Annotated in this window: 59 protein-coding genes and 1 pseudogene; 27 read left to right on the plus strand and 33 right to left on the minus strand. The window is 35.2% G+C overall.

What is annotated here, in order from left to right; all coding sequences use genetic code 11:
• Positions 1-46: 46 nt before the first annotated feature.
• A complete protein-coding gene (locus tag AACZ92_RS04310; protein WP_339697500.1) occupies positions 47-352 on the minus strand; it encodes a type II toxin-antitoxin system RelE/ParE family toxin in 306 nt (101 codons plus the stop codon).
• Complete coding sequence (locus tag AACZ92_RS04315) at positions 352-570, minus strand: hypothetical protein (RefSeq protein ID WP_339697502.1); 219 nt, start codon at positions 568-570, stop codon at positions 352-354. The genes AACZ92_RS04310 and AACZ92_RS04315 overlap by 1 nt, the downstream gene beginning before the upstream one ends.
• A 657-nt stretch (positions 571-1,227) precedes the next feature.
• Here AACZ92_RS04315 and AACZ92_RS04320 point away from each other — a divergent pair.
• Positions 1,228-2,799, plus strand: a complete 1,572-nt coding sequence (locus AACZ92_RS04320) for an NAD-binding protein (RefSeq protein WP_339697504.1) — start codon at positions 1,228-1,230, stop codon at positions 2,797-2,799.
• 24 nt (positions 2,800-2,823) lie between these two features.
• Here the strand turns inward: AACZ92_RS04320 and AACZ92_RS04325 are convergent, their stop codons facing one another.
• Together AACZ92_RS04325 and mqo are read right to left on the minus strand one after the other, a co-directional pair.
• A complete protein-coding gene (locus tag AACZ92_RS04325; RefSeq protein ID WP_339697506.1) occupies positions 2,824-3,534 on the minus strand; it encodes a membrane or secreted protein in 711 nt (236 codons plus the stop codon).
• A 141-nt stretch (positions 3,535-3,675) separates the two neighbouring features.
• On the minus strand, positions 3,676-5,160 hold the full coding sequence (mqo, locus tag AACZ92_RS04330) for a malate dehydrogenase (quinone) (RefSeq protein WP_339697508.1): 1,485 nt from the start codon (positions 5,158-5,160) through the stop codon (positions 3,676-3,678).
• A 297-nt stretch (positions 5,161-5,457) separates the two neighbouring features.
• Here mqo and AACZ92_RS04335 point away from each other — a divergent pair, with 297 nt between their 5' ends.
• From AACZ92_RS04335 to AACZ92_RS04375, 9 genes are all read left to right on the plus strand, one after another.
• On the plus strand, positions 5,458-7,599 hold the full coding sequence (locus AACZ92_RS04335; RefSeq protein WP_339697510.1) for a S46 family peptidase: 2,142 nt from the start codon (positions 5,458-5,460) through the stop codon (positions 7,597-7,599).
• Between the two features lie 456 nt (positions 7,600-8,055).
• On the plus strand, positions 8,056-9,651 hold the full coding sequence (locus tag AACZ92_RS04340) for a tetratricopeptide repeat protein (protein WP_339697512.1): 1,596 nt from the start codon (positions 8,056-8,058) through the stop codon (positions 9,649-9,651).
• A 110-nt stretch (positions 9,652-9,761) separates the two neighbouring features.
• Positions 9,762-12,089 (plus strand): T9SS type A sorting domain-containing protein, encoded by a 2,328-nt coding sequence (locus AACZ92_RS04345; RefSeq protein WP_339697514.1) that lies wholly within the window; start codon positions 9,762-9,764, stop codon positions 12,087-12,089.
• A gap of 319 nt (positions 12,090-12,408) precedes the next feature.
• Entirely contained in the window at positions 12,409-12,864 is a 456-nt protein-coding gene (locus AACZ92_RS04350; RefSeq protein WP_339697516.1) for an isoprenylcysteine carboxylmethyltransferase family protein, read from the plus strand.
• A gap of 117 nt (positions 12,865-12,981) precedes the next feature.
• Positions 12,982-13,950: a thioredoxin-disulfide reductase gene (gene trxB / locus AACZ92_RS04355; RefSeq protein ID WP_339697518.1), complete on the plus strand. Its 969-nt coding sequence runs from the start codon at positions 12,982-12,984 to the stop codon at positions 13,948-13,950.
• Between the two features lie 130 nt (positions 13,951-14,080).
• Positions 14,081-15,634 (plus strand): helix-turn-helix transcriptional regulator, encoded by a 1,554-nt coding sequence (locus AACZ92_RS04360; RefSeq protein ID WP_339697520.1) that lies wholly within the window; start codon positions 14,081-14,083, stop codon positions 15,632-15,634.
• A gap of 32 nt (positions 15,635-15,666) precedes the next feature.
• The gene (locus AACZ92_RS04365; protein WP_339697522.1) at positions 15,667-16,011 is read left to right on the plus strand and encodes a hypothetical protein; all 345 of its coding nucleotides are present in this window, start codon (positions 15,667-15,669) and stop codon (positions 16,009-16,011) included.
• A gap of 30 nt (positions 16,012-16,041) precedes the next feature.
• On the plus strand, positions 16,042-16,809 hold the full coding sequence (locus AACZ92_RS04370) for a tetratricopeptide repeat protein (RefSeq protein WP_339697524.1): 768 nt from the start codon (positions 16,042-16,044) through the stop codon (positions 16,807-16,809).
• Between the two features lie 154 nt (positions 16,810-16,963).
• Positions 16,964-20,812, plus strand: a complete 3,849-nt coding sequence (locus tag AACZ92_RS04375) for a fibronectin type III domain-containing protein (protein WP_339697526.1) — start codon at positions 16,964-16,966, stop codon at positions 20,810-20,812.
• A gap of 349 nt (positions 20,813-21,161) precedes the next feature.
• On the opposite strand, the gene AACZ92_RS04380 is transcribed toward AACZ92_RS04375, so the two are convergent.
• Positions 21,162-21,629 (minus strand): DUF4442 domain-containing protein, encoded by a 468-nt coding sequence (locus tag AACZ92_RS04380; protein ID WP_339697528.1) that lies wholly within the window; start codon positions 21,627-21,629, stop codon positions 21,162-21,164.
• A gap of 134 nt (positions 21,630-21,763) precedes the next feature.
• Between AACZ92_RS04380 and AACZ92_RS04385 the strand changes: the two genes are divergently transcribed.
• From AACZ92_RS04385 to fsa, 8 genes are all read left to right on the plus strand, one after another.
• A complete protein-coding gene (locus AACZ92_RS04385) occupies positions 21,764-22,300 on the plus strand; it encodes a DUF4870 domain-containing protein (RefSeq protein WP_339697530.1) in 537 nt (178 codons plus the stop codon).
• Positions 22,284-22,454: a hypothetical protein gene (locus AACZ92_RS04390; protein WP_339697532.1), complete on the plus strand. Its 171-nt coding sequence runs from the start codon at positions 22,284-22,286 to the stop codon at positions 22,452-22,454. Before AACZ92_RS04385 ends, AACZ92_RS04390 begins: the two co-directional genes overlap by 17 nt.
• A 5-nt stretch (positions 22,455-22,459) precedes the next feature.
• Positions 22,460-22,798, plus strand: a complete 339-nt coding sequence (locus AACZ92_RS04395) for a PadR family transcriptional regulator (RefSeq protein ID WP_339697534.1) — start codon at positions 22,460-22,462, stop codon at positions 22,796-22,798.
• Positions 22,795-24,582 (plus strand): PspC domain-containing protein, encoded by a 1,788-nt coding sequence (locus tag AACZ92_RS04400; RefSeq protein WP_339697536.1) that lies wholly within the window; start codon positions 22,795-22,797, stop codon positions 24,580-24,582. Before AACZ92_RS04395 ends, AACZ92_RS04400 begins: the two co-directional genes overlap by 4 nt.
• Before the next feature lie 12 nt (positions 24,583-24,594).
• Complete coding sequence (locus tag AACZ92_RS04405) at positions 24,595-25,320, plus strand: head GIN domain-containing protein (protein ID WP_339697538.1); 726 nt, start codon at positions 24,595-24,597, stop codon at positions 25,318-25,320.
• A 137-nt stretch (positions 25,321-25,457) separates the two neighbouring features.
• Positions 25,458-26,213 (plus strand): LytTR family DNA-binding domain-containing protein, encoded by a 756-nt coding sequence (locus AACZ92_RS04410; RefSeq protein WP_339697540.1) that lies wholly within the window; start codon positions 25,458-25,460, stop codon positions 26,211-26,213.
• An 81-nt stretch (positions 26,214-26,294) separates the two neighbouring features.
• Positions 26,295-27,104, plus strand: coding sequence for an SDR family oxidoreductase (locus AACZ92_RS04415; RefSeq protein ID WP_339697542.1), 810 nt, complete (start codon positions 26,295-26,297; stop codon positions 27,102-27,104).
• An 81-nt stretch (positions 27,105-27,185) separates the two neighbouring features.
• Positions 27,186-27,839, plus strand: a complete 654-nt coding sequence (gene fsa / locus AACZ92_RS04420; RefSeq protein WP_339697544.1) for a fructose-6-phosphate aldolase — start codon at positions 27,186-27,188, stop codon at positions 27,837-27,839.
• A 56-nt stretch (positions 27,840-27,895) separates the two neighbouring features.
• Here fsa and AACZ92_RS04425 read toward each other — a convergent pair whose 3' ends face one another.
• Entirely contained in the window at positions 27,896-29,296 is a 1,401-nt protein-coding gene (locus AACZ92_RS04425) for a thioredoxin-like domain-containing protein (RefSeq protein WP_339697546.1), read from the minus strand.
• 146 nt (positions 29,297-29,442) lie between these two features.
• On the opposite strand from AACZ92_RS04425, the gene AACZ92_RS04430 reads away from it, so the two are divergent.
• Positions 29,443-31,068: an ABC-F family ATP-binding cassette domain-containing protein gene (locus AACZ92_RS04430; protein ID WP_339697548.1), complete on the plus strand. Its 1,626-nt coding sequence runs from the start codon at positions 29,443-29,445 to the stop codon at positions 31,066-31,068.
• 57 nt (positions 31,069-31,125) lie between these two features.
• Here AACZ92_RS04430 and AACZ92_RS04435 read toward each other — a convergent pair whose 3' ends face one another.
• Both AACZ92_RS04435 and AACZ92_RS04440 read right to left on the minus strand, forming a co-directional pair.
• Positions 31,126-31,374 carry a DUF2007 domain-containing protein gene (locus tag AACZ92_RS04435; protein ID WP_339697550.1) on the minus strand — a complete coding sequence of 83 codons (249 nt, stop codon included), beginning with the start codon at positions 31,372-31,374 and terminating at the stop codon, positions 31,126-31,128.
• A 5-nt stretch (positions 31,375-31,379) separates the two neighbouring features.
• A complete protein-coding gene (locus AACZ92_RS04440; RefSeq protein ID WP_339697552.1) occupies positions 31,380-32,096 on the minus strand; it encodes a hypothetical protein in 717 nt (238 codons plus the stop codon).
• Between the two features lie 183 nt (positions 32,097-32,279).
• On the opposite strand from AACZ92_RS04440, the gene AACZ92_RS04445 reads away from it, so the two are divergent.
• Both AACZ92_RS04445 and AACZ92_RS04450 read left to right on the plus strand, forming a co-directional pair.
• Positions 32,280-32,870: a fasciclin domain-containing protein gene (locus tag AACZ92_RS04445; RefSeq protein WP_339697554.1), complete on the plus strand. Its 591-nt coding sequence runs from the start codon at positions 32,280-32,282 to the stop codon at positions 32,868-32,870.
• A gap of 203 nt (positions 32,871-33,073) precedes the next feature.
• On the plus strand, positions 33,074-33,388 hold the full coding sequence (locus AACZ92_RS04450) for a hypothetical protein (protein ID WP_339697556.1): 315 nt from the start codon (positions 33,074-33,076) through the stop codon (positions 33,386-33,388).
• A gap of 73 nt (positions 33,389-33,461) precedes the next feature.
• Here the strand turns inward: AACZ92_RS04450 and pheT are convergent, their stop codons facing one another.
• The gene (gene pheT, locus AACZ92_RS04455) at positions 33,462-35,888 is read right to left on the minus strand and encodes a phenylalanine--tRNA ligase subunit beta (protein ID WP_339697558.1); all 2,427 of its coding nucleotides are present in this window, start codon (positions 35,886-35,888) and stop codon (positions 33,462-33,464) included.
• A gap of 96 nt (positions 35,889-35,984) precedes the next feature.
• Between pheT and AACZ92_RS04460 the strand changes: the two genes are divergently transcribed.
• Positions 35,985-37,196 carry a TlpA disulfide reductase family protein gene (locus AACZ92_RS04460; protein WP_339697560.1) on the plus strand — a complete coding sequence of 404 codons (1,212 nt, stop codon included), beginning with the start codon at positions 35,985-35,987 and terminating at the stop codon, positions 37,194-37,196.
• Positions 37,197-37,203: 7 nt separating this feature from the next.
• On the opposite strand, the gene AACZ92_RS04465 is transcribed toward AACZ92_RS04460, so the two are convergent.
• From AACZ92_RS04465 to purL, 15 genes and pseudogenes are all read right to left on the minus strand, one after another.
• Positions 37,204-37,773: a YdeI/OmpD-associated family protein gene (locus AACZ92_RS04465; RefSeq protein WP_339697562.1), complete on the minus strand. Its 570-nt coding sequence runs from the start codon at positions 37,771-37,773 to the stop codon at positions 37,204-37,206.
• Positions 37,773-39,398, minus strand: a complete 1,626-nt coding sequence (locus AACZ92_RS04470) for a M1 family metallopeptidase (protein ID WP_339697564.1) — start codon at positions 39,396-39,398, stop codon at positions 37,773-37,775. The genes AACZ92_RS04465 and AACZ92_RS04470 overlap by 1 nt, the downstream gene beginning before the upstream one ends.
• 10 nt (positions 39,399-39,408) lie before the next feature.
• Positions 39,409-40,672 (minus strand): annotated as a pseudogene (locus AACZ92_RS04475) (M28 family metallopeptidase).
• 69 nt (positions 40,673-40,741) lie between these two features.
• The gene (locus tag AACZ92_RS04480) at positions 40,742-41,608 is read right to left on the minus strand and encodes a hypothetical protein (RefSeq protein WP_339697566.1); all 867 of its coding nucleotides are present in this window, start codon (positions 41,606-41,608) and stop codon (positions 40,742-40,744) included.
• A gap of 109 nt (positions 41,609-41,717) precedes the next feature.
• Positions 41,718-44,195: a hypothetical protein gene (locus AACZ92_RS04485; RefSeq protein ID WP_339697568.1), complete on the minus strand. Its 2,478-nt coding sequence runs from the start codon at positions 44,193-44,195 to the stop codon at positions 41,718-41,720.
• Between the two features lie 176 nt (positions 44,196-44,371).
• On the minus strand, positions 44,372-46,177 hold the full coding sequence (locus AACZ92_RS04490) for an acyl-CoA dehydrogenase family protein (protein ID WP_339697571.1): 1,806 nt from the start codon (positions 46,175-46,177) through the stop codon (positions 44,372-44,374).
• A gap of 77 nt (positions 46,178-46,254) precedes the next feature.
• Positions 46,255-47,445, minus strand: a complete 1,191-nt coding sequence (locus AACZ92_RS04495) for an acetyl-CoA C-acyltransferase (RefSeq protein WP_339697573.1) — start codon at positions 47,443-47,445, stop codon at positions 46,255-46,257.
• Between the two features lie 57 nt (positions 47,446-47,502).
• Complete coding sequence (locus AACZ92_RS04500) at positions 47,503-49,911, minus strand: 3-hydroxyacyl-CoA dehydrogenase NAD-binding domain-containing protein (RefSeq protein ID WP_339697575.1); 2,409 nt, start codon at positions 49,909-49,911, stop codon at positions 47,503-47,505.
• A gap of 1 nt (position 49,912) precedes the next feature.
• Positions 49,913-50,359: a MarR family transcriptional regulator gene (locus AACZ92_RS04505; protein WP_339697577.1), complete on the minus strand. Its 447-nt coding sequence runs from the start codon at positions 50,357-50,359 to the stop codon at positions 49,913-49,915.
• Between the two features lie 201 nt (positions 50,360-50,560).
• A complete protein-coding gene (locus AACZ92_RS04510) occupies positions 50,561-51,817 on the minus strand; it encodes a T9SS type A sorting domain-containing protein (RefSeq protein WP_339697579.1) in 1,257 nt (418 codons plus the stop codon).
• 32 nt (positions 51,818-51,849) lie between these two features.
• A complete protein-coding gene (locus AACZ92_RS04515; RefSeq protein WP_339697581.1) occupies positions 51,850-52,464 on the minus strand; it encodes a response regulator transcription factor in 615 nt (204 codons plus the stop codon).
• A gap of 15 nt (positions 52,465-52,479) precedes the next feature.
• Positions 52,480-55,500, minus strand: coding sequence for a two-component regulator propeller domain-containing protein (locus AACZ92_RS04520; RefSeq protein ID WP_339697583.1), 3,021 nt, complete (start codon positions 55,498-55,500; stop codon positions 52,480-52,482).
• Between the two features lie 92 nt (positions 55,501-55,592).
• A complete protein-coding gene (locus AACZ92_RS04525) occupies positions 55,593-57,374 on the minus strand; it encodes a long-chain fatty acid--CoA ligase (protein WP_339697585.1) in 1,782 nt (593 codons plus the stop codon).
• A 117-nt stretch (positions 57,375-57,491) separates the two neighbouring features.
• Positions 57,492-59,885: a M14 family zinc carboxypeptidase gene (locus AACZ92_RS04530; protein ID WP_339697587.1), complete on the minus strand. Its 2,394-nt coding sequence runs from the start codon at positions 59,883-59,885 to the stop codon at positions 57,492-57,494.
• A gap of 183 nt (positions 59,886-60,068) precedes the next feature.
• The gene (gene purL, locus AACZ92_RS04535) at positions 60,069-63,740 is read right to left on the minus strand and encodes a phosphoribosylformylglycinamidine synthase (RefSeq protein ID WP_339697589.1); all 3,672 of its coding nucleotides are present in this window, start codon (positions 63,738-63,740) and stop codon (positions 60,069-60,071) included.
• Positions 63,741-63,937: 197 nt separating this feature from the next.
• Here purL and AACZ92_RS04540 point away from each other — a divergent pair, with 197 nt between their 5' ends.
• The 3 genes from AACZ92_RS04540 to AACZ92_RS04550 all read left to right on the plus strand — a co-directional run bounded on the left by AACZ92_RS04540 (position 63,938) and on the right by AACZ92_RS04550 (position 69,395).
• A complete protein-coding gene (locus AACZ92_RS04540; RefSeq protein ID WP_339697591.1) occupies positions 63,938-65,899 on the plus strand; it encodes an endonuclease in 1,962 nt (653 codons plus the stop codon).
• Positions 65,900-66,100: 201 nt separating this feature from the next.
• The gene (locus AACZ92_RS04545) at positions 66,101-69,019 is read left to right on the plus strand and encodes a GEVED domain-containing protein (RefSeq protein ID WP_339697593.1); all 2,919 of its coding nucleotides are present in this window, start codon (positions 66,101-66,103) and stop codon (positions 69,017-69,019) included.
• A gap of 139 nt (positions 69,020-69,158) precedes the next feature.
• A complete protein-coding gene (locus AACZ92_RS04550; protein WP_339697595.1) occupies positions 69,159-69,395 on the plus strand; it encodes a T9SS type A sorting domain-containing protein in 237 nt (78 codons plus the stop codon).
• 69 nt (positions 69,396-69,464) lie between these two features.
• On the opposite strand, the gene AACZ92_RS04555 is transcribed toward AACZ92_RS04550, so the two are convergent.
• Entirely contained in the window at positions 69,465-70,505 is a 1,041-nt protein-coding gene (locus tag AACZ92_RS04555) for an endonuclease (protein ID WP_339697597.1), read from the minus strand.
• Between the two features lie 8 nt (positions 70,506-70,513).
• On the minus strand, positions 70,514-71,722 hold the full coding sequence (locus AACZ92_RS04560; RefSeq protein ID WP_339697599.1) for a methyltransferase domain-containing protein: 1,209 nt from the start codon (positions 71,720-71,722) through the stop codon (positions 70,514-70,516).
• A gap of 70 nt (positions 71,723-71,792) precedes the next feature.
• Here AACZ92_RS04560 and AACZ92_RS04565 point away from each other — a divergent pair, with 70 nt between their 5' ends.
• Complete coding sequence (locus AACZ92_RS04565) at positions 71,793-72,833, plus strand: oxidoreductase (protein WP_339697601.1); 1,041 nt, start codon at positions 71,793-71,795, stop codon at positions 72,831-72,833.
• 67 nt (positions 72,834-72,900) lie between these two features.
• Here the strand turns inward: AACZ92_RS04565 and AACZ92_RS04570 are convergent, their stop codons facing one another.
• From AACZ92_RS04570 to AACZ92_RS04600, 7 genes are all read right to left on the minus strand, one after another.
• Positions 72,901-73,344, minus strand: coding sequence for a sensor of ECF-type sigma factor (locus AACZ92_RS04570; protein WP_339697603.1), 444 nt, complete (start codon positions 73,342-73,344; stop codon positions 72,901-72,903).
• Position 73,345: 1 nt separating this feature from the next.
• Positions 73,346-73,846, minus strand: a complete 501-nt coding sequence (locus AACZ92_RS04575; protein WP_339697605.1) for a hypothetical protein — start codon at positions 73,844-73,846, stop codon at positions 73,346-73,348.
• A gap of 54 nt (positions 73,847-73,900) precedes the next feature.
• Positions 73,901-74,464, minus strand: coding sequence for an RNA polymerase sigma factor (locus tag AACZ92_RS04580; protein ID WP_339697607.1), 564 nt, complete (start codon positions 74,462-74,464; stop codon positions 73,901-73,903).
• 514 nt (positions 74,465-74,978) lie between these two features.
• Positions 74,979-76,805: an ABC transporter ATP-binding protein gene (locus AACZ92_RS04585; protein ID WP_339697609.1), complete on the minus strand. Its 1,827-nt coding sequence runs from the start codon at positions 76,803-76,805 to the stop codon at positions 74,979-74,981.
• Positions 76,805-78,523 (minus strand): phospho-sugar mutase, encoded by a 1,719-nt coding sequence (locus AACZ92_RS04590; RefSeq protein ID WP_339697610.1) that lies wholly within the window; start codon positions 78,521-78,523, stop codon positions 76,805-76,807. Before AACZ92_RS04590 ends, AACZ92_RS04585 begins: the two co-directional genes overlap by 1 nt.
• Before the next feature lie 40 nt (positions 78,524-78,563).
• A complete protein-coding gene (locus tag AACZ92_RS04595; protein ID WP_339697611.1) occupies positions 78,564-79,517 on the minus strand; it encodes a glycosyltransferase family 2 protein in 954 nt (317 codons plus the stop codon).
• Between the two features lie 9 nt (positions 79,518-79,526).
• On the minus strand, positions 79,527-80,057 hold the full coding sequence (locus AACZ92_RS04600; protein WP_339697612.1) for a DUF4199 domain-containing protein: 531 nt from the start codon (positions 80,055-80,057) through the stop codon (positions 79,527-79,529).
• Between the two features lie 223 nt (positions 80,058-80,280).
• Between AACZ92_RS04600 and AACZ92_RS04605 the strand changes: the two genes are divergently transcribed.
• Positions 80,281-80,565 (plus strand): type B 50S ribosomal protein L31, encoded by a 285-nt coding sequence (locus AACZ92_RS04605; protein ID WP_117159807.1) that lies wholly within the window; start codon positions 80,281-80,283, stop codon positions 80,563-80,565.
• Positions 80,566-80,773: the final 208 nt, after the last annotated feature.

Genomic DNA, 80,773 nt, shown 5'->3' on the forward strand with positions numbered 1-80,773 from the left:
ATCATGGGGTTGTGCAACGGTTACCGGTGTTGGGCTTTCGTACTTTTTAATCGATGTCTTTTTTTAACTTATCAGGATTTTGTCGTGTATCAAAAATTGTAATAATTTCTATTTCTTTTCGTTCCGCTATTATTCTGTAGAAAAATGTCGTTTGTTTTGTTACAACACATTTATACAGATTTTTAAATTCCGATGATTTTGGACAACTATCAGGTTGAATTGATATTTGTTTGATTTTATCGTTTAGTTTTGAGATAAACTTGTCACGGGTTTTTAAGTTCCACTCTTCCAGTAGATATTCAGATAGCTTTAGAAGTTTTGATTCGGCAAGTTCGGATAAGAATACTTTCATTAAGAAATTTTCTTTAGAAATGACTCGTAGGAAACCCTTTTTCCTTTATTCAATTCCTCAATACCTTGTTTTATTTCAGATTTTTCAGATAAAGACAATTCATCCCAAAAATCTACTTTTTCTTTTTTTACAAAGTCAGCTACCCTTTGGATGAAATCAGTATTTTCAGTCTCCAAAATCGTTTTGAGTAGTTCAAGTTTTGTTGTTCGAATATCCATTTTAAAATTTCTTTTAGTCAAATGTACAAAAAATATGATTTACCTCGATTTTTGTCAGTATGAAGCCCAACATACGTATAAACACAATTGCGTTTATATACATTATATGGTTTCTTTAAAAGGGGAGGTATAAACTACTAAAGTACTATTACCCCCTGTAATATACAAACCAACTTTTATACGTAGGGTTTTTATACTTTATTTCAAGAAAAATCTACGGTGTAGTATAGAAGGCGTGCTCGGGTTTGGTTGCAGTTTTCTTCGAGTGTTGTTCGAGTATTCTTCGACAAAACCCCCATTTTACGTATAAAACTCGAAGGAAACTAGGGGCAAACTCGAAGAAAACAACTTGATAATTGGGTTTTGGCGTTTCTTTTCTCAATACGATAACAGCATATTTTACCGCTTATATACTATTCTAATTGAAATCTGCTTCTTAAAATATGAAAAAGGTGAAGTAAATTGTATAGATTAAGAGTCTAAAATGACGAAATTGTAAATCCTATTAAAAATGAAAGATTATGAAATTTGTCGGTAGCCAGTTAGCCTATTATTTGAGGGATAGAGAGTTTAAAAAAAAATTCCAAGGTATTACTAAAATATTTAGCATTATTAGGCATTGTCGTCATAGTGTATTCTATTCTTTTTCATTTTATAATGGAACTCGAAGGGCAGCATCATTCTTGGGTTACAGGTTTTTACTGGACACTTACCGTTATGAGCACCCTTGGTTTTGGAGACATTACATTTGCATCAGATATTGGTCGTGCTTTCAGCATAGTAGTCTTACTCTCCGGGATTGTCATGTTGTTAATTGTATTACCCTTTGCCTTTATAAGGCACTTTTATGTCCCTCTATTAGAATCTAAAAAGAAAAACAAAGTTCCTCGTCAAGTTCCTAGTGGAACAAAAGACCATGTATTAATCTGTTCATATGATGTTATAGCGAGAGACCTTATGGAGCGATTAAAACAAGAAAATACGCCCTATTACATCATTGAAAACAATCTAGAGAAAGCACTTGAGATTCATGATGACCACGTTCCTGAGCTATATGGGAAGTTAGATAACGAAGATACTTTTGCACGCGCTAATGTTAAAGATGCGAAACTGGTTTTGGTGAATAGGGATGATATTATAAATACCAAGATTATTCTCACCATACGTAATATTGCTCCTACAGTACCTATTGTTGCCATAGCCACAGATATTGAATCGGTAGATGTACAACAACTTAGCGGTGCAGACCATGTGTTACCCATAAGAAAATGGCTAGGTGAACAATTAGCCAACAGGGTAAATGCACAACATGCAAAATCTCAACCCATCGGGCAGTATGAAGATTTATTAATTGCAGAACTGCCTGTACATAATACACCTCTAGTTTCTAAAACCATTAAGGAGGCTGGGTTAAGGAAAAAATTTGGAGTTAGTGTAGTAGGTATTTGGGAACGGGGTAGGTTACAATCTATAAACGGTAATGAAAAACTAGAAAACGATAGCGTTCTGGTTATAATAGGAAACAAAGAACAGTTACATAGTGTTGATGAGATTTTTCTTGACTACAATGTAAACCCTAACCCAGTATTGTTAATTGGCGGGGGTAGGGTAGGTTCGGCTGCTGCCGAATCGTTACATAAAAATGGAATTTTAGTGAATGTGGTAGACAAAGATCCGGGGATTTGCAAGAAGGTAAGTTCGTTTTGCAATCAAGTTTTTGCTGGAAAGGCATCAGATTACGAACTATTAAAAAGGGCTGGAATTCTGGAAGCCCCTTCGGTATTACTTACTACCCACGATGATACCATGAATATATTTCTAGCCTCTTACTGCCGTCAATTAAACAAAAAGGTAAGAATAGTGAGCCGAATATCTGAAGCTCGAAATATTGATATAATTCATAGGGCAGGAGCTAATTTTGTATTGAGCTATTCTACTTTAGGTGCTGAAGCAGTTTTATCAATTTCTAAAGGGCAAGAACTAACCGTTCTTGGTGAAGGTATTAACTTGTTTATTATCCCGATACCAGCATCATTAGAAGGAAAGTCTTTAGCAGAATCTGGTATAGGTGCTAAAACAGGGCTTTCTGTTATTGCTATAAAAGAAAACTCGGAAGTCATTACACTATTATCGGCCAATACATTGCTGCCCCAAGGTGCTGAAATAGTAATGCTTGGAAACATTGAAATGAAAAACAAATTCAATGAAATATATGATACAGTCGTTTAATTAGATTTCATAATTCGTGAAATTTTATTCTCTAATACTCCATATTTCGTGGATGGGATCTCCTTTACTGGACAAACCTGAGTGGTGCCAATCCCCATCAATAAGTTCATAATTAAATTGTAAGCTAAGCCCTGCTTTTGAATCGTCTCTGGAAAAGAATTCGATATTCTCAGTGTATTCACCATTTTTAGTAGTGTACGTTCCTCCACCCGTTCCCATAAATTGTTTAGTTTCTGTATTGTACGCTATCCATTGAAATCGACTTCCGGATAAAATTTTCATTGTTTTTCTTGGTCTACTTATATCGCGTGACTGCGTTTCACCATCTCTAATTCTGCCAGACATTAACCAAGCGCCTTGTAACTTGCCTGGCGTACCTTTATCTATTCTGCTTAATTTGATGTCTTTGTCAACAACTTCAATTTTATCATCGGTAATTAGTACGTTAAAACTTTCTTTAGTGCCTACACGTTCTGTGTTGTTAGTGTCGAACTCCACTTTCTTTGTCATCACATTTCCTTCTAACTTCCAACTACCGCCTTTTGTTTGAATAAATTCGCCAGTTGTAGCATTATAAGTAGTTGATGTTTGATAACCATCTGCAAAAATGACCACGTTTTTTAATTGGTCTCCATTTTTAGAAGTAGTAAAAGTTTCCCAAGCGCCAATAATACTTTGTGCTTTAATTCCAAAGGATGCGCAAGTACAAATAAGTAAAACAAGTATTTTTTTCATGACGTTATATTTTTATTAATGGTTAATTTTTTAAGGGTTAAGGTGTTCCTATAAAATAAGTTATATTTTTAAAGGCTGGAATTATTAGTTCAGTTTGCTTTTTCATAGTAACTAACAACGCTTATTTGAGGATTGAAGTGATTACAATCGCAATGCTTGCGTTGATTGTTTTAATTGATTTTTGAAAGTGGTTCCGTCTACTTGGGTGTTCCAAGTAGGGACCATTTTCTGTAATAATTCTTTTCCTTTTTCAGAATGGATTACTTCAGGGAAGGCTTTGTCCAATACATCGAGCATAATATGTACAGCTGTAGAAGCACCGGGAGAGGCACCTAACAAACAAGTAATGCTGCCGTCTTTACTGCTTACCACTTCGGTGCCAAATTGCAAGCGGCCGCCTTCATATTCATCTCGTTTTATTATCTGTACGCGTTGTCCCGCAATTATAACATGCCAGTCTTCATTTTTGGCATCTTTTACAAATTTCCGAAGATCGTCCATACGGTCATCAAAAGACATGGCTACTTGCTCTATTAAATATTTGGTTAGAGGTAAATTATGCCAAAAACCACCTAGCATAGATGGAATGTTTTTAAAATTAAGAGACTTAAACAAATCGAGATTAGAGCCTTCTTTTAAAAACTTAGGGCTAAACCCCGCAAAAGGACCAAATAATAATTCGCGTTTGCCATCAATATAACGGGTGTCGAGATGAGGAACAGACATGGGCGGATCGCCTAATCCTGCTTTGCTATACACTTTGGCATGGTGTTGATTAATAACATCTTCATTTTTACAAACCAGCCACTGTCCGCTTACAGGAAACCCTCCATAGCCGTCTTTTTCGTCTATTTCTACTTTTTCTAACAATAGTAGACTGCCACCACCAGCACCTATAAAAACGTGTTCGGCATCTAAGTGTTGTGTATTTCCGGTTTGAGTGTTTTTAACTTTAACTGACCAATCTACGCCTTCATCTGGGTCTATGTCTAATACTTCTTCATTACACTGAACGCAGGTGTCATAATCTTTTTCTAGAATATTGAAAAGCTTTTTGGTCAATACACCGTAGTTTACTTCGGTACCTCGGTCTATTCGGGAGGCAGCCATTGGTTCATCATCCTTTCGGTTTTGCATAATAAGCGGAAACCATTTCCTCATAACCTCTTGGTCTTTTGTAAACTCAATGTGCTGAAACATATAATGTTCTTTCATAGCGTGGTATCGTTTCTCCAAATAATCTGCATTGGCTTTTCCTGTAACCCAACTATGGTGTGGAACGTTGTTAATAAATGACTTTGGGTCTGTAATATGTCCGGTATCTACCAAATACGACCAAAATTGTTTTGATATTTCAAACTGATTACAAATGGAGATGGCTTTGCTTATGTCAATAGTGCCGTCTTCGTTTTCAGGAGTATAATTAAGCTCACACAATGCTGAGTGGCCAGTGCCGGCATTATTCCAAGCAGCGGAGCTTTCCTGAGCTACTTTACCTAATTTTTCAAGTATTAATACTTTTAATTCGGGCTTTAATATTTTAGCCATTAATGCCAGCGTAGCACTCATAATGCCGCCACCAACACAAATTAAATCGTAATCCTTATTCACTTTTAAGGTATCCATAGCTCTTTTTCTATAAAGGTACATAAGTATTGCTGAAAACGAAACTCGATACAAAATGTAACAAGTATTACGATTTTATCTGAATACTGTTATAATCTTTTGCGGGAATTACTACATCGGTTTTGAATACAACGGTATTGTCTTAATAAAAAGTTAAAGTTGTTTAGGTAGGACCCTTTTCAGATGCACTAAACTAGAAAAAATAAGGGAATCCGTTTATATTTACCAATTGATAAAACTGTAGGCTCTCAAGCTTTTGTTTATCAGGTTTAATACTAATAAAAACTCTCTTTTTTGATGAAAAAATTAATTATTTGCTTTCTCCTTGCCACATTTGTAATGCCTATACAGGCCAACGAAGGTATGTGGTTTTTAATGCACATAGAACGATTAAACTATCGTGATATGCAAAAAATGGGCCTTCAACTTACGCCCGAAGAAATATACAGTATAAACAATTCTAGTCTCAAGGATGCAATTGTACAGTTTAACCGCGGTTGTACTGCTGAGATTATTTCAGATAAAGGATTGGTACTTACTAATCACCACTGTGGATATAGTAAAATTGCTGAGCTTTCTACTTCTGAAAATGATTATCTAACCGACGGATATTGGGCTAAGAATAACCAAGAAGAGTTAAAACCTAAAAGTCTATCGGTACGTTTCTTTGTGAGAATGGACGATGTTTCAAAAAGAATTTTGGAGCAGGTAAATGATTCAATGTCTGAAGCTGAGCGCGAAGCTGCTATTAATCGTGAGATAGCTAAAATTGAAAAAGAAAATAACGAAGGTGGAAAATATACCGTTTCAGTTAAATCTTTTTACCAAGGAAACGAGTTTTACTATTTTGTGTACCAAGATTATAACGATGTACGTTTAGTAGGAACTCCTCCGGCAAGCATTGGTAAATTTGGTGGAGATACAGACAATTGGGAATGGCCAAGACATACGGGAGATTTTTCACTTTTTAGAGTATATGCCGATAAAGACGGAAATCCTGCCGAATATTCAACAGACAATGTACCTCTTAAGCCAAAGCACCATTTAACCACCAGTATAAAAGGTTTTGAAGAAGATGACTTTGCTATGATTATGGGTTATCCAGGTAGAACCAATCGTTGGATGCCCGCTGGAGGCATTGAGCAGAATGTAGGATATGCATATCCAGCTTGGGTTGAGGCTTCAAAAACATCCATGGATGTTATGAAGAAATATATGGATAAGGATCAACAAGTGAACCTTGATTATGCTTCAAGTTATGCTTCTATCGCAAATTATTGGAAAAACCGCCAAGGAATGATTGATGCGCTAAAGCAACACAAAACTGCAAAAACGAAACGAAAAGGTGAAAAGTCCTTTAAAAAATGGGCGTCAAAAAAAGGTAATGAAAAGTATACCGATGTAATTCCAGTAATCAACAATTACTACAAAAACACGAATGAAATAAGCCGTCATAACAACTATTTAAGTTTGTTACTTAGAACTAAAGTGGCGACACTTCCATACCGTTTAGGGAAAACAATAGATTTTTATTTACAACAAAACGAAGCCAAACAAGCAGAGTTAAAACCTGAATTGGATGCTCAAATTAATGATTTATACGAAGGGCTTTACCTTCCCTTAGAGAAAGATGTTCTAGCTGCTCAATTAAAACTATACTCAAGCAAGGCTGAGAATGTTGCACCAATGGTTGCTAAAGTTGCAAAAGCAAATAATAAAAGTGAAGCTGGGTGGAATGATTATGTAAATACTGCTTTTGAGAATAGTATATTTGAAACTAAAGATAAGTTAGAAGCATTTATTGAAAATCCAGATGCTGAGGTTTTTAAAAACGATCCTTTATTTCAACTTTCCACAGATTTATTGAATCGTTACCGCGCCAAAACGGAAGAAGAAAAGCAGTTAGAGGACGACTTTGAGCGTGCTTATAGAATGATGGTTCAAGGAATGCGTTTGCAGAATCCTGACGAAAAATACTATCCAGACGCTAACAGTACATTGCGATTAACGTACGGAAAAGTGATAGCACTTCCTGTCGATGAGCGCAACGATGCCGATAAAAATTATTATACTACTTTAAAAGGAACTGTTGCCAAATATCAACCTGGTGATGATGAGTTTGATATGCCAAAGGAGCTTATTAACCTTTACGAAGAAAAAGATTTTGGACAGTATGCTGATGAGGATGGTTACTTACCGGTAAACTTTTTAACTGATAATGACATAACAGGAGGAAACTCAGGTTCGCCTGTATTGAATGGAAAAGGAGAATTAATTGGTTTAGCTTTTGATGGAAATATAGAAGCTATGGCTGGTGATGTAATTTTTGATGACCAACTACAACGTACTATAAATGTAGATATAAGATATGTACTTTTCTTGATAGATAAATTTGCTGGAGCAACACATATTATTGATGAGTTAACTTTATCGAAATAATAGTATAGTAGCATTACTATCATTTTAAAAACCACGAATCTTAAATTGATAAGTTCGTGGTTTTTTATTGATATTAGGAAGCAAAAACAAAACAGGCTGCGAAAATAATTCGACAGCCTGTTTTTAACTAAATTAATAAATATGGAGTGTTACTTTTTCATAGCAATGTAAATTCCTAAAAATAGGAAAGCATTTTAATTTATTAATAAAAAAAGGGGGATGTTGTAGGTTTAATAAAGAATAAAAGTAATTTTTTTTTAAGGGTTAACCCCCCCTAAATGTTGAGAATATTTTCCTACATATTAGAAATAAACTAACGTAGTGACTTTTTCTAGCCATTTTATAAAGCATATCTATTCGTAAAGGCGCTAACTTTTTTACTACTTTTAGCTTTTAAAAGAAAAAAGGTTAAAATAAATGCTTATTTCTAAACGTCTCCTCATACTTCTTATACTAATGATATTTTCTATGTCTGGTTTTGCACAGATAGAAACTGCTACGCAAGCAGACGATCGTATTGAAGAAGGTATTGAATTAATGTTTGAAAAAAAACATACTCAATCATTAGAGCTTTTGGTAGAAACTCAAGCCATGGCTCAAAAAAACCAATGGTATGAGCAAGCGTTTAGAGCCACACTTAATATAGGTTCAAACTATTACTTACTCTCAGATTATGGCGAAGCCCTTCAGCATTATTTAGAAGCCTACGAAATAGCCATCGAACATTTGGGGTCACGGCAAGAAATGACCGTACTCAATAATATAGGAATTCTCTATTTTCAAGAAGAAGAACGCTCGCAAGCAAAAAAATACTTTTTCAAAGCATACGAAAAAGCGAAACAAGTAAAAGATGAGGTGAAAGTAGGATATTATGCTGTAAACCTAGCATTGGTCTCTAACAAAATGAAGGAGGTAGATTCGGCTCAGTATTATATAGACGAAGCACTGCCTCTTTTAAAAGAAGCTCCCAATGTATTACTGCAGGGTAAAATGGCACAAGCTGAAATGTTGCTCTTAAAAGAACAATATACCAAAGCTGAAAAAATAGCCTTAAGCCTACTACCCGAATTACAAGGAGTATCCCAACTAGAGAACAGAGTATTTATTCTATTGGTGTTGGCTCAAATTAACGAAGCACGCAACCAATCATCAAAAGCATTAGACTATACATTAGAAGCTCGTCAAGTTCAAAAAGGCTTGGAAAACCAAACAGAGGTTTATGATTACCTATCTGAACTTTACGGGAAAACAGGCGATTTTGAAAAGGCAATCGCCTATAAAGACTCCGTGATTATCGCGGCAGATTCTTTAAATACAATAAGAAATAGAAAGTTGTTTGAAAATGAAAAAGTGAAATTTCAACTTCAAAACTACCAACACGAACTTTCTGAAAGCAAAGAAGTGCTTAAACAAGAGCGTCGCTTCTTTTATAGTATAATTGGGATAGCCGTTCTAAGTATGGGGTTTATAATATGGATGTACAGGAGTAATTCAGTAAAACACAAACAACGCAAAAAGATTGTAGAATTAGAGTTGGCCAAGGAAAAAAGTGATCACTTACTAATTGAAAAGCAATTACGCGAAAAAGAAGCGTTAGCATCTTTAGAGCAAGAACGCCTTAAAAATGAATTGGAAGTAAAGAATAGAAAGCTCACTGCAAAAGCATTGTACTTATCCAGTAAAAATGATCTTATAGAAGAAGTGGTCCAGTCTATATCGCTTCATACCGAAATAGCTGAAAATCCACAATTGAAAAAGCAAATTACCGAATTAAAAAAACACCTAAAAAAAGATACACAATGGGATAGCTTTTTTACCCACTTTGAAGAAATCAATCAAGGCTTTCTTGATAGGCTTCGTAGTAAACATTCAAAATTGACTTCAAGTGACATTCGATTTATCACGTATTTGTATATGAATTTGAGCAATAAAGAAATTGCATCGCTCTTAAACATCACTCCTCAGTCCTGTAGAAAAAGAAAAGAACGAATTTCAAAGAAAATGGGCATACCAAATAACACAACGCTTCACACTTATTTATCAATGGTTTAGGGGGGTAGTCACGTTTTTAAGAAGAAAATGTCACGAAATGTCACGCTACTAATACGCTATAAAACCCCTCTTGTATCTATATTTATCAACATAATCTCAAAATAGATACGATGAAAAAGCTAACTACCCTATTATTTCTTTTCTTTTATATAATAATTGTACAAAACATCACAGCTCAAGTAGAATTGGAAGGAGCAACAGACTACGGACAATTATATAATGTTACGTATAGCGAAACAGAAGAAGATGTTGTCTATGCGCGAACAGTTACAAACCATATTGTTACATCAACAGATGGTGGTGAAACTTGGGGTATTTTATATGCCGAACCTTTAGATAACTATGCTACCCTTAAAGACCTTAAACTTATAAATGATGGAACGACCTTAAGCTTTATAGTTTCTGCTGAAGGAACCGACTATAATGCTATCGTGTTCTTTGATCTTGCAACCGAAACAATTACACGTACTTATTCACCGCCTAACTCTTTTGAAACGGATATTTTAATAGAATCATACGATGTCCTTGAGTCTAATAATGATATTGCGTTAATGCATACTACGTACTCCTTAGGGGGCGCTTATACCCACGAGGTTTTTTATACCAGCGATGGAGGTGCTAATTGGTTCCCGGTATATTACAGTGCAGTATATGATAATGTAGCTATTAATAATGTAGCTATTTCACCAGCAGATGGAGAAACCCTATTTTTAATGCGAGGCGGATCTACATCTCGCGTAATTGGAGGTTTATTTGTATCTAATGATGCTGGCCAAACTTGGGAAGAGAAAATTCCAGGGAATATGTACGATCCTATTACATTTAACCCTGATAATACAGATGATATTTTATTAGGTACGGGATATGGTTATGATACCCACCAAGAAAACCTATACCGCTCAATGGATGGTGGTGATACTTGGAATATAGTTCCGATAACTTGGACAACTATGTCTCAAGATAATATAAATGAAATAGTATTTAACCCGGCCAATACAAACGAGATTATGGTATTGGAAGAAAATGAAATAGTAGTTTCTTCAGATAATGGAACTACGTGGCAAAACTATGTATACAACGATATAGATCCAGAAACCTATTACTATGGTTTAACAGCTTCATACAACCCATTTGTATCTCGCGAAGTATTAATTAGTACAAATTATTATCCTTTTTTATCTGAAGATGGAGGGGCTACATTAACTAAGTTAAAAAATCCTTTCATTAACTCCTCAGGGACGGTAGCCTCTTTCACTTCAGAAGATGAAAATCACGTGTATTATGGATTACGCTCAGGCTATATTCATAAAGACCTGCAAACAGGAACAGAAGAAGGTTATGGTTTACAGTCACTAGAGCAAGGCTTTGGTTCCCCTTTAAAAGTACATGCAGACCCTGTAGTTCCTGGACGTGTGTTTACTAATAATAGAGTAGTTAATACCTCATATTTAAATGTAAGTGCCGATCACGGAGCCGATTCAAAGCAAATTGCTAGTTCTATGTTTTTCTTAATTCTTGAAGATGTATCTACTTCCGTTACCAACCCGAACATAAGTTGGTTGTCAACCGGTATAGAAGCACATAAAATAGACCTTACCGATATGGAGAATATTGTAGATACGAATATTCCAGTACCGCAAACGGGAGAAGTAGTTACAGCCGTACAAGTAGATCGTGAAGACGAAACTTCAATTTATATAACGCAAGACGTTAGTTTTTATAAATCATCGAATGATGGCGCTATGTGGGAGCTTGCTGTTACTGGCTTAGAAGATTTAGTTTCTCGTGATGATTTAATAATAGATATTGAGCAAAATCCGTTGAACACCAACCAATTAATGTTAGCAACGACAAATGGTATTTACTTATCTGAAGATAAAGGGGATTCTTGGAGTCTTATTTCTTCAGAATTTACAAACGACGTTGCCTTTTCAACAGTAACTGAAGATGCCATTGTAGCCGTTACTCATTATTCTGATGGATTTAATATTCCCCTTCCAGTAGCAAAAACAAAGATTATTTTTAGTAAAGATATGGGAGAAACGTGGGAAGAAATAACACCAGAGATGCTAAACTATCCTGTTACTGAAACATCAGCCTTCACTTTTACAGCAGATGCTGTAGATGTTTATTTAGGCGTACAAGATTTAGGGTTGGTAAAGTATAACATCGATCTTACCACGCTTTCAATAACTTCTGAAATTTTAGAAAAGAAAACAATTGCATTGTATCCTAACCCGGCTACAAATAGTTTTTCAATAAATAGTTATGATAAAGTTGAAGCAATAGCTATTTACAATATGGCAGGACAAGAAGTTAAGAAAGTAGCCAAGGTTAATGAAGAAATAAATATTAGTGATTTAGCTAACGGATTATATATTGTGAAAGTGAAAACTGCGAAAGGAACCCTATCTAAGCGTTTATTAAAAGCAAACTAGGGTGGTAGCATTAAAGGAATCGTAATTATATGATTAAAAAAATAAAAAAAGATTGTAAGTAGTAAGTAAATTAGATTTAAGTTAATACTTTAAAAGGCCACCTATTTAGGGTGGTCTTTTTTTTTATTTGTTTATAGATTTGAATGAACTTTATTTATAAGAGCTAATAGTGTATATGTTTTATCTTTTTAAGATTAATTATCAGGGAGTATTTTCAATAATTAGCAAATAATTAGAGAAATAAATTTGTAAAAACCTTTTAATTTATGTTATTTTTGGATGATTTTATTATTAATATAACAATAACACGGCTTTAATTTTGAAAAAAGAAGTAACATTCTTAATTATCCAATTTGTACTTTTTTCATTATATTTCATTGATATTGAGGTAATTTCTTATTCAATTCCGTCTTGGCTGAATTATATTTTACTCTCTATTGTAGGTTGTGGTTTTGTAATTATTTTCTTAGGTATCTTAAATCTTAATGATGATTTAAGTGTAATACATACAAGAAAAGAAAAGCCTATGGTTTTCCATGGTATTTATCGGTATGTGCGCCATCCAATATATTCAGGAATACTTTTAAGTATGATAGCCTATGCACTCTTTACAGTCTCAATATTTAAATTTATTTTAACCTTGGTTATGGGGGTCGTTTTTTATTATAAATCTGATAACGAAGAAAACTGGATGGTTAAAAAGTACGAACAGTACAGAATCTATAAACAGAAAACGGGTCGTTTCCTTCCAAAACTGAGAAATAGGAATTGCTAATAAAATAATAACGTTTCTTAATAACTTTCCTTGTAAGGTTCTTCATAAAGTTACTACTTTTACATTTAGAAATTAAATTTACCCGCTTTTCGGGCAATGAATTTGAATTAAACTATTATGGCAGATACTATTGAAAAAATCAAATGTTTGATTATTGGCTCTGGTCCAGCAGGATATACAGCAGCAATCTATGCGTCACGTGCAGATTTAAAACCTGTAATGTACACGGGTATGGAACCTGGAGGGCAATTAACAACAACTACCGAGGTTGATAACTTCCCCGGTTATCCTGATGGAGTAGATGGTCCAACCATGATGGTTCAGCTACAAAAACAAGCGGAACGTTTTGGAACAGAGGTGCGTATAGGAATGGTTACTGCTGTAGATTTTAGCAATGAAGAAGGTGGTGTTCATAGGGTAACAGTTGATAATAAGAAGCAAATTGAAGCTGAAACAGTTATCATTTCAACTGGAGCAACGGCTAAATATTTAGGTTTACCAAGCGAACAAAAATTACGTGGTGGCGGAGTTTCAGCCTGTGCCGTGTGTGACGGATTTTTCTACAAAGGTCAAGATGTTGCCATAGTAGGTGGAGGAGATACTGCTGCCGAAGAAGCGACCTATCTTGCCAATATTTGTAACAAGGTGACTATGTTAGTTCGTAAAGACTATATGAAAGCCTCAAAAGCCATGCAACACCGTGTTGAGAATACAGAGAATATTGACTTACGTTACAATACCGAAGTAGATGAGGTGTTGGGAGAACAAGTAGTAGAGGGTTTACGTATGGTGAACAACCAAACAAACGAGAAAGAAGATATTAAGATAACTGGTATGTTTATCGCCATTGGTCATAAACCAAACACTGAAATATTCAAAGATCAGTTAGATATGGATCCTACCGGTTATATAATTACCAAAGGGAAAAGTACCAAGACTAATAGACCAGGCGTTTTTGCTAGTGGTGATGTACAAGATAAAGAATATCGTCAAGCTGTTACAGCAGCCGGGACAGGTTGTATGGCTGCCTTAGATGCAGAACGTTATTTACAGACTATTGAAACTGAAAAGGCTGTAGAAGCATAAACAGCTTTAAACAAACAGAATAAAACACCTAAGCAAACCGTTTAGGTGTTTTTTTATGCTTTTTATAATAGTAGGTATCTTATAAGTCACTACTAAAAACTTATATTTGTAGGGTATAACCTATTTGTTTATGAAAGTATTTTTATACTTTTTTATTGCTCTTTTTTTTAATTCGGTTGGCGTTTTTTGTCAAGAAGCAGCCGAAAGTGACTTTCTTTTTTTCAAAAATTTAAATACCGTTTATAAAAATCCATCTCAAGCTGAAAGAGTTGCTGAGTACTTATATAAAAACGCTAATACACAATTAGAAAAAGCCGAAGCCCTTTACTTGCTTTCAGAAGGTAAAAAAAGGCAAGGAGATTATATAGAAAGCATAGAAAATCTTTTTAAGGCAAAAGGATTGGTAAACCCTTCAAAAGATCACTTTTTGAACAGTTTGCTATTAGTTTCAATAGCAGAAAGGTGCCAAATGACCGGAATTAACGATATTTCGGAAGAATACTTTCGGAAAGCTACCCGTCAAGTTAACATGATACGCCAAAAAGAAGAGCTTATTATAGCCAGTGCTTTTTTATTGTTTGAACAATCCAAAAAAAGTCTAAGTAAGGACAGTATCGCTACCGCAAAACAATTTGCTAAATCTTCAGAAAATAAATTAGAAGATGTTAAAACGATAGTACCGGCACTAGTCATTAAAAACTATGTGCTACAGGGTAAAATTCACTTGACCGATAAAGTATTAGATTCTGCTACTCGCTATTTTAATAAAAGTCTTGACCTTATAACAACAGCGGGACTTGAAGGATCATCCCTTGAAGCCGAAACCTTAAAAGGAATAGGGGAGGTTCAATTTGTTACATCTAATTTTGAAGGTGCTAAAGCAAATTTTAAAAAAGCCTTAAACATTCCTATTACTGAAGCTCCGCTTCGTGTCACTATTTTACGCAACTTATCAAATGTATATAAGGCACAGGATAGTATAGAAGCCTACCAAACATATTATCGAGAAAGTTCGACGCTTAATGCCTCTGTTTTGACTTCAGAACGAAAACTTCGCAATACTATTATCTCACATATTGAAGCAGAACAGGAGGGAGCTATCCATAGTGATAAAAGAAGTTATTACTACATAGGAGGGATTATCGCCCTTGTTTTATTAGTATCACTAATAGGGTATTACTTTTATAATAAACAACTGGAAAAGGAATATCGGCAATTTGAAAAAGTCATTAAACAACTTGAAAACAAAGAAAAGTTGGAAGCTCCTAAAAAGGTTCAACAAGAAAATGAAGGCTCCAAAGGAATCACGATTCCTAAAGAAACAGAGAATGCCATTCTGCAACGACTCGAAGATTTTGAAACAACAACCAAATACACCAGTCAAAATATGTCATTGCCTGTCTTAGCCAAGCAATTGGATACCAATACTAAATACATTTCTGAAATAATCCATACCCATAAAAATAAAAACTTCAATACTTATATAAACGAATTGCGCATCAACCATATTATTCAGTTAATGAAAGAAGATAAAAAGTATCTAAATTATAAAGTAAGCTATTTAGCTGAAGAAAGTGGCTTTTCCTCTCATAGCGCTTTTACCGTGGTCTTTAAATCCATTACTGGGATAACGCCAAAGCAGTTTGTGTCCTTTTTGAAAAAAGATGATAAAGTAGCGTCTTAATCTTTTTAGTATATTACCAAAAAAAAGTGTTTTTGCGTAAAAATATACTTTTCAGTTTATTGATGTTTGCTTTGTTGCTTTTAAGCCATATAGTAAACGCACAAAACAAAGCATTGATAGACAGCCTGCGCCAAGAGGCCAATGTCTTGGCATACAGCAACCCTGAGCGAGCCGTTGAAAGGGGATTGGAGTTGTTTAGCCTTTCAGAAAATAACCCATCACAGCAAGTTTCGGCTTTATTGACAGTTGCCAATGCGTATGCAGTGCTTAAAGACCATGATAAAGTTTTAAAATATGCCCTCAAAGCAGATTCCATAGCTAGTGAAAATCAAAACTATACAGACCAAGTACGCGCATTGGGCTTTATAGGTGGGTAATATCAGCGGTTAAAGCTCAGTAATCGAGCCTTGGAGTATCTAGATCGGGCGTATAACCTTTCTATAAAACATCCTTTACCAGATTCCATACAGTATATACAAGGTAATATTCTGTTTGTTAAGGGATTGATTCAAAGAGATAATTTGGGTTGCGATTATGCGTTGCCTTATTTAACTAAAGCCGCCAACGTATTTGAAAAAAACTTAAGTAAAAAGTTACTGAACAGTAGCATGGCCATTACTTTGAATAATATTGGGGATTGCAATTTTGAATTGAAAAAATATCAAAAAGCGCAACAAAAGTATGAAGAGGCGATTGTATATGCAACAAAAATAAATGCTGTAAAAAACATTGCATATTCAAAATTGGGATTGGCCAAGATACTTTCCGAAGAAAAAAAATACCAATCGGCAATTCAAAAGTTGGAAGAGGCATTGCTTTCTGTCAAAAATATAAATGACGCGGGATTAAAAACAGAGTTATACAAATCTCTTTCCAAAAATTATGCTGCGGTAGGAAATAACGAAAAGTACAACACCTATACAAAACTGTATTTTGAGGAAGAAGAAAAACTGTTGAATGAAGAAAAAAAATCTATCAATCAGGTAGCCAATAATCTTGCAGCTGAAAATCTCAATAAAAGGAAAAATCAAAAAAACACATACACCTATATATTTATAATTTGCGGATTACTTTTACTTGTAATTTTAGGATATATAGTTAACAAAATACTTCAGAAAAGACGAAAAATAGCTCAAAAAAGACAAGAAATAGAAAATACTTCAAAAAAGCAATAGTTTGAGTGTATGTTGTTGATTGTTAGTGTATTGAATATATTTTTTTTCTTTTAAATTTCGTGAAAATTCCTATAAATCAAAAATATAGTTCTTTATATATAGGTAATCATTGGTTAGGTTTACATTCGAGATTGAAAACTTAAAACCTTTTATGATGAAACAATTACTTACACTAATTTTTGCTATTTGCTTAGCGTCCTTTAGTCTGCATGCACAATGCGACATATCGGAAAATTTTGACACCTATAATAATGGAGAGGTCCCAACAGACTGGACCATGATTGATGCCACAGATGGAACTTCTTCCTACGGGCGAGTAACTTCAAATCCTTCAGCGCCTAGTCCTGATAGATATTTTAGAATATATAGTGGAAATGCCACTACGGGAGACCTTATTTTTATTTCCCCAATGGAAGCAACTACTTCAGACGGAAATCACCGGTTGAAGTTCTTTTCGCAAGGAACCACAGAATCAAGTTTAGTTGTAGGTACTACAGATGCTAGTGATGGAAGTGGAACCTTTACTACATTAGAAACGATAACTCTGTTGGGAACCAATAATGATGATTGGGAAGCTCAAGAAATAATCATCCCGGCAGGAACGGATGGATATATTTTCTTTCAGCATAACCTTGGATCAACTTTTGACCAAGTGAATATAGATAGTGTTTGTTTAGAACCAATTCCTACTTGTTTAGAGGTTAGTGCTGTAGAAGTTTCAAACCCTACGCAAACAACCATTGACTTAGCTTGGACAGAAAGCGGCTCTGGTGAGGACAATTGGGAATATGTTGTACAAGAAGAAGGAAGCGGAGAACCTTCTACAAATGGAACGGCTCATACATCAACAGATGCCAACCCTTCACTTACAGTTAGTGATCTTGACTCTAATACAGTATATGAAGCCTACGTACGTGCCGATTGTGGTGGCGGGGATTATGGTGCTTGGATAAAATCTACTGGCGTTGTGAGAACAGATTGCGCCCCATTAACAGATAATTTTTGTGAAGATTGGGCTGGAATGCCAGAAGATGAAGTACCAATTTGTTGGAGTGCGATTGATGACCCTAATACATCTGGTCATGTTCAATTAGATTATGAGTTTAGTTATAGTAAAAACATGTTAGAGTTGTATGCGGTTAGTACTACTGTTGGAGATCTTATCGCCATTTCACCAGATGTTTCAGCTTTTGCTACCGATGGGGCTCATCGTTTACGTTTTACTGCAGGTTCGTCACCAGACGCTCCAGATGTTTTAGCAGTAGGAACGATGGATGAAAATGATAATTTTGTTGAAATAACAACACTAACCCTTACAAGTGATAGAGATACTGAGTATTTAGTTACCCTACCTGATAATGGTCACGATAACTTCGCTTTTAAGCACAGTGGTCAGATTAACAAAACGGTATGGATTAATACAGTTTGTGTTGAAGACTTACCTTCTTGTTTAGAAGTTACAGATGTTACAGCATCGAATGTAGATTTTGATTCTGCAGATATTTCTTGGACAGCAAGTGAATCTAACGAAACTGCTTGGGAATATATAGTACAAGAAACTTCGTTGCCAGCACCAGATGCTACTACTAGCGGTACTGAAATAGCTACTACATCTACCACAGTGTCTTTAGATCAAAATACTGCTTATAAAGCGTATGTACGTGCAAAATGTGATGTAGACGACTTCGGGGCCTGGGTTGCTTCAGATGAGTTTACATCGGCTTGTAGCAGTTTTGTTGCTGAGTATAATTTTGGTTTTGAAGGCCCAAATGTTGATGGGGAAGAACTGAAGCCATGTTGGTCAGTATTTGATATAACATTGGGCGATTTTAGAACATACGAAGAACAAGGAAATATTATGCCTTCAGAAGGAAGTTTAATGATGCGTATGTTCGTCTCTAGTTCCTCAGATTCTGAAGGATTAATCGTGAGTACACCAGAGTTTTCAGATTTAAACATAGATAAACAAATACGTTTTAAGATGAATAAAAGTGCTGCGAGTACGGCAGATTTAGACATCATTGTAGGAACTATGGCAGATCCTATGGATGCAAGTACTTTTGTAGTTCTTGATGATACCTCGTTAAACCAATCTACAATTATTGCCGAAACGTGGACGGAGTTTACGATTGACCTTTCAGGTTATGATACAAGTTTAGGGCACAATTACATCGCCTTTAAGCCTCAACATTCAGGTACAGGAGGTTCGCAGTTTCTTTATATGGATGACTTTAACTATGAATACAATGAACCTCAAGGCTTAAATGATGAACCTGAAACATCTGCTATTTTAACAGCATCAGACGATTATAACTGTAATAATCCTATAACGGGCGACTATCAAGGTGCTACAAGGTCTGAAGAATACGGATGTACTTCACCAGATTACGATGGTTATAATGATTTATGGTATCGATTCACCCCTGAAACTTCTGGTCTATATTATTTTGGACTTGAAGCAATTGACGGTGACCCTATGAATATGTATGTTTATGAAGGTTCATCTGTTAACCCAGTGCCAATTAATTCGGGATGCAGTACACGTTTTACGTCAATCGAGTTAAATGCTGGAGAAACATATTTTGTCGGTATTGCAAGTGAAATACCAACAGCACAATTTTCATTATGTGTATCTAAATTTCCAGAAACACCAACAAACGATGAACCAAGTGGTGCACTTGAGTTAACCGAGTCAACCGATAGAAACTGTGACAATCCAGTTAGCGGTTATACAGCATCGGCTACCTATTCAACCGATTCTGCTTGTTCCCCTCAAACAGACGATGTTTGGTACACATTTGTACCAAGTACTACAGCAAACTATACCTTTAAAAGGACGGTAACCAATGGTGGTGCACCAACGTCAGTATCTGTTTATTCTGGTACTCCCGGAAATATGACTCAAATTACAGAAGGATGTGACTCGTATTTGCAAACTGTGGATTTAACTGCTGGGGAAACCTATTACGTAGCAGTTTCAAGTTCAGCTGGTTCCATTCCTTTATATTTTGATTTGTGTGCGTATCAATCACCACCAGCGCCAGGAAATGACGAATGTGTAAATGCTTTCGACTTGAACGTTGGAGAAGATTTTGAAACCAGTTTTATAATTGGTGATAATACTTCTGCTACTAGAAACCCAAATGATCCATTGGTAATTTGTGATGGTCTTGAGTTCGAGGAAAAAGGAAAAGATATATGGTACACTGTGACCGTACCAAATTCTGGAAACCTAAAACTGGAAACCAAAAACAACAACGATCCTTATTTAACCGATACCGGTTTACAAGCCTATGCTGGTGAATGTGGTGCTTTGGAAACTTTATACTGTAGTTCGGATGACGGTGATTACTTTTTCAATTATATTGAATTGACAAATCTTGAGCCTGGCACCGAAGTTTTGGTACGTATGTGGGGTCGAGTAGGGAACTACGGAACCTTCAAAATTGCTGCTTACGATGATTCTCCGGAATGTAACTACCCGTCCATTTTTACAGTAAGCGATGTTACTGAAACAACGGCTATGGTAAGTTGGACAGCACCAACCCCAGAACCAACAGGAGGATATGAATATATTGTACAAGAAGCAGGAACTGGATATCCAGGTGAAAATACTGGGACACCTACAAATGATACCGAAGTACTTTTAGAGGATTTAACTCCTATGACTGAGTACGAAGTATATGTAAAAGCATTTTGTAGTGCTAGTGGAAGTGCTTGGGCAGGCCCAATAACTTTTGAAACTAGCGAATTGGGTGTTTCAAACATTAACAAGGACCAATTTAAATTGTACCCTAACCCAGTAAATGATGTTGTAAACGTATCATATAAGTCTACAATAGACAGTATATCCATTTATTCCATAACTGGACAGTTGGTTTATGATAATGCAATACATACTTCTTCAGCACAAATTAATGTATCACACCTATCAAGTGGGCTGTATATATTAGAAGCTCAAGTTGAAGGAAGCAAAGTAAGATTTAAAATTATTGTTGAGTAAATTTAGTTGTTAGTTAATACCAAAACGTCCCGTTGCATTATGCTTCGGGACGTTTTTTATTCAGTCATTTCGACGATAGGAGAAATCGCATTCTACTATTTGCGTATTCCTTTTTAACAGTTATATTTTAAATGGAAAATTTGAAAAAAAATTGGCTCAAGTCCAAAATGTGATTCCTCGACGTACCTCCTTCAGAATGACTATGATTTGTCATCTCGACGATAGGAGAGATCACATTCTACCAGTCACGTATTCCTCTTCAGCTGTTGTGTTTTAAAGAAAGCTTTGCTACTTGCAGCGACCTGTGCTGAGCTTCTCGAAGTAAGCGGTCATGTAAATAGTAACATCCTTACGCCCGTGATTTGTTTTTCACCTTAATTGTCCACTCAAACTCAAAAACCGAAACGATATCTCCAGCTTTATCAACACCTTGAGATTTCATCCAAATAGTTTGCCCTTCGCCAGTTTTAACTGCCTCTTGAATGGCTTCTTTTACTTTAACTCCATCTTCACAGCTAAACGTAATTCTTCCTTTTGCTTTTTTTGAAAACGAAGCTTTATTATTGGCCACCAGCATTGAAATTCTTTCATCACTTTCTTTAATGGTCGCCATGACCATGGCGCCGGTGCTCAACTCGGCAGCCATTCCTTGCACGGCCCAAAACATGGACTTAAAGGGGTTTTGATTGATCCATTTATGACGTACCGAAGTTACGCAAGTTGTTTCATTTATACTCTTAACCCGAACACCTGTAAACCAAGCAGAAGGTAATTTAAAAAATAAAAAAGTATTGATTTTTGAAGGTGTAAGTGGCATATTCAGTGGTTTTAAGGCGAATATACACCAAAAAAAGGAACCATGCTAATTCTTAAAATTATGTTAAATTTTAGTACTATACATAACATAATACCTTTTTTTGTACATATATTTGTATAAGAAATTAATAAGCAATGGCAACAACCTTTACAAATCTATCTGAAAAAGAAGCTGAAAATCAAAAAAATATCGCAGCGGGCATTCATTTGAGTACCTTTTTAAAGTATTTATTTCCGTTTGCAAATTTTATTGCTCCGTTAATATTATGGACCATCCATAAAGAAAAACCATTTGTGGATAGTCATGGAAAACGAGCGATAAACTTTCAGTTAAGCATTTTGTTATATTCAATAGGAATAGGAGTATTATGCTTACCATTCTTTGTGATTTTTGCAGCAGATTTCATTTCACTTATAGAAACAATGGAGCACACCATAGGAAATCCTGGCTTCGCTGAAATTAGAAATCTTTCAGGATACATTCTTTTATTCGGTATAGCAGGACTGTTACTTTTCGGCTTATTCATATTAGAACTGTACGCCGTAATTACCGCAACTATGTATGCCGCTAAAGGCAAACTATATAAATACCCATTATGCATACCTTTTTTAAAATCATCTTCTGAACCTGTTTCAGAAATCAATCAATCAAAAAATGAGCACACTAGTTAACATCGTATTGGCAGCAGTTTTAAGTTTTTTAGGCGCCGAAGTGCAAAAAGAGCGTAACGAGACAGCTATGAATACATCGATACAATGCCAGCAAACCGTTGAAAACGTACAAGCAGTATTGTTCACAGAAAATGAAGCTATTAATTGTAAATAGGACCGATGAAAATTGAAAACACAAAAGCGCAAATGCGTAAAGGAGTTTTGGAGTATTGTATCCTTTCCGTTTTAAAGGACGGCGAGGCATATACATCAGATATTCTTGATACCTTAAAAGACGCGAAAATGCTGGTAGTAGAAGGAACAATCTATCCGCTGCTTACCCGATTAAAAAATGCAGGATTACTTTCCTACCGATGGGAAGAATCTACCAGTGGGCCACCACGTAAATATTATGAACTGACCGAAACCGGACAGCTATTTTTAAATGAATTGAATACTACCTGGAGCGAACTGCAACAGGCAGTAAACAGAGTAACCAGCGAAAACACTACGAAATGAAAAAGACAGTAAACATAAATTTAGCAGGCACCTTTTTTCATATAGATGAGGATGCCTTTGGGAAACTTTCACGATACCTCGATGCTATTAAAAGATCGCTTACCGATCCTAATGGGAGTGACGAAATTATGCGGGATATTGAAGCTCGTATTGCTGAACTTTTTTCAGAAAAAATCGAAACGAAAGCCCAGGTAATTTCTTTAAAAGAATTGGACGAGGTAATAGCCGTAATGGGACAACCGGAAGATTATCAGGTTGATGAAGAAATGTTTGAGGATGTACCACCTACACAAAAAAGTAGTCGCCGTAGAAGCTCTACAAGACAACAGTTGTTTAGAGATATTGACAACAAATTTATCTCAGGGGTTTCTTCTGGGTTAGGGCATTATTTGGGCATCGATGCAATCTGGATTCGTCTACTTTGGATCATCTTGACGATTCTTTCACAAGGAGTATTTATTGTCGTGTACATCATCTTCTGGATATTGGTTCCAGCAGCGGTAACCACTTCAGATAAATTGAGAATGACAGGTGAACCCGTTAATATTTCAAACATAGAACGGAAATTTAAGGAAGGTTATGACACCGTTGCCGATAAAGTAAAAAATGCCGATTACGATAAATATGGACAAAAAGTAAAAAAAGGAACTTCGGGTTTCTTTGATACGTTGGGTAAAATAATCGTGACGCTATTCACCATTTTTGTGAAGTTTTTAGGGTTGTTATTTATTCTTATATCAATAAGTGCTTTGATCGGCCTTATCGTTAGTTTGTTTACGTTAGGAACAGTAGGATTCTGGGGTACGGGTGAAGTGATGGAGTACATAACTATGTTTGACACCACAGGTACCCCCATCTGGATTATTTCTCTATTAACGCTTTTCGCAGTTGGGATTCCATTTTTTGTACTATTCATTTTAGGACTTAAAATGTTAATCAACAACTTAAAGTCGATAGGGACAAAAGCGAAGATCACCTTATTAATCGTATGGTTTATATCATTAATCATATTGGGGATTTTAGGGATAAAGCAAGCTACGCAGAGAGCGTATGATGGAGAAGATATAGCTGAAACAGTCCTTCCCGTTAAAAAAGGAGATACGTTGCAGTTAAAAATGCGTGCCGATAGTCAATATGAATATGAAGCACATCGTCACGGCGGGTTAGAGCTGAAATACAATGAAAATGACGAAAGGATTATCTACAGCAATGATATTCGGTTAATCGTTCGATCTACTAAGGATTCTGTTGGAAAACTATTGATAGAGCGTAAAGCTGAAGGAAAAAGCTTTTTAGACGCTAAAAAACACGCAGAAGCCATTGAGTACAATTATTCTATGGAGAATGGAGTTTTGCTTTTAGATGGCTTCTTAACTACAGGAACAGACAATAAGTTCCATGATCAAGAAGTAGAGATAACGCTGTATTTACCAGAAGGAAGTATTTTAATTGCAAATAAAAACACCTATTCATACCATAGAAACGATTCTCGTTACGAAGATATTTTAGAAAATGGTGATGAAGAGAAAACACTATTGATACTACGTGATGCGACACAATGTATAGATTGTGAAGATGCTGTTGATGAAGAAGAAATAGAGACTATAGGTGAAACTTCAGAAATGGAAGAAGAGTTAGAAGAAGAATTAGAAGATGATTTTGATGACGATACCTCTTCCTCAAATTGGAAAGAAGGCGTTGAAAATAAATTTGATGAAAAGAAAACCGATTCAGTTTCTCAACAGAATAAAACCATAGTAACAGATTCAATCAATAACCAATAAATCAATACAGTCATGAAACCAATCCATGTAATTTTACTAGTCTTGATAGCAGGCTTTAGTACTGCTTGTCAATTTGATATTAACCTTGGGCAAACCAATGGTGACGGTAATGTTGTAACCGAAGAACGACCTGTCTCAGAATCATTTACCGCTGTACGCGGAAGCGCAGGCTTAGATGTTTTCTTAACCAAAGGCGACGAAGAAAAAATTGTTGTAGAAGCCGATGAAAACCTACTTGCTATTATTGAAACTGAAATAATAGACGGCAAATTAAAAATAGGAACTAAAGAAAACATTGGTCGTTCTAAAGCGAAAAAAGTATACGTAACGTATACTGAATTAAATACCATTGAAGCCAGCAGTGGTGCCGATGTGATAGGAAACTCAGTCGTGGAAAGCGAACGTTTAACATTAGATTGTAGTAGCGGCGGCGATCTTGAAGTAGAAGTTTTTTCAAAACATGTAATTGCTGAAACCAGCAGTGGTGCCGATATAAATGTTTCTGGTAAAGCGACAAATCTAGACGCATCTGCTTCCAGTGGGAGTGATTTAAATGCGAAAGATCTTTTAGTAATTAATTGCAAGGCCGATGTATCTAGCGGTGCCGATATTACTGTAAACGTTCAAGATAAACTTGTTTCTGAAACATCTAGTGGCGGTGATGTTCACTATTATGGTAATCCTGGGAATGTTTCGAAAAATGAAAGCAAATCTGGCGGCGGAACCCATAAAATGTAACTAAAAGCAATATCAACCAACCAAAAAGCAAAAACCGAAGACAATTCAGCTTCGGTTTTTGTTGTTTCAGTAGTTTTTATTTCAACCTTACAACCTATAATTACTATTTTAGTAGCGTAAAAAATAAGTAAGAGAACATGGAAGTATTAATTATAGAAGACGAAAAACCTTCAGCAAGACGGTTAAAACGAATGCTCGAAAAGCTAGATGTAACTGTAAACCATACGCTTCATAGTGTTGAGGAATCTATCCAGTGGTTTTCAAATAATCCACAACCCGAATTGATTTTTTTGGATATTCAGCTTAGCGATGGTCTCTCTTTTGAAATTTTCGACGCAGTTTCCATAACCAGTTCTATTATTTTCACCACTGCCTATGACGAATATGCACTGCAAGCTTTTAAACTGAACAGTATAGATTACCTTTTAAAACCTATTGATCAAGAAGATTTAGAAAAAGCAGTTGAAAAGTATAAAACTTTTAAACCACAGCAACAGAACGTTCAGTTAAATTTTGAAGATATTAAAAAAATGTTGACCAATCCAGTGGAACGTGAGTACAAAAAGCGTTTTACAACAAAAATAGGGCAGCACCTTAAAATGATTTCGGTAGATGATATTGAGTGTTTTTATTCTGAAAACAAAGGAACCTACGCATACACTACCGAAGGTCGTGATTACTTATTAGATACAACTTTAGAACAACTGGAAAACGAGCTAGCACCTGAAACCTTTTTTAGGGTAAATCGAACTTTTTTCATCAATATTAATACTATTAAGGATATTATATCGTACACAAACTCTCGGCTTCAGTTAAAACTAAATAGTTATTCCGATCAAGATATAATCGTAGCGCGAGAACGTGTAAAGGATTTCAAAATTTGGCTGGAATAAATCGTATTTCAGAAATAAAACTACGCTATCCTTGCAAAAGTAAAGACGTAACTGCATCTTTGCGAGCTGTAAACCATTAATATGTCAAAGGTTGTTTTAATAACGGGCGGATCTTCCGGAATAGGAAAAGCAATAGGTGCTTACTTACTTTCAAAAAACTATGTAGTATACGGTACGAGCCGTAATCCTGATAAATATAAAGATACCAGTCCATTCCCTCTATTGAAAATGGAAGTCACTAGCTTAGAGAGCGTTCAAGAATCTGTAAACGAGTTATTAAAACAAGAAGAAAGAGTTGATGTATTAATTAACAATGCCGGTGTGGGAATTACTGGACCCATTGAAGAAACACCTAATGCTGAAATTGAAAAAGCCTTCGCTACCAACTTATACGGACCTATAAATGTTATAAAAGCTGTTTTACCAACTATGCGAGAGCAGGGGAGTGGCACTATAATTAACATAACCTCTATTGCAGGTTATATGGGACTTCCGTACCGTGGAATCTATTCAGCAACAAAAGCCGCTTTAGAAATTACCATTGAAGCCTTGCGAATGGAAGTACGGCAATTTGGCGTTAAAATGACCAACATTGCACCTGGCGATTTTGCCACCAATATTGCTGCTAGTAGATACCACGCTCCACAACTAGAAGACTCTCCCTACAAAAAAGAATACGGGAATACTTTAAAAATAATGGATGAGCACGTAGACTCTGGAGAGGATCCTGATAAAATGGCTAAGGTGGTTCATCAAATTATCGAGACGAAAAATCCTAAAGTACATTATAAGGTTGGCTCTTTCCTTCAGAAATTTTCTGTGGTTCTTAAAAAAATACTTCCAGATAAAACATACGAGCGTATGTTATTGAATCATTATAAGCTGAAATAAACAATCTTTTTCTGTTTTCAGTTTAAAACAGCGGTAATCTTCGTTACTTTTGTAACAATCAAAAACTGAAAACCCGTTACTATGAAATTCTTTATCGATACCGCAAACTTAGATCAAATTCGCGAAGCACAAGACTTAGGTGTTTTAGATGGCGTAACTACCAACCCATCGTTAATGGCCAAAGAAGGCATTACTGGGCGTAATAATATTTTAAAACATTACGTAGATATCTGTAATATTGTAGATGGCGATGTTTCTGCTGAAGTAATCGCAACCGATTTTGACGGTATTGTAAAAGAAGGCGAACAATTGGCAGATTTACACGAGCAGATCGTGGTAAAAATACCCATGATTAAAGAAGGAATAAAAGCGATAAAGTACTTTACCGACAAAGGGATTAGAACTAACTGTACGTTAGTGTTCTCTGCAGGACAAGCTTTGTTGGCCGCAAAAGCAGGAGCTACGTATGTATCCCCATTTATTGGTAGATTGGATGATATTTCGACAGATGGATTAAATCTTATTGCTGAAATACGCCTTATTTATGATAATTACGGTTTTGAGACGGAGATATTAGCTGCTTCTATTCGTCACACCATGCACGTTTTAGAATGTGCAAAAATTGGAGCTGATGTTATGACGGGACCACTTTCTTCAATTGAAGGGTTGTTAAAACACCCACTTACGGATATCGGTCTTGAAAAGTTTTTAGCAGATTATAAGAAAGGGAATTAAGAAAAAGAGATTTAATTTTGAAAATATAAAAGCCTTCTACAGAAATGTGGAGGGCTTTATTTATTAATATACCCTAACAGCAACTCTTCAATTTCCGTACTGAGTAAATTGGTATTGCCTTCTAGAATCATTCCGTCTTTATCAAGTATCAACGCTTTATTAACTGATGTAAGCACCAATTTTTTTTCAGCTTCTTGAATGTTTTCAAACTGATATTCATTTGAAAGATTGTAATTAAGCCTCTTTACGATGTTTAGCCATTTTTTATAATGAGTATCCGTATTGATTCCTATATAATCATATTCTGGATATTTTGATTTCAATTCGGAAACTTTAAAATGGATGCTTTTATAATGCGGAACAGATTTCATGGACCAAAAGTAGAGTACTGTAGGTTTGTTAATTATACCTTGTAAGTCTGTCACAGTATTCTTTGTAGTAACCAATTCTAAATTTGGTACTATGTGATTAGGAGTTAATTGTATAGTGGCTTCTGCCAATCTGTTCATTATCTTTTTATGTTGTGTATTGGTACTTACTTTATTAAAAAGAGTAATTATTTTTTCCTCATTTTCTGAATTTTTAGCATTCAGTAAATATCGTCTCACATTATATTTTAAGAGATCATTTTTAAGGGAATCGTTTGTGATTACACTATCAATGACCTTCAGTTTAGCATAATTATGCAAAAAAGAAAGTCTATCAAAATTCGCTTCGTCTTGCTTTTGATTATGGGCTAAGTTGTCTAGATAAAAATTTAAAAAGCGATAGTATGGATAGGTTGTGCGCAGTAGTTCATTCCCAAAATCTACATTTTCACGATAGTCGTAAAAATCTGCAGGGAAATCGTTTTTATCAATGGAGCTTTTATTTGCGTGAGTAGATGTATAAAGCTCTTTACGCATATTATAGATATAATCAATATTAGATTCTGCTACCTCTTTAAGGATTTTAGTAGGCTCATTTTTTGATAAAAAACTAGTATAAATAGATTCCCACTCGTTTCTTAATGAGTCTAGTTTAGTTTCAAATTCTGCAGGAGGCAATTGATTGTAACGGGCAAGTAATGGAGCTTCTTTTTCATTTAAGAGGAAAAAATCCATTAAGAGATTATTCTTGTCGCCACCCTGTCCAGAAAAGGAAAGTGACTCGTCAAACTCAATAGTATTAACTCTCAGTAATATACTATCACCTGGTTCAATATAAACTGCTTGATATTCATTATGATTAAATGAATAAATACCTTCTTTAGGGTTTTTAAATTTATAAGTAAAAAAATTATTATTATCTAGTTTAACCGTATCTAGTACTTTATTATATTGTGTAATATAAATGTAGTCACTTTTTGGGTTTACAATTTCTCCACTAAGCCAAGTATCGCCATTACTCGATTCTTCTTTGTCATTACAAGAAACGATCAAAGCAATTAATAAAAAGATAAGTAGCGTTTTTTTCACGAGGGCTGCTATTTGGTTTTAAACAAATGTAAAAGACCCTGTATGTGCAAACTGTTAACCACACGTTAAAAGGAATATAAAAACGTTAATGTTTCTTCAGTCACAGGTTATTCGTTACTTTTGCGCAAAATTTAAAAGAGGAGAAAATGCTTTCAGTTTCAAATTTGTCAGTTCAGTTTGGGAAACGTGTGTTATTCGATGAGGTAAGCACACAGTTTGTTCAAGGAAATTGCTATGGAATAATCGGCGCTAATGGTGCTGGTAAATCTACATTTTTAAAAATAATATCTGGAAAACAAGAGCCAACATCGGGTCATGTTCATTTAGAATCTGGAAAACGCATGTCTGTTTTAGAGCAGAATCACAATGCTTATGATGAGCATACCGTTTTGGAAACTGTTCTTCAAGGTAATAAACCTTTGTTTGAAATAAAGACTCAAATAGATGCGCTTTATGCAGATTATACAGATGAAAACGCTGATAAAATTGGAGAGCTTCAAGTAGTTTTTGAAGAAATGAATGGATGGAATGCCGATAGCGATGCGGCGGCAATGCTTTCAAATTTAGGAATTGATGAGAGTTTGCATTATACGATGATGAGTGATATAGATGGTAAGCAAAAGGTGAGGGTGTTGTTAGCACAAGCATTATTTGGCAGTCCTGACGTATTGATTATGGATGAGCCTACCAACGACCTAGATTATGAAACCATTACGTGGCTTGAAAATTTCTTAGCTAACTATGATAACTGTGTGATAGTGGTATCTCACGACCGTCACTTTTTAGATGCAGTTTGTACGCATATTAGTGATATTGACTTCGGAAAAATAACCCACTACAGCGGTAACTATACTTTTTGGTATGAAAGTAGTCAATTGGCTATGCGTCAAAGAGCTCAACAGAACAAAAAAGCCGAAGAAAAGAAAAAAGAATTAGAAGATTTTATTCGTCGCTTTAGTGCCAACGTGGCTAAATCGAAACAAGCAACTTCGAGAAAGAAAATGATCGAAAAGCTGAATGTAGATGCTATTAAACCTTCTAGCCGTCGCTATCCCGCCATTATTTTTGATCGTGAGCGTGAAGCCGGTGACCAAATCCTTGAAGTTAATAAACTATCTGCTTCTATAGAGGGAGAGGTTTTGTTTAAAGATGTACATGTCAATTTAACAAAAGGGGATAAAGTAGTATTGTATTCTAGAGACTCACGTGCTACAACTGCTTTTTATGAAATTATAAACGGAAATAGTAAAGCAGATTCAGGAGACTATAAATGGGGTGTTACTACGCTACAAAGTTATTTACCTCTAGATAATGAAAAATTCTTCGAAAACGATATGTCTTTGGTAGATTGGTTGCGTCAATACGCCAAAACTGAAGAAGAGCGCGAAGAAGTTTACATTCGTGGCTTTTTAGGAAAAATGTTGTTTAGTGGGGAAGAAGCGTTGAAAAAATCAAACGTTCTTTCTGGAGGTGAAAAAGTACGATGTATGCTAAGTAGAATGATGATGATGCGTGCCAACGTGTTAATGCTAGACGAGCCAACGAATCACTTGGACTTAGAATCTATTACAGCGTTCAACAATTCTTTAAAGAACTTTAAAGGAACGGTTATGTTAACCACACATGATCACGAGTTTGCACAAACCGTTGGTAACCGTGTGATCGAATTGACACCAAATGGTGTGATTGATCGCTACGCTACTTTCGATGAGTATATGAACGATAAAAAACTAAAAGAACAGCGTGATAAAATGTATGCTGTAGAAGCTTAATAAAGAAAATCCCGCCAATTGGCGGGATTTTTAATTTTATAAAAATAGCTTGTTTTTTTATTCTTCTTCCTCCACATCTTTCAAAAACAAATCAATTACCGATTGTGCTCTAGGCAATTCATCCTTGCGGATAAATAACCTTACCTGTCCAGGGACACCAGTGGCAAAACCACTAACTATACCACTTTGGTGATCGTCTTTGGTTATAGGCTCAATGTTAATATCGTTCAGCCTTGATCTTAGCGCTTGTGCTAACATCGTTGGACCTGTATAAATTCGTATGGTTTCTTCAGGGTTTTCGCTCATAAGTTCTATGCGTTATAATATTTACTGTTCCAGATTGCGGTGTTAAAATTTTTTCCTTTAGCAAAACCGTAGAATAGGACCATTCCGCCTACCGATTTAAACATAAACAAAAATAACAATAAGTATTCTTGAGTAGTGGGTCCTGCTGAAAATAAATGAATAGGTGTAATAGCTGTGAGTGCTAAACTTACAAAAAACACCGTCACGACAAGGTTTTCCAGTGTTTTGTAAGGCCACATTAATGCTTTTCGTAATGGATGAAGGTCATTCCCCCATTTGTGTATTAAATAAAAATAATCGTTTCCCATTGGGGCGAAAAGCAAGGGGTCGTCGGCATTTTCAAGATTTAAAAGTTTTGCAGGAGCAATGATTTTAAAATTTTTAAGAGCCGTGTTATGTTCGTTTTCAAGCTGACGGATTTTACTAATAGCTTCTTCAGGAATGGTTTCTTTAAAAAAACGAGAGTCTAAAAATCGAAGCCGGTAATCCACACATATTTTCTGAATATCCGTAATGTGATATATTCGGTTGCTTTCCAGCTTATCGAAATTAAATGAATTATCTTTTTCTGAAACACCTTTTGCTAATGTTTCTTTTATAGCAAGACGCTTTGTTTCATTTTCAGAAAAAATAGTTGCTACTTCTTTTAAAATGTTTTCTTCAGAAATTCGCTTATCCCGAACCTGCTCCAATTTCAATTCAATATTGGTTTTTGTAAGCATACTAATTTCTTTTTATATAAAATTAAAGGATAAAGAAATGGAAAGCAACATTTTAACAAGAGAATTCTGCTCTTTAGACAGTTTCTGTAGTGTTAAATAAAACCCAAAACAATATAGAATTAAAACCGCGATGGAAAGGGCTACGTTTATATAGACACATAAACAAACACTAAAATAACAATTATGAAAAAGTTTAAAACAGTAGTTGCAGTATTAACAATGGCTTTAATAGCCGGTACTAGCACATCATTTGCACAAGATAAAATGATGAAAGACAAAAAAATGAAAGAAAAAACAGTTATGGTTGGCGGTGCCGAAATGTACCCTAGCAAAAATATAGTAGAAAATGCTGTAAACTCTAAAGATCATACAACATTGGTTGCTGCTGTTAAAGCTGCAGACTTAGTTGAAACCTTACAAGGCGACGGACCTTTTACGGTTTTCGCACCAACAAATAAAGCATTCGATAAATTACCAGAAGGAACAGTTGTTACTTTATTGAAACCAGAAAATAAAAAGAAACTACAAACGGTACTTACGTATCATGTAGTTGCTGGTGATATGAAAGCAGCCGATATTGTTGCCGCAATTAAAAAAGGTAATGGTAAAGCAACATTCAAAACCGTAAGCGGTGGAACATTAACTGCTATGATGAAAGGAAAAAAAGTAGTATTGAAAGATGAAAATGGCGGTATGGCAATGGTGACTATTGCAAACGTTAACCAATCTAATGGTGTGATTCACATAATAGATTCAGTTGTATTGCCAAAGTAATTTTTTATTGATTAGAGGTTAAGTTAATATTCTTAAAAGCGGCTTTTAAAAGCCGCTTTTTTAGTTTTTATAAAAAAAATATAATGATGCTATAAAATAAACGACGTATCTTTGTTAAAAAGACAGATATTTAACCTAAAAATTGAATATATATTTTAGTTTTAATTAAAAAATAGTTAATAACAAACTTAACAAGTACAATTATGAAAACTTCAAGAATTATTACTACCGCACTATTTTGTACCGCATTATTGGCAGGAACAGCTACTTCATTTGCTCAAGACAAAACCGAAAAAGAGGATATGAAGAAAGAGGAAATGATGGACAAAAAGCAGGACAAAATGACAAAAGAAGAGAAGATGATGAAAAAAAAGGAGATGAAAGAAGAGAAAATGATGAAAAAAAAGCAGATGAAGAAAGATAAGATGATGAAAGATGAAAAAATGAAGAAGGATGAAATAGAAGAATTGCAAGAATTGGACGACGACGGATTGATGAAAGATGATGATGGTAAGTAATCAATAATGCATTTCATTATAAAAAAAAACAGCGGTGTTATGCCGCTGTTTTTTTTAAATAGTTGTCTATAAATTAACGCAAGGTAGCACCAAAGTCTTTTTCAAAACGTTGTTGTAGTTTTTTCATTATCTTATCTATCTGCTTGTCGGTTAACGTTTTTTTATCGTCTTGCAACGTAAAGCTCACTGCATACGATTTTTTACCCTCTGGAAGGTTTTTACCTGTGTATACATCAAAAAGGTTCATAGCTACCAATAACTTCTTTTCCGTTTGTTTGGCGGCGTCTTTTAATGCTTTAAAGGTGATGTTTTCGTCTAACAATAACGCAAAATCTCGTTTTACCTGTGGATATTTTGGAATGGGTTTAACGTGAAATTCTTTTCTAGAAATAGCATTTAATACTTCATCCCAATTAAAATCTGCGTAAAATACTTCAGCTTCCACATCAAACTTTTTGGTAAGATGCTTCTTTAAAATTCCGAATTCAACAAGTGTTTTTTTGTTTGCTGAAATAGAAATTGCTTCAGTAAAGATATCGTTTTTAGTATCTTTTTCGGTTATATTGTTGATGCCTATTCGTTCCAAAATTGAAAGAATAATCCCTTTTCCGTAGAAAAAAGTAGTCTGCTTTGAAGGGCTTGCCCAATTATCTTCGGTTTTCTCCCCAGAGATTAATATAGATAAATGTTTATTTTCTATTCTATCTTCAGAAAAGTTATGATATGTTTTCCCGAACTCAAATAGTTTTACATTTGGCATCCGCCGATTACTATTATAGGCTAGTGCTTCTAGGTTGCCAAATAACATGGATTGCCGCAACACCGAAAGATCGTTACTCAATGGGTTTAACATGGTAACGTTGTGCTCTGGTTTTAAAGCTTCAGAATACTCTATAAAATCAGGATTGGTAAGCGAATTGGCCATCATTTCATGAAAGCCTAAAGCAGTAAGTTGGTCGCCAACTTTATTTTGTACTTTATAATCTTCAACGGGTTGTGTAATTGCGATTGAAGCGTTCAGCTTTTCGGTAAAATTAATGTTGTTGTAGCCATAGACACGCAAAATTTCTTCTATTACATCTACTTCACGGGTAACATCGTTTCGGTAGGCTGGGATGAGCATACCAATTCCACTTTCGGTTACGCTGTTTATTTTCATATCGAGCGAGTTGAGAATGTCCTTGATAGTTTCTGGAGAAATTTCTTCACCAATTAACTTAGCGGCATTATCAAAATTGAGGTATACTTGGTGATCTTCAATTTTTTTAGGATAAATATCTACAATCTCACTAGTAATTTCACCACCTGCAATTTCTTGGATTAAAAGTACAGCCCGTAGCATAGCATATTTACAGGTGTTTGGATCAATTCCTCTTTCAAAACGGAAAGAAGCGTCTGTGTTTAAACCGTGTCTTTTAGCGGTTTTCCTAACACTTATTGGATCAAAATAAGCACTTTCTAGAAAGATGCTCGTAGTTGTTTCACTAACACCGCTATTAATGCCGCCAAAAACTCCAGCAATACACATAGGGCCTTCAGCGTCACAAATCATTAAATCATCCTCATGTAACTCACGTTCTACTTCATCTAAGGTTGTAAAAGTAGTTCCTGCAGCTAATGTTTTTACCGTTACTTCGCTACCTTTTATTTTTGCTGCATCGAATGCATGCAGAGGTTGACCAAGGTCATGGCACACATAATTAGTAATATCTACAATATTATTAATAGGGGTAATCCCGATGGCCTGTAATCGGTTTTGTAGCCAAGTAGGGGATTGCTCAACTGTTAAACCACTTATAGTAACTCCGCAATATCGCGGGGCTTTGTCCATATCTTCTACATCCACATCAATTTTTAAGGTGCGGTTATCAACATGAAAGCTACTTGTGGATGGAGTTATCAGTTCTAATGAAATATTTTCTTGCAATAACCCTGCGCGTAAATCTCTTGCTACGCCCCAATGGCTCATAGCATCGGCACGGTTAGGAGTTAGGCCTATTTCAAAAACTATATCGTTTTCTATATTAAATAATTCGCTGGCAGGTTTTCCGGGTGCGAGTTCGTTGTCCAAAACCATAATACCATCATGACTTTGACCTAAACCTAATTCATCTTCAGCACAGATCATCCCCATACTTACTTCGCCCCGTATTTTTCCTTTTTTTATTTGCCAAGGTTCTCCTTTAGCATCATAAAGCGTAGTACCTACCGTTGCAACAGGAACTTTTTGTCCTGTAGCTACGTTAGGAGCGCCACATACAATTTGTACGGGTTCGCCATTTCCTAAGTCAACTTTTGTTAACTTCAATCGGTCTGCATTAGGGTGCTCAATACATTCAGTAACGTGCCCTACCACAATTCCTTCCAAACCTCCGGGAACAGAAGTGAATTTTTCAATCCCTTCTACTTCGAGCCCTAAATTGGTAAGGAGTTCACCTGTTTTTTCAGGACTCCAGTCCAGATTAATAAATTGTTTAAGCCAATTGTACGATATCTTCATTACAAATAATTCTAAACGAATTGCAAAGATAGCATTTACCTCGTTTTTTGTAAGTAATTTTGATACTTTCGGTATAAAGATTTTAAATTTTTTCTGATGAAATATCTAGGGTATATAATAATCGTATTGTTTTTAGTTTCCTGTTCAGAGGATAAACAGCCTTTGAAAACTGGTCCATGGCGTGCTGTATTACAATTAGACAATGAAAAAAAAATCCCTTTTCTATTGGAGTTTGAAAAGGACAGCAGTTTTGTAATAATTAATGCTGAAGAACGAATAAATGTTGATGATGTAGTTTTTAAGGGAGATTCTATTATTATCTCGCATCCTGTTTTTGAAGGGATGATAAAGGGAACTTATACAAAAGACAGCATTAAAGGAAGTTTTATAAAACCCAGCTTAGATAGAACCGTTCCCATTGTGATGAGTAGTGGAAGAAAAGCTAGGTTTGATGTGAATGCAGCTCCAAATACAATAGTGACGGGAAATTGGGAAACCGTTTTTAGTCCCAACTCGCCCAAAGATCGGTATGTAGCCAAAGGGGTTTTTGATCAAAGAGGAAATCGGCTTACCGGCACTTTTTTAACTACAACTGGTGATTATAGGTATTTAGATGGGGTTGTGGAAAACGATTCTATTAAACTTTCTACATTTGATGGAGCGCATGCATTTTTATTTGAAGCTAAAGTTGTCAAAAGCGATAGCGTACTAAAAGGAATGTTTTATAGCGGAAACCACTGGAAAGAGCCTTTTACTGCCAAAAGGAATAACAACTATAAATTGCCTGAAGCCGATTCTTTAACCTTTTTAAAAAAGGGGTACGATTCATTGAAATTTGCTTTTCCAACTATAAAAGGGGATACTATTTCTTTAAAAGATAAACAATTTCGAGATAAAGTGGTGGTGGTTCAATTAATGGGAACTTGGTGTCCTAATTGTTTAGATGAGACCAAATACCTTTCAGATTACTATAAAAACAAACCTGATAATGTAAAAGTTGTTTCATTGGCTTTTGAATATGCACCTACTAAAGAAAAAGCGATACAGGCAATCACTAAGTTTAAAAAAGCTGTGGGCGTAGAATATCCAATTCTGTTGGCTCAATATGGAAGCAGTAGCAAACAACAGGCGAATGATAAATTACCAATGTTAAATCATGTGATTTCTTACCCAACAACTATTTTTATCGATAAAAAGGGAGCTGTTCGTAAAATACATACTGGGTTTACGGGTCCTGCTTCGGGTGAAAGATATAAGGAGTTTAAAACTGAATTTGAAAGTTTTACTGAAATGTTAGCAAACGAATAATAGCTTATTATCGTGATTTCAAGTTATTTTTACAAAGGGTAATAATCTCTTTTATGCGTTTTTCTCTAGTAGTATCCCGTTTAGCACTATGTAACCAACTTAAATAGCTTTTGCGATAGCTGGGAGCAAAGTTTTGATAATTTTCAAAGGCATTTGGGTTTTTATTAAATGACCTTTGTAAATCTTCTGGAACAAGTAAGTTTTCAACGTCGTCCATTTCAGTCCATTTGCCATTTTCTTTAGCAATTTTAATAGAATCCCATCCGCTTTGATGAATCAAACCTTCGTTTTCTAATTCTGAAATATACTTTTTATTAAGGGCACTCCACGTACTTTTTGGATTACGCGGACAAAAATATTGTCGTCTTTTTCCATTCCCCAAGCTTTTCACCGTGCTATCAATCCATCCGTAACACAGCGCAACTTTTACCGCTTCTTCCCATCGCATAGAAGGGATGTCCGCATCAACTTTGTGAAAAATTAAATAAACTCCTTGCGAATGATTTTGGTGGTTTTCTTTCAACCATTCACGCCATTCTACATCCCTAGGGAAATACAGTTCAGGTTTTTTAGACATTAATTCATTTTTTCGCTTTCTACATAAAAGTCTTTTTTAATAGCTGCAGATTTAATTGGCTCAGTAAATTGTTTTTTGTGCCATCTATTTGTGGGATAAATCCACTTTTCTTTTCCGTTGATAATTGCAATAACGGGCATATCAAATCCTTTTACAATATTGGTGTACCGAAAAGAAAGCTCACTGCCATTAATTTTATATTCTACTTTTGGAATTTTTGTAGTGCGTAAGTATTGTTCCCAAAACTCAGATAGATCTATACCTGTTTTTTCGCTAATATAAGTTTCAACTTGCTTCGAAGTAACAGTCTGGTGATAAAAATCTTTATTTAAACCACGTAAAATGGTCCGCCACCTTTCATCGTTTTCAATCAATTGCCGAAGGGTATGTAAAATGTTCCCACCTTTGTTATACATATCGCTACTTCCTTCCTTCTGTACATTGTAGGTACCAATAATTGGTCGATCGTTTTTGATGCTCTTGCGAAGCCCAATCACATATTCTGAAGCGGCTTCTTTTCCGAAGTAATAATCTACATATAGACTTTCCGAATAATTGGTAAACCCTTCGTGAATCCACATATCGGCTACATCTTTATTTGTAATATTATTGGCAAACCACTCATGGCCTGCTTCGTGAATAATGATAAAATCGAACTTAAGCCCCCAGCCAGAACCACTTAAATCACGACCTAAATAACCATTTTTATAGTTGTTTCCGTAGGTAACGCTGCTCTGGTGTTCCATTCCCAAATAGGGGGTTTCAACGAGTTTAAAGCTATCTTCATAAAAAGGATAAGGACCAAACCAATGTTCAAAAGCTTTCATCATTTTAGGTGCTTGTTTAAATTGCTCTTTGGCTTTTTCAAGATTGTAACTCAGCACCCAATAATCCATATCGAGCATGCCTTTTTCACCTTCATATTCTTCTGAAAAATTTACGTAATCACCAATGTTGATGTTTACCCCGTAATTATTTATAGGGTTTACCACTTTCCAATGCCAAGTTTTGGTACTATCATTCTCTTTTGTTTTTTTCAAGCGTCCGTTGCCAACGGCTACTAAATTTGAAGGAGCAGTAATTGCTATATCGACCCCAGTGTCGGGTTCATCATACGGGTGGTCTTTGTTAGGCCACCAAATACTGGCTCCAATACCTTGGTTTGAAGTAGCGATAAACGGATTGCCGTTTTCATCTTCTGTCCAAGAAAAACCACCATCCCAAGGTGCATTTTTAGCTTCTACAGGTTTTCCAGAAAAGTAAAGAGTTACTTTATAGTCTTTTCCTTTTTTCTGGTTTTTTTGAAGATGAATGTAATGCGCATTTCCATTCGAAGTGATTTTTAACTCTTTTCTGCTTTGTACGGCTTTGTCCAAACTCATCGGGGGTTGTAAGTCAATTTGCATCATGTCGTTGTTTTCCAAAACCGTATACGTAACCGTGTTGGTGCCTTTTATACTTTTTTCTGAAGGAAATACTTCCACGTTTAGCTCGTAATGCTGCAAATCCCACCAGGCTCTTTCTGGGGTGACGCTACCTCGTAGGGTATCTTGGTGAGTGAATTCTTGTGCAAAAGAGGTGATTCCTATAAAAAGGAAAACGAAAGGGTGAATATTTTTTATCATATATAATTTATTATCTAAAAACTGAACTAGGAAAAACAACAACACTTTCAAAACCATCTTTATCAACAGCAGCTACGCCAAAAAAGTAATTATCTATTACAATGCCATCCAACGTAAATTCTGAAATATCACCAACAAAGCGGCTATGGTCCCAGGTTGGTGAGGTTGTGTCACGCCAATAAATTTTATAACCAACGGCACCATTTACCTTATCCCATTTTAATTTAGCTGATGGTTCTACAATACCACCAATGCCTACATTTTGTGGAGCTGGCGGTGCCCACGCTAAACTAGCCATATTTATAGCGTTTACAGCGGTCAATTTTGCTGCATAGTCAAAATTAACAAACTTTAATTTATCACCGTATTCAATTCCTTTTTCAGTTCTAATATCTTGGTGTTGCTGTGTGTAATTTTCGTGGGCTTCCATGATACGTATTCCAGCAAAGCCTACGTCGTTAAATGGTCGATGATGTCCACCTCTCCCAAAACGATCTAATCTATAAATCATCATCGGGTTCATTTCTGGCATATAAGTTTTTGTAGTTTTATAAACATAACGCGCCAATTGGCGGGATATACCATCTACTTCGCCTCCGTAAAAACGTCGGGCACGTCTTTCTTTTTCTGTTTCATTGGGAGGAACGGGTTCAGAGAATATTCTGAAATCCCGATTACTTATTACCCCGTTAACACCTTCAATGTTCCCAATCATATCATTATTAAAAACTCCTATAATTTCCCAACCTTGTTTCTTGGCGTATTCAGCAAATCCTTTTCCGCCGTACTCGTGCAGCTTCCATAGCTCCAGCCATTCCACTAGCGTTATCATTCGCACCAGGAGAGTCGTCTGTAAAATTATTAGAGTCACTAATGCGACTATCGATATCACCACTCATAATAATGTATCGATTGGGGTATTTTGTGCCCTTTTGTATGGCAGCAACATTATTTATCCAAACATCCTTTGTTATACGTTCGTTATCTCCTTTTTCTACAAAGTTTTTTTGATAGAAAACATCAAGACAATTATTACAATCTTGTGATATTTTATCAAAACTAGATTTTATCCATCGCCTCGCAGCCCCAATTCCACGGGTATCTGAAACAGTGTCGCTCAATGTATGGCGGGTTCCAAAATTAGCAAGAGTTGTAATGTCTGCTTCAATTCGCTCAGCAGAAACGGAATTTATAATATCGTATATGCGGGAATCGGTTTGTGAAAAAGAACAATAGGCTATAAGTAGGCTAAAAAAGAGAAGTGTATTTTTCATAAAAGGAAAATTTCTTTAAAAATACAGAAAACTTAAGCGTGCAACAAGAAGGGAAACCTATTTAAAAAACTATTTTGGAACGGCAACCAATGCCAATTTTTTACCATCCGGACTTACCGCCAATCGTGTAATATTGGTGATATTATATTCTGAAAGGTTTGCTACTTCTTGCCATTCTCCATTTCCGAAAAGATCGTACAGAAACAATTTATTTCCGCTACCAATCAATAGTTTAGATTCACTAAGCCAAATATGGTCCTGAATCCCGATAGGTAATTCTGCAACAAAATAGCTCTCTAAAGTTTCTGTATTTAATTGATAGATGTCATAATTATCGTCTTCATTTAAAAAAGTATAACTCATCGTTCTTTTTGTGTTAGGGACTTTATGTAGGGAACGGCCTGCATTATATTTTAAGGTGTCTACTTTTTGAGTTTGTAAATTTGCAAGAATCAGATTTAATTCGTTTTGAGCTAATACCGAAGCGAGAAGTGTTTGCTCATTATTAAAAGCATAATATGCTATTTGTAGATTAGGAATAGTTTCTTCGTTCGACGAATTTCCATCATAAGTATATAAGCGCTGTTTTCCATCAGGATCTAAGCGAACTGCCGTTATTTTTTTAGAATTTGGTATTTGTACGGGTGAGTATTCACCACCTTTTGTAGGGGAGTGGAAAAAACTTTTTTCTTCTGAAGGAATGTTATAGACTGAAATATCGGTCTGACCTTCATTATTTCCAGCGAACACAACGTTATTATTGTCTATAAAAAACGGTTGATTGTCATAACCCGTATTTTCTGAAATATTCTGAAGGTTATAAACTTCTAATCCAGAGTATGAAGCGTTAATATTCATTATATACACTTCAGTGTTTTCCTGAGCGATACCAAAATAACCAATAAACAATAGGAGTAGGGCAAAAGACTTTTTCATTCAATTATAATTTTCTTTAAAAATAACAAACTTTAGGCCAGAATATAAAAAGCTGAGGATACAAATAAAAAAACGTCGTATTTGTTTTTAGATTTTAAAAATTAACTATTTATTCAACTTCTAGAAAATCAGTTTTATAGAAGGGAATTCCAGTCTCGGTAATTCCTTGAATTTCTATTTGAACCCTACCCTTCTCATCACTTGTGTAAAATGAAACTTCAGCGTTTCGGTAACCGTTGGTAACTATATTTGGCTTCCAGAAAAGTGTTGTACGTCTATCTTCTCTGCTCCTGTTTCTATCTATTAAAGAGTAATCGGGTGCGTAAAACTCCCGAGCGTTATAAAAACCAGAAGCGTTAAAGTTGACTGAACCCGGTTTTCTGTCAGAAATATCCGCTTTATCTCTTTGACCTCTTTTAGTATAAATTGCTATGATGCCTTGTGCTTCTAAGGCATATCCTCCAGATGCTTGACCCGTATTGTGTACATCTATAAAATCTATATCTGTTTGGGGGACAGAACGAGCAGTAAGTAAATCTACCTTAACATTGTCTAAATAAAAAGCAGGTTTTAATCCTCTAAGATTTACTTCAAAATCTTGTGAGGTTTGATTTAAATAACCTTGTTTTCTACCAATTCGAACTCCTGGAATATTTGCTATTAATTCCATAAAGTCATTTGCTCCATGCATACCGAATTCATCTACTACCACGCGATGCGATGGTGCAAAAAATCGAGTTCTTTTATTTCTTGCAGCTTCCTTAATTTCTTCTTCAGAGGTTACTTTTCCTTCAAGCTTTACTTCATCCAATAACTCCCTGTCGCCATCATACTTAAAATTTCTGAATATATTTTTTTGTGTTTTTTTTCTATATGTTTCAATATTTAGGACTTCTTGATTAAATGGATTGATAACTCTATTGGGGATAATACTGGGTTTTTGCTTAGGAGGATTTAGAATAATATTAGTATCACCAAAATTTGGTTTTTCTGAAGATATAGCTTCCCCGGCGTTAAAATAAACATCAATAGTATCATTAAAGACAAAAGGGCCATAGGAAAAGTGTCCACTTTTATCGGTTTTCTGTGTTTCTTGATAAAATCCACCTTTTCTAAAGGTTAATTTGGTTTCACTAATTTTATTCTGAAAAGGGGATTTTGAATCAATAGTTTTACCAGAAATATAAATCCCTTCCTCTGGTTTAAATTCTTGAAACGGACTTTTCTCTAATAACTCTTGCCAAGTAAAACGTCGCCAACCGTGGGTTAGCATTGTTAAATCGAGTAGTTGATTTTTTTTAATGGTATCTCCAGCAGTAAAAAAGTAGTTGGGGGATTTTATCTTACCTCTTAAATCTGAATTTAGTAGTAACCAGGTTTTAATATTTTCAGAATTGTTATTTGGTTTAATCAGTTCAGCGTCTGTAACAGAAACAGAATAGGTGCCAGGAATCAATCTTCCTTGTGAATTTTTAAGCTCAATTTCTAAATTCACCTTATCCCTTGTGGTTGTAGATGTTCCATTGGTTTTTTCAACTGAAATAGAAATATTTTCTTCTTTTTTAATATATGCCAACCGTTCTGCTACTGGTTTTTTAGAACCATTGAATAGGACAATGTCTAGAATACCTTCTTTTAAATCATCTTTTGGTATTTTTAATAACATGGATTTTTTGTCTTGATATTGAGTATAATCAAAAACAGCTAATCCTCTTTGTTGACCAATAACCAAGGTGTTTTTTAGCCCTTCTTCTTTATTGGTCGAAATATTAATTAACACCTCTTTTTCATCTATAGAGGTGTTTATAACGAATCCTTTTTCAAGCGGAACAGGCAAAGGATATACAATATCCTCGTTAGCCGAACTAATAACCGCTCGATACTCTTTACCAGGCTCTGGGTTTATATAAAAAGAGCCGAGACCAAACTCGAAGGTTTTAAAGTCTGTGATTTGATTGCCTTGCGCATCTTCAATAATCCCCACAACTGGATTAGCCGATAAATTGGCGCCTTTTATTTTTACCGCCACTTTATTACTCATTCCAGAAACTAAATAGCCTCCCTCAGGATAAAATCCTATTTCGGGCAATATTGAAGTTTTTGTTTCTTCAGACTCGTTATTATTATTTGAATCTTGACTATTTTCATTTAAAGCAAAAACTGGAATTTCCTTTTTAAAGAAGAAATATTTTGGTTGATTCCGCATGTAATTGGTATAAGCGCGTAAAAGATACGTGCCTTCTTTTAAATCTAGAGGCAACTTAAAATCGCCTTCTGCACTAATTGATTCAGTAAATAGCTTTCGCTCGCTAATTATATTGTCATTATCATCTATTAGCTCTACATAAATAACATTGCTTTTATTGGTTTCTGTATGGGTAACACCGTTCACGAGATAGGTATTGTACCATATATCTTCTCCTGCTGTATAATAGGGTTTGTCTGTTTGAATGTAAATTTTTTCAGGATATTTTTCAGTAGCGTATTCGTTAAGTCTATTTAGAATTAGAAATTTTAATCCGGATAAATCACTTACTGAAAATGCAAGGCATAAAAAGCATATTGTCAGTATTAAAGCCTTTTTCATAATAATATTATATTAATCTTTCATAAATATAGTAAAATTATGCTTTTTATGTGATTTTGAATCAGTTGATAATTTGAAAATGATAAAAGTACTGCAGAAGGATTTTAATAAAAAAACCTGCAAGATTTTCCTAATCTTGCAGGTCATACTTTAAGTAGTATTAATTATTTGTTAACTTAAAACGGATACGTATTTTCCGCTGTTACTTTCTCAGCAATCTTGTTTCGTAATTGAACAATATTAGGGAAGTTATCATACTTCGTCCAACGTTTAAGTCCCATTAGCATTGCTTTTTGTTCGTCACCTTCAGCAAAGGATATGATTCCTTCTTTTGCTTTTTGATTCACAATCTCCACTGCATGATATAAATATAATTGCGCCATAGCTACTTGATAATCAGCATCTGAATTATCACGTTTATGGTTCTTTTCGGCACGTAGAATAGCACTTTCTGCCATGTAGATTTCAATTAAAATATCGGCTGAAGCCAATAATAATTGTTGGTGCTCTTCTAGTTCAGGACCGTATTTTTTAACAGCACTACCAGCAACCATCAATAATACTTTTTTCAACTTGGCAACCATTGCTTTTTCTTCTGAAAGTACTTTAGAATAATCAGGTGTATCAAATGATGGAATACCCATCAATTCTTCACCAACAGCTTGTGCAGGGCCTAATAAATCTACGTGACCTTTCATTGCTTTTTTTACAAGCATTCCAATAGCCAACATTCGGTTTATCTCGTTTGTACCTTCGTAAATACGAGCAATACGAGCATCACGCCAAGCAGATTCCATTGGGGTGTCGGCGCTAAAGCCCATTCCACCGAAAATCTGAATTCCTTCATCGGCACAGTTTTGAATGTCTTCAGAAACTGCTACTTTTAAAATAGAGCATTCTATTGCGTATTCTTCTACACTTTTTAATTCAGCTTCTTGGTGGCTGTTTCCAGCTTCCATACGAAGTGCGATACGTTCTTCAATGTTTTTACCAGCACGGTAGCTAGCACTCTCACCAGCAAAAGCAGAGGTTGCCATTTCGGCTAATTTCGATTTAATAGCACCAAACTTAGCAATTGGAGTTTTAAACTGAACCCTGTCGTTAGCATATTTAACCGCTTGGTCTATAACGCGACGTTGTGCATCTAAACTAGCTGCAGCCAACTTAATTCGACCTACATTTAAAGCATTCATCGCAATTTTAAATCCGTTTCCTCTTTCTGAAAGCATGTTCTCAACTGGCACTTTGGTATCGTTGAAAAACACTTGACGAGTAGAGGAGGAGTGGATGCCTAATTTTTTCTCTTCTTCGCCAAACGTAATTCCGTTTTCAGAATCATTTTCAACTATAAACCCTGTAATATATTTGTCGTCTTCAATACGAGCAAAAACGATAAATACATCTGCAAATCCCGCATTTGAGATCCACATTTTTTGACCGTTGATGATGTAGTTTTTCCCATCTTCAGAAAGAACAGCTTTTGTTTTTCCACTGTTGGCATCACTTCCTGCACCTGGTTCAGTAAGGCAATAAGCGCCAAACCATTCACCAGTAGCTAATTTAGGAACGTATTTTTTCTTTTGTTCTTCCGTACCATAAAGTGTAATTGGCATTGTACCAATACCTGTATGTGCACCGAAAGCTGTTGCTACAGAGCCTGTAGCTCCTGAAATGTAATCGCAGACCAACATTGTGGTTACGAAGCCCATTCCTAATCCGTCATATTCTTCAGGAACGGCTACACCCAATAACCCCATTTCACCAGCTTTACGCATAACTTCTTCTGTTAATGCGTAATTTTTCTTTTCAAATTCTTCTTTTTTCGGCCAGATTTCGCGATCTACGAATTCTTTAACCGAATCACGCATCATTTTTTGTTCTTCGGAAAAATCTTCCGGAGTAAAAATATCGTTAGCAGCTGTTTCTTTTACCAGAAACTGTCCGCCGCGAAGCAATTCTTTATTTTCAGCAGTTGTACTCATTTTTTTAGATTTTAGTAGTTAGTATTAAGTATTGAGAATCCTTTCTCGTTACTTCATACTCATATTTCAATACTTAATTAATTTAAAAACTCATAAATTCCGGCAGCACCTTGTCCAGTACCAACGCACATAGTAACCATACCATACTTACCTTGCATATCACGCTTTCTCATTTCATCGAAAAGTTGAACGGATAATTTACTACCAGTACAGCCAAGTGGGTGACCTAGTGCAATCGCTCCTCCATTTACGTTTACTATATCTTTATTAAGACCTAGCTTTCTAATTACAGCAAGAGATTGAGAAGCGAATGCTTCATTCAATTCTACTAAACCGATTTGATCTAGCTTCATACCTGCTTGGTCTAAGGCTTTTGGAATTGCTTTAATTGGTCCAATCCCCATAATACGAGGTTCAACCCCTACAGCGGCATAATTTACCATACGGGCGATAGGCTCTATATTTAATTCTTTCACCATTTCTTCACTCATTACCATTGTAAAAGCGGCACCATCACTCATTTGCGATGAGTTACCAGCTGTTACACTTCCGCCTTCCGCAAAAACAGGACGAAGTTTAGACAAAGCTTCCATGTTGGTTCCTTTTCTAGGTCCTTCGTCTTTATTTACAGTATAAGTTTTCGTTTCTTTTTTACCAGCATCGTTTACAAATGTTTCATCCACATCAATAGGAACAATCTGGTCTTGAAAACGGTTTTCTTCTTGTGCTTTCAAAGCTTTCATATGGCTGTTGTAAGCAAATTCATCTTGATCTTCGCGAGAAACTTTATATTCATTAGCAACAGCTTCTGCTGTTAGTCCCATTCCCCAGTAATAATCTTCATTCCCTTGCTTGGCTAATTTATAATCGGGTACTGGTTTGTAACCACCCATTGGAATGTAACTCATACTTTCGGCACCACCGGCGATTATACAATCGGCCATACCACTTTGAATTTTAGCGGTAGCCATCGCAATCGTTTCAACACCTGAAGCACAGTATCTATTTACTGTAACACCAGGGATATCTTCAATTTTAAGTCCCATTAAGGAAATTAAACGCCCCATGTTAAGGCCTTGTTCGGCTTCAGGCATCGCATTACCGACAATTACATCGTCTATGCGTTTTTTATCAAGTTGCGGAAGTTCATTCATCATATATTGAATGGTTTCTGCAGCCAGTTCATCTGGTCTTTTAAAACGGAACAAGCCTCTAGGTGCTTTCCCTACTGCTGTTCTGTATGCTTTTACTATATATGCTGTTTTCATATTTTTTTATTTTGAATTATTAAACTTTAGTGCTTTAACTTTCTAATATTTAATAATCTAATTTCTCAGTGGTTTGTTTTTCTGAATCATATGCTGCAACCTTTCCAAAGTTTTTCGTTCTCCACAAAGGCTTAAAAATGCTTCTCTTTCAAGGTCTAACAAGTACTGCTCGCTAACTTGTTGTGGTTCGCTTAAATCGCCACCGGCCATTACCCAAGCTAGCTTGTTTGCAATTTTCTTATCGTGTTCACTAATGTATTTTCCGGCCTGCATTTGGTCTGTCCCAACAAGGAATGCACCTAATGCTTGTTTACCTAATACTTTAATGTCGGTTCTTTCAATAGGTTTTGTATACCCTTGATCTGCCATCATTCGTGCTACTTCTTTAGCAGCAGCAATACGACGGTTTTTATTTACGATTATAATATCTTTTCCTTCTTTCAGGATATTGGTATCGAAAGCTTCGTAAGCAGAAGTAGATACCTTTGCCATCCCGATGGTTAAGAAATGCTCTCTTAGTGTATTAAGCTCTACATCTCCTTTTTGAAATAAATCTTGAGCGCGAACGGTCATTTCTTTAGAACCACCACCGCCAGGAATTACTCCAACGCCAAATTCAACTAAACCAATGTAACTCTCTGCAGATGCTACTACGCGGTCGGCGTGTAAGGTCATTTCGCAACCACCACCTAATGTCATCCCGTGAGGGGCAACTACGGTTGGAATTGAAGAATAACGAAGACGCATACACGTGTCTTGGAAGTATTTAACAGCAGCGTTCAATTCATCATATTCTTGCTCTACCGCCATCATAAAAATCATTCCTACGTTGGCACCAACAGAGAAATTTTTTCCGTTGTTGGCAATTACCAATCCGTCGTAGCTTTTTTCGGCAATATCGATAGCTTTGTTAATCCCGGCTAATACATCGCCGCCAACGCTGTTCATTTTACTTATGAATTCTACATTTAAAATACCATCGCCAAGATCTTCAACTACAACTCCGCTGTTTTTGAATACCTCTTTGCTTTCGCGAATGTTATCTAAAATAATGTATGAATCCTGCCCAGGAATTTTAACGTGTGTTTTTTCAGGAACACCATAATAGTAGGTGTTTCCTTCTCGAACGTCGTAGAAACTGTCTACTCCGGTTTCAAGCATTTCGCTTACCCAAGCTGCAGGCTCTTTTCCTAGTTCTTTTATTAATTCGATTCCTTTCTTAACACCAACGGCATCCCAAATTTCGAAAGGTCCGTGTTCCCATCCAAATCCGGCTTTCATCGCATCATCAATTTTGTAAAGCTCATCGGTAATTTCAGGAATACGTTTAGAAACGTAGGCGAATAGTGCACCAAAGTTTTTACGGTAAAACTCACCAGCTTTGTCATCACCATCTATCAATACTTTAAATCGATCGGCAACGACATCGATGTCTTTGGTTTTTTTCAAGGTGTCGAATGAGGCGCGTTCTTTGTCGCGATACTCCATAGATTCTAAATCTAAAGTCAAGATTTCGCTGCTACCGTCTTCTTTTTTAATTTTTTTATAGAACCCTTGTCCGCTTTTGCTACCTAACCATTCTTTTTCCATCATAGTATCGATGAAATTAGGCAGTTCAAAAATGTCATGTTCTTCGTCTTCTGGCACATTTTTATGAATACCGTTTGCTACGTGAACTAAGGTGTCAAGCCCAACAACATCTACCGTTCGGAAAGTAGCAGATTTTGGCCGACCGATTACCGGACCTGTTAATTTATCAACCTCTTCAACGGTTAAGCCCATTTCTTTTACTTGATGAAATAAACTTTGAATTCCGAAGATTCCAATTCGATTCCCTATAAAAGCAGGGGTGTCTTTGGCAACGATAGAAGTTTTACCAAGAAACTTTTCGCCGTACTCATTTAAGAAGTCAAGCACATCTTGATCAGTTTTTGGCCCAGGGATGATTTCAAAAAGCTCTAAATAACGTGGTGGGTTAAAGAAGTGTGTTCCGCAGAAATGTTTCTGAAAATCTTCACTTCTACCTTCACTCATCATATTGATAGGAATACCTGAGGTATTTGAAGTAATTAGCGTTCCTTCTTTTCTATGTTTTTCAAGGTTTTCGAAAACTTGTTGCTTTATATCTAGTCGTTCTACAACAACTTCGATAATCCAATCTACTTCAGAAACTTTTGCAATATCATCTTCCATATTTCCTGTAGAAATACGGTCTGCAAAATCTTTGTGGTAGAGTGGAGCAGGTTTCGATTTTATAGAATCCTGCAACGATTGATTTACCAAACGATTGCGCACTTGTTTATCTTCAAGGGTAAGTCCTTTTTTCTTTTCTTTATCGGTAAGTTCACGCGGAACAATGTCTAGCAGTAATACCTCCACGCCAATATTGGCAAAGTGACAGGCAATCCCGCTTCCCATAATTCCGGAACCTATTACGGCTACTTTATTTATTCTTCTCTTAGACATATTATGCTATTTTTTCGGTATATATTTTTTTTGAATTAATCAGTTCTAAAATAGTACTGGCCACTTTTTTAAACGTTTGTAGTTCTTCTTCTGAAATATTCTCTTTTACAGCTTCATCAAACCGAAGCACCACATTTTTTGAAAACTCTCTCATTTCTTTCCCAAAAGGGGTTAAGTGTATTAAAACTCCGCGGCCGTCTTCGGGGTTTGGTTTTCGTTCAATTAAACCTTTTCCTTCCATATTTTTTAGCGTACGCGAGAGGCTAGTGGCTTCCATTCCCATTTTAGGGCCTAAGGCTGTAGAAGGTGTTCCTTCTTCAGGATCGATGCTTATTAAGGCAAATCCTGTTGCCATCGTACTATCTTTTTTACTGGCCTCTTCGTTATACATTTTTTGTACGTTCATCCAAGTAGAGCGCAGTATGTAATCTATTGTTTTTTCTTTCAAAAAGTATTGTTTTGTTTATCGGGATACCAAAGATAGAAAATTTTATTATGCGTGCATAGTAAATAAATGTAAAATTTTTCTGATGAATGTTAAATAAACGTATATAATAGAAAAGGGTTGCGGTATTTACTTTTATTTAAGAAAACAAAAGTGTTTTAATTACTCTTGAGGTTTAAGTAATTAGTAATTATATAGAAAAAATTAATTTTTAATCAATTGCCGAACGGTTGTTTGATTGCCCGATCTAATTTGAACAAAATAAATCCCTTTGGAAAGGTCTTTTATCGAATAAAAGCTATTATCTACATCATAATTACTGACTATTCTACCTTGGCTGTCCATCACTTTAATCGTTCCTTCTTTTAAATTTGAAATATTAAAAGAATCATTGGTAGGATTGGGGTAAATTTTTACTTCTGAAAGCGGGTTTTCTTGAATGCTGAGTTCGCAGTGTGCTACAACTTGTTGCACCGAGTTACATCCTATAGCATTTGTATCAATAACGGCGTTAGCAGGATCTAAATTCAAAAAATCACACACACTTAGGACTGCACATTCAGGTAAGTTTTCATTTTGAAAAATTTGAAGTTGTGTTACAGTAGTGGCATCAATATTTTTAATACCTTCTATATTTGATAGCGAATTATTAACCGAAATATTTAAAAATCCCCCAATACTTATTAAATTTTCCAATCCATCTACGCTGGTAAGATTTGTTTGACCTTGAATCACTAAATTATCGCCAATTGAGGTTAGATTTGCCAAATTACTCAATGTTATCATTTGTGGATTTCTGCTTAGGGTAAAATTTATTCCGATTTCAGATAAATTATCCAAACCTTGCAATGTACTTAAAGAGTTATTTTCAAAGATACGAAAAGACCCTCCGACTTGGCTTAAACTTTCCAAGCCATTGAGATTATGAAGTTGGGGGTTTAAAGAAATAGTACAGTTATTTACAATATTAACTACATTTTGCAGTCCCATTAGACTTTCCAGTGCCTGATTCTGATGAATGTTAAGTTCTAAAGGAATATTTGTAATCCCTTCCAATCCAGATAATGATAGAAGACTTTCATTTACTATTAATAGAATCCTACTCACCGAGGTTATGTTTGCCAAGGCTTGAATGTGTTGTAAATTGTTATTGTACTCTATTAATAAAGATTCAATGGTTTGAAGGTTCTCCAATCCGTCTAAATTTTCAAGAGTGGTGTTATTAATTTTCAAAAAGCCCCCGATATTTGTAATTTGAGACAATCCATTAAGGTTGCTTAAATTTCCTGCAATTAATACATCTCCTATTATTTCTGTGCAACTTGGATAATTTGATGGAAAGTCATCAATTTGCGATTGGGAAGTAAATGTTATTCCATTGGGTAAACATTGTCCCGTAATAAAGGATAAATTTCCGAATAAGAGAATTAAAAAAAGTATTCTGAAATTAATATTTTTCATTTTGAATAATTTTTTATACAGAAAATTTCATTTTAAGAAACTTCATAGAGATTTGATCGTAATGCAAACCGGACCAATTCACCTACGGTACTTAGTTTTAGTTTCTTTTTAATATTCTTTTTATGTTTTTCTACGGTGTGTGAGGATATATTTAAATAAGTGGCAGTCTCTTTGCTAGTTTTTCCAGATGCAATAACTACTAAAATTTCTTTTTCCCGTTTGGTTAGTTCGTCTATTTGATCTGTATAATCTGTGTTCTCAATAATACTATCACTTTCTTTTTGGTAGTTTAAGTAAGCAAGGTCTATTGTTACCTTTAATTGCACTTCATTAAAGGGTTTTAAAAGATAGGCAAAGGGCATGGTTTCCTTGGCGCGTTTTAAAATATCGTGAGAGTCATAAGCAGTTAAATACACCACGGGCACGGTTTTAATTTGTTTAAACTCTGTCATGATATCGATACCATCTTTCTCATCATTCAAGTTTATATCACAGATTATAACATCAATATTGTTTGCTTTAAAATGAATATACGCCTCCTCGTAATTTCGAGCGGTTTTAACATGTATGGAAGTGTCTTTTTCTAACAACAACTTAATGTCTTTAGCGATAATAAATTCATCTTCAATTAGTAAAATTTGTCTCATACTGATGTGATGGTTTTATGAAATACAAGGAATTTTTATAGTGTTTATAGTGCCGTTAGAGCTTTCTGTATGGATAGTACCGTTTAACTGATAAACCATTTCGGTTACCATGTCTAATCCTAATGAATCTTGTTTTATATCTGCTTTTTTATAACCCACACCGTTATCTTCAACTTTTAAACTAATGGTGTTTCCCTCTATTTTACAAGATATATGCAATAGGTTTTCTTCGCTATAGTTTTTAAATGCGTATTTAAAGGTGTTGGTGATCAATTCGTTTAATATCAATCCTACCAATGTGATATTCATTTTGCAGATTATGTTTTTATCTAAGTCAAATTGTAGTTCAAATTTTGCAGAATTTTCATCGGTTAAAGTTTCCATTATTTTTACGGTAAAGTTATTTATAAACTCACCTATGTTAACTTCATCTGTTTTTGAACTTAATTCTGCTTGAACGTACGAAATAGCTAAAATTCTATTTTTAGCAATGGTTAATATTTCTTTTGAATGTTCGTCTTTAATAGAGTTAGTCTGAATATTCAATAGACTGGAAACTATTTGTAGGTTATTTTTAACGCGATGACTCAATTCTTTCATTAAAAATTCAATATTATCGCGTTGTTTTAAAATTACCTCATTATAGGCTTTTAGGTCTTCGTTTTTGTTAATTAAGTCTTCTGTGCGCTCATGAACGAGACCTTCCAATTTCTGTTTATCACGTTTTAGCTTTCTGGTTTTGTATAGATAGAAAGCCACGCCCAAAAGTAGGATGAGTAAGATAGCCGATATTCTGAAAAGTGAGGTTTGGTACCAAGGCGGGATAATAATCAAACTTACGGTTTTAACGGTATCGCTCCACACTCCGGCATCGTTTGATGCTTTTATTTTTAGGGTGTACTTTCCAGGGTTTAAGTTGGTATAGGTAACACTCCGTTTACCACTTGGCGGACTCCAAGCCTTGTCAAAATTATCCAGCTTATATTGATAGGATACTTTCTGTGGGTTTAAATAGTTTAAAGCTGCAAAATTAAACGTTAGAACGTTTTCTTCGCTTTTAAACCGTAACGTGTCTTTGTATAGTTCATTTTGTTCAATGGGTTTGTTAAACAACTCAACTGATTCTATATAAACTTTTGGTAAAAAGGGGTTGTCAACAATGTCTTCTGGTTTAAACATATTAAAACCATTAATTCCACCGAAATAAAATGTTCCATCAGAGTCTTTAAAACCTGCTTTTCCATTAAACTCATTGTCTTGTAGACCGTCTTCTTCTGTGTAGTTTTTAAAAGTATTTGTAGTTGTGTTTAAAACGGAAAGACCATGGTTAGTGCTCATCCAAATTTGGTCTTTTTTGTCAATTAAAATGTTGTAAACAAAATCGTTTGTGAAGCCTTTTTGTTTGTAAAAAAGGGTTGTTTCATTGGTATTTGGATTTAATTTGGTTAATCCAGAACTGGTCCCTATCCATATATTACCTTTTTTATCTTCTTTAAGTGCAAAAATCCTATCGTTTGTGAGTTGATTGCTTTCAGAAGTATTTTGAGTGTAGGTTTTAACCCATTTTTCTTCTGAGAGTTTATATAAGCCTTGATCAGTACCTAACCATAAATTATTTTTTGAATCTTTAAGGTAGACCCGGGCCCTGTTTAATTGTTTACCGTTTACCAAGATTGGATTAAATGTTTCAGTTTGTGTGTTAAACTCACTAATTCCGCCAGCCCAAGTGCACAACCATAGTTTGTTATTCGGCATTGGGATAATAGTAAGCACTTCGCTATCTGATAGACTGTTTATAGTCGTATCGGAAAGCCACTGCGTAAAAGTGTCCGTTTTAGGATTATACTTCATTAAACCATCATAGATGCCGCCTGCCCAAAGGGTGCCGTTTTTATCTTCGGCAAAACAATAGGTTACTCCTTTTTTCCCAGTCTCGTATTGTTTAAATGTCTTGTTGTTGAAATTATACTTGAGTGTTCCATTTGTGGTCCCAATCCATAAAATAGAATCGTTTCTTTTAAAAAAAGGAAAAACGCTAATACGTTGATCATCTTTTTTAGACGGTAATTTAACCTGAACCGATGTAAACTTTTTTTGATACTTATTAGTATAAAAGACTCCTTCACCAGCTGTTCCCATCCATAGGTTGCCTTTGTTGTCTTTTACAAACTGCTCTATTAATATGTTTTCGTATACTTTAGACTGCTTATCTTTAAAAGTAATTTTTGTTGCTTTATTACTACTAGTATTGTAGAAAAAAGTACCTTGATTGGTCGCTACGTATATTTGATCAGTATCTTTTTCAAATAAATACTTAACTGAATTATTAAGAGCTGTTTTAGAAAAACTATTATCAGTTATATTGTGAGTAAACAATCCTTTATCAGTACCAATGATTATAGTATTTTTATCTTTAAAGAAGCTTGTTACCGAACTCTGATTAAACTCTTGTAATGAATTTATTTCTTTTGTTGAAATATTAAAGATAAGAATACCAGAGCCTGTTGTTGCAAGCCAATACGTGTTTTCTGAAACTTTTATAATGTCACTTATAAAATTTTCTTTTTTGATTTTAGGGAGCGTAAAAGTTTGTGTCTCCTTCTTTTTTCGATCATAGATTATAAAATGGTTTTTGGTAGAAAAAAGAAGAAATTTTTTATTAACCTTTAAAATTTTATAGGCAATATTTAAATCTCTGTTTTCATTCTCTTCAAACAAATTAAAAAATCTGTTTTCTGAAAGTTTAAGCCCAGAAATTCCCTTGGAGTTGGTGGCAATCCATAAGGTGTCATTAATAGCTAATAAACCACGAATGTGATCATCGGTAATGGAGGAGCTATCTTTGGCGTGTGCTACATATGGTTTAAACTTATAACCGTTAAACCTATGCAAACCATCTTCGGTTCCAACCCATAAGTAGCCAAGATGATCCTGGGTTAAGGTCTGTGCGTTTAATTGTAGTAATCCTGCTTCTTGCCCCAGTTGATTTATTTGAATTACCTTAGTCTCTTGAGAAGAAACTTTAAAAAAAGTCAACAAAAAGACAATCAAAAATATTTGAGGAATATTTTTTAGCGTACTTTTTGAGGAGAAGTAGGGTGTAATAATGTTTTATGAGAATTTAAGGGTTATTGATTTCGGTCATAAATCTTATCATATAAATCTTGATATTTATTTTGAATCACTTTACGTTTCATTTTCATGGTAGGGGTTAGGTGTCCTTCTTCTATACTCCATACATCTGGAGTAAGTTCAAACTTTTTAACTCGCTCCCATTTTCCGTAGCGCTCATTATAAAAATCAACTTCTTTTTGAATGCGTTTTATAACTTTTTCGTTTTTAATAATTTCCTTAGGGTCTGAAGAAAGTTCACGACCTTTTTTAGCCCCCCAATCTTTTAAAAACTCAAAATCTGGTTGTATTAAAGCTGCTGGCATTTTTTCACCTTCACCTACTACTAATATTTGTTCTATGAAACGGGATTGTTTCATGTCATTTTCTATTAGTTGTGGTGCTACGTACTTACCACCACTAGTTTTAAACATAGACTTTTTACGATCTGTAATTTTCAAGAAACCTTCCTTATCAACTTCCCCAATATCACCGGTATGAAAGTATCCGTCTATTAATACTTCGTCTGTTTTTTCTTTGTCTTTGTAATATCCACACATTACTTGTGGACCCTTTATTAAAATTTCCCCGTCATCGGCAATTTTAACTTCCGTTTCTCTTAATGGCTTTCCAACAGTTCCTATTTTAAATCCTTTGTCGCGCATATCGTTAACAGCTACCACGGGTGAGGTTTCAGTTAGACCATAGCCTTCCATTACGGGAATTTCAGCAGCATTAAAAATTCTTGCCAAACGAGGTTGTAAAGCTGCACTACCACTAGCAATGGCTTTTAATTCGCCACCTAAAGCTTCTTGCCATTTACTAAATATTAATTTACGGGCTATGCTTAATTTAGATTCGTACCACCAACCGTTTTCACCATACGGTTCGTATTCTAAACCTAATTCTATGGCCCAATAAAATAGCTTTTTCTTTATACCTGATAATTCGGCTCCCTTCGCATAGATTTTATCGTATACTTTTTCTAATAACCTTGGTACGGCACTCATTACTTGAGGCTGTACTTCTTTTAAATTATCACTTATAGTATCAAGTGATTCAGCAAAATGAATTTCAACACCAGTATATTGATACATATAAAGAAGCATACGTTCGTATATATGACAAACTGGTAAAAAACTTAACGCCTTAGATTTACCAATAACAATAGGTAAACGCTCGGAGCTAAATATAGCATTACTGGCTATGTTTTTATGTGATAACATAACACCTTTTGGTCGGCCCGTTGTACCAGAGGTATATATTAATGTAGCTAAATCGTCTTCATTGATTGCATCTTTTCGTTTTTCAACTTCATCTTGATTGCTATCATCTTTTCCTTTTTCAAGAACTTCTTCCCAATTAGTACAGCCGTCAATTTTATCAAAGCAGTACACTTCTTTTAAAGAAGGTACGTTGTTTTTTATTTTATTTACTTTTTCGAGTACTTCTTCACACGAAACAAACACATACTTGCATTCACTATGGTTTAAAACATATTCGTACTCATCTTCAGAAATAGTAGGGTAGATAGGTACATCTTGCGCGCCCGTTTGCATAATACCGATATCACATATATTCCATTCGGTACGGTTGGACATTGATATGATAGCAATTTTATCATTTGGTTCAATTCCCATTCTAAGTAAAGCCCGGCTTAATGCATTTGCTTTATCTATATATTCTTGTATAGAAGTAGCTTTCCATTCACCATTATATTTTGTTACCAAAGCTTTTTGTTGCGGATGGGTTTCAAGTTGGTAATATGGAAAATCAAAAAGTCTTTTAGGGTCTGTCATGATAAGTATTTAATGTATAGGTGCAAAATAGTAATTTTTTTCAGAATCCAACAGAAAAAAAATGGAGCAACTAAATTTTAGTTGCTCCATTAAAATTAAGGATAATTTTTTAGAATATTATTGTTTCACAATTTTAAAAGTTTGTAAAACTTCATTTGAAGTAAGTTTTAATAAATAAATTCCTGATGCATACTTACTATAATCTATAGTTTGCGATCCAGTATTCTTTTCTGAAACAAAAACCCGCTGCCCTTGAATGGTGAACAGTTCAGCAGTATAACTACTTAGAGAAGTATCTATGTTTAAAAGGTCATCTACAGGATTTGGATAAATACTAAATTGACTTTCGGAAACATTTGAAATTGATAATCCAGAATCATCAACTATATTAATGGTTAAATCGTCAAAATAGAAGCCATCACCTCTAACGCCACCGTCCGACTCAAACTGAAACCGAACTAAAATAGTTTCACCTAAATAGTCACTTAAATCAATTTCTTCAAGTACCCATTCGTTTTGTTCACCGTCATATAAGGGTTCACCTGTTGGTTGTCCGCTATTCGAGCTACCATTATTTGTGTATTTACCACATTGAGGCGTCCAAGTAGCGCCATTATCAGTAGAAACTTCAAACTGTGTGTAATCCCAATTATTTTCAATTTCCCACTTTGCATTAAAGGTAACATTTGCGCCAATGGCAGTGGTCAAGTCAATTGCATTTTTTAGAGTGATCGTTTTATTTGCGTCGTCTTGATAATTTCCGTTGGGCGAATCGGTTATAGAACTTGGCGCCGATACAAATGTAGAGGTACTAATTCCCCATCCGTTGTTGTTAAAATTCTCAGTAACACTTTCCCCCGAATCTTCAAAAACTGCTTCTAAGGCACCAAATTTTTTGGTGATTAGGGTAGTGGTGTCATAGCTTCCGTTATTTACAATAAATTCGTAGGCTATTTCGTCTCCAGGCTCTACATCTGATGAAAGAGAATATTGAATACTTCCGGTATCTTCATCTAATAGACTTAGTCCGTTAAAAGGTAATGGACTCCCAACCGAGATGATGTTAGCTGAAACCGGATTCAAGCTAACTGTAAAATCACCATTTCCATTAATACCTAAGCGTTTAATACTAAAAGTAGCATTATTTGAAGTAGAATTTCCTGTAAAAGCAGGAGTGGTGTCTGTCACTTCAGCAAAATTATTAACCATTTTAGCCGAAGTTATATTAAGGTACATCATTGTTTTAACCAAAGGTTCAATTTGATTAGAAGGAGGCCAAAACTCTGGGCCAATCTCTGGCGTCATTGCATAAATTTTATCGTGTGTTCCTATGGTACCGTACATAAAATCGTCACTATCACCAGAGGCAGGATATAATTCTGAAGATAAAATATTACTAAAACCGTTTCGGGAAACTAATTCTTCCGAAATTCCCACAAATAAATCATTTTCGGGTGTAGGGGCATTTTCAGTATATCCATAAGGATACAGCAGCAGGTCTCCCGATGTGTGGTTGTTAAAAGCCATAACAAAATTATGATTTTCAACAAACCACTTTATAGCTTGTGTTTCCACTTCCGAAAAAGGAGCAGGACCGTGATAGGTTTCACTACCAGTGTTTGAAGAAGCTCCTTCACCACCCCACATACCGTTATTTGGGTCGCCATTTATATAATACTCATAATTACGGTTTAAATCTGTACCATAGGTGTTTTTTCTATTTTTCCGCCAAAAACCACCTCCATTTGGGTTTGTTTTCTCATTGTATAAATATCCATCAGGATTTATTACAGGCACGAAATATAACTCGGTATTATTTACAATACTTTGTACTTCTGGGTCTGAATCATAATTTTCCAATAAATACCACATATAGAAAACTAGTTGAGAAAGTGATAGCGGTTCTCGTGCGTGGTGTATAGCTGTATATAAAATTTGTGGTTCTCCTTCTGAAGTACTTTCAGGGTTGTCACTAATTTTCACCCATTTAATACCATTTCCTCCAATAGATGGAGTAGTTGAGTTATCTGGAGTTCCTTCGGTTAAAAAATTACTAATGTTCTCTTTTGCAGTAATTAAATCTGGATACTGAGCACGCATCGCATCTAGCTCATCCAAGAGCTCTTGATAGGTTAAGTATCCACCCATAGAACCTAAATTAAAATTGGCCGGGGTTTCATAATCTTCTGAAGCTGCATCACAACTTGGGTTTACAACAGGTTCTTGCAATCTGTTACGCTGAAGAAAATATTCCTTACTGTCTTCTATTAAAATATCGACCTTAAAACCTGCATCTCGGGCATTTTCAATTTCAGAAACTGAAAAATCTGAAATTACAAAGTGCCCCCGTTTATGAGCGCCGTGTTCTACCGGTACGCCTAGTGATTCTAATTTTGAAAGATCATCCGTAGAATTGTAATTTATTTTAGCCCGTTGGTATTTTTCTTGTACTTCTTGCGAGAATATAAATGAAGAAGTAAATAATAAAATTAAAAGTATTGTTTTTTTCATAATTGGGTTTTGGATTAGTGTAGTCTAAAAACGAGCTGAAAACTAACAAATTACAGTTACATTAATTAGTGTTTTAACTAATAATCATTGAAAAAATTGTAAAATCTATATATTAAATAGTGGTTTTGTTTGAAAAAAGTAAACTTCTATTAATTTTTCAATAAAACACTTACATTTTGTTTTTTACTTTTTTTCTAACCACTTTCTTGCATTTACAAATGCTTCTAACCAAGGAGAAACTTCATCGGTACGGTCTTTTGGGTAGTGTGCCCAGTTCCATGGGAAGGTAGAGCGTTCTAAGTGCGGCATCATTACCAAATGTCTTCCAGTTTCATCGGTCATCATGGCTGTATTAAAGTCACTTCCATTCGGGTTTGCTGGGAATGTTTCGTACCCATATTTTCCAACAATTTTATAGTTGTCTTCGCTAAGTGGGAAACTGAATTTTCCTTCTCCGTGAGCAGCCCAAATTCCTAAAGTACTTCCAGCTAATGAAGATAACATCACTGAGTTGTTTTCTTGAATAGTTACCGAGGTAAAGTTACATTCAAATTTGCCGGTATCGTTGTGCAACATTTTTGGTTTTTCGTCGTGGTTTGGCGTCATCAAGCCAAGTTCGATAAACAATTGGCAACCATTACAAACACCTAATGAAAGCGTATCGTCTTTTGCAAAGAAATCTTTTAAGGCTTTATTGGCTTTTTCGTTGTATGAAAATGCTCCGGCCCAACCTTTGGCGCTTCCTAACACATCACTATTTGAGAATCCTCCTACGGCCGCAATTAGCTTAATATCTTCTAGTGTTTCACGACCTTCAATTAAATCGGTCATATGGACATCTTTTACATCAAAACCAGCTAAATATAGCGCATTTGCCATTTCACGTTCACTGTTACTCCCTTTTTCACGAAGGATGGCAGCTTTAATTCTTGGTTTTTCAGAAGAAATTTGTGGTAACGTTCCGTCAAAATGCTTCGGAAATGTAAACTGAAGTGGTTGTTTCTTATAATTGTCAAAACGTTCTTGCGCTTTATTTTTTCCGCTTTGCTTTTCGTCTAACAAATGCGAAGTTTTATACCAAACATCGCGCATTTCTGGAATGTTGAAGTTTAAAACATCATCGTTAAATTGAATTTCTAACGTTTCAGTAGTAGAAACAGTTCCAATTTTGATATAGTCAACGTTTGCTGAGGCGAATGTTTCTTCAATAATTTTATCTTCTGAAACTTGGATAACCACACCGCAGTTTTCAGAAAATAATACTTTTACTAAATCATCTCCTAATTCTGAAAGATTTAGATTCGCTCCCAAATTAGTATCGGCAAAGCACATTTCTAGTAAGGTGGTAATTAAACCTCCGGAAGCTACATCGTGTCCTGCGGCGATTTTTTCTTCAGAAATTAAATTTTGAAGCGTATTGAAAACCGTTTTTACATATTCGGCACTTTTAACGGTAGGAACTTCGCTTCCCACAGTATTCAATATTTGTGCAAATGACGAACCTCCTAATTTATAATCATCTTGAGAGAAGTTGATGTAGTAGATACTTCCGGCGTTTTTCTGAAGAACTGGCTCTACTGTTTTTTTAATATCCTTACTATGTCCTGCAGCCGAAATAATAACTGTTCCTGGTGAAATAACTTCTTCATTTTTATATTTCTGCTTCATGGAAAGCGAATCCTTTCCAGTAGGAACATTGATTCCTAAGTCAATTGAAAATTCAGAAACACCTTCAACTGCTTTGTATAAACGAGCATCTTCACCTTCATTATTACAAGGCCACATCCAATTTGCAGATAGCGATACGCTTTTTAAGCCTTCTTCTAGCGGCGTCCAAACAATATTGGTAAGTGCTTCGGTAATCGAATTACGAGAACCTGCAACAGGATCTACTAACCCAGAAATAGGAGAATGCCCAATGGAAGTGGCAACACCTTCTTTTCCGTTGTAATCTAGCGCCATAACACCACAATTGTTAAGTGGTAATTGTAATGGTCCGGCACATTGTTGTTTGGCTACTTTTCCACCCACACAGCGGTCCACCTTGTTAGTAAGCCAATCTTTACAACCTACTGCTTCTAATTGTAAAACTTGCTCTACATAACTTTGAATGTCTGCAGCTTGATATTTAGGATTTTTATAATTTCTAGGTATTGATTTATCTTTTAAAACGGTTTTAGGAGAACTGCCAAACATATCGGCAAGTTCAAAATCCATTGGTTTCTCACCGGTTGTTTCACTTTCAAAAGTAAAGCGATAATCGCCTGTAACATCACCAACTTCGTACATTGGTGAGCGTTCTCTATCTGAAACCCTTTTTAGTTTTTCAATATCTTGGTCGCCAATTACAAGGCCCATACGTTCTTGCGATTCGTTGCCTATAATTTCTTTTGCTGAAAGGGTAGGGTCGCCAACAGGTAATTTGTCTAAATCTATTTTACCACCGGTTTCTTCTACCAATTCACTAAGACAGTTGAGGTGACCACCTGCTCCGTGATCGTGAATAGAAACGATTGGATTTGTTTCACTCTCTACCATGCCACGAACAGCATTCGCCGCTCTTTTTTGCATTTCAGGATTACTACGTTGAATGGCGTTTAGTTCAATTCCGCTTTCAAACGCTCCAGTATCTGCTGAAGAAACAGCAGCGCCACCCATACCAATTCGGTAGTTTTCACCACCTAAGATTACTATTTTATCTCCTTTTTTAGGGATGTCTTTTATGGCTTGATTAGCTTTCCCGTATCCAACGCCTCCAGCTAACATAATTACTTTATCATAGCCTAGTTTACGTGCTTCCTCTTCGTGTTCAAAAGTTAGAACTGAACCAGCAATTAAGGGTTGACCAAATTTGTTTCCAAAGTCTGAAGCACCATTACTAGCTTTAATAAGAATATCTAAAGGCGTTTGGTAGAGCCAATCGCGTTCTTCTACTGCTTTTTCCCAAGGACGGGAATCGTTTAATCGGGAATAAGAAGTCATATACACCGCAGTTCCGGCTAAAGGCAAAGATCCTTTGCCGCCTGCTAAACGGTCTCTAATTTCGCCACCACTTCCAGTTGCAGCACCGTTAAAAGGCTCGACTGTAGTAGGAAAGTTATGTGTTTCAGCTTTTATAGAAATAACGCTATCAAATTCAGAATTCTGATAAAAATCTGGTTTATCAGGAGATTTAGGAGCAAACTGTATGGCTTTAGGACCTTTTACAAAAGCAACATTATCTTTATAAGCCGAAACAATTGTATTCGGGTTTTTTTCAGATGTTTTTTTAATTAGCTTAAATAGAGAAGAGGGCATTTCTTTTCCGTCAATTTCGAAGGTGCCATTAAAGATTTTATGACGGCAATGTTCACTATTTACTTGGCTGAATCCGAAGACCTCACTATCAGTCAATTTTCTTTTTAACTTTGTAGATAAGTTCTCTAAATAAACAACTTCTTCTTTATTAAGTGCTAATCCTTCTGCTTCATTAAAAGCAGCAATATCATCAATTTCTTTTATTGCTTCCGGTTTAATATCAATTGTAAATATATCTTGATCTAGATCGTTATATTTTTGAGACAACATTGGGTCGAAATCTGAAAAATCAACGGCAACCTTAGTAAACTCTTCAATACGAACAATTCCCTCAACCCCCATATTTTGTGTAATCTCAACTGCATTCGTACTCCACGGAGTAATCATAGCTGCTCTAGGGCCAATAAAAGCTCCTGAGAGTTTTTGGTTTGGCTTTATTTTAGAAGAATCAGGTATTGCGAAAAGCCATTTCAACTTTTCAATAGCTGTTTCCGAAAGGTTATTCGAAGTTTGTACTGCGTAAACAGTTTGGCTTGGAGACGAAAAATAATGAATCATGGTGGTTGTGTTGTTCCGTTTTTTAAAAGCACAAATTTACGGTAATTCTTGCGAAAGGCTACTACAATTTTAATGTGTTATACACATGGTTTTCAACTAATTTTTCACAAATTCATTTATTATATTATTGTTACCTTGTACATACACCGTTTTTTACAAGATTGTAAATAGTATTTTTGACAAAATATTAAACTTTTATGAAGAATTTTTACCCCCTTTTTGTTTTTATGTTTTTTATAGTTTCTTCAAATGCTCAAGTTGTTGTAAACGAATTTGATACCGATACCGAAGGTCAAGATTTTAAAGAGTTTGTTGAATTGAAATCAGACATCCCAAATACGAATTTAGACGATTACGTTTTGGTTTTTTTTAATGGTTCGGAAAGTGGGGCAGATAGTAGTTATTTGGCTTTTGATTTAGATGGGTTTTCAACCGATGTTAATGGCATACTTGTTATAGGAAGTAGCACTGTTTCGCCAGTTCCGGAGTTTTTAATTCCACCAGCTATTATTCAAAATGGTCCTGATGCTGTTGCTATTTATCAAGGAAGTGCAGATGATTTTCCGGAAGGTACTTTGGCAACCACCACCAATCTAATAGATGCTTTAGCGTATGATACTAATGATGCAGATGATACGGTTTTATTAAGCCTATTAGGTCTAACCGAACAAATAAATGAAGGAGAGAATGGAAATCAAACTACTGAATCTATTCAAAGAAATAATGATGGCAGCTACACTGTAACTACGCCAACTCCCGGTGCATTAAATGATGGAAGTGGGATTGACCTAAACGGGGTTTCTTTTACTACAGACCTACAAGAATATAGTGAAGGGGATGCCATGACAATTACCTTTACTACGGAAGAAGCTGTAACGAGTGATTTAAATTTCATTTTTACATTAGAAAACGAAACATTTACAACTGAAGATTATACAGGAAATACATCTGTTTTTATTCCTACAGGAACAAGTGAGGCAAGTGTACAAATTCAATTTATAAAAGATGGAGTAAATGACGGTGATGAGTTTGCCGAAATAGATATACAAACATTGCCACAGGAATATAACCGACTTACCGATAATGTAGAAGTATTGGTCATAGACTTAGATTTTACAATGGCTCAATGGGGAACACCATTAGACCCAACATATGGTTTTGTTGAAAGCACAGAGCCAGAAGATTATTACAATTCAATTGGCGGATTAGCCGATAATGAATTGAGACAAGCTATACAGGATGTAGTTGCAGATCCCGAAACAGTGCGCACCCAGACTTATGCCGATGCCATAGACATTTTAAAAAGCGCCGATCAAAGCCCGGAGAACAGCAATGAAGTTTGGTTGTTGTATACTGAACAATCCCGCCCAAAAATCGACTTTCAAAATTTAGGAGGAAGTAACATAGGCAAATGGAACCGAGAACATACGTATCCCCGCTCTCGAGGAGGTTTTTATGAGTTAGAAGAGGATGAGGTTGCCGATGGAATGAATATTTTTATTGAAACCAATGCAGATTCGCTACGTCACGGAATTTCTGATGCTCATGCATTGCGTGCAGCCGATGGACCTGAAAATAGTTCGAGGGGAAATCAAGATTATGGTGAATATAATGGTCCCACAGGGAATTTGGGCAGCTTTAAAGGTGATGTAGCTCGCGCCGTGCTTTTTATGGCTGTTCGTTATAATGATTTGGAAGTGGTAAATGGTAACCCTGAAAACACGACAGTAGGGGAGTTAGGAGATTTGCAGACACTACTAGAATGGCACAGAAACGATCCGCCAGACGATTTTGAAATGAATCGTAATAATATAGTCTATACTTGGCAAAAAAATCGTAACCCTTTTATTGATAGACCTATTTTGGTTGAACATATATGGGGAGATCTGCAAGGTGAAACTTATTTTCCACCACTTTCAATTGAAGAAAATAATATTTCTGAAATAGTGCTGTACCCAAATCCAGTTTCCAAAGTGTTAAATATTCAAGGAGTTTCTAATAAAACCGAAATCAATATTTTTTCCATGATTGGGAAAGAGATGTTGAACAAAACAATTTCTCAAGATACATCCATACCTTTAATATTTCAATCTGGAACATACATTGTGGTTATGGTGTCAAGCAAGCAAACAAGGGTAAAACATATAATTATTAAATAAGCATTGAACTTCTTAAAATCCTTTCAAAAAATAAATGCTTAGCGGAACTTGTTTTATTCTATTTTCTTGATTATATTATACTTAGCAATATGAAATCCGAGTTAAATTACCTATTCCTACTGATTTAATAGGTTTTTAAATTATATTTTTTATGTTATATTGCGCAGACTATTAAGATTTAACGTTTTTAATTAAAAAAGTATGAAAAAAAACTATTTACTATTAATGCTTAGCTTTTTGTGCTTAGCAACCGTATTTGGGCAGGAGAAATTCCCCCCAGAAGAAGTAATAACAGGAACTTTTCTTGGTAAAACGATGCCATTAAGAGATTTTCCAACAATTCAACCAGGTGAAAATAGAGGTGAAAGTGTTGAAGTGATGGTGCCTAATGACTCTAGGACACCTATGGAACATGTAGAGACAAGCACCCTTATAAACAATTTACAAACTGAAAAAGGAAAAATTGTAACTAGAGATATTGAACAAAATTTTATTGGTGCATCAGCGTCTGAATCTGGATTTTTTCCACCAGATGCTACTGGAGCAGTAGGTCCAAATCATTATGTTCACTCGGTAAACTCATTAGTGAAAATTTTTGACAAATCAGGTAATATCGAAGTAGGTCCAGTTAGTTTAAGTGCATTTTTAGGTATTAACTCAAATGCTGGTGATCCCATAGTTATGTATGATCAATTGGCAGATCGTTGGGTAGTAAGTGAATTTGGTTCATTGAACAACTCATTAGCTATTGGTGTTTCAGAAACAAATGATCCAACAGGTGCTTATAATGTATACCAATATGTTTTTAGTGGTTTTCCAGATTATCCAAAATATGGATTGTGGCATGATGGCTATTATGGTACCGTTAATTTAAATGGACAGACGACTCAAGGATTTGTAATGGAGCGTGATGAAATGTTAGCAGGTGGACCTGACCCTCAGATATTGATTTTTAATTTACCACAAATTGTAGTAAACCCTAATCAAGTTAAAAGTCCAGGCGCTGTTAGTTTACTAGGTACAGATATAGATACGTCAACACCAGGTTATATTACGTATTTGCAAGATGATGGATGGACAGGTTCAATACCTTTCGACCACCTTAAAGTTTGGGAAATTGACGTAGACTGGAGCAACACAGGGAACTCTACTATTTCACAACCTCTAGAAATTCCAACTGATCCTTTTGATGCAGGCGAACTTTTTGGTAACGGAAACGGAGCTATCCGTCAGCCAGGTACTAGTCAACGATTAGCTGGACACGGAGGAATTATTTCATTCCCAACTCATTACCGTTCTTTTGGTAGTTACAACTCTTGGTTAATCACATTTAATACGTTTATTGATAATAACGAAACTGGAGGAATTCGTTGGATCGAATTAAGAAATGATGGTTCTAGTGATTGGTCTATTTTCCAAGAAGGTACTTACTCTATTGCAGATGGTCATAGCCGTTTAATGAGTAGTGCTGCAATGGACGCCGCAGGTAACATTGGAATGGCTTATACAACTGCCAGTGAAAATTTACCAGTTTCTCTACGTTATACTGGTAGGTTTAATGGAGATCCGTTAGGAGAAATGACTGTAGAAGAAACGACTATCATTGATGGTCCAGGAGTTCGTAACAATTCTAACAGGTATGGTGATTATTCTCATATGTCTTTAGATCCTAATGACTTTACTTTTTGGTTTACTTCAGATTATTTTTCTTCTACAAATCAATGGAGAACTCAAATAGCATCATATGGCTTAAGTGGAGGCTTTGCCACAGATATAGGAGCAACTTCTATTAATGAACCTGAAGATGGTGTTTTAACTACTACTGAATCAGTAGAGGTTACCATTAGAAACTTTGGATCTGATCCTCAAAGTGGGTTTCCATTAGAACTTTATTTAGATGGAAGTTTAGTTGCAACCGAAGTTTTTTCAGGAACAATAAACTCTAATGAAATAGGGACATATACTTTCAACGAAACATTAGATCTTTCAACCCAGTCACAAACCTATACTATAGAAGTTGCTACAGATTTGTCTGGAGATGAATTTGAAAATAATGATAGAGTTTCTAAAGACGTAACAAATATATTTGCTGCAGATGTTGGAGCGTTGGCAATTACTTCTCCAGAAACTGGAAATGGTTTGGGAATGCAAACTGTTACTATTGAAATTCAAAATTATGGTGCCAATTCACAATCTAATTTCGATGTTCAATACAGCGTTGATGGTGGAACACCAGTAGTAGAAACTTTTACAGGAACTATTGAGACTGGAGAAACTACTAGCTTTGACTTTGCAGAACAAATAAATTTCACAGAATTGAAGGAATATGAAATAACTGCTTCTACTAACTTATCTGGTGATGAGCAAGCTTCAAACGATTCCGTAACAATTATTATCGAAAACTTAATTTGCCAGCCAGATCTATTCTGTGCTCTTGGTGATGGTTTCGAATTGGTTTCAATTGCAGAAATAAATAACGTTTCAGGTTGTGAAGGTTATGGTGACTTTAGAAGTCAAATAGCAAATCTTGCTCAAGGAAGTACAAATGATATTACTCTTACAACTGGTTTTGGAAGTCAAAACGTAAAAGTATGGATAGATTTTAATGATGACTTTGTATTTTCAGGTAACGAAGTAGTAGTTCCTAATTTCGAAATTGCACCTGGTGAAACTGGAGGGACTTATACCGAAACTTTAGACTTGATTATTCCTTCAGATGCTGCTCTTGGAGAGCATATTATGAGGGTGAGAAGTAACAGAAACTCTGCTGTTCCTAATGGGTGTATTGATGATGGTCTTGGAGAAGTAGAAGATTACACGGTGAACATAGGAGATCTTGGTGTAAATGATTTTAAAATTTCAGACTCTGAATTAATCGTTACTACATTAGGAAACAATAAATATGATGTTGCATTGACTACAACTTTTGAAGGTGGTGTTTATCTATCAATTTTTAATACTCTTGGACAGGAAATAGCGATGAATAAGACCGTTAGTAAAGAAGGAAATACTTATAAAGCTTCTTTAGATATGTCTAATGTTTCAAGTGGTGTTTATATACTTAGAATGGGTGGACAAACTACTACTAGTTATAAAACAGCACGTATTATTGTTGAGTAATAAATGCTTTTTTAAAACTTAATATCTTTAATCAAAAACCTGTGAATTTTTTCACAGGTTTTTTTGTGAAATCATTGAAATATATTTAAAGCCATGAATTTCATGAAACCGAGTATTAAACAGTTGTATTAATTTAATTATGAATAGAAATGAGGGATATAACAATACCAGTTTATTATTTAACAGCACAACCGATTTTGGTGCATTTGATTATGAGATATTTAACACCTTAGGACAAAAAATAACTACTAATATGGATAATAGCAGTAATGGCTATAAAGCTACTGTAAACCTTGCAAGCGTAGCTTTTGGTATGTACTTGGTTAAACTGTACAATAATGAATTTAATACTGTTAAACGTTTGGTTGTTCAGTAAAACAATCCCCTATTAACTACAAAAAGCGTCCCAAAAGGACGCTTTTTAATTTTCAAATAATTGTAACGATTACTCTACAATAATTTTTTTAGTGATTCTTTTTTCTGAAGAAATAACTTGCAATAGATACATACCGCTTTTAAAACCTGACATGTTAATGAAATTTTCTTCTGTAGCTGTTTGCTCAAGTACTTTTCTGCCCATTAAATCAAAAAGCACATAGCTTTCTGCTTGAAAAGCTGTTGTTGATTGTACCCATATCTTTTCTGAAGTAGGGTTAGGATATACATTTATTGCATTAGCTGAAAAATCTTGAAAAGACAATAATCCCCAACGGTCTTCGGCTTGTGGGCCTCCCCAGATGATTGTTGCCAACACGGGATTGTCTATAAATGGGTTTCTGTTACCGTAAATATTCTCTAAGTGTGGATTGCGCTGGTCCTCTAAATCACTTACAGGATCATCAACGTTCCATTGTAAAAATAGTTCAAGCATATCGGTACTACCCTGTGTAGCCCCATTTCCTACTAAAGAAGGTAAACAACGATCGCCATATCGTGTGTACATATACATCATAATACGGGCTACATCGCCTTTCCATTCATCGCCAGGATACCAAGCACCGCTTACCGATCCAGCATTTCCACTCCCGGTGATAAATTTTTTATTGCCACGATTTCCATTGGCTTGCACATCAGATGGGCGCAAGTTATGGGGATCAGCTCCAATACCGACAGTATTATTGCCATTATTGGGCATAGGTGGATTGGCCAAGGACCGCGGAAAAGTGTGCTCTCTATTATATTCACAATTTCCTCCTCCAAAATCGTCTTTATTGCGGCTCCTGTCCGTAGTGCAATTACCATCACTGTCATCATATCCGTAAATAAGCAACACATTGGAGTTGTTTGAAGGATCTTCGTCCGTAATTTTTACTACGTCCCTTATATCACCATAAGTAAAGGTGGTGTTATTAATGTCAATTTTGTTTTGAAGCTCAAAATACAAATCCTGACCCGTTAAGGTGAGGTCAACATCATTATAATAAGATTGTTGCGCAAATGTAATTTCAGCAATAAATAGAAATGGGATAAGTAAAAATTTGTTCATTTTGGAATTTATTTATGTTGAAGCAATGCTATGTAAAAACCATCAAACCCAGATTTGCTAGGGTATATTTTTTCTTCCTGTGTTAGTGAAAAATCTTTCCCAGCTTCACTACTTAAAAAAGTAGAAACTTGTTCACTGTTTTCTGAAGGTAAAATAGAACACGTAGCATACACTAATTGTCCTCCTTGTTTTACCATCTTAGAATAAGAAGTTAGCAGTTCTTGTTGTGTATTTTTTATTTTTTCAAGAAACTCAGGTTGTAATTTCCATTTGGCATCTGGATTACGTTTTAAAACACCTAAACCAGAACAAGGCGCATCAATTAAAACTTTATCAGCAGAACCTTTTAACTTTTTAATCACTTTTGTAGTGTCGATTACTCGAGTTTCAATGTTATGTACTCCATTTCTGCGTGCACGACGCTTCAGTTCTTTCAGTTTATTACCATAGATATCAAGAGCAATCACCTGTCCTTTATTATCCATTAACGAAGCAATATGAAGGCTTTTCCCACCAGCACCTGCACAAGCATCAATTATACGCATTCCAGGTTCTGGTTTTAAAATTTCGGCCACTTTTTGAGACGAGGCGTCTTGGACTTCAAACCAGCCATTTTTAAAAGCATCGGTAATAAAGACGTTAGCACGTTCTTTTAGTTTTAAAGCATACGGATAGCCTTTAATAGTTTCGGTTTCTATTTCGGCATCGAATAGCTCATTTTGGACTTGTTTGACCGTAGCTTTCAATGGGTTTACTCGCAATACTACATCGGCCAATTGATTTAATGCACTAATTTCTGCAGTCCACTTTTTACCTAATTCAGCTTCGCCTAATTTGTCCATCCAATCTGGAATGGATTCTCGGTATTTTCTAATTTTTGATAATTCATCAAATTTACCTTTAATACGGCGGGTAGGGGTGTCCTCAAATTGAGGCCATTCAGGAATTTTTATTCCGTTAAGCGTCGCCCAAACTGTAAATAGGCGGAATAGGTTCGAACGGTCAAAAGGTTCTTTAACTTCTGCTATTTCGGCGTATAAACGTTTCCAACGTACAATATCGTAAGTGGTTTCTGCAATAAAGCTTCTGTCGCGAGATCCCCAACGTTTATCACGTTTTAGAGTGTCTCGTAAAACTTTATCAGCTTGCTTATTTTCATTGAAAATCAAGTGCAAGGAATCGATCGTTGCAAATACTAAATTTCGGTGTAACCTCATGGTTTTAATTTGGATTGCAAAGGTATTATAATCCCGTTGTTTTCTTTATTTTTGGCGAAAAATTTTATATATGCGCTTTTTCCCCTTTCTACTTGTATTGGTAGGCTTAGCCTCCTGTACGTCAAACCATTCAAAAAATTTTACTTCTGTCGATATAGAACCAGTATTTATAGACAGTTTAAGTATTAGAGCTATTCAACCTTTGGATGAAAATAGAGTTTGGTTTGCTGCAGATAAAGGCATTGTCGGGCTCATTGATAATAAGCAAGCTAAGCTAGCTACTATTAAATATGAAGACTCCCTATTACATTTCCGTTCCATTGCGGCTACCGATTCTGCTGCTTTTGTGTTGAGTATATCAAACCCGGCTGTATTGTATAAAATTGGTTTTAATGGAAAAGAGGCAACTAATATTCAAGAAGTATATACCGAAAATGGAGAAAACGTTTTTTATGACTCTATGAAATTTTGGAATAATATGGAAGGAATTGCAATGGGTGATCCTGTTGATGACTGCCTGTCCATACTCATTACTCAAGATGGTGGAAACACCTGGGAAAAAATTCCTTGTGACAATCTTCCAAAGGTTGAAACAGGAGAAGCCGCTTTTGCGGCCAGTAACAGTAACATAGCGCTTTATAAAAATAATGCTTGGATCGCAACAGGAGGGAAGCAAGCACGTGTATTTCATTCAAAAAATAAAGGGAAAGATTGGGAAGTTTATGATACGCCTATTGTACAAGGAAAAGCCATGACCGGAATTTATAGTGTTGATTTTTTTGATGCTAAAATAGGTGTGATATTCGGTGGGGATTGGGATAAGAAAGAATTTAATGAAGGAAACAAAGCCATAACCAATAACGGCGGAAAAACATGGCGTTTATTAAGTAACGGTAAAGGACCTGGATATCGATCATCTGTAAAGTTTGTGCCCAACACAAAAGGAAATGATTTGGTTGCAGTAGGCTCACCGGGGTTATCTTACAGCAATGACCAAGGTGAAAACTGGCAGGAACTCTCAAAAGAAGGCTTTTATGCAATTGAATTTGTAAACGACTCTATTGCTTTTGCTAGTGGTAATAATAAAATATCTAAAATCATTTTTAAGTAAATAGTAAAAGGGAATATATCTCACGATATATTCCCTTTTAGCTAAACAAAAACCAACCAATCAATTATTATCTATCTTTTCGCTGTCGATACCGTTTTAGTAGCTCTTTTTTAAAATCATCTTCCGCTTTTTTAAGTTTAATAATTTTACTTGGCGAAATTATTTTTTTAAGCTCAGCTATTAATTCTTTTCGGTATTGTAATTCTTTTTGCTCTAGCTCTAACTCTCTATCAATTAAAGTATTTGCTTCAGAGCTGTTCATAGAGTCTACACCGTTTTTTAATTTTGAGTAGATTTCTCTTTTCTTTGTTCTATGCAAATCGTGCATTTTTTCATCATACAGATTATAAACTGGCCAAAATTTTTCTGCTTCAGCAGAAGAAAGTTGGAGTGCTTGCGTAATATGAGCGGTTTTTAAAGCATCTATCTTTTTATGCCACTCTTCTCTGTCGGTTTTTTGAGCAAATGCAGCTGAACTAACCAACACCAATAGAATAAGTATTTTTTTCATATTATTCATTTAATAAAATGGATTCATCAACAGTTTCTAAAAGGTAACTTTCCATATCTTCTTCGGAAATAGTCTCAGTTTCATAGTACAATGAACTATTATCGTTTTCTGAAAGCATACTAGATACATCATACACATCAAAATCAAGCTCACCTTCGTTTATATAATTTTCAATGGCTAAATAATCGACCGAGTTAATATCAAAGGCTACAGTTTTATTTTGATTAAACAGTAAAACTATTAACACGATAGAGGCAGCAACGGCAACTACGTATCTTAAATTCTTATTAGCAAACAGCGAACGCACTTTTGTCTTTTTCCCTGAAATGTCAGGATGCTGCATTAAGGTTTCTTCTAATGAGTCAAAATAACCTTTTGGAGCAGCAAACCCTGTTTCTTTAGGTAATTTATCTGAAGCTATCGTTGTGAAGAGATCTTCTTCAAACGCTTCAAAATATCCCTTCGGAATTTTAAAACCAGATGTATATTTTTGCTTGTCCATTTATCTTATGACTATAGAAACACTAAAAGGTTTCATTTTGTAACAGTATTTGTTTTAAGTAGTTGTAAAACCACTCTCATGGGTTTTTAAAAATTCAGTTATTTTTTTTACCGCAATATGATAACTGCTTTTTAGCCCGCCTACTGAAGTTTCCAAAATTTCTGAAAGCTCATCGTAGGTGTGTTCATCAAAATATTTCATATTGAATACCAGTTGCTGTTTTGGCGGTAACGTGGCTATAGCCTTTTGCAATTGTATTTGAATAGTCTTTCCTTCAAAATAAACATCACTCGTTAAATTTTCAATAGCCCGCTCTTTTACTTCTTCTGAAGAAATCTGTTTCCTTTTAGCCCGTTTATTTATAAATGTAATGGACTCGTTGGTAGCAATGCGGTACATCCACGTATAAAGTTTGCTATCACCTTTAAATGAATGAATGTTTTTATAAATTTTAATGAATGTATTTTGTAATACATCATCGGTATCATCATGATTCAATACTATTTTACGAATATGCCAATATAACCGTTCTTTATATTGAGACATGAGATCTCTAAAAGCAGCTTCTTTTTGCTTATCGTTTTGTAAAGCAGTGACTAAATCGTTCTCTGTTACCAAAAAAAATAATTATTTATCTATTTTGACCTCTTTAAATGTAAAAGGTTTAATTGTAAAACTACTTTTTTTTAATTGATATTATTATTTGTATAAATCGATTAAAAACAAATTTTAACGATAAAAAGCGTAAATAGTTTTTTTGTAGGAAAATAATTACTAATTTTGAGGAACACTACTTATGTGTGTGTTTTTGTTATAAGCCTCAAGTATAGCAAAAACAAGTTAAAAACGGGTCTAAGCGGGGGCTGACCCGTTTTTTCATTTCTTTGAAAGTTCTAATTTACAACAAACGAATTTGTAAGAATAGCTGTAAAAATTAAAGTAGAATAATCGATAAAGTGTAAAAAATCAAGATTAAATACATTTTTTCTTTGTGAAATTAAAAAAAGAATATATATTTGAATTAAATAACTTACTTATGTAATCACCATGTGCCCCAAATATGGTGATTAAAATTAAAAAAGAGCGGTTCCCCAACCGCTCTTTTTTATGTTCATAAGTTTGTGTTTAGTAACTATGCTAATGATTGCATTTCAACTAAACTGTGATATACACCTTTTTTTGCTAATAGTTCATTGTGCTTTCCTTGTTCAACAATCTTACCCTTTGAAAGGACCACAATTTTATCGGCATTTTGAATGGTTGATAATCGATGCGCAATAACTACAGAAGTACGATTTTTCATCATTTTCTCTAATGCGTCCTGTACCAATCGTTCGCTTTCTGTATCCAAAGCTGAAGTGGCTTCATCTAAGATCATAATAGGCGGGTTTTTAAGTACCGCTCTTGCAATGCTCAAGCGTTGCTTTTGTCCGCCACTTAATTTATTACCACTATCACCAATATTGGTATCAATTCCTTTAGGTAAGTCTCTTACAAACTCCCAGGCATTGGCAATTTTCAACGCATCTTCAATTTCTTCAGTTGTAGCATTTTCTTTAGCAACTAGTAAATTTTCTTTGATGGTATCGTTAAACAATATAGAGTCTTGAGTAACCAGTCCTAATAAGTTACGTAACGATTTTTGTGTAATGGTTTTAATATCATATCCATCAACTGTTATCGATCCTTCATTTACATCGTAAAAACGGGTCAATAAATTGGCGATGGTACTTTTTCCACTTCCGCTTTGTCCTACAAGAGCCACAGTATCACCTTTTGGCACGGTAAGTGAAAAGTTTTGAAGTACATATTCATCTTCATATTTAAAGGAGATGTCCTTGATTTCAATTTTACTTATAAATCCTTTTTTGTCGCGAGCCTCTGGAATGTCTTTGATCGTAGATTCTGTTTCTAATATTTCCAGAACACGCTCAGCAGCCGCATTTCCTTTTTTAACACCATAACTCGCTTTGCTAATCGCCTTTGCCGGGGTTAAGATATTGTAAGCAAGACCCATAAAAACAATAAATTGTTCTGGTTCTAAGGTTCCTTCTACTAATACCATAGAACCGCCATACCACAGTAAAATAGCGATGACTACAATTCCTAAAAATTCACTAGTAGGCGAGGCAAGATTTTGTCTGTTAATCAAAGAATTTGAAAACTTATAAAATCGTGAAGTCGAATCATTAAATTTCCTGTTAAAGATACGTTCAGCGTTAAAACCTTTGATAATTTTAAGTCCGCCAAGCGTTTCTTCCAAAATACTCAAAAACATTCCTTGTTCCCTTTGTACATTATCAGATTTTCTTTTTAGACTTTTACCAATACGCGAAATAATTAAACCAGAAACTGGTATAAAGATAAATACAAACAATGTTAGCTGTGGACTTATAACCAACATAGCGATAATGGTAAAAAGAATCATTAAGGGTTCGCGTACAATCAACTCTAAAATAGACAGGAAAGAATGTTGTATTTCCAATACATCACTCGTTATACGGGCAATAGTGTCTCCTTTTCTTTTTTCGGAATAAAAAGAGACCGGTAAGTCTATTGTTTTTTTGTACAATGCGTTCCGAAGGTCTTTTAACACACCGTTACGTAAATAGGTGATAAAGTACATCGCCAAATAGCCAAACAAGTTTTTTAGTAAAAAAGTACCAATTACAAGCGAAATCATAATCATAAGAGCGTTTAGCTCTCCAGTAGTTTCAATTTTCTGGTTGATGTAATAATTTGAGTAACTTTCTAAGTAACTGCCAATTTCAGTAATCCCTGTGTACTCCGGCACTGTGGAAACTTTTTCTGAATTTCCAAATAATACTTTCAGCATCGGCATTAGCGAAACAAATGCCAAGGTGCCAAACAAGGCATAAAAAACGTTTGATATAATATTCATCCACGCATACCCTTTATAAGGTCGTGCAAAACGGAGTATTTTTTTAAAATATTTCATTAGCTAATGTTTAAATGCGTACTAATGTTATCAATTTTTTGTTGCAGTTTTTCTGAAACATTTTCTCCTGTAGATTTTGTATTCACACTCATATAAAACTTAATTTTAGGTTCTGTTCCACTAGGTCGCATTGCAATTTTACTACCATCTTCGGTGTAATAAATTAATACATTTGATTTTGGAATGTCTAAAGTTTCCATTGTTTTAGAAGGAAATGTTATAGCTTCTTGTTTTTGTAAATCTTCAAAACGGATTACGTTGCTGCCAGCAATTTCAGTGAAAGGATCTTCACGAAGCGTTTTCATCATTTCTGAAATTTCTTCAGCTCCTTTTTTTCCTTTTTTAACCAATGAAACCAAATGCTCACGGTATGTTCCATACTCATCATAAATTGATTGTAAGTACTCAAACAGGCTACTTCCAGCTTCTTTTTTCTGTGCAGCAATTTCACAGGCGAGTAGGGTAGCGGTCACCGCATCTTTATCGCGTACAAAATCACCCACCATGAAACCGAAGCTCTCCTCACCACCGCCAATAAATTCAAGTTCTGGGAAGTCTTTTACCATTTTGGCAATCCATTTAAAGCCAGTAAGACCTTCTTTGTAGATTACTTGATAGTTTTCAGCTAATTTTTGCATCATTGGAGTAGAGACCACCGTTGAGGCAATAAATTGGGTGCCGTTCAATTTTCCCGCTTGTTTGTATTGTTCCAACAAAAAGTGGGTTTTTAGTACCATGGCTTGGTTACCGTTGAGTATTGTTAACTTTCCATCGGTATTACGTACGGCAATACCCAAACGGTCACAATCGGGATCGGTACCAATTACAATGTCTGCACCCTGTTTTTCTGCTAACTCCAAAGCTATTTTTAATGCGGCTGGTTCTTCTGGATTAGGTGATTGTACGGTTGGGAAATCGCCATCTGGTTTGGCTTGTTCTTCTACAACAGTTACATTTTTATACCCAGCTTCTTCTAAAACCCTTGGAATCATGGTAATTGAAGTTCCGTGAAGCGATGTAAAAACAATTTTTAAATTATCTTTCGCTTTTTCTGAAGTATTAAAACTTCCATTTTTGATAGATGCTTCAGCAAAAGCATCATCAACTTTTGAATCTATTAGTTGGATTTTTTCTGAATTGGCTTCAAAATTAATATCTGAATATTCCAACGAATTTATTTCAGCGATAATTTCGCCATCTTGTGGTGGAACTAATTGTCCGCCATCTTCCCAATATACTTTGTAACCGTTATATTCCGGTGGGTTGTGAGATGCTGTTAAAACAATTCCGCATTGACAGTTAAGATGCTTCACTGCAAATGAAAGCTCTGGCGTAGGGCGTAAATCTGAAAAGAGATACACTTCAATATCATTTGCTGAAAAAACATTGGCAACTACCTGTGCCAATTCTTTACTGTTATGACGACAATCATAGGCAATTGCAACCTTTATAGTTTGGTTGGGAAATTGCTCTTTTAAATAATTAGAAAGTCCTTGTGTGTTTTTTCCGAGGGTGTATTTGTTGATTCGGTTGTCGCCAACTCCCATAATACCACGCATTCCACCAGTACCAAAAGCTAGATTTTTATAAAAACTATCTTCCAGCCCTTCGGGGTCGTGAGCTATCATTTCTTTTATGGTGTGTTGTGTTTCGGTGTCAAAAAAAGGAGTGAGCCATTTATTGACGCGCTCTAATATAGTAGGATCTACGTAAATCATTCGGTACAATTAAAAGTGCAAAAATAAGGAAACCAATTCGTTATTCTTTAACGTTTCGGTGTTCTTTAATAGTGTAGTTTTTTGAATTCTTCTTACTGCGCAAAATTAGTTCACCTAAAAAACCTGCAAGGAAAAGTTGGGTTCCTAAAACCATAGCGGTTAAAGAGATAAAGAATTCAGGACGTTCGGTTAAAAGGCGTGCTTGTTTATGAATAAATAATTTGTCTATTCCTAAGTATAAGGCGAAGCAAAAGCCTATAAACAACATAAAAGCGCCCCAAGCTCCAAAAAGATGCATGGGTCTTTTTCCAAAGCGTGATAAAAAAGAAATAGTAATTAAATCGAGAAAACCACGAACAAAGCGTTCGGCTCCAAACTTGGTCGTGCCATATTTTCGAGCTTGGTGCTTCACTACTTTTTCACTTATCTTGTTAAAACCAGAGTTTTTAGCCAATACTGGGATATACCGATGCATTTCGCCAGTAACTTCAATGGTTTTAATTACGTCATTTTTGTATGCTTTTAAACCGCAATTAAAATCGTGTAGTTTAACACCAGAAGTTTTTCGAGCGGCAAAATTAAACAGCTTAGAAGGCATGTTTTTAAAAATAACCGAGTCGTATCGTTTCTTTTTCCAGCCTGAAACCAAATCGTAACCGTCATTTACAACCATTTTATATAAATCTGGAATTTCTTCTGGGTTATCCTGTAAATCGGCATCCATAGTGATTACTACATCCCCAATAGCAAGTGCAAAGCCAGCGTGCAAGGCTTGCGATTTTCCGAAGTTTTTTAAAAACCGAATGGCTTTTACTTCCTTGTGTTCGCGTGCCAATTCGTCAATTAAGTTCCAAGAGTTGTCTGTACTACCATCGTCAATAAAGATGAGTTCGTATAAAAAACCATTGGATTGCATAACGTTTGCAATCCAATGGTAAAGTTCTTTTATGGATTCCTCTTCATTAAGAAGTGGAATAACGATGGATAAATTCATGTATTATTTTTATTCGTAGGTTGGGCGGTTTTGTTTCATTATTAAACCTGAAATTAATGAAATGATAAATCCGAAGAAAAGCGAAGCAATCATTCCCATTGCAAACATTATCCACGGACTCATAAACTTCTCGGTCATTCCCATGGCCATGTCCATTTGTTCTTGAGTCATATTAGGATTTTGCTCAATCATTTTTTCTTGGGTAGCATCGAGCATTTGAGGAATAAAATCAGGTTCGATAACAGTGATAAATAAATATGTGAAAATAGAACCTATAACTCCTGCAATAAGTGAAATTAAAAGACCTGTTTTAAGAGCATCACCAAGAGACATAAATCCGCCACTTCCACTCTTAAAAGCTTTTAAACCATATACAATGCATACTGCCATAAATATAAAGTTTAATACAGATTGCCACCAAGGCTGTTCTAAATGCATCCCCAGTACATATACAATAACAGAGACACCTATGGTTAATAGAGCAAGAATAAGACCATAATTAAGGCCAATTTTTTTAACTGATGCAGTTTGATTTTCCATTTTTAAGAAGTTTGAGCCTCCAATTATTGGCAGGCAGGTTTGGTTAGTTAGTTAACAAAAGTAGTAAATTGTTACGGTTTATTTTTCTGAAATATACAATCTATGTAATTTTGGATGAAAGTTTGATTTTCTTTTCAAAAAAAATCTAATTAGTATTGTCTGTTTATTAAAAATAATTAAATTTGCATTCTCAAAATTGAGACCCTATTAAAAAGATAACAAGATGAAAAAAGGTATCCATCCTGAAAATTATAGAGTAGTTGCTTTTAAAGATATGTCTAACGACGATGTTTTTTTAACAAAATCTACTGCAGAGACAAAAGAGACGATTGAGGTTGACGGTGCAGAATACCCATTGGTAAAACTGGAAATATCTAGAACTTCTCATCCATACTACACAGGTAAAGCTAAATTACTTGATACTGCTGGACGTATTGATAAGTTTAAAAACAAATACGCAAAATTCAAAAAATCACCTAAAAAAGAGGAAGCTAAAGATAGCGAGTAATCTTTTTTTGATACAATATATAAGGAGCCTTCGATTTTTCGAGGGCTTTTTTTATTTGTCTATTCTTAAATCGGTTGTTTCGATACAATTTTTCAAGTTTGCTATTGCAAAATTAAAAAATTACTCAACAACCTTACTTTTGATTTGTATATTTACTGAATACTGAATACTGAATACTGAATACTGAATACTGAATACTGAATACTGA

Source organism: uncultured Marixanthomonas sp., assembly GCF_963974425.1.
GTDB lineage: Bacteria > Bacteroidota > Bacteroidia > Flavobacteriales > Flavobacteriaceae > Marixanthomonas.

Coding starts and splice junctions, on each gene's coding strand:
- AACZ92_RS04310 (WP_339697500.1), bottom strand. CDS start 352: ATGAAAGTATTCTTATCCGAACTTGCCGAATCAAAACTTCTAAAGCTA.
- AACZ92_RS04315 (WP_339697502.1), bottom strand. CDS start 570: ATGGATATTCGAACAACAAAACTTGAACTACTCAAAACGATTTTGGAG.
- AACZ92_RS04320 (WP_339697504.1), top strand. CDS start 1,228: ATGGAACTCGAAGGGCAGCATCATTCTTGGGTTACAGGTTTTTACTGG.
- AACZ92_RS04325 (WP_339697506.1), bottom strand. CDS start 3,534: ATGAAAAAAATACTTGTTTTACTTATTTGTACTTGCGCATCCTTTGGA.
- mqo (WP_339697508.1), bottom strand. CDS start 5,160: ATGGATACCTTAAAAGTGAATAAGGATTACGATTTAATTTGTGTTGGT.
- AACZ92_RS04335 (WP_339697510.1), top strand. CDS start 5,458: ATGAAAAAATTAATTATTTGCTTTCTCCTTGCCACATTTGTAATGCCT.
- AACZ92_RS04340 (WP_339697512.1), top strand. CDS start 8,056: ATGATATTTTCTATGTCTGGTTTTGCACAGATAGAAACTGCTACGCAA.
- AACZ92_RS04345 (WP_339697514.1), top strand. CDS start 9,762: ATGAAAAAGCTAACTACCCTATTATTTCTTTTCTTTTATATAATAATT.
- trxB (WP_339697518.1), top strand. CDS start 12,982: ATGGCAGATACTATTGAAAAAATCAAATGTTTGATTATTGGCTCTGGT.
- AACZ92_RS04360 (WP_339697520.1), top strand. CDS start 14,081: ATGAAAGTATTTTTATACTTTTTTATTGCTCTTTTTTTTAATTCGGTT.
- AACZ92_RS04375 (WP_339697526.1), top strand. CDS start 16,964: ATGAAACAATTACTTACACTAATTTTTGCTATTTGCTTAGCGTCCTTT.
- AACZ92_RS04380 (WP_339697528.1), bottom strand. CDS start 21,629: ATGCCACTTACACCTTCAAAAATCAATACTTTTTTATTTTTTAAATTA.
- AACZ92_RS04385 (WP_339697530.1), top strand. CDS start 21,764: ATGGCAACAACCTTTACAAATCTATCTGAAAAAGAAGCTGAAAATCAA.
- AACZ92_RS04390 (WP_339697532.1), top strand. CDS start 22,284: ATGAGCACACTAGTTAACATCGTATTGGCAGCAGTTTTAAGTTTTTTA.
- AACZ92_RS04395 (WP_339697534.1), top strand. CDS start 22,460: ATGAAAATTGAAAACACAAAAGCGCAAATGCGTAAAGGAGTTTTGGAG.
- AACZ92_RS04400 (WP_339697536.1), top strand. CDS start 22,795: ATGAAAAAGACAGTAAACATAAATTTAGCAGGCACCTTTTTTCATATA.
- AACZ92_RS04405 (WP_339697538.1), top strand. CDS start 24,595: ATGAAACCAATCCATGTAATTTTACTAGTCTTGATAGCAGGCTTTAGT.
- AACZ92_RS04410 (WP_339697540.1), top strand. CDS start 25,458: ATGGAAGTATTAATTATAGAAGACGAAAAACCTTCAGCAAGACGGTTA.
- AACZ92_RS04415 (WP_339697542.1), top strand. CDS start 26,295: ATGTCAAAGGTTGTTTTAATAACGGGCGGATCTTCCGGAATAGGAAAA.
- fsa (WP_339697544.1), top strand. CDS start 27,186: ATGAAATTCTTTATCGATACCGCAAACTTAGATCAAATTCGCGAAGCA.
- AACZ92_RS04430 (WP_339697548.1), top strand. CDS start 29,443: ATGCTTTCAGTTTCAAATTTGTCAGTTCAGTTTGGGAAACGTGTGTTA.
- AACZ92_RS04435 (WP_339697550.1), bottom strand. CDS start 31,374: ATGAGCGAAAACCCTGAAGAAACCATACGAATTTATACAGGTCCAACG.
- AACZ92_RS04440 (WP_339697552.1), bottom strand. CDS start 32,096: ATGCTTACAAAAACCAATATTGAATTGAAATTGGAGCAGGTTCGGGAT.
- AACZ92_RS04445 (WP_339697554.1), top strand. CDS start 32,280: ATGAAAAAGTTTAAAACAGTAGTTGCAGTATTAACAATGGCTTTAATA.
- AACZ92_RS04450 (WP_339697556.1), top strand. CDS start 33,074: ATGAAAACTTCAAGAATTATTACTACCGCACTATTTTGTACCGCATTA.
- pheT (WP_339697558.1), bottom strand. CDS start 35,888: ATGAAGATATCGTACAATTGGCTTAAACAATTTATTAATCTGGACTGG.
- AACZ92_RS04460 (WP_339697560.1), top strand. CDS start 35,985: ATGAAATATCTAGGGTATATAATAATCGTATTGTTTTTAGTTTCCTGT.
- AACZ92_RS04465 (WP_339697562.1), bottom strand. CDS start 37,773: ATGTCTAAAAAACCTGAACTGTATTTCCCTAGGGATGTAGAATGGCGT.
- AACZ92_RS04470 (WP_339697564.1), bottom strand. CDS start 39,398: ATGATAAAAAATATTCACCCTTTCGTTTTCCTTTTTATAGGAATCACC.
- AACZ92_RS04480 (WP_339697566.1), bottom strand. CDS start 41,608: ATGAAAAAGTCTTTTGCCCTACTCCTATTGTTTATTGGTTATTTTGGT.
- AACZ92_RS04485 (WP_339697568.1), bottom strand. CDS start 44,195: ATGAAAAAGGCTTTAATACTGACAATATGCTTTTTATGCCTTGCATTT.
- AACZ92_RS04490 (WP_339697571.1), bottom strand. CDS start 46,177: ATGAGTACAACTGCTGAAAATAAAGAATTGCTTCGCGGCGGACAGTTT.
- AACZ92_RS04495 (WP_339697573.1), bottom strand. CDS start 47,445: ATGAAAACAGCATATATAGTAAAAGCATACAGAACAGCAGTAGGGAAA.
- AACZ92_RS04500 (WP_339697575.1), bottom strand. CDS start 49,911: ATGTCTAAGAGAAGAATAAATAAAGTAGCCGTAATAGGTTCCGGAATT.
- AACZ92_RS04510 (WP_339697579.1), bottom strand. CDS start 51,817: ATGAAAAATATTAATTTCAGAATACTTTTTTTAATTCTCTTATTCGGA.
- AACZ92_RS04515 (WP_339697581.1), bottom strand. CDS start 52,464: ATGAGACAAATTTTACTAATTGAAGATGAATTTATTATCGCTAAAGAC.
- AACZ92_RS04525 (WP_339697585.1), bottom strand. CDS start 57,374: ATGACAGACCCTAAAAGACTTTTTGATTTTCCATATTACCAACTTGAA.
- AACZ92_RS04530 (WP_339697587.1), bottom strand. CDS start 59,885: ATGAAAAAAACAATACTTTTAATTTTATTATTTACTTCTTCATTTATA.
- purL (WP_339697589.1), bottom strand. CDS start 63,740: ATGATTCATTATTTTTCGTCTCCAAGCCAAACTGTTTACGCAGTACAA.
- AACZ92_RS04540 (WP_339697591.1), top strand. CDS start 63,938: ATGAAGAATTTTTACCCCCTTTTTGTTTTTATGTTTTTTATAGTTTCT.
- AACZ92_RS04545 (WP_339697593.1), top strand. CDS start 66,101: ATGAAAAAAAACTATTTACTATTAATGCTTAGCTTTTTGTGCTTAGCA.
- AACZ92_RS04550 (WP_339697595.1), top strand. CDS start 69,159: ATGAATAGAAATGAGGGATATAACAATACCAGTTTATTATTTAACAGC.
- AACZ92_RS04555 (WP_339697597.1), bottom strand. CDS start 70,505: ATGAACAAATTTTTACTTATCCCATTTCTATTTATTGCTGAAATTACA.
- AACZ92_RS04560 (WP_339697599.1), bottom strand. CDS start 71,722: ATGAGGTTACACCGAAATTTAGTATTTGCAACGATCGATTCCTTGCAC.
- AACZ92_RS04565 (WP_339697601.1), top strand. CDS start 71,793: ATGCGCTTTTTCCCCTTTCTACTTGTATTGGTAGGCTTAGCCTCCTGT.
- AACZ92_RS04570 (WP_339697603.1), bottom strand. CDS start 73,344: ATGAAAAAAATACTTATTCTATTGGTGTTGGTTAGTTCAGCTGCATTT.
- AACZ92_RS04575 (WP_339697605.1), bottom strand. CDS start 73,846: ATGGACAAGCAAAAATATACATCTGGTTTTAAAATTCCGAAGGGATAT.
- AACZ92_RS04585 (WP_339697609.1), bottom strand. CDS start 76,805: ATGAAATATTTTAAAAAAATACTCCGTTTTGCACGACCTTATAAAGGG.
- AACZ92_RS04590 (WP_339697610.1), bottom strand. CDS start 78,523: ATGATTTACGTAGATCCTACTATATTAGAGCGCGTCAATAAATGGCTC.
- AACZ92_RS04595 (WP_339697611.1), bottom strand. CDS start 79,517: ATGAATTTATCCATCGTTATTCCACTTCTTAATGAAGAGGAATCCATA.
- AACZ92_RS04600 (WP_339697612.1), bottom strand. CDS start 80,057: ATGGAAAATCAAACTGCATCAGTTAAAAAAATTGGCCTTAATTATGGT.
- AACZ92_RS04605 (WP_117159807.1), top strand. CDS start 80,281: ATGAAAAAAGGTATCCATCCTGAAAATTATAGAGTAGTTGCTTTTAAA.